We start from the raw sequence: 115,343 nt of genomic DNA, 5'->3' as shown, positions 1-115,343 counted from the left end.
ACCGCAATCTCTTTGACCTGATTCAAACCCCACTGTATGTGGACACAAAAAATGACAGCGAAGCGATCCGGCTGTTCCGCGAATTGCTCGACAGCGATGCTGCGGCTTCCATTAGCGGTCCGCTGCTTGTGAAATCAGCCATGCTAAGATTGGTCGCTTATTATATTGAGCATGCGGTTTCCTCCGAGGACAGCCTCCATCGTTCGACGGAGCCCGAACCTCTCGAACAGGTGATTTCGTATATTCAGAGCAGCTACCGTCACAACCTGACCATTACGGACTTGGCCGAAAAGGCTCATTTGCATCCCAACTATTTCATCCGTGTATTTAAACGCCAGTTCGGGATTTCCCCGATCCAATACATCAAGAAAAGAAGGCTGGAGGAAGCAAAACTGCTGCTTGTGACGACGAACCTCCCGTTATCTGAAATCGGCGACAGGATCGGAATATCCGATATCTCCTACTTATCCAGAATTTTCAAGGAATCGACCGGCTTCTCGCCGACCGCATACCGGATGACCTTCAACTCCCATCAAACGGTATCGCCTTAATGAAAAGCTGGTGCAGCTGCCGTTAACACGAAAAAAAATGGTGCTTGTACAAGCACCATTCCAATGAAAAACATGCCTTGCCTAAAGAGTCAAGCCCACTGTCTTCAGCACTTCCGAATAAGACGGTTTGGGCTGATGCTTCGCATCAAATAAGAATGGCCAATTCTTTCGTCCCCGTACAGGGAAATGGTCCAGCCAGGTATAATCATCGGCAGCGCCCCAAAAAGTGACGGAAGTGATATATTCGCTGTATTCCTGGAACAGCCGGAAAAATTGACCGTAACGTTCCGCTTGAAGAGCCAGCATCTCTTCCGTCGGAGCCGTGAGGTCGGTCCGCCGGTCATCGAACGCAAACATCGAAACGTCCAGCTCCGTAATATGCAGCTTCACGCCCAAACTGGCGTATTTCTCGATCGCCACGCGGATATTATCCAGCGACGGGTGATACAGGCTCCAGTGCGCCTGAAGCCCGATGCCATGGATCGGAACCCCCTGCTCGAGCAGCGATTTGACGAGCGTGTAGATTTTCTCGCTTTTCACCGGATCGGCCTCGTTGTAATCGTTGTAGAACAGCAGCGCCTCCGGATCGGCTTCATGGGCGTACTCAAACGCCTTGGCGATGAAATCCTCGCCGATAATATCGAGCCACTTTGAAGGCCGCAGCAGCTCGCTGCCGCTGTCGGATACCGCTTCGTTCACCACGTCCCAAGCATAGAGTTCTCCCCGGTAACGGGATACGACCGTGTTGATATGAGATTTCATGCGGGCCAGCAGCGTCACCCGATCCGTTTGGCTGCCGTCTTCATTTTCAAACACCCATGCCGGCGTCTGATTGTGCCACACCAGCGTATGGCCCCTTACCCCCATGCCGTTGGCTTTAGCCAGGGCCACCATACGGTCTGCCGCCTCAAACGTATACCGGTCCTCCGCAGGATGCAACCTTTCGAATTTCATTTCATTTTCGGCAGTCACGCTATTGAAATGCTCGATAAGCAAATCACGCTGCGAGTCCAACGTCACCGGATTGACGGCGGCTCCGATCAAAAACTGTTCTTTAAACGCTTCGCGCAACCTCATCATACCTATCCCCTCCTAGAGAAGTTCTACACGCCAATGCTTCATGAAAGACACCTTCATCCCAAAGTGTAAGCCTCCTCATGATCACGCAACAACCTGCCATTGACCGTGTCTTCACCCGGCAAAGTATGGTTGTCTTCGACCACACCTTGCGACTTTCAAATTAACATCCAGCGCAAACGAGGACGCTCCCACAGGAACATCCCCATTGCATATGGAGCGAACGGAAGTCGGTTACTTCAGCACCTGGTATTGAAAATCGGAAAAATCCGCCGTCCCTCCAACCTCCCGGGTGGAGAACAAAAACAGACCGACTCGGCATCCCATAAAATGGTCCAGCTTGTATACCATCTTGTGTGTAATCCCGAGCTGCCTCCAATCCGCACCATCCCGGTAATAAAACATGCACTCATCCTCATTGTTCACGAAATTGCCAATCGTCTTAAGTGTGATGACGTTTCCGGAAACGGGAACTCTGGCGAGTTCGGTCCCGGGCTCTTCGTCGACCAGTTTGCCGAATATGGAGCGGTCTTTGGCCTCTCTGGCCAGCATCACCAGGTAGGATCGGCCGGCCTCCTTGGTCAAAGCGATCAAGCCGTATGTACCGATCAAAAAGCATAAGCCTGCATAATCGCCATCCTTCTGCCCGCTGCCGTCCAGCGTGACCGTTACTTCGCATGCTGGTCCCATGGCACGCTGCGTCAGCGTATTGACCGCGAACGTCAAATTGGGGCTGATCTTGCCGGATGTGACCCGGTAGACTCCCGGTTTGTCCGTTACGGACCACAATGCATCGTCAGGCGTATGATTCCACTGCCAAACATCCTTCAGGCGCACTTTGCCGTCTTCGTTCGGCGTGTAATCAAAGTCGTCGCTTCCAACCAAAGGCTGGTAGGTATACCCCGGTCTTGTGCTTGGCAGCTCGATCATTGGGGGTGCTGCTTTGGCGAATACCGGAAAACCGTTTTCAAAGTGCAGCGGAACAAGCACCGGAATCCGGCCGACGGCGCCGTGATCCTGAAACAGCACAGCCACCCATTTCCCGTCCGGCGTATCCACGATGCCGCCCTGCGCTACGCCCGAATTGAAATACCCCATATCGTCATTAAAAACCTCTCCGCCCGTAAACTCGCCCTCTAGGGAATCCGCCGCAAAGCAGGCCTGCGTTCGGCGCCCTAAAGCCTTCGAAATATGGATAAAGAAAGCATAATACCTGCCATCGATCTTATAAAAGTGGGCACCCTCGTACCCGAGATGGTACGGCTCCCGTTCTTTCACGATAACGCGGTTCAGCCCGCCGGGTTTGGGACCGGAAAGATCCTCCTTCAATTCGAGGAGGTGAATCTCGGTGTTGCCGTATATCAAATACGTCCGGCCGTCATCGTCAAACAGCAGGGAGCAGTCGTGATAAAAGCCCTCGATGTACTGCTTCGTCCATGGACCGGTTACGCTATCTGCCGTGTACAGGTAAGTCCGGCGGGTATCGTTCGCCACGAAGATGACGTAGAATTTTCCCTTGTGGTAACGAAAAGATGGCGCCCACATGCCCTGGCCGTAAATATGTTGGCCGCCTTCGAGCCGCTGTGCCGGCGTATTGTCCAGTACGTCGTATACATGTGTAGCCACTTCCCATTGAATCAGGTCGTATGATCGCAGAATGACGCAGCCCGGCATCATGTGCATCGTCGTGCTCACCATATAGTAGGTATCCTCCACCCGGATCACGTCAAGATCCGGATAATCGGCCCATATAATCGGATTTGGATACATGTTCTCTCTGCCCCTTCCTAATCGCGTTGTACAATGATTTCGATCGACACCTCGGCCAAAGCCGGGTTCAAATCTCTTTCTTCCGTTAAATCAAGCACCGGATATCCGTCCATACCGAAATGAACGCGGCGGATTCCGGAGCCTCTTGGCCCCTCTACTCCCGGTCGGGCATGGTATACGTTCCAAGTGACGCCATCGTCATCGGTAATGTAAGAATTATGGCCCGGACCGTATTCGCCCGGGACGCTTCTCGACGTCAGAATCGGATAATTACCCTTCGTCCAGCTGCCGGGATCCAGCAGGTCCGCATTCGCTTCGGCGGTCAGCAGGCCTACGCAATATGTAGCGTCTACCGCCGCGCTCGAGAAGGTTAGATAAATCCTGCCGTCCCGGATCAAAGCAAACGGCCCTTCATCGACAAAGGTATGGTTATTAGCCCAGCCAAAGTCCGGCTTGGTCAGCAGCACCGGATCGCTCGCCAGCCTCCACGGCTCCTTCGGATCCAATTTCGCGATATAAACCCAGGCGCCAAGATCTACAGGCACGAACTGCCGCTCCGACCAAGCCGCGTAACAATCCCCGTTCACCTGGATGACGGTCATGTCCAGTGAGATCACCTTGCCCGCCTCGCATAACTCGGTACCGTCTTTCCTGACGACGCGCCGTGGCATCGACCAGTCAGCTGCGCAAGTGGGGTCCCCACCCTCGCGCAGCTTCATCACGTGGCACTCTTCATAGAAAAATTCGCCTGTCGTTGCCGCATGAAAAATGTACAGCCCGTCCCCGATAATATGGAACTCGGGCGCCCATAACAGCCCTTTAATGTGATCATAGGTTTGTGTATCCAAAATTAAAGACTCGCCGGCCTGAACAAGACCGGATATCGTCTCTGCTTCCCGGATATACAAGGTTCGGTTGCCGTCGGCGTCGTTCGTCGCAATGAAATAATACTTGCCGTTCCATTTCGCGATGCAAGGGTCCGCCCGGTTCGGCGCGATCGGAAACGCATAATGCTCCTGACGAACCCTTCCCCTCACCTGATAGGTTCCCGCCTGATCCCAGCGAACCGCTGCCATATCCCAGTCCACGGCTTTGGGGGCCGTGGTGCCGTCACTGTATACCGCGGTCGCTTTGAGCGCTTTCAAATCCTCGGCCGATGTCGCAATGATGCTATCCGGAACTTCAATGGCGACATTCTCGGGAACCGTAAGCCGGCATATGAGGCGTTGTGCCGTTTCCCGCGGAACGCGGATCACATTGCGGGGCTGGATGCCTTCAATATCGGCCGATACGGCTCCGAGAGTAAACGCCTCCACTTTTTCCGGAGTCCCGGCGCCAGCCAAATCATAAAGATCCTGAATCTTATTTTGGTAGCTGCCGCCCTTCCCGTCGCTCCAGCGGATGATGTATACCTGGCTTGATTCATCGTACTCGCAAGCGACATCTTGGGCGTAAGCATCGCTCTTCAAATCAACAAGCCCGATTTCTTGGTACTGCAGCAAATCGTCGGAAGTAAAGAACAGCACCGCCCCTCGGCTCTCTTCATCCTGCTGTCCATCCGCCTCTGTCCGTATGGCAACGACACCGAATTTTCCGTCGGCCATGCGGAAGAGGTACGGATTTTTCAGGCTTTTGGCCCGGAGCGTCCCGTTTTCATGGTTCGTTGCCTTGGCGAACAGGACGCCTGAATTATGGTTCAAGGCTTGGAAACCCCTGCCGTCCTCGCTATAGGCAAGATGCATGCTGTACGCCAGTCTCGGTGCATAGATGATGTCGTCCTGCGGAGAGCGGGTATAGCATAGTACTTTGATATATTCGCTTTTCAATATCATGGCATGGTCCTCACCTTTATTGATCATTTCAAATACGGATTTACTGACGGAGTAACGCCATTTCTGATTATTTTATTGACTTTATATTGCGTTTACTATGAAATTATAAATTAGGACATCTCAGCAATGAATGATCTATGCTGACAGAAATTTGATCTATTCTAAGATTGGAGATCGTGATGACGACATCCATTTACTATGTCGGATATGATGCCGCCCATCCCGGAGACTTTATTTATGACATTCCGGAAGGACATGATTTTTGGCTGCTGATTCTTACGCAAACGCCGGCCGAGTTCTGGGTTCAAGGAGAAATCCGGGAGTACCCGGCAAACTGTGCCGTTCTCTTTCCCCCTCGCCAAAAGATTATGTACCGCGCCTGCTCAGGCCAATTTGTGAATGACTGGGTCCGTTTCGAGACGGACGAATCCTACGTTTTGGAGACGGCACTTCCGCGGGGCGTTCCGATTCCGGTCCCGGATCCCGGGTACTGCCGCCAGCTGTTTCAGCTTCTGGCCACCGAAAATTTTTTCAGCTGCGATTACCGGGAGCTCTCGATCGACTACCTGTTTCGAATCTTGTTCAACAAGCTGCTCGAAGCTTTTCAATCCAAGGAAAATTCGCCGCATTACCTGAAACTGCTGAATCTGCGCAAGGCGATCCATAACCGTCCCGGCGCTGAATGGAGCGTCCCTTCCATGGCCGATGACGTTCACTTGAGCCCCGGGTACCTGCAAACGCTGTATAAGGCGACTTTCGGGATTTCCTGCATGGACGACGTTATCCAGTGCAGGATCCGCCTCGCCAAGGAAAGGCTGATCCACGGATCGCTTCGAATCGCCGATATCAGCGAGCTGTGCGGATACAGAAATGTCGAGCATTTCTCCAGACAATTCCGGCGTATCGTGGGCTGCACGCCTCGTGAGTACCGGCAATCGGGTGATTTACGGCCTTGAGATTAAATCAAGCAGCTTTCTATCCGTTTCCACTAGGAACCTTCTCCTTATAGATAAATAAAATAGAGCAGCAGCATGCGGGACCGCATGCTGCTTTTTCGTTAATACCATAACCCAACCTTACCCGACGATGCCGGTCCGTTCGATGCTTTCCACAAAGTAACGCTGCACGAACAAATAAATAATGATCAGCGGCAGGATGGCCAGCAAGATGCCGGTATCCTGGACCATGCTCATATAGAAAGGATCCTTGTTGGTCGCCACCCCGCCCTCGAGCATGATGGAGAGGTTGTGCGGCAGCGACGCCAGTTGGGTGGACATCACTTTGCCCGACGTTAAATACGTTGTCGTAAAGAAGCTGTCATTCCACTGCCATACGAACGAAAACAACAGCACGGTAACGATGGCCGGAACGGCATTCGGGAGCATGATGCGCATAAAAGTTTTGCTTACGCCCGCCCCGTCGATATAAGCCGCCTCCTCCACTTCTTTCGGGATCCCCCGGAAAAACTGCCTGAAAATAAAAATGTAGAGACCCGCCTTCAGCGAGTTAGCGGTGACCGAGGTTAGAAAGAAAGGCCAGTACGAGTCCAGCAGGTTCACCGACTTCCCGGTCAGCAGCGGGATCAGCCCCATGAGACTGAAATCCTTCAAATTCATGTAGATCGGTATCAGAATGGTCGTTGGCGGCACCAGAATGGTCAGGATGACACCTCCAAAGAGCAAATTACTGCCTTTGAATTTAAGCCGCGCGAAGGCGTAGCCTGCAAACGCGCAGGACACGGCCGTCAGGATCGTCGTCATGGCCGATAACGTAAACGTATTGAACAGCGTGTGCCAATAGTCCATGATCGAGATGGCTTTTTTGAAATTGTCCAGCGAATAATGCTCCGGGATAAAGACGACGATCGGCGAATACAGATCGCTCTTGTCCTTGATGGCCGTTGAAATCTTTTGAAGAATGGGGTACAGAATGACAAACGACAGTCCTGCCATCAGGACCAGCCGCACGACGGTCCATAGCCAGCGCTTCCAGCTTTCGAGCGACAACAAACGGGCGATGATCAACGCTGCTCACGCTCCTTCTACTCTTGATAGAAAATTCTTTTGGAAATGAAAAACGTAATGATTAGCAAAATAACCATGATCGCCAGGAAGTAAATCCAGGCCATCGCCGAGCTGAGGCCGAAATTGAAATTTGTAAATCCCGTTTCCCTGATCAGCGTCGTCATTTCGCTCCGGGAGAACGAGTCGATCACCGTATAAATCACGTTGACCAGGATAAGCGGGCTGACCATGGGAAGCGTGATTTTCCAAAACGCTTCGTAACCGGTCGCTCCCTCGATCTTGGAGGCCTCATACAGCTGGGGGGATACCGACTGGATCCCTGCCAGGAAGATCAGAATTTGCACACCCGACTGGCTGACGATCTGGTAGATGCGATCCACGGCGCTCGTCAGGTACGTGACGATGTTATCGCTGACACCGGAATTGACCATGATCCGCGTCAGCTCGCTGGTCCCCAGGCCGCTCACGGCACCGCCGGCGTTCTGCTCATTGATAGCCTGAACGAGGCTGGACGTCTCCAAATTTGCAATGACTCCGGACGCCAGGATGACCGGAAGGAAAAAGATCGATCTGGCAATGGCTCTCCCGACAAACCTTTGGTTCAGCAGTACAGCTAAAAACAGGCTGAAGATGACAATGAGCGGCACGTTGATGACCATGTTTACGATCGAGGTCGTCAGCGTACGGTTAAAGCTCGTATTGACCGTAAGGGCTTCCACGTAATTGGAGATGCCGATAAAGCTGATGTTCATGCCGTTAGCATTGGCTTCGATGGAGCTGAAGCTGTACCTTAATGAGGAAATTAACGGTATTAGGAAAAAGAGAAGGAATCCAAGCAGCCACGGCAAAACGTAGATAAAGCCCCAAAGCGCCTTCTGTTCGGCGTACGTCCGCCGCTTCGCGCCGATTTTCATGATCGACTTCAAGATTGCACACCACCCGTCAAATAGCTCTCGGCTTTCACCGTTTGGCCGTCCACCGTCACATCCGTACGGTTATAGTTCACAATGACGTATATGCCGTTCCCGTACACCGTCTTGAACACGCCTTCGCCAAGCTTCTCATGGCCCGTAATCGGCTCGTTCCGGACGTTCTTCAGCACATCGTTCACCTCGCGGTACATTTCGGCGGCCTGGTCGATCCACTGCTTGTAATGGACGGCATACAAGTCGTTATAATCCGTATCCTTCACTTTGTCATTCGGTTCATGGATCCATTCGAAGTACACGCCCGCTCCGTATTCGAGGCATTTCAGGATATACTGCCGTTCATCCGTATAGGTTGACAGGTTAAACGGGCTTCCCGTGTAGTCGATGGACCCCCGAATGACCATTTGATAGAATGGGATCTCTTCGTCCTCGATCTTGAATCGGCTGCCGGACATCGGCGCGTTCGTAATATCCGTCAAGAAAGGAAGCGCATAAGCGTTGCCGCCGTCCGCCATGACCTTCAAATTTTGCTGCGAGATGCTGCCCAGCGCTTGAACCGAAAGGTTCTCGGACTGTGTGCGATCCAGTTGATTGTGCTTGCGGTAATCGCTGTTGAGCTGATCGGCGAGATCCCGGAGTGAAATGCCGCCCGTTTGATATCCTTTCAAGCCTTTCAGCACCGACTCGGTATAGGAAACGGTAAGCCGCGGCGATACAACATAAGAAGGCGGCTTATCCCGGTCCCTCCGATTGAGTGCCTGATCCAGCGGGTAGAGAGCGGCAGGAACGCCTCTCAGCGTTCTCGCAGCATTCGCGTTCTCGTTGAATCCCTTTCCCGTATTCGCGGTCAAAACGGCAACATCCGGAAAGAAAGAAACCCCTTGATCCTGCGTGAACGATAAGAAGCCCCGCAATCCATTGCTGCCGCCGACCGCCTTGTCGACCGAAATATGATCCGGAACCTCATGATCCAATCCGCCATTAAACCAGCCCGAATATTTCAATTTGATATTGGAGATGTCGCGGCTCTTCATCTGGTTGATGATATCCTCCGACTGTTCGAACGTCGTGAGAGGCTCGATCGTCCGGTAAGGAATGCCGGCGACATGCTTCTGTTTGGCGATTCCGCCGACCAGCTGCAGGTAGAACGGCGTATCTGTTGCACCTGCGGCCGTCTCCGGTTTAGGGAGACCGCCATGCTGCTCCAAATAACGCTGGTAGTAGCGGGCCAAGCCTTGGTAAGAGGCCTCTTCTTTGTTCAGGAACGCGTACCGGACCGTAAAGTCCGTTTTCATCGCCTGTTCCTGGAACCTGGGCAGCGTACGCTCCTGGCCGTTCGCTTGCAGCGTCACTTCTCCTTTGTTCATGACATTGAAGCTGGGATATACATAGTTATAGCTGTTCAGCTTTCCGCTGATATCGGCATGGATGGCTGCAGCCGCTGCACCTTCCTCGATGATGCCGAGGATCGCGCCGCTTTCCCGGATGATGCCGAACACCGGCAGCCGGACCGCCTGCTCGGTTTTGGCATCCTCGGTCGTCTTCATCGTCAGGTCTTCCCCGTACACCGGCTGCTGGTAAGCGGGATACTGCTTTTTCCCGTTGTTGAAATGGATGAGCGCGCCGGAGCCGTCCGGCACGAAGATCGCCCCCTTCTCCTTGGAGCTGCCGGCGCCAAAAAAGCTGAGAAAGGAAATATTCCCGATTGGATATGCGCTCGGATATTGAATACCGGATGCAGGGATTTTGGCGACTAGGCTGCCGCCGTCCAAGGCATATTCGATCGATGCGAGGAATATCCGCGGTTCCGGCTTCTCCTGTGTAAAATGCAGCTCCTCCATGTCCTTCATCAGGTCCTCTTCGGTATATCCGGCATCGTCGAATGCCTTGAAGGCGCGATCGAGCTGCAGTCCATTTAAGGCGCTGTCGTTACGGACATACGCCTTTTTATCCGGATCTTCCTTATAGGCGATTTTCAGAGCCCGCTGCCCCGTTTTGTCCAGCTTGCCCAGCATCGCCTCGATCCGCTCGCTGCTGAGCATCATCGGCAAATCGGCCGCCGACTTCACGGCGGTTCCAAACTGGTACGTGACCCTTACCCCGCTTGGGATCGGTTCGAATTTGATCTGCTTATGCGAGACGCTGTCCGTGAACGTATTGATGGAATTCACCTGGCCGAAATTGTTGTAATAATCGATCTTGAGCTGGGAAGAAAGGTTGGCTTTGTTCACTCCCGAGGCGAGCGGGTCCTTGCCCTGCTCCGGTGGGTTGCTGTACCACGTCTCTCCGGTTTCCTTATTTAACACAGCGATAGCGCCCGTACTCTCATCCACGAACAGCCGCAGCCGTTCATTTTCGGCTACGCCTTTCATGCCGGCTGCGCGGGCGTCGGTGAAAGCCGCCTTCAAAGGCTGGCCCTTGGTGAATTGGGCTGCAGCCGGTGCTTCATTAGCCCCAGAGCGGGCCACGTTCGAATCGGCACAGCCGGCCAGCGCGATCCCCGCGATCAGTACCGGGAGCCACAGGGCGATTCTGGCTTTGCGCATGGTTTCTCCTCCTTTCTTTAGTTTCTCAGCATGATTTCCTGATAAATGACGTGAACGAACGAAATCATCTGCTGAATCAGTCCGAAAAACAGCAGGCAGATAAAAGCCATAAAACCCATCGCCACGATCGTCAACAGGATCGTCCCGATGGTCTTCGACGGCGAGTATTGATGTACGGTCATGTTGCCGACGAACAAAAGATACGCCGACCAGAGGAAGGCCGCGGTGCTGCAGAAGTTATAAAACGCCGTCTCCTGCAGCGATATGATATTGCTGAGCCAGATCCACGGGAAGTTGATAATCATCATCGGAACGAGGGCAAAGCACGTCGATGTAAAAATGTCAACGAACTTCCCTTCGCCGTCCATGAGCGTCGTCAGCGACCAGTTGGCCACGCACCAGAACAAGACCGGGACAACGATGTAGACTACTTCCATCAGGCTGTTCATATCATCCGGATTGGTGATTTTGACCAGGAAGCCGCTGTACTGGTTGCTAAGGACATTGGTGATGATCATCAAAAACAAAATGATCAAGGAAGCGATCAGCATGTGCCGCTTGTTTCGTTCGTATTTCAGGTCCCAATAGGCGTTAAACGGATGCACAATGAGATAAAACGGGTATTTTACGAGCTCACGATTCAATCGTAACACCTCCTTGTCTCCTCATCCGCTTCCGGAGCTTTTTGAAGAGCAGGAGAGCTGCGGCAAGCACGATCAATCCGGTCATGACTGCCGGGAAGTATTCTCTCATCACCTCTTTGCGGTAAAGCAGGTACGCCTTCGAATAATTGACTTGATCGTAGCTTTCCTTGAAATACTGCATAGCCCCTTTGTAGTCCCCTTTCCGAAGGAGGGCTTTGCCCACGCCGGAATAAGCAAATTCCAGGTTCGCATTCATATTGATCGCCTGTTGATAGAGATCAAACGCCTTTTCCTCATCGCCCCTGTAGTAGCTCCGGACCGCTTCGTTCAACATCCGGCCGTACGCTGTTGTCTGAAACACCGTTATCTCGCCGAATGCCTTATCCAGCACAAGAAAATCGTCCCCGACCCGTTCAATCGCCGCGGGAGTGTTGAATTGGCCCATTTGATTGCCCAAGCCGCCGAATATGTACATCAGATGTCCATCCCCGCTGTAAGTGAAGATTCTGCCCCGCTTAGAGTCGAGGACCGAATACATTTCGCTGTCGGTGACATCGATATCGATGAGCCGTGAAGGGCCGACATCTTTTGAATACCGGATATCCCCCACCAGGCTGAGATATCCCGTCCGCCGGAGAATATCGTTGCCCTGAGCGTTCAGTTTTTTGATCGGGTTATTCGAGTAGTCTCCGCTTGTTGCGTAAATGAAGCCTTCGTCATCCATATCCAGATTCGTGAATTCGGTAGGCGTGAACATCACCATTTGGCTCCGCTGCGCCTGCGTGGACATCCTTTTCCAGAACAGCTCCACCGGATCAACCGTCACCCGGTTGGCGCCGATGAACGAGGTGAACGCCCCATCCGGATTGAATTCCATAAAACCGTCAAATACGCCGGTCGACATGACGTAGATCCGCTGGGCCGTGTCAACAACCACCCGAACCGGCTGAAAATCGAAATTGGCCTGCAGCAGGTCGGACTTCGGCGCTTCAAGCACTCCCGCCACCCTTAAGTTTGAATCCAGATGAACCACCCGTTTATTGCCCGTATCGGCGATAAAGAGCTCCTTCCGGTTGGTCACGAAGATCCCTTGCGGGTTATTGAACGTATCTTTCTTCCCCTTGTGGTCAAAGGAATCCACCACCTTAACCGGCTTAAAATGCTCGTCGAGGACGACGATGCGGTTGTTGCCGGAATCGAGCACGTAAATCTCTTTGTCGGCCGTTACGTGGATGTCGCTCGGGTTTTTGAAGGGGCCTACGCCAAGCTGCGCGCCGTTCAGCAAGGACGTGGCCTCATAGGCGGCAGGAGCCGGCGTCGTGTCATTCCAGAAGGAATAGTTGTAGGAGGCGCTGCCTTCGGCGTGAGCCGCATTTACGCCTACACTCGACCCCAGCAGGCAGCAGAGGGCAGTCACCAGGAGGTACTTTTTCACTTTCCGTATGCTCATTCGCATCGTGCTAGTCTCCCCTCTATTCTTTCATTCCGGAGGTCGCCATCGTCTGAAGGACGTTGCTCTGCGAAATGATAAAGAGTGTAATCGGCACGACCATCAGAATCAGCGCGACGGCAGCTCCCACGCCGGCCCGGGCAATCCCGCCCGCAGTGATTTGGCCTAAGGCGTAGTGCAGCGTCTTGAGGTTCTCACTGTAAATGAAATTGCCCCCGTCCGAGCCCCACAGCATCGGAAACTGCAAAATCATCAGCGTTAGCCAAGCAGGTTTCACATTGGGCATGACGATCGTCCAATAAATCCGGTATTCGTTCGCCCCGTCGATTTTGGCCGCTTCCAGCAGGGCATCCGGAATCTGCTCCATGAACTGCTTCATCAGGAATAAGCCTAGCGGGAACGCAAGCGACGGGACGATAATCGATGCGTGCGTATTGATCCAGCCGAGCCACGACATCACCATATAGTTGGGAATCGCCGTAACATGCCCGGAAAACATCAAGGACATGACGACGATCGAGAACAGGATCCTGGACCCGGGAAAACGGTATTTTGCCAGCGGATAGGCCGCGGCGGAAGACAGCAGGATATGGCCGACAGTCCCTACAATCGTAATGAAGAGCGTATTCACGATATACCGGGACAGCGGAACCCAGGAATTTCCCATTAACGCCACCAGATCGTAAAAGTTGTCCATCGTCGGATTGTTCACGAAGAAACGCGGCGGAAACAGGAACAGCTCGTTCAGCGGTTTAAAAGCATTATTAACGGCGTAGATCAGCGGCAGCGCCATGAATGCGCCGAATACGGCCAGGAACGCGAACAGCATAAAGCTGACGGTAAAAGAGCGGTTCAGCCTTCTCGGCATGCGAAAGGCGGCCATCATTCTCGTCACCAAATCACTCCCCTACCTTTCTGAGCAATCGCTGCGTCAATTTGTTGGCACCGAGCATCATGGCGAACAGCACCGTCGCAATCGCGGACGCATACCCCATTTCAAAGCGGATCGTTCCGTAATCCATCAAGTGCGTGACGATCGTATGCCCCGCGTAGTTGACGCTGGGAAAACCGGCGAGCGCCACCGAGATATCGGCCACCGCAAACGAGCTGGTGATCTGCATAACCGCGCCGAACATCAGCTGCGGCCTCATGGACGGCAGCGTAATGAACCACAGCTCCTGCCAGCGGTTGCGGATGCCGTCGATCGCTCCCGCTTCAATCAAGGACTTATCAATCGTCTGCAGGCCCGCGATAAAAGCCAGGAAGCTGGTACCCAGGCTGAGCCACAGCTGGACGATCATGATGATCGGCAAAATGTACTTCTCGTTCGTCAGCCATTGAATCGGTTCCAGCATAAAGCCGAATTTAATTAAAAAGCCGTTCAAATAGCCGTATCTGTCGCCTGAAAAAATAATGAGCCAAATAAAGAAAACGTTGCCGGAAATCGACGGTGCATAGAAAACAAGCGTCATCAACGCGCGGACCTTCGGGGACAGCTCATTGATAATCCATGCAAACAGAAAGCAGGCAAGGTAGCTGATCGGTCCGCAAATGACCGCAAACAGCAGCGTATTTTTCAAAGCGATCATAAAGACGTCATCATTCAAAAACAATCTGGAGTAGTTCTGCCACCCGACAAACCGGGGGAATTCCAGCATATTGAAATAAAAGAAGCTGAGAACGATCGAGAACACGACCGGAACCACCGTAAAGGCAAAAAAGATCAGCATGTACGGACTCATGAGGATGTAATAATGCTTGTTTTTCTTCAGCTCTCTCCAAACGTTGGCCAGCCGCGACTGCTTTTTCGGCTGCACGAGGCTCGATACGGCGGACGGGCTGGTTGTTTCGGCTTGCATCCGATTCCCCCCTTACTGTTCAGGTAAATTGAATTCCTTCCGCTTGACCGCAATTTCGTCATTGATGTACAAGAGGTAATCCGACAAAGCCTCGCGGGGATTCTCGCTGGCGTTGACGACTTTGCGGAATGCGTTGTCCAGATGCCGGCCGGTAAAATAGCCGCCCGGAACCTGCGGGATTCCCCGGACCCATTTCCACTGATTCTCCAGATTGCGATAGTCTTTGACCGGCCAAGGCAGCTCCTCGAGCGCCTCGACGTTAGCTGTCGGATAACGGGCAGCCTCGCCCATCAGCCCTTCCATCTCGCGGCCGTATGCGATTTGGGTATCCTTATCCGTCCACCATTTCATGAACTCCCAAGCCGCCTCTTGATCCCGCGCGCCCTCGAGCATCATTACGCCGGTCGTGTGGCTCGCCACTTCATGATGGATCGTGCCGTTCTTCTCCGTGCCGGGCACCATGGTAAATTCCCAGAGCCCCTTGATCTCCGGCGCCAGGACGGTCAGCATGTTGTATGTCGTATAATCCGCGATGCCGATCGGCATTTCGCCGGTCCGGAACCGGTTCGGAAAGTCGGCCAGCAGCGGGAACTTGTAGCTCGTATAGAACTGCGTCCATTTCTTGAAGGCATCCATGGAGATTTCGGAATCCAGCGCGCTCTTTCTGCCGCCGTCCCGGTAGAATTCGCCGCCGTTCTGGTACAGCAGCATGGAGAACGTCGGGTTCGGCACCAGGCTCGCGTTGGCGGCCTCAATCGGCAGATAAAATTCCATGTTGTGCTTCTGCAGAACCGAAATCATGTTGTAAATATCCTGCCACGTTTGGGGCGGCTCCAGGTTAAGCTCCTTCAGGATATCCTTGCGGTAAAAGAGCATTGGGAACGACTGCTGCTCAGGCAGCGCGTAGACGCCCCCATCATATTCGTAAGGCACCAATCCGCTGTCGCGAAAGCGGGATGCGACTTCGTTATAATCGGCAAATTTCGACAAATCGGCAGCCGCCCCCCGCATGGCATAGTTCACGGGCACGTCTTCGCCGATCTGCATGGCCACGTCCGGCCCTTCCCCGGCGAGCGTCGCGGGCAGAAGGATGTTGGCGGGTACGAGCTTCAGATTGACCGAAATGTCCGATTTCGGGGTAAACGAATCATCGATCAGGTTTTTCAACACCTGCGCCTGATCCCGTCCCGTCGTAATCCAAACCGTCGTCGACCGCTTCTGCTTGCCGGTATTGCCGATGCTGTCGTAATCCTCGGTATAAGAAGCGGTGAGCGACCCGGCTTCATGCTTCACCACTTGCAGAAACGACGCGTCCGCTCTCGGCAGCTTATGATCCGGTGAGGAAACGACCAGATAATCCAGCGTAAGCGGCTGTTCCCGGACGGTCAGGATCCAGGTACCCAAGCCGCCGACGTTGGTCTTGAAGGCCTCCAAACGGTTCGCAACCGTATCCGGCCGTTTGGCCATCTCTTGGAGCTGCTTGACCATCGTGTGCAAAATGGCCACCTTGTCGCTCTGTTCGCCTGTCGTTTGTTCCAGGTAATCGGCCACGCTCTGGATCGTTTCGGCTTGTTTGCGGAATACCTCCGCCATTTCCGGGATCCGCTTCTCCAATTGGTAGTCCCGGTACGGATCGGGCGAATTGGACGTGATCATCAAAATTTTGCGGTACATTTCGTTCAGCTGCAGCACGCTTGACTCGATCGTCTGGATCAGCGGGGCCAGCTCGCCAAGGGAAACCGTCATGCGAATCCGGTGCTTGCCTTGGGTCAAGTGAAACAGGTACGGTTCATCCTCTCCCAAGACGTACATGCTCCAGTCCCTGCTGAATTCAAAAGGGATCCGCTTCATCTCCTTGAACGGAACCTTTCCGTCAATCGTCAGGCTTCGCGTGGCGAAGACGCCGCGCAGCTGATCCTGCTTCTCTTTTAAAGCGATCTGGTACAAGCCGTCCTCCGGCGCTTCGAATTCCCACTCGATCCATTGTCCGGGCAGCTTCCAGTTCAGCCCTCCGATCGTGTTGATCCGAATTTTGGACACATCGTATGGAATAACCGTCGGGCTCGATCTGTCAGAAACCGGGTACAAGGTCGGAGAGGACTTATACACTGCATCCTCTGCCTGAATCAGGGTGTATTGGTCTTTGACCGGCTGCAGCCCTTCGGTTGAATAATCGCTCTTGATTTCTGCGTACGTCTTTAATGCTTCTTCCTGGTACAGCTCGATATAATCGATGGCCATAGGCTCACGCAATGCCGTCAAGGTCACGCTTTGATTGCCTTTGTCAAAATAGAACAAATAGGGTTCGTCATAATAACCGCTGCGGTCGGTGACGGATTCGACCTGCCAGATCGGCTTCTCTACCTGACTCGGACGCAGATCGTTCCCTCTGTCATCGCGACCGATCTTGTCGTCCCGGTTGCCCCAGACCCGGTCAAACGTAACCAGGTCGGCGCCCTTAAAGGGCAGCTGTAGATTGATCGTCAATCCGCGTTCGATTGCGGAACTTTTGCCTTCTACCGGCAAATACCGGATTCGGATGTTGTACAGGCCCGCTTGTTCGATGGGCACGTTCCAGCTGATGGAACCCGACTCCGGCGTGAGGACGGCGGTTTCCCCTGACGGATGGACAACCTCGAATCCCGGCCCGTCGGTTTGGGTAAAGCTCTCGCCCTCGATCCGGATAACCTGATCCGGACGCTTAGCATCCGAATGGGCTTTCACATATGCATCGTAGCCGCCGTCATCCCCGCCCGATCCCGTAACAGCCGCAAAATCGGCCATGGCTTGAACGCTCCGCACTTCGGATGAACCGGAAGGGTAGAATGCCCAAATGGACACCAGTATGGCAAGGACGAGCAGGACAGCGACGTAGCTCTTCTTTCGGTTGTTCACGCTTCTCCCTCCTGAAGCAAGAGACATGTCATGTCAATAACAGTCCCCGTTAGAAAAAAATTTCTAATAGGGACTGCTGCTTCAACATGTGAAATTATTTCGATCCGTAAACCTCATCAATGGCTGCCTGGAACGGCGCTTTGTACTTTTCCACCACCGTAGACACCGAGGTTCCGCTGGTGATTTCGCCGAGGAAATCATAGAACTTCAGGTTCGGGAATGTGAAGTGGTCGAGGACAATCAAATTGGCGGCGACTTCCTTCGCATTGTTAATGTCGTTTTCGTCCGTGAACGAGGTTTCATAGGAAGCCTGGTCCGGATAGTCATACATCGAATCGATGTCGTTGATTTTCTCCCAAATATAGAGCAGCTTATCCGGATCCTTTACAGCCTTAGGAATGAACAAGGATTGATAGAGGCCTTCGTAAGAGTGGTACGAGCTTGCACTAGGCCCTTTAGGGAACGGCACAAATCCGATATCCGCGTCAGGCATATCCTTCTTGAAACCGCTAAGTTCGTAGAGCGCTCCCGTGTACATCAATGTGTTGCCTTGGCGGAAAAATTGGCCCGGCTCGGTCCAGTCGCCGCCTTCCGTTGGTCTGGCCACTTTTTCGGTCGCAATCTTGGAAATAAAATTAAGCGCTTCGGTCGTTTTCGGATCTTCCAGGTTTTGCTTGTTGTCCTTCGTCAAGCTCGTTTCGTTGGAAGCGAGCGCAAATTCGAGCGGCGCCGGGTTAGCGAGCCCCCAGGAATCAAGCTTGCCGTCATTGTTTGTATCCTTGTTGGCTTCTTTGGCGACTTGCAAAAACGTATCCCAATTCCAGCTGTCTTCATTGACATAATCTTGAAGTGACTTCAAGCCAAGCTTGCTCATGAGCGTCCGGTTGTAAAAAATACCCATGACATTATTGCCCTGTCCTTCCGAGAAACCGTAACCCCTACCGTTATATTGCATGTATTGATTGGTCACACTTTGGTTAAAGGCTACCGGATTTTTCGTATACTCATCGACGGGCCACAACAAGTCCTGTTTCACAAGTGCCGGAATCGTGTAGGTTTTGCCCAATCTGACGATGTCGCCAAGCGGTTCGCCGGCCAGCAGGGAAGCCGTCAATTTTTGCTGGTATTCGCCGTAATCGATCGCGACGTATTCCATTTTGAAGTTATGCTTCTTCTCCAGCTCCTCCAGATTTTTTTTGCGCTGGATGTTATCCGGGTTATCCTCCGGAATCGTCATATCCCACCACGATACGACCTTGATCGTTCTTCCGCCCATGTCGAAATCCATGTCAGGCGTTTTGTACGTTTGCTCTGCATCCTTCTCTTCCGCACCTTTATTGTCGGTGTTGGTTGCCGCCGTCTCGGTACTCGTCTCCGTACTCGTCTCCGCCGTACCGGCGCTTGACCCGCTTTTGGAGCCGCCGCTGCTGCACGCCGAAAGCACAAGTAACAGTGTGCAGAGCAGCAGCATCATTTTTCCCATACGCATTCCTCTAATCCCCCCGTTAAAGTGATTTGCATCCCAATTACATTCAAAGTGTAGCGCTTACATTGAAAGGGCAACAACCTGTGGTAAGTTAGATATTCTACCCGTCAAAATATAGATTGCTTGTAACCCCTTACATTACAAATGGCCAATAAGTAAACAACGGATAGCAATATAAAGAAAAGCACATTGTTTGGGTACCGGGTTCTTTTTCATAATGAGAGATAAGCAGCTTCACCGGAGCCAATGATTTACGAAAAAGAAACAGGGGGGAATATCGTGTATAAGGTGCTGCTTGTTGATCCCGATCATCATGCGAAGGAATGGATAAAGCGTATGCTGGACAGACACCAAGCGGAATTTGAATTGGAGTGCCATGCCGCTGCAGCTGCCGAGGCGATGTCGATGCTATCCGCCCAGGATCATCAGCTGGTGCTGATCAGCATGAGAGCCTCGGAGGAAGAAGGACTTCAGCTCTGCGGCCGCATCCGGGAGAAAAGCCGTGTCCCGATCGTTCTGATCGGCGGGCGCAATGAGTTTCAGCTTGCCCGGAAGGCTTTGTATTATCAGGTGAACGACTACCTGCCCGACCCCGTATCGCCTGAGGAATTCGCGGCGAGCCTGAAGACCGTGAAGCGGGAAATGGATGAAGCGCCGTATTCCGCACATCAACCGGTCTCATGGGCAGGAACCGTTCAGGAAGCTGCCTCCGCCATCTCTTCGGCCGGTATCATCGACAAGGTGAAGGCGTATGTGGAAGAGGCCCTGCATCAGAACATCACGCTGAAGGAAATCTCCCATATTTTTCACTTCAACTATTCTTACCTCGGCCAGAAATTTAAAGTTGAAGAGAAAATGACCTTCAAGGAATATTTGCTTCAGCAGCGCATGGAGAAGGCAAAGTTCCTGCTGGAAAATACCGACATGAAGGTGTATGAAATCGCTAATGAAGTCGGTTATACCGAGATGGACTGGTTCTATAAGAAGTTCAAAACGTATACCGGTGTAAGCGCTAACAAATATAGAAAGACCCTGATCATAACGGCGTGATTTAAGCATATTTCGGCGTACATGGCGTACATGGCGTACATTCGATGAAGCCTGACCACCTGATCCCTTAAACCAAAGGCCGCTTCCCGGTTATTTATCCGGGAGCGGCCTTTATTCGTTCCCCCACTCGCTGGGGTTATTCCAATGTTAACAGTCCGATGTTAGACAGGTTTTGCCACGTTCTGTCCGACGTATCATTCCAGATCGCCACGCTGTCGCGAACCCCGTCGTCATTCCCGTCATTATTGACCTGCACGTCAAACCCGATGAGGCTGCCCGCCTCAGGAGGTGTTCCGACCCAATCGACAGCGGCCTCAATAATGTAGCCGGTCGGGGTCCGCTTTGCGGCGGATGTCAAATTGGCGATGAGCGATCCGGGGCTGACCGACGGCTCGTTATCGAAGTTCACACGATACTGCCCGTCGTCGCTGTCATAAGAAGCGGCTCGTGCGTTGTTCTGATCGATGAAGATTTCGACCGAATCCTGCTCCCACGCATTGGCGCTCCGCTTGGTCACCAGAGAGTCGGTCACCTCGGCCAGCACGTACAGACGGTGATCGTCCCAGAGCGTTCGAACTTTGGCCGTTGAGCCCGAAGATCCGCTGACCCAGCGGTCGGTTAAGATCTGCTCGGCCTTGTTCCAAATGTCATCGATGTCTCCGTCGATGACCGCCGTTCCTTTTACAGCCTTGGCGGTTCGCGGACCTTCCACCATCGTCAATACGCCAAACCCGGACGTATCCGTATCCTGCCTGTGATGAATATCGTTCCAGGACGCCAGCTCTTCCGCTGAACCCGACCGGTCGCGAATGCGGACGTCAAAGCCGATTTCCTTTCCGGTTTGCGCACCGTCGACCGGGATCGAGGCTTCGATTCGGTATCCCTTCTCCGTTTTCACCACGTTATACTCGGCCGGTTTATGCGGATTCGCGCCGCTGCGCCGAAACGTATACTTTTTGTCGTCCGCTTCATAAGAACTCGTTTTGCCGTTATTGCCGTCAATGTACACTTCGACGGAATCATTGCCGTTGACTGTGGCATCATCAACATCGACCCATAGGTATAGATGTCCTGCGTCCCATAATGTCTTATATGTGGCTGCCGCTTTGCCGCCTGTCTGGATCGGTACCGCCTGCGCCACATTCCATACCGCTTCCGCCTGGCCGTCAATCTTCACGCTGGCCTCCAGGGCTTTCGTGCGCTTCGTTTCAACCGGAACCTTCGCCGGATCGACGAGCGCCCAGTACGCGTATTTGGCTTGCAGCCGTTCATCGAACAGCAGCGGCCAATTGTTGCGAACGACCGGGAACGTGCGCAGCCAGGTGTTCAGGTCATCCTTGCCCCAGAATATGACGGCGCTGAGCTGATCCGAATGCTTCCTGAATACGTCGAAGATCTCCCTGTAACGGTTGGCCTGCTTGATTTGCAGCTCGGTTGGGAACGTCTCATAGGCCTCCGTGTCATTCGTATAGATGCTCATGTCCAGTTCGGTGATTTGCTGATCGATGTCAAGATCCCGGAACGCCTGAATCATATCATCTAATTCCTGCACCCGGGGATATTCGATCCCGATATGCGTCTGGTGGCCGACGCCGTCAACCGGAATCCCCTTGGCCTTCAAACGCTTAATCAGATCATGCAGAAACTGCCGTTTCACGGGATCATTCGTGTTGTAATCGTTGATGAACAGCTTGGCGTCCGGATCGGCCTCATGTGCATAAATGAACGCCTTTTCAATGAATTCCTCGCCTGCAATTTGATACCATAAGCTGTTGCGGAGGCCCCCCGGCTTCTGATCGCCGGGCTCAATGACCTCGTTTACAACGTCCCAAGCGTAAATTTTTCCCTTGTACCGGCCAACGACGGTATCGATATGCTTTTTCATCCGCGCATATAGAAGCTCCTTGCTGGCGAGGTTGCCGTTGCTGTCGTAAAACACCCATTTCGGCGTCTGGGAATGCCAGATGAGGGTGTGGCCCCGCATGGCGATCCCGTTATCCACAGCAAAGTTTACAATTTTATCGGCTGCCGTAAAATTGAATTGACCCTCCGCGGGCTCGGTGGCGTCCCATTTCAGCTCGTTGCCGGCCGTCAGGCTGTTGAAATGCTTCCGGACCAGCTCCGCATCAGGGCTGTCCGGATTCTGGATTTCATTGACCAGCACAGCCGTCCCCAGCTTGAATTGGCCGGCAAACACGTCCTTCAGGCTCGGAATGTCCTTCTGAATCTCGATCGGAACCGGATCCGGAGCGCGCTCAATCACGACATCGTCCACGTAAAAATCAAGCGTCGGAACATCAAAGGATTCGATATAAACGGCTAGGCTTTCAATCGGGTGCTGCAAGGTATATTCTCCGCTGAGCTTGACCCATCCGCTGTCGCTCGCCTGGACCGATTTGACGAGTTCATAGGCATTGGCGCCGTCCGTCGTGCGTTGGACCACAATCGATACCGGCGAGCTTGCCGTTCCGGCAGGCAGCTTGATCCAAGCCGATAAATGGTACGTCTTTCCCGTTTCCATGATTGGCGTCACGTCGAGCTGCGGGCCGTTCCAGCCCTGGGTCCTACCGGTGACCTGCATGCCGTAAGATCCCGTATGGGCTGCATTCGGGGAAACCGTCAGGACTTCGTTGCCGCCCCGTCCATACCAGCCTTGAAGCGTCCCGTCCTCAAAGTCTTTTGAGATGCTTACCGGAACGCTTGCTGCCGCATCGCTCGTTCCGGCTGTTCCCATGCGGCCTTCAGATAGCGGGCCGGCCGACTCCTGCTCAGCACTGGCCTGACCCGGACGTGTGCCGAGCGATAAAGGGGCCAATACGAGAACAAGAGCGAGCATTAGCAGGATGGAACGTTTGATTCGATGCTTTTTCATGAATCCACCTCTCCTCATGTCATCTATTCCATTAAAACGCCGCTTAACGGCGTTCCATGGTCATGTTATGGATCACTTCATTCCATAAATAAAACCAGGTTAAGTTCAGACCGTCTGCCTTTCGTTTGCCGGGTACAGAACGATACGCCCGTCTTCAAGTTCGACACGCACCTTGTTGCTGTCCTTAAAGCTCCCCGTGTCGAGGTAACCGGCAGGAATTTGCAGCCGGCCAGCCTTGTCGAGCACTGCGTACTCGATATGGCTCTCGGCTTCCCGCCGGGCGGTGTCGGCGTCCATTTGCGTCAGCACATCGGAATAAGAGATCCTGCGGATCATCTCGGCCGACGTCTTGCCGTCGCGGATCTGAACAACCCGGTCCACCTTGCGGGCCAGCTCCGGATCATGAGTCACGATCACAATCGTAATGCCGATGGCCCGATTCAACGTCCGGAACAAATCGAGAACCTGATTCGACGTGCCCGTATCGAGCGATCCGGTTGGCTCATCGGCCAGCAGCAGCCGCGGTTCGTTCGCCAGCGCGATGGCGATAGCCACCCGCTGCTGCTCACCGCCGGACAATTCGCTGAGCTTGTTCTTCACCCTGTGGCTCAGGCCGACCGCTTCCAGGAGCTCGAGCGCGCGGGCCCGGCGTCTTCGGCCCCGCAGGAGAATCGGCAGCTCGACATTTTCGATCGCGGTCAAATAGGGGATCAGGTTGCGCGCGTTATTTTGCCAGACGAACCCGACCGACTCCCGTTTATATTGCACCAGGTCGCGCTCGCTGAACGCGAGCAAGTCCTTGCCGTCTACGAACAGCTTGCCGGCCGATGGTTTGTCGAGGCCGCCCAGCATGTTGAGCAGCGTCGATTTGCCGCTGCCGGAATTGCCGATGATCGCCATGAATTCACCGTTCTCCACCTGAAGGTCCAGGCCCTGAAGGGCGACGACTTCCAAATCCGCCGTTTTATAGATTTTGACGAGCCCTTCGCATTGAATCATGAGTTATTCCTCCCCGAGCTTCAGCGCCTGCGCGATGCGGATTCGTGTCAGCCGGTACCCCAGAATGAGCAGCCCGGTCGCCAGCGTGAATCCGATAATGCCGTACAGCTGCAAATAATCGCTGAGCTGATAGGTAATCGTGAATGGAGGGACTTGTTCTTTGGACGCAAACGACATTTCGAACAGCGGAACGAATTTCATGCTCGTGAGGTTGCCGATGAACACGCCGATGAGGACCGCGGCCCCCGACGTGAGCAGCTGTTCGCTGACGAGCATGCCGATCATTTGCGGGAAAGAGATGCCCATGGCCCGCAGAACCCCGTATTGAAGCGTTCGGCCGGATAAGGTCAGCACCCAGAACAGCAGGAAACCGATGAAGCTGACCAGCATCGAAATGGAAAAACCGAGCGTCATCACGCCGTTCATCGCCAAACGGAACGGATCATTTCTGGATTGGACCAGTTCCTGCGTCGCGTCCCGCAGGCTCGTCACCTGCAGCTTCTTCTCCTGCAGCTGCCTGTAGATTTGTTCGCTGTTCGTGCCGTCCGCCAGCTTCAGCCATACCTCATACGGCTCAACGGCCAGCCTGTTCTGAATCGTGCCCAGATGTCCGACAACGAGATGCGGCTGCTCGGGTTTTCCGCTTCCCTGATCGGACGGCAGCGGGCTCCAGCTGGGCCAATAATCGATGATGCCGTACACCGTGAACGTCGCCCCGTCCAGGCTGTCCCAGTAAACCCGGATCGGATCGCCGGGTTTCAGCTTGGCATCCTCCGCGAGCGACCGCGAAATGAGCACGGCCTCCGGATTCGGGGCGATCAGATTCAGGTAGCTGTTGATCGGATACTGCAGCAGCCCCTCCTTCATCCAAGCGGTACTGCCGAAATCCTTCGTGTCGATGCCAAAGAGAGCCGTTTTGCCGGACTTTTCATTGCCGACGGCACTGAATCTGGCCTCCTGCTTCTTGAACACCTTTGCTGTCGCTTGCACTCCATCCAGCTCCTCAAAGGGCTCGAAGGGCGGCTCCGTATACTGAACCCGTTTCTGCACGGTTGTCGTTGCCGGCTCAGACTGAGGCTGCCCTCCCGCCCCCGGGGATACAGGTGGAGGCGCATCGCTTTCCCACTTTGTCGTCAGCGCAATGTCCGTGCCGACCGCATACCGAACCTTGCTGTCCATGTTGTCGTTGATCGTCCTGGCCGCGTTCGCGCTGAACAGGCCCGTCGCCACCGTCATGATCAGGAATACCTGAATGGTCATATACTGCCCGGACGAGCGGCTGATCTGAACGAGCGTATGATACAGCGCAGGCGGCCATCCGTTTCGGCCCAGCCAATAAACGAGCCGGACGAACCAGGGGTATACCCGCAGCACCAGCAGGCCGCCTCCAAGCGCGAACAGAGCCGGGGTCAGGAACAGGAGAGGATCGACCTGCAGGTCGGCAGATCCCAGCGCAAGCCTCCGCAGATCTTCCTGGCGCTGGTTGAAATTGTACAGCAGGTAAGCTGCCAGGCAGACGAGAACAAGATCCAAACCTGTCCTGTGCCAGATCGACAGCCGGGTGAGGCGCGCCGTCTGCTGCTTGTGGCTTACGATGCTGACCCGCGTTGCGAGGAAGGCCGGAATGAGGATCAGGATGATCGCTCCCGCCACAGCGGCTGCAGCCACTTGATAGGCGCTGCTCGTCATGCTGACCTTCAGCGCGGAGCGCTGCACGAACTCCAGAAACCCATTGGAAGCGCCAAGCAGCTTGGTGAACCATACGCCGAGAAAAGGCCCGGCGGCCAGCGCGCTCAGCCCGAGCAGCAGGCTCTCCAGCAGGTAGGCAGCCATGATCTGCAGCCGGCTGGCTCCCCGGCTGCGGAGCACGGAAATTTCCGTCTTTTGCCGGTCAATGATCAGATTGGCGGTCATATATAAATAGAATGCCAGCATCAGCATGACAGGGGTATACAGCGAAAGCGTCACCGTATCGAGCTTCTCCTGTTTGCCCTGGTACGATGCGATGGTCGGGCTCGCCGGAATTTTGATTTCGGCTACCCCAAGCTTGCCCTTAAAATAACGCCGGACCTCCCGGTCCGCTTTGGTGAACGCATCGACCTTGCCCAGCGACAGCTGTTCGTAATTGAGCGCGAGCCGCCATTCCATGCTGGAGACCCTGGCTTTGCCGCCCTGCGTAAATTCGCGCTCAAACTGCTGGAATGGGATCAGGAATCCGTCCTCGTTCTCCGTGGTCAGAAACGGCAAATACCGGTCCGCCTCCGGATTCGTCTCTACGATGCCGACCGGGATGACCCGAAAGCGGGTCTTCCCGCCATCCTGAGGCTCTACAGTCAGTTCTTCACCAAGCTTTCGCTTGGTCGCCAGCTGAAACTTCTGCGTGACCAGCGCCTCGATGATCCCGTCCGAACGATACGCAGGCATCCGCCCCTCGATCAGCCGGACCCGCTTCTCCAGATCAGACAGCGACATCAAGCTTCCTAACGTCTTTTGCGATTGCTTCTCTTGAGCCGAAGCATCGGCGCCGTATACCTTCATCTTCGGCGTGAAACGCTGCTGATAGAACGACAGTGCTTCCAGCCCCATGCGCTCCGGAATCGTCTTCACGAACCGGTCGGCGTTTTCGACGGCTTCCTTCGTCTTTGCATCCATGGATGATGCCGAGACCGTCGTGCTTATCCGGAGAAAACCCGGATACACGCCGTTCCCGGTCTGCACGGACTGCAACTCCTTCAGTAATGTCCGCTGCAAAATGGCCTGCGAGTAGAGCGGCATGGAGCTGAACAGGGCCACGCATACGGTAAGGCCGATCCACAAATTCAGCTGAAGCCACTTGTTGTTGGCCATCTTGCGCAGGATCATCGTCCACAAAGCCAATACATACACCCCATCCCTCATGCCCGGTCGGCCCGGGCTATAGCTCTTCGGTTAATTGTTCAGAATGACCTTCTGGCCTTCCTCAAGTCCCTTGACAATCTCGACTTCCGTCGGCGTCGTCAATCCGATCTCGATGTCAACCTCCTTGCGGCGTTCTCCTTCGACGATCTGAACATAGGAACGCCCCATATAGGAGCGGATTGCCGAGCGGGGTACAATGATGGCGTTATCCCGCTTCTGAAGCTCGATCGTCAGCTCTGCGCTGTCGCCGACTTTGACGTCTCCCGGAGCATTGTCCATGCTCATGAAGATCGTTACCCCGTTCTTCTCGGCCTTCGAACTGTCGGCGGCTGCCGGCAAATCCGAAGGGGCTTGAAGAACCTTTCCCTTATAGTCCTTGCCTTTATACTTGAGGCTGACAGGCATGCCGGCTTTGACCGGGTTCAGATCCTTGCTGTCCGCCGCAACATAAGTCAACTGCACTTTGGACGGGTCGGAGACAGTGACGATCGCTTGATAAGCGTTCACGTTGTCTCCCGCATTCAGCTTCTCGACAAACGTCACCGTTCCCGAGACGGGAGCGTACAAGCGTGATTGGCCAAGCTTGGCCTTCATCTCCTGCAGCGACATCCGCTCGCGCTCCAGGTCGATTTCCTTGAGCCGCAGGTCGACGGCGCCTGCGCCGGCATCGCGTGCCTGTTTGTACAGCAGCTGTGCGCGCTCTACATTCAGCTGCTGCAGGCGCACCTGGAAATCGAGGTCGCCCGTCTCCAGCTCGGCCAGCAAATCGCCCGCCTTCACCTCCTGGCCCACCGTCACCGGAATCGATTTGAGCCTTCCGCCCATATCCTTGAAGGACAGCGCTTCGGATTGGGCCGACACAAAATAAGCCGTCCCCTTCAGGAAGGTCTGAATCTTCCCGCGGCTGGCCTGCACGAGGTTAAACTGTTCTTTGGCCGGCTCGACCAAGGGCGGCTGCAGCGTTTCCGGTTCGACCGGAAGGAGTGAACAGCCCGAGAGCAGCATCAGCGCCGTTAGAAGCGCGGCTATTCGCCGCAGACGCCGGTCTATTTTAGATAAGGGGAGATTCGTTCGTTGTCTGCGATACAATATTTCCATCCTCCAATGCGATAACGTGATCGACAAGCTCCATCATCCCGGGGTCATGCGTCGTGAGAACGACCGTCATCCCCGATTCTTTTACCAGCTCGCGAAAAATGCGGACGACCTGCAGCCCCATCCGGCTGTCCAGTTCGGCGGTCGGCTCATCCGCAATCAACAGCTCAGGCTGGTGCACGATGGCACGGGCAATGGCTACGCGCTGCTGCTCACCGCCCGACAGTTCGGACGGCCGATGCTTCATCCGCTCCCGCATGCCGACGCGGTCAAGCGCATGCTCCACCACCTCCCGGTTACCCTTCAGTCCCGCGATACGCAGCCCGAATTCAACATTTTCGTAAGCCGACATCAGCGGAATCAAGCCATACGACTGGAATACGAGGCCGATTTCCTTGCGCCGGATCTGGCTGCGTTCGGAGCCGGATAAACCGGTGATTTCCCTCCCTTTGAAATACACCTGTCCCTCCGTCGGATCGTCTAATGCGCTGAGAATGTTCAATAGCGTCGTCTTTCCGGAACCCGAGCGCCCTCTCAGAGCCACGATCGTTCCAGGCGGAATGTTCAGATCGATATTTTCCAATGCGGTAACGGCGGTATTCCCCCTGCCAAAAATCCGTGTGATCCCGCTTGCCTGCAGAATCGGTCCGCCGCCCGTATCCTTCCTCTCCGTTTCCTTACCGGTCATTGCACTCGCCCCTTTTGTTCTGACCCGATTCGCCTTCACCAACATCATTGTAGCGCTTCCATTCCGGGGGAAGTACCCGCCAGTTCCCGTTCGTTTACCTGAGAAAATGTAGATATGTGCAGGCTGCAAGTTGTGCGGCTGCGTGTTTGCAAAAAAAATGCCGCCCGATGAAACGGACGGCATTTCTTACAACGACCTTACCTCTCACATATTCATTACCGGCACATTATCGAAATTGCCAATAGTCGATCTGGAACAGCTCGATATCCGGCTTCCCTTTGAAGACCAGGAACAAATCATGCACGCCCTCCGCACCGCTGACAGGCGTCGCCATTTCGCTCCACAGTCCGCCGGTCGAAGACACTTGAAGCGTACCGATCGATTTGCCTTCAGGGCTGTCCAGGCGGAGCTCGATGACTCCCCCGTCATTCGCGCACGATACAGACGCTGAAAACGCGGAGGCCCCGGCGCCGAAATCAACGCCGGACACGGCGGTCCAGTCCCCATGATGAATGTCTGTTAAAACCATGAGGTCTTCGGCCTGTTCCAGTCCATCCTTCTGAAGCTTGCGCACATTCACGCCTGCGCACCAAGCGATCGTCTCCGCGCCAACGCGGTCATATGGATTCAGCGGCTTGATCTGCTCAACGCCGGCCATGTCCGCGTCAATGGATTGAATCGCACCATCCTCGTCCAAGATCACCCGGTTAAGGTGGGTCGACCGATACCCCTTCACCACGCCCATAGCCTTCGACAAGGTCTGGGCGTGATAAGCGATATACCAATCACCATGAAACTGGAACATGGCATGGTGGTTGTTGCCGCTGACACCGAAAAAATGGCCGGGATTTTTAAGGATCGATCCCTGGTACGTCCATGGCCCCATTGGGCCGGTGCTGGTCATATAGGCAATCTCCCCTGCCGGAGGACTTCCCTCCGGCCGAACGCCATTGTAGAAGTTGGAGCAATACGTATAGTAATATTGGCCGCCTTCCTTATGAATGCCGGCATCCTCGAACATAAACGGAGCCGGGATCGGCTCGGCTTCGCCGATCACGCTGATCATATCGTCACCCAGCCGCATCATCCGAGCGGTCCCGGGATTCTCATCCTGACCTTCCGGCACGCCCCCGCCAAAGTAAATATAGCCTTTGCCGTCATCGTCCACCAGCACGGCCGGATCGAAGAGCCATACGACGCCTTCAACGCCCGGCGTGTCCCTTGCGATAAGCGGCCTGCCGATCGGATCGATCCATGGGCCGGTCGGACTGTCGCTCGTCAGCACACCGATGCCGCTGGCGTTGTTGGCAAAGTACAGGAAGAAGCGGTCTTTGCCGTCTATTCTTTTGTGAGCCGCCGCAGGGGCCCAGGATTGCGTCGCCCATTTGGCTGCTCCATCCGGACCTGCCACTTGAATGGCGCCATGGTCCGTCCAGTTCGCCAGATCATCCGAGGAAATTACCGATATGCGGTTGATGGTGCTATAGCTGTTGTCCTTGACCGCTCCTTGCTCGTCATACTCTAATACATCGTCTGTATTGTAGAGGTATACGCGCCCGTCGAACACCAGTACATAAGGGTCTGCTCCAAATTTATGGGCGACAAGCGGATTTCCGTTTCGCGGCAGTTTGCCGATCGGTGCATGAACGAGTTCATTCATTTTTGTGTCAACTCCCGTATTCAGCATTTTTTGTATTACCAAACTCTCTTAAAAAGAGTAAGGCTTGCGTTCAGCGGGAACAACCTGTCTGATCCGTCCGGATCACCCGCCAAACTCTAGTTTCCAGAGGTTCAATTCAAAGAAAGTGTATCCCGGTATTCCTGCGGCGTGAGCCCCGCTGCTTTTTTAAAAAAACGGGTGAACGAATGAGCCGCCTCGTAACCGACGGATAATCCCACCTCGCGCACTTTCAAATCGTTGTCCCGCAGCATTTCCTTGGCTTTCTTCACCCGGCACTTGTCGATAAAATCGGATAAGTTGATTCCTTTCTCCTGCTTGAAGAACCGCGACAAATACGAGGGATTGAAATAATGGATTTCCGCTAGGCGCACCAGGGACAAATCCTCACTCAAGTGCTCTTCGATGTACTGGCAGATCCGGTCGACAATCAGCGAGGCCCTGTCCCTCTCCTGCGTTTGTTTGCTTAGGAAAATGGATTCCGCGACGCGTTTCAAATAACCGAAGGCCTCCTCCATTGAGGGATGATCGTTCAGCCGCATCAATTTTCCGGTATCGCCGATATGCCCGTGCATTCCCATACGGCCTATGCAGGAATGCAGCATCAGCGCAAGCGTATAATACGTCTCGATCGTTAACTGAACCTTACAGCTCATCTTCAGTGCACTGGCCGTTACCTCCTCAAGCGCTTGGATAAATTCATCGTGTCTCCCCGACTCCAGAAAAGCCCTCAGCACTTCCGCTGTCTGACTGTCCGCAAAGCTCGCTTTGCAGTCCAATCCATCGAGCGGCTCGAAGCCGTCGCGTACAATGATGGCTCCCCCGCTGCCGCTCCTCAACTGCTGCAGATCCCGCAGCCTTTCGTATTGGCGCGTCAAGCTTTCCCACCTGCATGCTTCGCTGCTCAGCGCCAATCCGATGCTCAATCCAAGAGAACCGATGCAGGATTCCTGAACCAGCTCCAAGGTCCCCTCCACGAACCGGATGAAATGGCTGTCGGTCCCGCCCTCGGCCGGTTCAGACGGCTGCAGAAACCAAAAGGCGTCGCCATGCTTGTCGGTGATCCCCATACTCCGGGCCCTGCCCGAAAAATAGGTATCCCATATCCTTCTGACGGACGACAGGATTTCGCATCTTTCCGTATACGTCCTGCCCTCCGGATACGAGATGCGGCCAAGGACGAGCACGACGGGCTGGGCGGGATCGAGGCCGATGCCCAGCTTGCTGAACTCGCGAGCCAATATGTCTGTATCCTCGCTCAATACACGGCTGTTCTGAAGAAGGTGCCTCATATAATCGCCCTGCGCCATGAATTGGAACGCCAGCAGCTGCTCGCGGGACTGTTCCAGCAGCAGACTGTCGTGATGCGCGCGTTCTATATCGTCCAAGACATCCTGCACGGTGTCGGTCACCTTGGCGTACCCTTCCGTCTTCAGCACATAACGGGCATTTGTCATTTGGATCGCGCGGTACGCATATTCGAATTCACTGTGGCCGGTCAAGAACACGACTCTGCATCTGGGCCAGTACTTCCGGATTTCCTCGGATAATTCCAGCCCGCTCATGCCGGGCATGGCTATATCGGTCAAGACGATGTCGATTCTCGTGCGCGACATCCAATCCAGCGCTTCCTTGGCGGAATAGGCTTTGCACACATCGAGCCGCTCCGGTTGATAGCGGTTGAACACTTCATACAGTCCGTCCGTAATGATATCTTCATCGTCAACGATTAGCAGTCTGTACATCCCCGTTCTCCTCCCTGATCTTGATACGAATGGCGGCCTGAAGCCCGCCCAGGCTGCTTCTGGACAAGAACAGTCCGCTGCCTTCGCCGTAAGTAAGCAGGATCCGCCGATGGATGTTGATCATCCCGGTCATTTCGTGGGATTCGGCAGGACCTGTTACCCGATGCTGGAGGGCTTCGAGCCCGGCATCGTCGATGCTGTTCCCGTTATCCTCCACCTTGATGACGCATTCGGAGCCGGTTCGCTCAAACGTAACGCGGAGAAACCCTTCGTTCGGCATGCTCTCCAAACTGTGTTCATAGGCGTTCTCGATCAACGGTTGGACGATCAACCTCGGCACCTTGATGCGCTGCATGTCCACAGGCAATTCGTCGAACTGGACACGAATGCGCCGGGAGAAGCGGAGCTGCTGGATTTCCGTGTACATTCTCGCATGCTTGATTTCTTCCGACAGCGTGGCATGGTCCTCGCCGTTGCGGGCGATGAACCGGTAATACTCGCCGAGCATAATCGTAAACAGCTCGATCCGGTCCGTATCGCCCGTCTTGGCCAGCGAGTTCAGGATAAAGAAGCTGTTATACAGAAAATGCGGTTTGATTTGTGACTGCAGCTGCTTCAGTTCCGCCTTCTGCATCATCAATTTTTGTTTGAAATCTTGATCGATCAAGGTCTGCAGTTTGACGAGCATCTGATTAAACCGGTCATACAAATAGCCGAACTCATCCTTCTGCTCATGCTGGATCGGAATATCAAGGGTCCCGCCTTCCATCCTTCGAAAGCTTTGGACGAGCGAGAGCAGCGGACGATGAACGTAACGGTACGTGGAATAGGCATATACGATAATGGCAAAAACCGAAGTTACCGCAAACACCCATGCCCACAGGTTGAATTTGATCAGCGGTCTCTTGACCGTTCCCTCCGGTAAGTACGAAACGAGCGAGAGGGCCAGCTTGTCGGAATTGGCGATATTGAAATGGTACTCCCTTCTCCCGATATCGAGCAGCATCGTACTGTCGTCCACGCCCTTGGCCGCTTTTATAAAATCCTCCAGCAGTTCTGGTGGCGTGCCGGTGCTGGACAATGTGAATCCAGCTTCCCTCGCGATCAGAATCGAGCCGCTTCCGGGATACACGCTGAGCGGTTTCAATGAGTCCTTCAGCTTGTCGTTATCCAATTCGATTTGAACGAGATACAGCGGATCCTCCACATTGTTCCCGCCAAACTTCGAGGCGGTGAGCTGAAGCGAATCCCCCTGCCGCATCAGCCGGGCGCCGCTTCGTTCTCCGATGGAGCGTATTTCATCATATCTCTGCTGGTCCAGCGTACGGACGGCATTGCTGGCCGAAATCGTTTTACCGATCGAATGAATATGGACATAAATATCTTTGATGTACGGGCTGCTGTTTTTTATGGAAGTCAGACGGTGGAGCAAGTAATTTACGCTGGACCTTTTCTCGGCGCTGTCCATCATCCCCCAGGTGACGGCAATTTTATGGAGCTCGCTTTCCTGCAAAATGTCGAACTGCTGAATTTCAAGCCATTCGATTTCCCGGTTCAGCCCCTCGAGATAGGACGATAACTGCGCCAGTGAATTTCTTGATATTTCTTCGCTTGCGTTGGTATAGCTCCAATTGTACAGGTATACGCCGAGCAGAATAATCGGGAGGATCACCACCAGATACATCAGAACGAGCCTGGCCAGGATGGTATGACGCAATGAATTCACAGGAATCCTAATCAAAACAACGCCTCCGATGCACTAATCTTTCTGTTTGTTCGAGTACCATTCATTGACTTCGGCTGTCATTTTATCACCGCCCAGACGATGCCATTCCTCGACGAAACGGTCAAATTCATCGATGGGATGCCCGAGGATAATGTTGGTGAACGTATCCATCGTCAGAGAGTCGAGAATCGATTGTTTTTCGATCATCGTATCGGTTGGCGCACCTACAAAGCTCTCATACAATAACTGGTTGTTCCTTTTATACCGGTCAAGGATGGAAAACGCTCCCGACGGGCCATAGGTTCGTTCCCAGCCCCAGCCGGACGGATTGCCGCGGATCAGATAAGCCTCGATGTTCTTTTGAATCGACCTTGCCTCATCCTTAAGCACATTAGGGTTTCCGGTTCGGCGTGCCTCTTCAATTTGGTAATAGGCGTCCAGATTCTTCAGTGCAGGATACGGAGTAACCGGAGAAAGCTGCCAAGCCGGATATGGGGTGCTGTAATAGATTTCGTACTCGGCCGTCGCTCCCCAGTTCTTTTCCAGATGCAAATTGAACAGCTTTACGATGGCCTCGGGATGCTGGGCTCCCTTACGGACGGCAAGAAATTGATGGGTAGCGAAGCGGAGCGGCACTTTCGCCGGTTTCCCTGTGGCCGAAACAATGGGAAAAGCCTGCCATCTGGCTTCCGGATCCTGCTCATGATTGCCCTGTACGACAAACGATCCCCACTGTTCGCCGTACATCATCCCGTATTTACCTGCGATAAGCTCTGCTTTGGCCTTGATGCCGTCTTTAAACATAAATTCCTCGTCAATTTCTCCGTTCCGATACATGTCCTGAAGGACTTTCAGCGCAGTCTTGACTTCAGGTTGAACGGCTCCGTATACGAGCTTGCCGGATGGATCGCGAATCCATATATTAGGGAAGGCGTCGTAACCGGCCATAAATGCCGACAAGCCCATCACGGGATCCCACAAATATTGGGTCACCGGGAGCCCCAATGTATCGTTTTTTCCGTTTCGGTCGGGGTCATTTTCTGTAAACGCTTTCGAAATGTTCAGGACGTCATTCATCGTTTGTGGCGGCTGTAAGCCGAGACGGTCCAGCCAATCCGTCCGGATCCAAATATACTGTGCTCCCTCGATCGATGAGCTTGTCTCGGGAATTCCCATCAATTTACCGTCCACCGTGGCCGCTTCAAACGGCCCGGTCCCCTCCTGGCCCAAAATTTCCTTCGTGAACGGCGCCGCATATTTCTCATAGGCTTCGGTCAAATCCTGAATCAGGCCTGCATTGCTCAGCTGACGCAGCTGATCTGCATCGACTCTCACGACATCAGGCAGGTTTCCCGAGGCAAGCGCAACGCCCAGCTTCTGGTTATAGAGGGTGCCTTTGGCTGTCCAATCATACTTGATCCGGATGCCCAGAACTTGCTCATACAGCCGGGTCCACCGGTTATCTTCCAGCGTTTCTCCCGGAAACGTTTTGATCAGGTTGTCCAAATCATCGCTCGTCTCCCGCACGAAAGTGAGCTCAATCGGGGGATCATACTTCTCCAGGCCGGGTTCCGAGTAGATGTACTGACCATCGGTCTTCCCTGTTACCTCCTCACCGTCAGACACCCCGACCCGGTCGCACGACGCCAGCATGGACAAGGGCATCGTGACCGTCAGGACTAGACCAACTACACTCCATTTGGGAATACGCAATGCGCCAACCCCATTTCGATTAGATTCATTAAAGCGTATCAAGACTATTATCTTGATGGCGTACGCACACACACAACCCGCATCTTTTTACTTGCTCACCTGTTTTTTACTTTTTTAATGTAAGCGCAAACATTTTCTCTATTTATTTTAAATCAGTTTTTATGATCCCTCCTATTCATAAACTAAAGAAATACCCCCAATAAATGCAGGACTTTGCGTCTGTCAATTCCACTTCATTTCCTGCTCGGCCAGCAATTTCTTAATTGCTTTCGCGGCTACTACAAATAGTTCAGGTTGGCTGAGCCCCGCAAGCTTTCCGGTTGCTTGCAGGTGCGGTTCCAAAGACATAAATCCGGAATATCCCGTCTGTTTCAATTGCTGGAGAAGCAGACGCAGCTGCCCGTCCCCCTCGCCGGCAGGAACCACTGAACCATTGTCCATCCGTGCGTCCTTCACATGAATATAAGAGATGTAGCCGGCGAGCAGCGGGTATGCCTCAGACATGGGGTGTACCCTGCATTGCACGAAATTTGCGGGATCAAAGGCCGCTCTCATGCCGGGCGACGAGACGGCCTCCAAAATGTCCTTGCAGCGTTCTCCGGTATCGCCGTAAATGTGGCTTTCATTCTCATGCAGCAGTACGATTCCGGCATCATTCGCCAGCTGAACGAGCCGCTTCATTCGACGGAATACTTCCTCTCGAAATCTTTCATGTTCTCCCTCCGGAATATAAAACGAAAAGATTCTGACAAACTTGGCTTCAAAAAACGCTGCCAAACGTATGGCGTGCTCGGCCTTCGTAAAATGCGGATCAAAGTCATCGGTGATCTTGATTTTTCCCAGAGGAGAGCCGATCGCGGAGACGCCGAATCCCCGCCGGATCAGCCGTTCTTTAATCTTCACCGTTTCCTCTTCGGTTAAATTCAATACATTTTTCCCCCAGACTCCCCGCAGCTCCAGATAACGAATATTTTCCGATTCGAGGACATCCAGCTGTTCTTCCAAATCCGATGAAATCTCGTCTGCGAATCCAGTTAATGTGATCATCATAAATCCCCCTTCATTTGCTGAACTGAAATGAAATACTTCATCATGGATGAGTCAACAATCTCGATTTTCTCTTGAAATTTCTGGAGCGAAACCTATGATTAGCTTAAAGGAGGCGGTGTACTTGGAAATTGAGCATCATCCTCACCTTGTTCCGAATATCTTTCTGTTCATCGACCGTAAATGCTTTCCCGAGTGGACGATCCAAAAAGCGGAAATCAGCTTCCACGATCTAACGTTTGTGGTTGAAGGCATGGCGAATTACTATATTAATGGAGAGAAATTTACGGTAGAAGCAGGTGACATGATCTACGTCCCCGGGGGAAGCATCAGGGAAGCCCATACGTTCAAGGAGTCCCTTATGCATTCGTATCCGTTCAACTTTTTTTGGGCCGAACCGTATAATCATATCCATCTCCCGTTTAAAGGCGTCACCAAGAAAGTGATCACCAAAGAGATTCTGGGGTATATCCGTGAATTCAACCATGTGTGGATGAGCAAGCAGCCGTTTTACCACATCCAGGCACGCGCTTTGTTCGAGCTTATCCTCCACCGCCTGCTCACCAACTATTACCGGAAAGCGCCCATGCCGATCGATCCGCGGATCAAGAAATTAACCGAATACATTTCTGAGCATTACTCGGAAAATCTTTCGATCGCCGAATTGGCGGAATGGCTTCATCTGAGCCCCGTCTATTTGGGCAGGTTATTTAAGCAGAATACCGGTACGACACTCAAGGAGTACATCAAACGCATTCGCATCAACAATGCCGAAATGATGCTGTCATCCGGTGACTTTACCGTAAAGAACGCGGCGGAAATGTGCGGGATTGACGATATTTACTATTTCAGCAAGCTGTTCAAGGAAATGAAGGGCTATCCTCCATCTGCTGCAAGGAAGCAGGCAGGGCAGAAGCACCTCCTTGAATAAGGAGTCCCCACTTCGGATGTTTTCTTCGTGGGGACGATACATATCACCGCTACTTTTTCCAAACCTCATCAATCGAAGCCTGGAACGGCTCTTTGTATTTTCCAATGACCGTGGAAACGGAATTTCCGTCAATAATGTCTCCGACCAGCTCGTAGTAAGGCATGGAAGGATACCCGTCTTTGCCGTCGACGACATTGATGCTTTCCCCTGCCATTTTTGCATTGTTGATGTCGTCTTCGTTCTTGAATAACGTTTCGAGCGAAGCTTGTTTCGGGTAGTCGTAGATGGACTCGATATCGTTGATTTTTTCATAAATGTAAACCAATTGCTCGGGATGTTCGACCGCCTTCGGGATCGTCAAGTAATTCGGAATCGTAAGATGGGAGTGGTACTCTGTCGCGCTGGGCCCTTTAGGGAAGGGCAGGAAGCCTATATCCAAATCAGGCATATCCTTTTTGAATCCATCCATTTCATAATCGCTCCCGGCATACATCAGTGTGTTCCCTTGACGGAAAAATTGGCCGGGTTCGGTCCAATCACCGCCTTCGGTCGGTCTGGCGATGTTTTCCGTTGCGAGCTGGGATATGAAGTTCAAGGTTTCTTTCGTTTTCGGATCCTCCAGGTTTTGCTTATCTCCCGACACGATATTTGCGTCGTTGGCCGCCAGAGCCTGAACTAAAATGGAAGCGGAAGCGAGCCCCCAGGTGTCCAGCTTACCGTCATTATTCGTATCTTTGTTCGCCTCTTTGGCTGCTTGGATGAAGGTCTCCCAATTCCAGTTGTCTTCGTTGACGTATTCCTGCAGCGGCTTGAGGCCCAGCTTCTCCATCAAGGTTCGATTATAGAAAATACCTGATGAAGCACCGTTGATGCCTGCCCTGAACCCGTAGCCCCTGCCCTCAAACTGCGAATAATCGTTCGTGTACTGCTGAATAAATACGTTCTGATTTTTTGTGAATTCATCAACCGGGGAGAATAAATCCTGCTTCACGAGCGTTGGAATCATCCAAGGTCTGGCCATGCGGATGATGTCGCCGAGCGGCTCTCCCGCGAGCAACGATGACGTCACTTTATTCACGTACTCGCCATAGTCGATCGTGACGTATTCCATTTTAAAGTTATGCTTCTTCATGAGTTCGTCCAGGTTCTGCTTCTTTTTAATATTGTCCGGATTATCTTCCTTGATCGATTCGTCGTACCAAGATACCCATTTGATCGTCCGGCCACCCATGTCGAAATTCATTTCCGAAGTACCGCTCTCTTCTTTTTCGTCCGGCTTCGCGGGTGCATTCGTGCTTTCCTCAGCGGCATTTCCGCCGCTCGAACCTGTGTTGGATACGCCTCCTCCGGAACCGCTGCTGCAAGAGGCCATCAGGATCAGAATCAAACACCAAATCAGCACCATTGACTTACGCTTCCTCATAAAATACCCCCCTTTGGATTTCGCTGTCTCCATAGGACAGCGCTTTCAAAACATGAGCTTGCACGCGTATGCCTCCATGATGACCGAAAGAATCGGTTCCGATGCCGGTGGTTCCTGATGAACTGCAAGCACACGGATCATGTTAAATGGATTTCCGGCAAACAACCATAGATAATCTAAATGGCATTTGTAAGTTTTAAACATCATTTCGGATTTTCAAAAAACGGAATATGCGCTGAAATTTTAAATTCTATAATCTTCAAAAAAAGAAACCTATCCGTAAAGGAAAGGTTTCTTCCTGATCCATGATGCTAAACTCGAAACAGCAGCTGCGAGAAATGGTACAGATCGTTTTTCCAAACCGGCCAATCGTGACCGCCGCTTTCCTCGTACCAGACATGAGGAACGCCGTGCTCTGACAAATACGAGTGCGTCCGGTCACTGATATGCTTCAGGTCATCCTGGTCTCCGCAGGATAGCCAGAGCAGTCTAAGCAGATTTGCTGCCTCTTCGGGATTCGGTACAAGCAGTTCGGGGACCTTGGTATTCGGGGCCGGAGAAAAGGCTCCTACCCAGGCAAAGCGGTCGAGATGATTCAATCCGATATTCAGCGCCTGCCCTCCGCCCATGGACAAGCCGGCGATACTATAATTCTCTCTGCCTGTGAATACCGGGTATTTCGATTCAATAAAAGGAATCAGATCATGAAGCAAATCGAACTCGAAGGTCTCGAAGGCTTTCACCTTGTCGGGATCGAATATGTCTCCTTCCGCCCTGTCGTTCGGCATCGCGCGGCCATTAGGGAGTACGACGATCATGGGCTCGAGCTTGCCGTCGGCGTAAAGATTATCGAGCACGACCTGTATATTGCCGTGATTCTTCCATTCGGCTTCATCCCCGCCTATTCCGTGCAGGAGAAAGAGCACGTTATACTTGTGTTGTTCTGAGTACCCGGGTGGGGTGTATATGAACGTTTTGCGGTCACAGCCGACAGTTTCTGAATAATATTCCACAAGTTCGATTTGTCCGCGGCTGATATGTTCCCTATATTGGTCAAAGCCCGTTGGCGCTGTTTCTATCAATTTCTTTTCCTCCCCTGTTATGGACTCACATGATTAAATAGAACTGTACCAAGTTCAAACAAGCTTTACAGCACGTAACCAAACCCAAGAATAGTAAACCGTTTATGTTCGCTGCCCGCCGCCATACGGATCTCGACGGTATGCTGCCCTGATTCCGGCTCATCGTACAAAATAACCGCGCTGCAGTGCGTCCAGTTCACTTCATGCGGATCAGCGGTCAGCTTGTGCTTTCCGTCCACCCAAATCTCCGCGGATCCGAAATCGCTGCTTCCCGAGTCTTTAAATACGAGAATGAGACGCTTGCTCCTGATGGTCATTGTAAAATGGCCCTCTCCCGATCCGGCTGTATGCATCCAGTTATGAGGAAATTGGGGCGTGCCATAATCGTGATCGTCCATTTCCGCGAGCTGCAGATCGGTATCGGTCTCCTGAAAACCACCGGTATCGATCTGAGCGATACGGTCACCATTCTGGCGATCCAGCAGCCGGGTGTGAACGTAATCGTTGCCGATCAACGGCGGTTTATCGGTCAGGACATCCTCCTCATCAGGTGCAGACCGGTCCGTGACTTCGAACAGCCAGTCCAGGCAATCCGCCATGATCTGATGGCCGCTATTCGTCGGATGATAGATATCATAGAAAAACTGCCTTTTGGAGATGACGCCTCCTTGGTCCCTGGCCAAACTGAACTGCTCGACGACGGCATCCTTTATGCTGACCATGGGAAGGTCGTAGTGCCACCCGACCGGAGCCAGCCGATCCTGAAGATTCCAGTCGTTCAGGAACACGCTGAACAGCAAGATCACCGCAGGCCGGCTATCGCCGCCAAGCGCCTTGAGCACCAAGCTTTCGTAGCAATTGCCCCGCGTCTCGTCGCCGGCGTCATTGACGGCAAACTCCACGACCACGATATCCGGATTCTCCGTACCGTCCCGGAGCACATCCCGATCATAACGTACGATCCCCAGCTCTGACGGCGTCCCGCCTACTCCCGCTTTGATCAGACGGATCGGACTGCCTTCGGAGGAGGCGAACCGCTTCCTAAAAAGATCGTACGACCTATAGGCGTAACAATTTGCAGGAAGCGGGATAGCCCCAGCTCCATGGGTGATGGAGCCGCCGATGTAGGCGATGGTGACCGGCTCCCCTCTCTTCGCTTTTTCGATGGCCGCTTTCAATCTCTTGTTGTTCCCTCGACTCAAAAGAGATTTGGCGATCATGTCACGGTAGGACTGCCCCTCACAGTCAACCGGAGGATCGATTATGTCTTCGGCAGCTTGATGATCCTCATGCCGGTTTTCGGGGTCCCGCGGGGCCGCAGGGCCGCGAGCTTCGTTCGTCGATGCAGCTGGATGGTCTGTCATGGAAATCCCCTCTTCATTGTGATTAGGAATTTGCGTTTCGATTTATCAAACTTCATTATCCCTGCAGCGGACGGATAAACTCAATCCGCATCTCTTTACATCCCCACCCGATGTTTACTGCTTACGGGGCAGAAATACCTAACCGATCTCCCTGTTGATGCCGTTTTCTGTAAGCTACAGGTTTGAGAGCCGTCCGCTTCTCGAATTCTCTTAAAAAATGGTGATAGTGGACATATCCGAGATCCTCTGCGATCACCCGCACCGTTTCTTCGGTGTCGCACAATCTTCTTTTGGCTTCGGCAATCCGTAGATCGTGGATGTATTCCAGAATGCCGACACCGTTCTTTTTGATAAACGCCTGCCCCAAATATACCGGATTGATAAAAAATCGCTCCGCGATCTTCTTGATCGTCAGATTCTGATGGAAGTTCTCTTGCAAATAACGCTCGATTTGCACCAAGGGATGCTCGGAATTCATTTCTTTGTAGTGCTTGACGGTTCCCATGCATAATTCTAAAAACGTGTGCAGCGACTGCTTTAACGCAGCGACGGAACCCGGCTTCGTTTTTAAAAAATGGAACACATCCCGCCATAAATCCGTGGTCCCGCCGAATTCCCTGAGCAGCTCGATACTTTTCATGACGATCTGAATGCTTGCCATGTACGCCACTTCAGGCGCAGTCTTGTTATCCTTAAATGTCTCGAACAACTGATGGAGCATATCGCAAACTTTCTGCTCCTGTGATCTCTCGACAGCGATGAGCAATTCATCCAGGACAAGGGACGGAGGAAGAAGGTAACTCATTTCATGCGAGGAATCCGGGTCACCGTCAATCACCCCTCCCTCCTCCGAACGGAAGAAGTGCTGAAGGGAAGCCTTGGCTGCCCTCATATAAGACTCAGGCAAGTCATGAAGGGTTTGAACCGAAGGACCGACGGATACGGAGCAGTCCAGGCCATGCTTCAGCAGTTCTTCATGCACGCGCCGCGCAAGCTCTAATGGTTTACGGGCAGTGTCTACGATAAGACCGGCTTGATTGCAGTACATATCTACATATAACGCATGCCCTGACTGGGACAGCGACCGGCAAATTTCCGTTCCCTCGCATGTCAGCCCTTCAAGGTGGATATACCGCCAGCCGGTGGCTTGCTGATTCATCTGATCCATCAAATGAGCAATATCCCCGTCAACTTCGGTAAGTTCTCCGCGAAGCATTCGGGAAAGGGCGATGGCCAAGACTTGTTTGGAGGTGGCTTCTTCTTGCTCCCTGGTGCGTGATTTGGCCTCAAGTTCACTAACAATCGTCGCGATCATCGCATCCCACTCAGGCTCAATGACCGGTTTGAGCATATAAAATCTCACCCCGTACCGAAGAGCCGTACGGGCATATTCAAAGTCACTGTACCCGCTGAGAACGACAAAGATCGGATCATAATGTTCCATGGAACGGACTCGGCGTATCAATTCCAGTCCGTCGATCCCCGGCATACGAATATCGGTGACCACCAAATCCGGCAGCGTGTCCATAATCAGAGACAGGGCATCTTCGCCGTCGTCGCATGCTCCGCAGATTTGAAAACCGAGTCCTTCCCAATCGCTCAACATCTTCAGCCCCTCGAGGGCAATCGCTTCGTCATCCACAAGAAGCACGCTATACATGCATTTCACCTCCCGCTTGTGCTTGAACCTGGTTCAACGGGATTTGGATTACGATCGCCGTACGTACATAGGGATCGCTTTCAATGACAAGCTTGGCTTGACCGTCGTAGTACACTTTCAGACGCTTATACACGTTGCGCAGTCCGATATTTTTTCCGGTGTCATCGTCCGAATGAAGATTGCGGTTGATCCAATCCAGCTTGTCCTTGTTCATGCCGATCCCGTTGTCTTCAACGGTAATGATAAGGTCCTCATAGGACCGATGGATCCCGATCCGGATCAACCGTGCTCCTTTGACCGATTGGAGTCCATGCTTGCAAGAGTTTTCCACAAGCGCCTGGATGCTCATTTTAGGGATCCGGTACTTCATCAGGCCGGGATCAACGTCCAACTCATAGGAAAACCGGTCCTGGAACCGGAACTTTTCGATCTGGAGGTACATTTCAATGAACATGACCTCCTCCTCAATCGTCACCAGGTCATCTTTCCAGCTTAATAGTCTGCGCAGGATCTGGGCCAAATTGCGAATAATATCGGTCACCTGCTCGTACTTGTATTTTTTGCAGATGACCAGCACCGCATTTAATGTATTAAATAAAAAGTGGGGGTCCACCTGGCTTTGCAAATAGTTCAATTCCGCCCTGACCCGTTCCAGCTCCAGATCCTTCTTCTGGATTTCCAGCTTGTAGACGTCGTTGATCAAATTGCGGATTTTTTCGGTCATCACGTTAAAGCTCCGCAGGAGCCCGCCGATTTCGTCTTTTCCTTCGTACATATGAATCGTTTCAAAACGTTCGTAGTTCACAAGTTTCATATGCTTGTACAGCTGCTTTACTCTTAGATTGTAGGAACGCAGAATGACTACAAACAAGATGGCCGGGATCAGCGTGGTGATCAGAGCCAAAATCAGGATAAAACGAAGGATATGACGAAGCTCGCCGCTGATATCTTTCCTTTCGGGCGTTCCGACCAGATTCCAGCCCTGTGTATAATTTGCCGGTCCTAATGGCCTGATAATGTCCTTTATCGCTCCATCTCCGGAAGCTCCGCTCTCAACAGGGAGGCTCAACAGTTGATTGTCACCCGCATCATCATGCGACAGATCGGATGCCAAAACGATTCTGTTTTTGTCATCGATCAGCTTTAATGTCATATAATCCCGTTCCTTGGCGAACAATTCTTTCAGACTGTCCAATCTCAAATCGATCCGCAGATACTTTGTATGCTTTAATAGTCCGGGGTAATTGTCCATTTTCCGAATGATGCTGATGTATACCTTCTTTTGATTCGGGTACATCGGGTTCGTATCCAAATACGAAGTGAGCAGCACTTTTTCTTTGCTCCCGGCGATTTTTTGATACCATTCGCTGTTCTTATCGCTGTCCTGCAAGACAAAATAGCTGTTGCCGCTTTGAATGGTCGGATTTGTCGTATATACGCCAAGCCATAAAATATAGGAATGCAGGTTACTGTACTGACGCAGCCGATCTCTTAATATGTTGTCGTAATTTTCATAGTACTCATCATAATCCGCATAGTTATAATCCAGCATTTCATTCAACGTCCGGTCCGCAGCAACCGTGTTGCCGATGGCAACGCATTCATTAACCATTTGCATAAAATCGTAGCCCGCCCGCTCTACCGAAATTTGCAGATTTTCCTGTTCACGGGTTTCGGCATTTTTGCTGGTCTGCAAATAGAACAGCGTATTGATGCTGATGATCGGAATAAGCACACCGAGCAGGATGATTAAAAACTTGTATCTTAAAGGGATATCGTCCATGAGAGCTGAGGTCTTCCACTTCACGTTCATGCACCTGTCTCCTGCATCATATTTTCAGCCCTTCCTATAAACCGAAGGGGATATGCCGTTGATGGCTTTAAATTTGGCCGTAAACTGATCGGTATCGGCATAACCGACACGAGCCGCAATCTCGCCGATGTTCAAGTCGGTTCGCCGAAGAAGCTTCATAGCTTCTTCAATCCGCACGGCATGATAATATTCGTTAAAGGAAATGCCTAGTTTCTTCTTGAAGCGCTGTCCCAGATAGGCCGCATTGACATGCAGAACCTCGGCGATATCGTGCAGCTTCAGTTTCTCGGGATAATGATCACGGATGAATTCTATCGCTTTCGATATGTTCTGATCCGTCTGAACCCCATCTTCTTCAGCAAACCACTCGGCCGCTTCGCAAAGCTCGGTCAGGGTTTGTTTTTCAAGGTCGCTTTGCATCGTCAACGCCTGTGAGGCAGTAAACCATTTCCTCTCCCAGTCCGCTGTGCTGCCTCCCCTTCTGCCGATTTCATGGAGGAGTTCAACCTTGATATTGGCTGCATAAGCGCTGATCCACTGTTTTGAAGCGTGGTCTCCCGAAATGACGGCGAAAAACTCGCGCACACGACCGGGAAGCTCATCCACTCTGCCTTCCACAACCGCCTTTGTGAGCGATTTCATAAACGCAGAGGGAAGAAGGAGCTGCTGTTCCAGATGCTCCTCCTCATAATAGTAAACCTCTTGATGACGGTTATCGAGACGGGAAACCCCAGCGGCAACGGCTTCTTGGAAAACGGTGTTGAGGGAATACGGTCCTCTATGCTCATCGCTCACCGAGAAGGTGACATTCTCCTCATAATCGTTTCTAATGCATCGGATGAACCGGGTAACAAGAAGGGGAGTCAATTCCGGTCCGTCGGGGCCGGATATCAATACGTAGCCGTGCTTGTCCTGCCCGATCACGAAAGGAAGCACGGTAATATGCTCTATTTGCTGTTCGGCCAGACGGCACAGCCGATCCAGCAGCCGACAGCCGTGAACATTTCCGTGCTCCAAAGCAGCTCCATACACGAGCATGCAGCGGATCCGCGAATCATCGCCGATGGGGAGCTGCCTAACCGTCTGCTCCAGCTCTTGCGGAGCGTATTCTCTTGTGAGAAGCTGCGAGAGCAGTTCTGTTTGGACATAGGCAGTCTCGGCTCTGCGGTAAGCATCCGATTTCCGTACGGACCGGATCTCCAAAGCTATGTTTTTCACGGCCGATTCCAACTCGCCCTCATCCAGGGGCTTGGTCAGATAGTTGCAAACGCCATATTGAATGGCTGTCTTGGCATATTGAAAATCAGCATATCCGCTTATAATAATAAATTTCGGTTGGAGAGCCCCGCCCTGCACCTGCTTAATCAGCTCTAATCCATCAATGACGGGCATACGAACATCTGTAATGACCAAATCGGGATTGAGACTTTGGATTAGCTGCAAGGCGTCATCCCCATCCATAGCCGTACCACAAATCTCAAAGCCTAGCTCGGTCCAGTCGACCAAAAAACACAGACCTTCCAGCATTAAGGGTTCGTCGTCGGCAAGTAAGACTTTAAGCATTTGGCATCACCGCTCCACCGATTGAATTTGCTTCATTATACACCCATGGAATAGGAGAAACCGTTCCGGCAGGCTGCCGGAACGGTACTGTTCTCGTCTGAAACGATCACACGAATATTTTCTATTCTTTGACACTTCCCAAGTTCAAGCCTACCACAAAGTACCTTTGCAAAAAAGGATAAACGAATAATATCGGCATCGCGGTCACGATCGTAATTGCAGCCTGAATGGACGCCGGCGTTACCATGGCCTGAGTTTGGTTGGTATTTGCCCCTGCCATCATGGACGGATCGTTATTCGTGCTCATGGTCGACCCAAGCAGCTTCATCATTTCATACTGGAGTGAACTGAGGTTCTGTTCGGAAGAAGCGTACAGGAACGTATCGAACCAGGAATTCCAGGAGCCTACGGCGATGAACAAGGCAATAGTTGCAAGGACGGGCGTACACAGCGGAAATACGATCCGCCAGAAAATCCGGAAATCACCGGCTCCGTCAATTTTGGCGGATTCTACCAGGCTTCCCGGGAGCGACCTGATGTACGTTCGGATCACAATCAGGTTAAATGCGCTGACCAAACCCGGCAGGATATAAACCCAGAAGCTGTTCCGCAAACCCAGGTCTTTGATCAAAAAATAGTTGGGAATCAAGCCTGCGTTGAAGTACATCGTCAATATAAACAGCATGCTTATTTTTTTGCGGAAAATATAGTGAGGCTGGGCCAATGTATAAGCCAGCATGGTCGTCAGAAATACGCCGAGCACGGTCGAAATGACGGTACGGGACACAGAAATGAACGCGGCGTGATAGATTGTGCCCGATACGAATACCGCTTTATAATTTTGCAAGGTCCAGGTGTGCGGCCAAACGTACACGCCCCCCTTCAGCGAATCGCTTCCGTCATTAAATGAAATCGCCATCGTATGAAGAAAAGGGTACAGCGTGACAATGACGACAATCAGCATAAACAGCGTATTCAGCGTATGGAAAACGACGGGTTCCAGGCGAAACTGACTCTTGACTTCTGTTTTCATTTCCCCGTCCTCCTCTATACCAATCGTTCTTCGCCAAGACGCTTTGCGATGGAATTCGCAATGAATACGAGTATGACGCTCACGATCGTTTTAAATATGCCTGCAGCCGTGGCAAGAGAGTAATTCCCCATCGATATCCCGTACTTCAGCACGAAAATATCAATCGTTTGCGACCAGTCCACGACGAGGCCGTTTCCCAGCAAATACTGAACCTCAAATCCTGCATCCAGGATATGCCCGATATTCATAATGAGCAGGATGATAAAAGTGGACTTGATCCCAGGGAGCGTTACATATCTCATTTTATGAAACCTGCCTGCACCGTCGATGGAAGCAGCTTCGTAAAGGGACGGATCGATCGAGGTAATGGCAGCCAAATAGATGATCGTATTCCAGCCAACCTCTTTCCAAACGTTCGACAGCCCGACGATTCCCCAAAAATAGTGTCCTTTACTCAGCCACATCACGGGCTGATCAATCAGATGCAGCTTCATGAGTACGGTGTTGACGATGCCGTCATCCACAGATAAGGAAGTGGCAACTATGCCTGCCGCGATGACCCATGACAGAAAATGCGGCAGATAGGATATGGTTTGTACCGTCCTTTTAAAGAACCGCACCTTGATTTCGTTCAGCAGCAGTGCCAAGGCAATCGCCGTTACAAAACCCAAAACCAGGTTGATGAAACTCATGGCAATCGTATTTCGCAGCACCCCAAGGAAGGCATCGTCCTGAAACAGAAAACGGAACTGCTGCAGTCCAACCCAATCCTGTTTCCAGAAGGACAGGGCCGGACGATAGTTTTGAAAAGCCATCAGCCATCCCCAGACCGGGACATATGAAAATATGATTAAGTAAATGGCAATTGGAACCGACATGAATATCAGCTGCTTTTGGGCTTTCAGGGTTTTCCAGCTCAGGCTGACGCCAATTTCCGGGTCCACTCTCTTCTTCTTCTTGCTCTTGACCTCCCCGGTCAGCACGATTTCAGACATTTCGTTGTTCCCCTCCCTTATGACATTTCCAATACGGGGCGGGGAATGAATTCCCCGCCCCGTTTGGATTTCTACAGCTCTTACTTGCTGCTCCAGTTCTTAATCCGCCATTGAATTTGTTCATTCATGCGGTCTTCGTAAGCCTTAATATCCAGCTTGTGGATCTGATTCACATAATCCTGCCATACACTATCAAATTCCGAAGGGGAAGCCATAATCGCTTTCGGCAAATATTTTACCGACAGGTCGTTTAATTTGGTGCTGGCCAGTTGAGCGGCCGAGCCGTCCTCCAGAATGATGGTATAAGCCGGGAAATATACCGGGTTCGGGCCGGGCTCCTTGAAAAATTCCGCCCAAGTTTTATGATTGTATGCTTTCAAGATCTCTTGATCATAAGGCTTCAAGCTATCGTAAAATTCCTGCGGCTGGGTTCCGGGATCCGTCGCGTTGCCATCACTGTAAGATCCCTGCATTTTAGGCATGTATCCAAAGAACGAATCTGCCTTGTTCGCTAATTTCCAGGTATTGTTGTCCGCATTTTTCCGCTGCTCCGGAGTCCGGTAGAACGTGCCGTCCTCTTTTACCTCGTAATCTTCTCCCTTGATTCCCCATTGCAGCGTCTTCTGCCAATCCTCTGTCATCAATGCATCCATAAACTTGATAATCCGGACCGGATCTTTGGCTTTTACGGAAATACCGAACCCGCGGTTGAGATTCAGCCCTCCGCGATCACGATAGTATTCCTTTGCACCGGGATACATGAGCGGAAAGCCGACGTAAGTGCTTCCAATTTTCCCTTGGGAAATCAGAGAGTTCTCCGCATCCTGAAAGTTCCAATGCTGATCGAACATGCCGATCACTCGCCCGCTGGCGATTTTGGCCAGGTACTGGTCATAGTTCTGCACGAAGGCTTCTTTATCCAGCAAGCCCTGCGCGTTCACTTCATTCAGCTTCTTATAGTAGGTTTTCGCGATATCCTTGTCCGCAAAAATTTGCGCCTTGTTGTTGTCCACAATCACGCCGCCGTCATTAGGATGACCGGATAAATGCTCCGGCGCGTTCTGGAGCGGAAATACCCTCCAGTCAAAGTTCAAGGTTTCAAATCCGATCATATCCGGATGTTTGGCCTTATATTTCGCGATAATATCAAAGTACTCTTCCAGCGTTTTCGGCGTAGGATAGCCCATTTCTTTCAAAACATCCTTTTGCAAATAGAACCCCGGTCCCTGATAGGTCGTATCGTGAACCGAACCGGTGTACACGCCGTAGCTTGGGAGTACATAAATATGTCCGTCCTTCGGATCCTTCATTTGATTCCATACTTCCGCATAATGCTTTTTCAAATTGGGCGCATACTTCTCAATTAAATCTTCCAGCGGAATATAAGCCCCCGCATTGATCAGTTTGTCATTGCCCGAGATGAGATCCGGGTAGTCGCCGCCTGCGATCATAACGCCCAGCTTCTGCTGCAGATCCCCGACCAAAAATTCCATATTCAGACTGACGCCGGTTTTTTCTTTAATCAATTTATAAATTTTGTTGTCGGCCGTAGGCTGCTGGCCCGGGGCGTCCATAAACACAGACAGGGTAATTGGTTTCGTATCGTCCCCGCTTGATTCAGCCGCCGATCCCCCGCCGCTCGTTTTTCCTGATCCGCTGCAGCCGGATAGCAGCAGTGCCGTAGACATTATGCCGATACACAAAACGATGAGTGAACGTTTTACCTTTTTGCGCATTTCTTTGTGCCCTCCCCTTTTTCATCTATTGTTACACATTCTCACCTGGTGATAACTAAATTATATCTTTGTAGAAATCGCTTACAATTCACAAACTCAAGATGTTCCCCCTAAAAATATAGTCGCCCAAGGCTTGACACAAACAAGCGCCCCGCGGCGAATTGACGGCAGCCGCGAGGCGCTTGTAAACGGTGGATCATCTCATGATCCGTTCACTGAATATATTACCTGATGCAAAGGTAGAACTCATAGGGTTTCGTCCATATTTTCCTTGTTATAGTATAGTAGAGACATCATTCTAAGGAGGGATAAGGATGGCCCATATTCATTTTGTTGAGTATAACACGACGCACCCAAGCAACTTTGTGATCGATGTTCCCGTGGGTCATCACTGGCTTCTTGTCATCACCAAGACTCCCGCGCAGTTCTGGGTCAATGGTGCACTGAAGGAATATCCTACACACAGCGTTATCCTCTACCGCCCGCAGCAGAAAGTGTATTATCGGGCCTGCGCCGATCAATTCATCAATGACTGGATCCGCTTTGAATCCAATGAACCCTATATTACGGAATCGCCGCTGCCGCTCGGAGTCCCCTTTTCCCTGGATGATCCGGACTACTGCCGCAAGCTGTTTGAACTGTTGACCATCGAACACAACTTTCATCGGGATTACAAGGCTTCGTCCATCGACTGTTTGCTGCGGACGCTGTTCAACAAACTGCTGGAATCTTATTTTCATGAACCGATTACGCCTCAGTATTATAAGTTGTTGAAGCTTCGAACCGCGATCCAGAACGATCCGGGCGATTACTGGACGATTGCGAAAATGGCCGAATATCTCGGAATCAGCCCAGGCTACCTGCAGAGCATCTACAAAAAAACCTTTAAGGTCACCTGCATGGAAGACGTCATCAACAGCCGAATCCGGTTGGCCAAAGAATATTTAATTCACAGCACCCAAAGCATTGCTGAAGTCGCCTCCCGATGCGGGTATCAAAATGTGGAGCACTTCTGCAGACAGTTCAAACAGTTGACAGGCTATTCGCCAAGAAAATTCCAGGAGCATAAACAAGCTTGATTTCCATATCACATCATACTAAGCCTCTGGTTGCAAGACGGGTCTGTTCTTCTTGAAATATTGGTGCACCAGAAATTTCATGATTTCGCTGGGCTGCTCTTGGGAAAATTCGGCCTGATCAGCAAAGAGCATTCCATAGGGGGCTTCCGGGGTATAAGGCTCCCATCGCGGCAGTTCCTCTCCCGTTGCATCGAGCCCGTTCGGATCACCGTTACGGATGAAGTTCGCCCAGTAATTGCACATCTGACGGGCCAAATCGTAATGCTTGCCGACAAACGGCCGCCAGCATTTAGCCAGCGTTTCGAAGAAAAACCAGAGATCTACCGAGTGGAAGGTGCCCGGATCATCCCAGCCGGGGATCTCGGCATCAAAATTGTAATAGTACAATGGGGTACCGGAGCCGGTCTCGGCATTGGCCTGTGCGGCGATGCGGATCGCATATTCGATGCTGCTCACCGATGCCTTCTGCCGGCTCTCCTCCACGTTGGCCGATGGTGCGCCACACAGCTTCAGGAACGCCTCTGCGTCGTCTCCGAACATGTCTTCGGCCAGCTTCTTGAATTCTTCAGGTGTATGGACGTCCGGAACGCTGAAAAATTCGGAGGACGTGTGGCCAAACATGACCGGCACGTTCCAGCGCTTGTTCTCAAGGAACAATTCAAACGGGCTGCCTACGCTGAACACCTGATCTGCGACGGTGCCCCAGAATCCCTTGTACTGCACAGCCTTGTCGCGAAGAGTGACGGCATCCAGCTGCCGCGCTTCCGCAAGTGAAGATACGCCAAGGTATTCAAAAAATTTCACGCCATCCTGTTCGGCCTCAGCCAAATGACTCCGAAGCGGAGGCACGCGAGTCCCCGGATACAGCTTCGTATAGATTCCGCTTTGAATGATCGCCTTCTGAAAAAGCCCTTCATTCTGAGGCGAAGTCAGCTGGGTCATCACGCTGCCGCCGCCGGCGGACTGACCGCCGATCGTGATGTTGTCCGGGTCGCCGCCAAAAGCCGCAATATTGCGCTTGACCCATCTGGTGGCCGCCTGCTGATCGAGATTGCCAAAGTTAGCCGGTGCTTCGGGCGCTTCCGCCGTAATTTCGGGATGGCATAAAAATCCGAACACATTGAGGCGGTAGTTGATCGTGACGACCACGATCCCTCTTCTGGCGATGCGTTCACCGTCGAACTCCATTTCAGCCGTATGGCCGACCTGAAGTCCTCCGCCAAAATACCATACATAGACCGGCAATTTCTCATCGGTACGTTTGGCCGGTGTCCATACGTTCAGGTAGAGACAGTCCTCGTCCATGGCGATGTCCGGTTCCACGGCCCATTCCCGGGTATAGATATTGTTTTCGTCGATCTCCTGCCTTACCTGCATCGAGATCGGCGCGAATTCGTACGCCTTAAGCACGCCATCCCAGTCCTGGGCGGGCTGCGGGGCACGCCACCGGTTGTCGCCTACGGGCGGAGCGGCGAATGGGATTCCTTTAAAACTGGTGATTCGGGGGTCGGCTGCCGGCAGTCCCTGCACCAACCCATTTTCAACTTGTACGATTCGAAGCATGTGTAACGTCTCCCTTCATTGTTGGAATTCACCGGCCTTCACAGCGGCTGCTCTCATTTGCCGGCCGATGCCTCGGAACGCATTTGAACGATTTTTTGCGCTTTTGCCGTATCCGCAGCAAGTACGTCATTCCAGCCGAGACCTGCCACATCCGTTTTCATCTTTGCCCACAGCTGGTCAAACTCCGCCTGATCCTTCGCAAACACCATTTTCCAGGATGCATTTTTTACATAGTCCGAAATCTGGCTGCGTTTATTTTTAATATCCGACGAGTCGACACCGAAGCTTGTATTAATATTCGGCACGATGTCGATCATCTTATTTTTCTGATAGTAGTCTGTTGCGTTCTTGGCGTTGTAGGTGTTCTGCCAGTCCGTGGTCAGGGCGGTTTTGTTCGCTTCTATAGTAGAACTCCAGTAATTGTTGTTATAGAATTCGCCGGTGTCCGGGTCCTTGACAAAATCGCTCATGATCATGCTGTTGATCTTGCTCTGTCCGTCCTGGTATCCGCCGCCTCCATATTGATCCGGTACGGGGGTGTTTTTCTGGAAAGCGGTTTGCCCTGTTTCGGTCAGCTTGAACTTGCCGTCATCCGTCTTTTCGTAATTGAACCCTTCAAAACCGTTCGTGTAGTAGCGCAAGCCCTCGGGAGAAACCGACCAATCCAGGAATTCCATGATCCTTTCGGGATTTTTGGCCTTTGAACCGATGGCAAAAACCCTGCCGTTGCCGTAGTAGGCATCACTGGTCTGAATGATCCGGGAATCCGCGATCGGGACTGAAACATAGCCGTCGCCGTTTTTGCCCCTTTCAATGGAATTGTAGAACCCTCTTTGCCAGGAATACCATAAGAGGAGCACCTGTTTGTTGGTCAGTTTTTCGGAAACTTTGTTCCAATCCTGCGACGCGGAATCCGGATCGATCAGCCCCATCTGATTGGCCGTGAAATAAAATTGCAAAATCTTTTTGTACATACTGTTATCATCAATGAGCGGAACGATATCGCCTTTTGCATTCAGCTGTAAGGTTGAAGTTCCGTCAGGCTGCTCATAGCCGTACCAGTTGCTCAGCCAGCGTACGTTCTCCATCCCTCCGCCATCCCAATCCTTCCACAGGGTGATCGGAACGATCGGTTTCCCGTCCGGAGTCTTGGGATACTTCTCCTGCATTTTTTTCAGTACATTCAGGAGGTCGGTCAAATTGTTCAGCTTGGGTGCCCCTACCCCCTTGTAGTAATCCCAAGGCAAAATAGGGCTTGAATAAGGCTGGTCTTCCGAGAAGGTCGTTGGCGAAGTATCGGCTGTAAACGTCGGTAACGCATAAATTTTGCCGTCCGGATTCACTTTATCGAAAGCCACGTTAAAAGGTTTGAAGTGATTATCCACATACTGGGACAAGTACTTGGTGTTCTTGACCCTATCCGTCAAGTCCATAATCAGACCGGCCGGAATGAGCTCTTCCAGCTGACTGTTATCGATGATCAGGAGATCCCCCAAATTTCCCGCTGCCGACCTCGTCTTGTATAACTGGTCCCCGGCAACCTGCGGAGCAAGTATGTTCAGCGTCAGATTAAACTTGTCTTTAAGCAGCTTGCCATACCATCCGGTCTGCTCGCCCTGGTAATTCGCCGCGTTATCGAACACCGTAATCGTCAGCGGCTTGCTGTGATCGATGGCTGTGTTATTCTCGGAAGTCTTTGCATCGGTACCCGATTCCTCATTGGATGAGCCTCCACAGCCGGCCAGCCCGACCGAGGCGGCGAAGAGGCAAGCGAACAATAGCATGACCGATTTTTTTGCTGCTTTCCTGCTTTTACTCATTGGCCATCCTCCTAAATTCATTTTAATATCAAGTGAAAATCAACCTTTGACCGCCCCGATCATAATTCCCTTGACGAAAAACCTCTGGAAGATCGGGTAGATGAGCAATATGGGGGCAACAACAATAATGGTAACGGTCATGCGAATGGAAGTCGTGGTTTGCTCTGTGGCTAGACTGGCTATGGCCGTCGAACCGGCATTTTGCAGGTTAACCATGGTCGATAATGAGCTCGCCTGATTGATATAGTTATAGAGAATAAATTGCAGCGTGTATAATTTACTGTCCGTAACGAGCAGCAGCGTATCTTGAAAAGAGTTCCACTGATCCACTGCAGTAAATATCGCGACCGTCGCCAAGATCGGCTTGCTTATCGGCAATATGATCCTGAAGAAGATCATCATCGTTCCCGCTCCGTCGATGCTTGCCGCCTGCTGCAATTCCTTCGGCGTCGATTCCACGAAGGTCTTGACCAGAATGATGAAGAACGGGGCTACGATCGTCGGCAGAATGTATGCCAAAAAATTGTTGGTCAAATGCAGGGAGCGCATGGTGAGATACCACGGAATAATGCCGGCGTTAAAGAACATGGTGATTACGGTGAACCGATACCAGAATCTTCTCCCCCACATATCCTCTTGGGAGAACATGAATCCCAAAAAAGCGGAGGCCCCTACCGTCAGCAGAGTTCCGATCACGGTTCTGCCCAGGGAGATCAAAGCCGCATTCCCCAGCCCCGGTATTTTAAAAACGTCCAAATAGTTCTGGAAATGGATGTTCCGCGGATAAAAGACGACGTCCCCCCGGGCACTGATATCGTTTGCGCTTATCGTATTAATGATGATGGAGTAAAACGGATAGACGCACACGCAAGCAAACAGGGAAAAAAGGACGTAGATTAATACAGTGATCATTTTGTCGGTCGGGCTTACCTGAACTGCTTTTCTCATACGATACTCTCTCCTCTTAACAATTTGGAGAATCCGTTTACCGAAAAGAGAAGAACAACACTAATCAAACTCTTCAGCATACTGATCGCGACCGATACGGAGTAGCTGCCGCCCCCCATCGCCAGGTTATAAACATACAGGTCCAGAACTTGTATATTTTCCTTGTTGAATGCATTTTGAAATACGAAATATTGCTCCAAGCCATTATTCAGAAAGCCGGCGATCTGCAGCATCAGCAGAACAAAATACGTCGGGAGCATGCTCGGCAGGATGACGTTCCATATCACCTGCATTCTCGTTGCCCCGTCGACATGGGCCGCCTCATAAAGGGAATCATCAATTCCCGTAATCGCCGCTATGTACAAGATGGCGGACCAGCCTAACGTTTTCCAGATCGTCCACAACCACATGGTGATCCAGACATGATCGGAGTTCTGAAGGAACAAAATTGGGGAATCGATCAGTCCCAGCTGCTTCAACAGACCGTTGACGATGCCTTCGCTGGAAAACATGGAAAACGCCAAAGAATATACCAGTACCCAGCTGATAAAATTCGGCAGGGTCGTTACCGTCTGCACAAACTTCCGAAACCGCACGGCCTTCATTTCGTTCAGAAATATGGCAAAAATCATGGGGAGCCAGGAGAACAGCAGCCCCAATCCGCTCATCCCGAACGTGTTCTTGATGACCTGGAGCAGCTGGTCGATTTTGACCTGGTTTTCGATCAAGGAACGAAACCACTGTAAGCCGACAAACGGAGATTTGGACAACGGAATCGGCGGCGAGTAGTCGAAGAATGCATAGACCCATCCGTATAGCGGATAGTAGGCAAAGACAGCAAGCAAAAGCATGAACGGAAGTATGTAGAGGAATTTCCTAAAAGATATGCCTTTCGTGCTGTACTCTCGTATGCGCATCGTGTCACCTTCCCTAAAGATTCGTAGATTTGACGGGGGACCACAATATCCTCTCCCAGCCAATCATTCGAAAACGCTTTCAATAATTAGCAAGAAACGCTCTGACCCCATCCATTTCTCCGATCACAAAGGCCTCATCTGTTTTTTCGGAACACCTCCATACATCTCTCGAGATATCATTGTATTTCTATATGACTTGCACTAAATTTAAAAAAATTGTAAATGACTCCCTGGATTTAAACAATGATCTATACCAACATCTAATTGATATATCGTCACATCGGCCAGCCAGGGCCGTACAGAGCTTCATGAATTCGATCATCTTAACAAAAAGGAAGCCTATCTATAAAAGATAGACTTCCTCTCATCATGTCTGCATTAACAAAAGGGTTGTTATCCCGCTATAAGCCGGAACAAAGCGGCTCCATGCGGCGGAACGGCAGAAGCCAATGTGCCGCCCAGCTCCCTGCGCTCCTCTCCGGTCCACAGATTTCGCGCATCCACCGAGCCGGAAATGCCTAGCTCAGCCAGCGATACGGAAACTTCGGCAGCCTCCTCACCGGTATTGAACAGCGCGGCGTAACGCTCGCCACGAGGACCCTCAGCAGCCCATATCACTCGGCCTTCGCTCCGGCTCACCTGGCGGGCGCCGAAGCTGTGCTGATGCATGTCCAGGACATCCCGGTTCGTCAGCAGCGATAACGTCCACTCGTCGTTGTCACGCATCTCCCCGCCGAACATGAGGGGCGAGCGGAAAATCGTCCACAGCGTCATCATCGTCAGCTGCTCGTCACGCGTAAAGTTCGTCATCCGGTCGGGATGGCTGCACCGGACACCGATGCGGCCCAGCGGGAGCATGTCGCAATCCGGCCAGCAGCCGGGCTTCGGCCGTCCCTGCCAGGTCTCGCAGCGGTCGAACATATCAAGCAGCAGCGGCCAGCGGTCCCAGAAATCGTCGGTCATCCGCCACATGTTGGCATGGGCTTCAAGGAAATCGGCATGCTTCACAGGTGCGGGTCCGGGCGACAGGCTCAGCACCATCGGCCGGCCGGCATGGTCGATCGCCTTGCGGATCAGCTCTATTTCCGCCAAATGAGGCCCTCCGTGCAGCCAAGAATCCGCAATGTCATCTACCTTGACGTAATCGACGCCCCATTCGGCGTACAGCTCAAACAAGGAATTATAGTATTCCTGAGCCCCTTTTTTGCCCGCGTCGACGCCGTACATGTCCGTGTTCCACCCGCAGAACGAGCAGGTATGGGCGATATCCCTGGCCGTGACGTTCGTGCCCTTGATCGGCGTATTATCATGTACGGCCTGCCGTGGAATGCCGCGCATGATATGGATGCCGAATTTTAGTCCAAGGCTATGTACGTAATCCGCCAGCGGCTTGAAGCCCTGGTCTCCCTCCGCAGATGGAAAGCGGTTCACTGCTGGAATGAGGCGCGAGTAACCGTCGGTTTCCAGCCGGACGAAGGGCCTGTAAAGGTCTGAGACCGCTCCCGGCTCGTACCACTGAATATCGACGACAATGTATTCCCAGCCGTAATCCTTTAAATGACGCGCCATATATTCGGCATTGCCCCGAACTTCCGCTTCCGTAACGGTTGCGCCGTAACAATCCCAACTGTTCCATCCCATAGGGGGTGTTGGTGCAAACGAATGATGCTGCATGACGTTCCTCCCGAATTGATTTCGTATCATAAAATTGCTGTTACGCTTCCTATATTACGTCCGGGAAGAACAACGTTTCCATAGTAATCTTTCTTATATTACAGCAAAATATTGCGGTTTAATAGCCGGCTAATCAGAAAAACGTCTGTCGACGTTATAATCTTCAAAAAACATCCGGCTGAACGTCAGCTGCCCCTCTTCGGAGCGGAAGCCTCCAGGCGTCAGCCCGGTCATTTTGCGGAACACCTTGATCAGGTAACTGCCGCCGGAATATCCGACCTGCTCCGCGATCTGTTCAACGCTCATATCCGTCTGCCGGAGCAGCCGCATCGCTTGTTCAATGCGGACCCGGTTTAAATATTCGCTCGGCGTCTGGCCGACCGCAGCCGCAAACGTGCGCAGCAAATGGTATTTGGACCACCCGAGCCGGTCCGACAGCTGGTCCAGACTGATCATCGAGCGGTAATTCGCATCCATATACTCAGCGGCCTGGCGCACTTTCTCCGGCCAGTTCCGGCGCTCGTCATGCGGCGCTACCGCATACCGGCACAGCTCAGAAATGAAAGAGTATACACAGGAAGAGGCCGTGTAAGGGTCGGTAATCCGGCCGTGGCCCGCCTGATCCCAAATCTCCAGCAACGCGCGGACAGGCCGGCTTGTGGGCGGCAAATAGGGAGCCTCTCCCAATCGCAGCTTTGCTTCCTCCCAATTCGGCAGGATGAGCGATGGGCGTATCAGAATAAACACGAAGGACCAGTGCGACCCGTCCGCCGGAAAATAGTAGCGGTGATCACCCGGGATCTCAGTCATGATCGCCCGTCCCTGATCGATCCGGTACGTCTCCGTTCCCGACTCGAACATGCCCTCACCCTCCAGCGTATACTGGAACAGCAGCAGCGGACCGTCCTTCCGCTCCTCCCCGTCCCATCGGTACGACGGATGCCTGATCTCGTCCCGCCCGACTGCAAACAATTCGCACAGCGCCAGGTGCGAAGGCGCCGTGAAACGAAAGCCGTATGTGCCTGTCTCCGTACCGGATGCCATGCGTTTCCCTCCTATTCAAGCATGATCTTTTATATGATAGGGCTTTAAGACTTAGTTATAACTATAATCCTTCACCGTTCATGCGCATATAGAGAAAGACCGCCGCACTGGAGGCTTCCCCTCCATTTCTAATGCTATATTCTTCAAAAAAATAAATTAGCAAAAGGTAAAAATATCTAATGTTTCACGCAAGGAATCATTTGAAAATCGCGATAGATTATCCTAAGATATTAAATATCATTAAATCCTAGTGGTTTACACGGATTTATTCTATTTAATTCATAGGGGAGTGACAAACGGATATGAACAAAATTTATGCATCCATCCTCATTTTTACGGTGATGCTCACACTTCTTCTTTCCGGGTGCGGAGCCGGAAACTCAGCCAGCAATTCGTCCAACGAATCAGAATCCGCCTCCGGCAATGTCACGCTGACATACGGACTGTGGGATCAAGTCCAACAGCCGGCCATGGAGAAAATTATCGCGAAATTCGAGGAACAGCATCCGGATATCCATGTTGAGATCAAGTTAACCCCATGGAATGAATACTGGACCAAATTGGAAACGGCAGCTACCGGAGGAAACCTCCCCGATGTATTTTGGATTAACGGAGCAAGTTTGCCGAAGTATGCATCCAACAATCAACTGCTGAATCTGGACGACTACGCGAAAGACACAAGCCTCGATTTCGGAAATTATCCTCAGGGCCTCGTCGACATTTATACATACAATGGCAAACATTACGGGGTACCCAAAGACATGGACGCTATCGGTTTATGGTACAACAAAAGTTTATTTGATCAAGCAGGCATCCCTTATCCGGATGAAACATGGGATTGGAACAAGGCCGCCCTGGCCGCGCAGAAATTAACTGATCCGGCCAATGGCATTTGGGGGCTTCCCGCTCAGTTCCAGGGACAAACAGGATATTACAATACAATACTTGAAGCCGGGGGTGGATTCTATACGGATGACGGAAAGAAATCCTTGTACGATTCTCCGGAGAGCATTCGCGGCCTCCAGCTTCAGACCGATCTGATTCACAAGTATAAGGTTTCTCCAACGCTTGCCCAAATGACGGATACGTCGCCCAAAGATTTGTTTAAATCCGGAAAAGTAGCCATGCTGATAGACGGGTCTTGGAATGTCAAAGATTTTGCCACCAATGAGTATACCAAGAACCATGTCGATGTTGCTCTTCTTCCTAAAGATAAGTTAAGAACAAGCGTCATTCATGGGCTGGCTAATGTTGGTGCAGCCAATACGAAACATCCTAAGGAAGTCATCGAATTCCTTGATTTCCTGGGTTCCAAAGAGGCTGCCGATATCCAAGGGGAAGACGGAACCGCACTGCCTGCATTTCATGGCGGACAGGAATTGTGGCTCAAATCGGTACCCCAGTTCCACCTGCAGAACTTGCTGGATATGGCTAACGCTGCAAAAGCATTACCGCGCGGACCGCAAAATGCCAAGCTCGACGGCTTGGAAGAAGAGTACCTGAAAAGTGCTTATACAGGTGAATCCACTCCTGAGGAAGCCGCCAAAGCGTATGCCAAGGCCGTGAACGAAGCCATCGCAACCAATCCATAAACGTCATTGCATCGGAGGGAAACTCATGTGATGAATGTTAAACAATCATCCTCTATCAACGCCAAGCGTTCAAAGCTGAAGAGAAGGGAATATGGATGGGGATACGCCATGGTATTCCCTCTTCTGTTCGGCATGGGCGCGTTGTTCATTTGGCCGGTACTGCGGACCATTTATTTATCCTTCACGGAATGGAGCGATTTTGGCAATTATCATTGGACAGGTCTGAGCAATTACATCAGGCTGATCCGTGATACGGCCGTATACCATTCCCTTCTGCACACGCTTCAATACGTGATCATCTATGTGCCTGCGATTGTCATTCTGTCCACCTTGGCGGGTGTTCTGCTGAGCAGCAAAGTGCGCGGCATATCGGTGTATAGGACGATTTTTTTCCTGCCGTCCGTGTTGATGCCGGCTGCCATCGCCATGTCTTGGAAATGGATATTAAATGGCGATTACGGGCTGCTGAACGCCGGCCTGAAGCTGCTTTCGATTCACGGCGTTAGCTGGCTGACGGATTCCCGAACCGTTCTCATCTCCGTCGTAGGCGTAGCTGTATGGGGAGCGGTTGGTCTTCAAGCCGTCATTATCATATCGGGAATTAAGGGAATTTCCCCTATGCTTTATGAAGCGGCTTCCATCGAAGGCGCTGGCCGAGTGTCCCAATTTTTCCGGATCACGCTCCCTCTGATTACGCCGACCTTGTTTTTCGTATCAGTTACTTCGCTCATCGGAGCCATGCAGGTATTCGATCTCATTTATATGATGGTCGGCACAGTAGCCATCGATCATGTCCATACGGTTGTCTACTTGTTCTATCAACAAGCTTTTATTAAAAATGATAAGGGATATGCATCTTCCATTGCCGTTCTATTATTTATCATTATCCTGATCGTGACGGCGCTCCAATTCAAACTGCAGAAAAAATGGGTGCATTATGATTAAGGAGGGGGCGCAAAGATGACCACCGTCACGCATGCAAAACAGAAACGAAGATTCCAGCCTATGATCATCCATATTGTGCTCATGGTCGGGTCGTTCCTTATGGTTGTCCCTGTATTATGGTCACTTCTTACTTCCTTAAAAGCTCCTGATGAAGTTACCCGGATCCCGATCACGATTCTTCCGGGCCAGCCGCATTGGGACAATTTCCAAAAGGTCGCCGACCTGCTTCCTTTTATGACGTTTTATTGGAATACGGTTGTAACGACGCTCGTCAAGGTGCTTTTCGGTTTGTTATTCAGTTCCCTGGCCGCTTATGCCTTTGCCAGAATTCATTTTCCCGGCAGAACCCTGCTGTTTTTGCTGGTTTTATCGGTCATGATGGTGCCCGGCCAAGTCTTTCTGATTCCCCAGTACTTATTAATGAAAGATTTGGGGTGGCTGAACTCCCTGAAAGCCATTACCGTAACCGGTATGTTCAGCGCGTACTCCACTTTTCTGCTGCGTCAGTTTTTTCTTGGGCTTCCTTCGGAACTCGAGGAATCTGCCAGGATCGATGGGTGCAATCCCTTCCGCATTTACTGGAATATCATGCTCCCGTTAGCAAAGCCGGGATTGATTTCCGTGGCGATCATCTCCACCCTATGGTCGTGGAACGACTTCCTCTGGCCGCTTGTGGTCAACGATTCGATGGACAAAATGACGCTGGCCGTCGGACTTGCCTCCCTTCAGGGGCAGTTCACGACAAATTATCCGGTATTGATGGCAGGCATGCTCTTGGCCGTATGGCCCATGATCCTTATTTTTTTTCTGCTGCAAAAGCAGTTTATCGAGGGAATTACCCTGGGCGGGTTAAAGGGATAACAATTCAAAACCTAAATATGAACTGGAGGGTTTCTTATGGAAAAGTGGAACGTACTTGTAATCACGGCACATCCCGATGACGAAGTATCCTGCGGCGGCACGCTGGCCAAACTGGCCGAACAAGGCCATTCGGTAACCATCGCCATCGCAACGAACGGGAATCGGGGAACGCAGGATACGTCAGTAAAGCCGGAACAATTAGCCCAGACCCGCGAAAAGGAAATGGCGGATGCCGCCCTCATTCTGGGCGTGAATCAAGTGATCCAGCTCGGATTCGATGACGGAACCTTAAGCGAACAGCCGGACTTGAAGGAACGCATCTTCCGCCTGATCCGGAACGAAAAACCCGATGTGGTGATCACTCTGGACGCCTGGAGAAAATGGGAATTCCATCCCGACCATCGCGCACTCGGCCTAGCCGCTGCCGAAGCCGCTTATTTGGCCGACAGCTACGGTTATTATCCGAAGCATCTGGAAGAAGGCATTCAGCCGTGGAAGCCGCGTGAGGTCTACCTCCTCTGGTCGGACGAACCTAATTATACGGTGGATGTCACTGACACATGGGAAGCCAAGCTTCAAGCCGCTGATTCGCATGTCAGTCAAGGTTCCGGAGGCAGAACGTTCAAGGAGAACTATTTGAGACATGTGCAGTCCGCTTCGAAAGATGGCGAGCTTCGGAAAACCGAATCCTTTCGCAAAATCTATGGCAGCTCATATCTCATATAAACCAATAAAACCGGGGGAGGATGAAGAGATGGATAAGCACAAGAACAATATCTCCCCAAAGGATGGTCTGCCCGATTCATTAAAAACGTTTCAGGGATTCGATGAATTTCAAATATTTACGAATCTAAACGAGGAAGAGTGGCGGATGCCCTTTGAATGGCATGAGCAGTTGGAGGTGTTCTATGTCTTATCGGGACGGGGGCAGTTTTATATCGATAACAAAACCTATGTGTTTGAACCAGGCGACCTGTTCGTCATCGGCAATCAGGAGCTCCATAAAAGCCAGCTGATCAACAACGAACCGTTTGAAGCCAAAGTACTTATGTTCAACCGGCAGCTTGCCGAAACCGATCCGCTGCAGGACGAGGTCAATCTGCTGTCTTTGTTCGAAGAACGCGAGCCGGGATTCTCCCATTGCCTTAGAGTCAATGAACCTTTAAAAAAGAAGCTCGAATTCGGCTTCAGTCAGCTGCAAGAGCAATACGACCATCAAAACCGTTATTCGAGCCAAAAAATCAAGTCACTCCTGCAATGGATTTTACTGGAGATCAAAGAAGGTTATGAGGACAATTCCCCCTATTCTAAGATGGAGGACGCGTCGCATGTGCATTTCAAACCCGTTGTATCCAAAGCCATGGAATACATCGCGCAGTACTATGCCGAAGAAATCACTCTGGACCGTATCGCCGATTTTATCGGAGTGAATTCATCCTATCTGAGCCGCGTATTCAAGCAAAATTCAGGCTTTTCCGTCGTGGAGTTCATTACCTTCAAACGCATTTGGCGGGCCAAGGAAATGCTCCTGTATACGAACCAGCGGATTACGGATATCGCTCATTCGGTCGGGTTCAACAACGTCACCCATTTTCAATGGACTTTTAAAAAAATGTTCGACATGAGCCCTGGGCAATACCGCAAATCCCCGCGCAACTATTACCACTTGGAGAAATACTGAGCAGATCACGTATGCATTGTATCCCGTTTATGGATCAAAAAAAGCCGGAAACTCCGGCTTTTTTCCATGCTGATTTCAATTAACGAGCGGGGATTGAATTAGCGTGGCGAATTTAAATTTGTGTACGTGACCGTCATTTAATGTCGTTTGGCCGGTAACAAAGTGGACGTGTTTCCCATTCCCTACTGAAATCGCTGGTCCGGTTCTAATTTTTTTCAGATTATGAAAATGATCAAAAAAATCGGTTCTTGTCAGATCAATTTCATGCACATGGCTATTCCCTACAGGAATGGCTTGACCCGTACCCCCGGCAAAACGATGGTTATGACGTTCTTCGCCTTCTTCGGCCAGTTGGGTACTGCCTTCAAATTCATGTACATGCCGCTGCGGCTTTTTGGAAGATGTTTTTTTCGTTGAGATGACGGCCTTTTTTTTCGGCATCTGTAAATTCCTCCTCCATTCTAACATTGCTAAGGCTAACAACATCTTATTAGGGCAAATGCATAAACGTTCTGGGCGAATATCACGACTCTCGGTTCGGTTTGCCTTATCGAGCACCACGCGAAGAAGGCACTCCAGGTTGGAGTGCCTTCGCATAATGAACATCGGAGAAAGTCCGGACAGACGGAACGGTTACTTGGTTTAGTCACTTCATCTACTCTTCAAAGTCCGCCGACGGTTTGCGGCGGGTCTGCAGCATGGCTTTCTTGCCTTTGAAATGGCTTTCGCGGTGCGTCTTCGCCGGCTTACATCCGGTTTCATTCTTCTCATTTTCGCAGTCAGGGTATTATTGAGCTTTTTCACCATTGGCCGGTTGTTCTTCTTCCGGGCGCTCCCTAATTTCTTGTTTTTTAGATAAGAACTCGCGGCATTTTGTGCGATCACTTTACTCTGCTTGGCAACCGAGCACTGAGCCGAATTAATGATTGGATCACTTGATGGAATAATGGGATACATCAGGTTTTGTGGATTATTGCTGTGGGCACTGCCAGGGTTCGAAGGATCATTGATCGTAAAACTCCCGGGGTTGCTGTTGTCCAAAAAGCGTCCAAATAATACATGGCCTGCCTCATGCGCAAATGCATACGTGTCAATAGCTCGACCACTCAATACAACACGGCCTATGAGTCCATAATCCGTTGTGCTCCGGAAAAAGGTGAATTCCGGTCCTCCGTTTCCGATCGATCCCGGCGATAAGCTGTCTCCGCTTAGATAAACAACGTATATGGCGGTCGCATCATTAAGAGTGTTTCTCGCTTGAGTAATCAGATTCGCTACTCTTGGGTCATTGACGTTAGACACGGTACTCGCATCGATCGTGACATCCGGATGATAAAATATTCTTAATGAAGCAAATCGAAGCCCGCAGCTTACACCCGGAGCAAAACCGGTTCCCCATGCTGCATTTGCGAGGGTTAAATCGTTATTAAACCTGGCTTGGCGTTCTTCGGCCGTTGCACTCGACCGTGCACCGTTCGTAAAAATACCTACGACACGTATGGTAGAGGCCATCTATCGTCATCTCCTTTTAACTGAAGTCATTCTAGTAGATGAAAAAGGAGCATAGATGGCCTGGATCAATAGATTGGGGAACCTGGCTCAATTTTTTTCAGATCCGTACAGCTGACCGCATGCTGCGTTGATATCGGAACCGAACTGGGTTCTGACGGTAACATGGACTCCTTTGGTCTTTAAGATTTTAAGGAACATGCTGATTCCGCTGTGATCCGATTCTTTATAACTTTGCGGGGTGGCCGTGGTGGCATTGTAAGGGATGAGATTAACGTGATATAAATGTTCCCATGGTCCTCTTCCCCGCAGTAAATCAGCAACCGCTTCAGCGTGTTTGGCGGAGTCGTTGATTCCCCTCAAAAGGATATAAGCAATGTATACCTTTCGTTTCGTCGTTTGAATATGCTCATCAAGCACTTTCATCACTTCTTCCAGCGGAAAATGATGATTGATGGGCATGAGCTCGCTTCTCTGATCCGGAAATGGGGAGTGAAGAGAAAAGGTTAGATTCATCTGCGGAAAATCCTTCATCAATTTCTTTACTCCAGGCAGTATGCCTATCGTAGACACCGTAATCCTCCGATGCCCCAGGCCGAAAAGCTCAGGATCGGTCAGCACATGCAAGGCATCAAATACATACGGATTTGCAAGAGCCTCACCCATCCCCATAAAGGAGACGCTGTCCAATGGGTAACCATTCAGGTGGAAATAAAGAAGCTGGTCCGTGATTTCATCCGCTGTGAGATTTCTCTTCAACCCCAGCGTTCCCGTAGCGCAAAAGGTACAGCCAAACCCGCAGCCGCACTGGGATGAGATACAATAGGATTCCCACCCGTTTCTATAACTTAACTTTACGGACTCGATGTGCTCGTCGCCAGGGATGGCAAAAAGAATTTTGCTTACTTGCTTGGACTGCTGCACGATTTTGGGCGTAATGCTCAGTACAGAGTTGCCAATCTCCTTGATGAATTCATTTCTTACGGCTTTTGGCAAGCTCGTCATTTCTTCGAAATGTCCGATTTTCTGCTTGAAAATAGCCTCTGTTATTTGCCTGTATCTATAATCCGGTTGTTTCAGGATAGATAGGATCTGGCGGATTTTTTCATATTTCGTGATGTGCTTCAACGTTAACGATCTCCTTTTACACGGAGACAACGCAAAAAAAGCACCAGCTTACCGGTGCTTTCTTGCGATACATTAACCAAGCTATACACAAACAAGCGACTATTTTAAAAACAAGTCACCTGCGATATTTATGCATAGAAGGATAAAGCTCCGGTATCCGATTTGTGATTTGGTGAACCTTGCCCAGCATTGCTCTCGAAGACAGGTTCACCTGATCATCTACAATCTCAGAAATCGTCATCGCTTTATCCCTCCCTGTTCATTTGATATGGATGAAACTATCACAGAATGCTCCTTCACGTCAAGCGTTTGTCATGCTGCTCTGGAAGAAAAAGCGATACATTTTATAACGGACCGGCCTGCTCATGATGTAGCATCGGTCGTTCGTTTTTTATGCTAGTACCCTTCTGCTATCAGTCCATACCTCTTCCTTCCTTGATCATAGAATACATAGAACTTGATTAAAGGAGGACTTATGATGGCGGAACAAGTAAAGGTTAGCCCGCAGTTCAAAAGACTTTGTACCCAATTCGGAAAAATATTGGGAGGCGAATCGGAAATTGAGGCAGGTCCGGTTTGCTTTGTTACGCGGATGACGAATTTAAGAGAAACCATTCTGGGAAAAAGAACGCGTTCCCCTTTGGTTCAAATGCAAATGTTTTCCTTCGAGTCTCTCGATAAGTCGGGCCGCGCGCTTTGTTTGGGTGAAACGGCCGTTCACCAAAATCAGGTGAACCGGTTGATGTCGAACCTCCGTAAACGCGGGATTAAAGTAACCGCAGTCCATAACCACTGGCTGAAAGAGCAGCCTCGCTTAATGTATATGCACTGGGAGTCTATTGACAATCCGGTCGCATTCGCCAGAAAAACAAAAGAATCCATTAAATTCCTGGGCTAACACGGTTAAACGGGCAGGCTGTATTTATATCATTTCATGGGAGGATGATTTCGGATGGCGCAAGTTAAAGTAAGTCCTCGCTTTAAAAAACTTTGTAACGAATTCTCAGCTATTTTAGGTGGAACGGAGCACGAAATTACGAAAGGTCCGGTTTGTTTTGTCTCCAGAAATCGGGTCATTAGAGCCTCGATTTTAGGAAGACGTACCACTTCTCCTTTGGTCCGCTACCAACTCTTCTCCTTCGAATCCCTGAACAGTTCAGGCAAGGCACTCTGTTTAGGCGAAACCGCTCTCTTCCAAAATCAAGTCAACCGCTTGCTGAGCAATCTCCGCAAAAACGGGATTAAAGTAACGGCCGTCCACAATCACTGGTTATTCGAGAATCCGCGCTTGATGTACGTTCACTGGGAGTCGATCGATGATCCCATTGCATTTGCCAGAAAAACCAAAGAATCCATTAAGTTTTTGGGCTGAGGAACAACAAGGAGCAAAGCGCTTCATGCACCGGCTGCACCGCATGTAGAAAAAGTCCCCGGGTTTTCGAGCTCGGGGACTTAGGCGTTACTTATGAATACGTTGGGGCCATTACTCTTCGTCGCCCTCGGATGGCTGTTTTCTGCCTTTTTTATCCGGTGAGATCAGTTGCTTGGCAATCGTATAACCAATAAGGAAAGTAGCGGCAGATGTATTACCGTCCACCGTAAATGGAATGATGGAAGCGTCGGCAACGATCAGATCCTCTACCCCATGCACATGGCCCGTTCGATCCACTACCCCTCCCTTTTTTAACGGAGCCATACGAAGGGAGCTTTGCTGGTGATGATTATGGTCGAAATTCTGTTTAATATACTCCTCCAATTGGGCGTCGTCCTCAATCATATCCAGTGTCGGTGAAACAAGCTGGTACGACGGATCGATGGATGCGAGTTCTGCGGCTATATTTTTCACATAGGTTCTAAAAATATTTTTAACAGCTTCCATGTCATCCGGGTTGGCAAGAAATCCTTCATCCGCAAGCACGATTTTAAGCGGATCCTTGTTCTGGATCTTAATCGAGCCGCGGCTCTTGGGGCGCAAGTAAAGAACCGCTAAAGTTAACGTGCTGTCAGAACCAATGCCAATCAGTTGAACCGCCCGGCGATGGCTGTTTACACCCGTCGGATCAGGCAAAAAGGCTCCCCCTGTATAAAGAGCATCCGGGTCATTCGCAGGCAGGGCAGAATCGTTCGGATTCGTAGTGAACACCACAGTGTTAAGCGTGTGATTTCTCAATCTCTTCCCTACGTTCGGGTTATTGAAAACCACTGGGATCCCAGCTTCTTTAAGTAGAGCAGCCGGGCCTATTCCGGACAGCATTAATAGCTGAGCGCTATTGATGCCCGCAGATATGATGACCTTTTTTTGCGCGTAAGCACGAAGGCGTCTTCCTTCTTTCAGGAATTCGACCCCTGTGGCGCGTTTCTTGTCAAAAAGCACGCGCAGAGCCGTTGAATTAAAGAACACTTTGAGTTTCCTGCCGTCTACACCGCGGCCGGAAGGCGTCATGATGTCCGGGGAGAGAAAGGCTCTGGAGGAACTTTCTCTTCGGCCTTTGGGATTTTGATACAGCTGCCAGCGGGTAAATGGGCCCAGGGGAGTTTTAGGATCGTTATAATCAAGGATCTCGGGATAGCCTGTAGCCCTCTCAATAGCCGTTGTGAGCTTTTCCGCCATAGACGTAGGGTTTACCGGGGCCTGCCTGATATCGATCCGTCCATTGAATCCACGGGCGTTTAGATTATCGGTTTCTCCGTTATACTTCTCTAATTTCTTGAATCGGCGAATGGCCCGTCTAGGTGACCACAGCGGACCTAAGAGCTTTTCCCATTCCCGGAAAACGGCTGATGTAGGACGTACATACTGCTCACCGTTAATTGATGACCCACCGCCTAAAAGGCGTCCCGTTGTCCATTCAAATGCCCGTTCATCCAGCTCCTCTTGCGGAACCCCCTCCCCCTGCCAAAAATATTGGGGAAAGAACTGTTCTTCCAATTCAAGTGCGAATGTAGAGTCCCTGATGGGGGTGTCTTTATCGTTGTTCCCACCGGCCTCCAGGACAAGAACCGATACTTCTTTATGATCACTTAATGTTTTGGCGATGACGGCGCCAGCAGGACCCGTTCCTACGATAATATAATCAAAGGTTAATTTCCGGCTCATCTAAGCTCTCCTTGTTATATGGTCTAATGTAAGGATATTACATTGACCTGTACCATGTTCCTGAGCGGAATCAAAGCCGCACCAACACGGCTTTTAAATTCCGAAGAACAATCGAAGACTGCTCGGATGATTTACTACCCGTCCAATACTTAACCCTTGTTGGCTTACTTATAAGATATAATTAATGAAAGTACTTGATCTAACTAAGCATTTTAAAAACAGGCCCGGAGGTTTTTCATATGCCCAAACCTTATCTTCAACTGCTCAAGGAATGCGTAATCGAGTTAGGAAAAAATAGTTTACTTCATTTAGAAGGACACCTGAATACAGGTCTGAAAGGATCGCATAAAGAATTAGTCACTTTAGTGGACCGTCAAAATGAACACATTGCTGCACAACGAATCCATGAAAGTTACCCCCATCACAAAATCATGGGAGAAGAAAGTTACAGCGGAGATGCTTTTGAGCAGGACGATTTCGTTTGGGTTATTGATCCCATCGACGGGACAACAAACTATGTGCATCAGAAGCAGAGTTTTGCCATCTCGATCGCTTTGTACCGGGATGGACAAGGGTTATGCGGGGCTGTGTATGATCCTGTTAAGGAAGAGCTTTTCTGGGCAGAAAAAGGCTCCGGTGCTTATCTGAACAACCAGCGACTATGGATTCATACTGAATCAGCGGAATTATCCAGATCATTAATTGCGACATACATCCGATATGACCAGGAAGAAAAAGAGCTTGGATTGGATCGATTTGTATACCAAATAGCTAATGACTCCAGAGGAATCCGCATGACCGGATGCGGCTCGCTGGAATTAGCCTACGTGGCTTGCGGGCGATTTGATGCGTATTTTAGTTCTTACCAAAAGCCGTGGGATTTTGCTGCCGGTAAATTGCTAATCGAAGAATCAGGCGGTACCGTGACTTGTTTAAACGGAGAACCGGTTAAAGTATACCTCCCTGGCACCAGCATTCTTGCTGCCGGAAAAGACCTCCACCAAGAGATATTAGGAATTTCCAAAGCCGTTTTGTATTCCTGAGACTCTAACAAAATATAAAGTGTCCAATGAATAGTGCAAAAGACTATCCGATTACGGATAGTCTTTTGCTCGTTAAACATTAAAAGTTTAAGTGGCTTCTGTTTGACCGCATGACTCAATATTCGAACGTAAATAACGGATGTTCAAGATCGTTTATGTAGACCCGAAATTCTCCCGGTTCGACCGTCTTTCGTAAATCGGCATCTACATATCTCAAGTCCTCCAAGGTGATGGGCATCTCGACGTTCGCGGAACCATAAGCCGGAACCGGAACGACCCGGTATGCCTTCATTTCCCGAACCGGACGAACTGTCCTGGATACGACATCTTCAATATACAGGATGACGATCTCCGAGTATTCGTATTGGCTGGGATTATTAATCTGAAAGGTCACCCACAAATCCTCGGTCTCCGAAATTCGGCTGCCCGATATAGTGAAGTCCGAATAGGTCGCTTGGGTGTAAGTTAAGCCATGGCCAAACGCGAACAGCGGTCCGATGTCGCAATCCTGATACCGGCTGCTGTAGCTGGATGTGTTGGCTGGCCGGCCCGTGCTGTACTCGTTGTAATAAATCGGCGTCTGCGCAGAAACGCGCGGAAATGACATCGTCAGCTTACCTGTCGGAGTCGCTTGACCGGTCAGAAGCATTGCAACAGCCACCCCTGCCCTTGTCCCCGGGTACCAGCACCACAGCAATGCTGGCATATCGTCGACGATATCCTGCAGCGCCAGCGGCCGGCCGGAGAAGCAAACGCAGGCATACGGCAGCCCGGTTTTCTTTACATCCCGAATCAGCTGCTTTTGCTTGTCTTCCAGCTCGAGATAGACGCTGCTGTGTCCCTCTCCACTTTGCTCCCAATACTCGCCGATCGCCACAACGATGTAATCACATCGGTCCAGCACCTCTTTCGGGCAATCCTCCAGCGTAGCAAAAGTAGCGACCGACAGCGAGTCATCTGCCTGTTGTAAACCTTCTTCCAGCGATACGGCATCGCGGAAGCGGCCTTTGCAGGCCCAATTCCCGAGCAGCTCTCGCGTGCAAGCGAACGGTCCAACGAGAATAATGTTTCGGTGCTCCGGACGCAGCGGCAGCATCTCATTCTCGTTTTTCAGCAAAACGCAGCTTCGTATGCCCGCTTCTTCAGCGAGCGCAAGGGAAACCGGATTCAGAATAACTTCGTCTTCATTGGCTTCGTCAGCGAATGGATTTTCAAACAGGCCCAACTCGTTTTTGAGTCGCAGTACCTTCATCACGGCCGCGTCCACGTCCTCCAGCAGTTCCGGCCGCTCTGCAACGATGGCCTCAAAATGCTCCAGGTAATGCGTCGAAACCATCTCGATGTCGACGCCCGCTTCCAGCGCCAATTCGGCAGCTTCTTTACCGTCTCGGGCCACGCGGTGCTTCTGCAGCTCGGTAACTGCGCCCCAGTCAGAGATGACCAAATCTTCAAATCCGTACTGGCCTCTCAGAATTTCCTTGAGCATTTCGGAGCTGGCTGTTACCGGCACCCCATTGAAACTGTTAAACGAGCTCATGACCAATTTCGGCCGTTCCTGCAGCGCGATCTCATAAGGCTTGCCGTAGAACTCGAAAAATTCCCGCATGGACATATCGACGGCATTGTAATCTTTCCCCGCAACTCCCGCTCCGTACGCTGCAAAATGCTTCAGGCAGGCAGCGACGCCGTCCGGGGCGATTCGCCCATCGCGGAGGATTTTCTGATACCCGCGGATCATGGCTCTGCCCAAGTTGCCCGATAGCAAAGGGTCCTCGCCGAACGATTCCATGACCCGGCCCCAGCGGGCGTCCCTGACTAGATCCGTCATCGGAGAGAAATTGACGTGAATGCCGGCCGCCCGAAGCTCGGAAGCTGTCTCTTCTGCCACCAGTTTCACCAGCTGCTCGTCCCAACTGCAGGACAGGCCGAGGGGGATCGGGAAAATCGTCCGGTAACCGTGAATCGCGTCGTGCATGAAGAGCAAGGGGATTTTCAACCGGGAGCGCTGCAAGTACTCCGCCTGAATTCGATTGGTCGTTTCGGCGCCGGAGGCGCCAATGACGCTGCCGATCGTGTAGATCGTGTCCTCATCCAGGATGTGCTGCGGGTAGGCGGGTCCAGTCTCCACCATTTCCTCGTCGACTTGGCCGACGTAGAGCTCGCCCGTAATTTGCGACAACTGCCCGAACTTTTCTTTCAGCGTCATGGACGCCAGTAACTCTTTCAATCGGTTATTATCCATCTTAAGGCCTCTCTTCCGGATTACACCCATTCGAGGGCGGGCAAAATGTCCTTTTGAAGCTCGCACATTTCGTCGATCATCGCGCAGGCCTGATAATAAGTTGGCGCGCTTGGATCGAGCAGAATCGCTTGCAGCAGCTTCGTCTTCGACTTCTCAACGAACGCTTCGAGCAGCAGCTTGTGAATGGTGCCTTGAATGTGAATCGTACCAATCACCGCCGTCGGCAGGTCAACGGTCATCGGCTTCAGTGTGATACCTTGCCCATTGACGAACGCCTGCGTCTCAACCACCATATCGTCGGGAAGACCACGGATAGCGCTGTTGTTCGGCAAGTTCACGGAATTGATCTGCACCTCATCATCGAAAAAGATCGCCTCAATGATCGGAATGGCGTATTCGTTGCTCGGACTAACTTTCTCTTTATCGAACGTGTAAGCTTGTTTAACCCAGCTTTCCTGCGATTGCACACTGTCGAACAGTCCTTTGTCCAGGCTGCTGCCGCTCGCAGCATAGACAAAATCCGGTGTTCTCGAGCCTTCCTTCCACAGCTGCTCCCGAATTGGATTATAGCGGTACTGCAGCGACAGCCCCGCATAAAAATCATCTGCGTAAGAGACGTACTCACCAGAATGGTTCGTCCCCGGGTATGGATAATAGCCGTAAATGTGATACATCGCTCTTGACAGCCCGATATGATCGAACTGTGCCAGGCGATTTGCTTTGCCCTCTTTTTCGCGGAACAACGGATACAGATCTTCTCCTGTCTTCTTGTCCCAAATCTTCGTGAAGAAGCCGAAGTGGTTCAAGCCGCCGCCTTCGATGCCGATTTCTTCCGGCTTCCGCTCCAGAAACTCGCACAATTGATGGATACCCATATCCAAACCGTGGCAGAGGCCCACAATCTTAATGGAAGTTAACTTGGAAATGGCCGCTACCAATTTCGCTTCCGGATTCGTATAGTTGATGAACCAGGCGTCCGGGCATACCTTTTCCATCGTCCGGGCAATTTCGAGCATGGGTCCAAGATTGCGGAGCGTATGAAACATCGATCCCGGCCCGCCGTTCTCCCCGTAGATTTGCTTGCTGCCATAGCGGCGTGGAATATGAAAATCCTGAGACCAGTAGAAGTATCGGTCCACCTCGATCGCAACAATGGCGAAGTCGGCGCCCTGCAGCGCTTGCTCCAGATTCGTCGTCTGCCAGATCGAAGCCGGATGGGAAAAAGAATCAAACATTTCCTTCGCATATCGATACGTCCGGTTGACGTTCTCCTCGCTAATATCCATGAGTGCGATTTCAAGTTCCGCTTCGTTTCTGAGCCGTGGAGACAGAACGATATCCTGCAGGGCTCCCAAGGCGAACGAGACGCTTCCTGCTCCGATTAACGCAATCTTCATCTTTTTCATCGTTAAACAACTCCTTTGTGATCTATTCTTTCAAAGCACCCACCATGACGCCTGAAATAATCTTGCGTTGGAAGATGATGTAAGCCAGCGCAGCCGGAAGGGCCGAAACAATGGCAGCCGTGGCAATCATGGGATAATCCATGGTGAACTTGGTTTGAAAATAATTTAGTCCGACCGGCAGTGTTCTCAATGCGTCATTCTGGATCAAAATGGTCGGAAGCATAAAGTTGTTCCATGTTCCGATTGCCGTAAACACGATAAGGGACACCATGGGTGGATACAGCATCGGCATGATAATATGATACAAATTTTTCGCTTCAGTCGAGCCGTCGATCCGGGCCGATTCCAACAGGGCATAAGGGATGTCTTTCATAAACCCTCTCAGCAGAAAAATGGAGAACGGAATATTCATCGCGATTTGCGGCAGAATGAGTGCCCAAATCGTATTCAGCAAGCCCATGGACTTTAAATTGTTGAACAACGGAATGATGATCAAATCCAAAGGGACTGTCAGTCCCCAGAGGACGATCAGGAAGAAGACGCTTTTACCCTTGAATTTCATGAACGCAAATGGATAAGCGCCGAGCAGGGACAACAAAACGACCAGCACAACGACCACGACAGTAACAATGACGCTATTCTTATAATAAGTAAGAAAATTGCCGACTTCCCAGATACGAGAATAATTCTCCCAATGGAAAACATGTGGCAGCGCTAAGGGGCCGTTCATGTTGATATCGTTCATCGTTTTTAGTGATGTCATGATGACGAGCAGAAACGGAGCGACCGTCAACAGCGCCGTGCAAATCATGAAGGCATAAACAAGTGTGCGTCGCAAAAGCAAAGATCGGGTCATATTCATCAGCTTTGATCCCTTTCTCTCATCCAAATGATGGTTCTCGAAACGATGAGAATAAATAACGTCATAATAATGGAAGCGGCCGCTGCAAACCCCAACCGATTGACAATGAAGCCTTGCGTGTAGACATAATAGGAAATGACGTACGAGCTGTATCCCGGCCCGCCTTTGGTGGTGGCCATAACGATGTCAAACACGCTGAAGGAACTGATCGTCATTAGGATGATGACCGTCGTCATCGTTTGCCGCAGACCGGGAATGGTGACGTTCCAGAACTGGCCCCAAGCGCTGCAGCCGTCAATATTAGCGGCGTCGTACAATTGCGAATCCACGCTCTGCAGTGCTGCAGTGAAGAGCATCGTTGTATAGCCGAAGCTGCCCCATACGAAAATGACAAACAGAGCGTACATGACAAGATCAGGATTACCAAGCCAGCCGGTCATCGGTCGTGCGATGCCGAGATGATCCAGAATCGTGGACAGCGGACCAAAGCTTGGATCGTAAATCCACTTCCAGATCACCGCTGCAATAACGGAAGAGATAATCTGTGGGAAGAAAAAGCCCATTTGGAACCACTTCGTGAATCGGATATTCCCACGAACAAGCAAATTAGCAAAAATAAGACCCAGTCCGACGGGAATCGTCGCGCCGCCAACGACCCACAGCAGCGTGTTCTTGATCGCCTGCAAGAACATTGGCTCGTCGGTAAACAGATGAATATAATTTTGTAATCCGATAAACTTCTTCGGACTAATCCCATCCCAGTTCGTCATGCTGATATAAAACGTTTGCAGCGCCGGCCAAATCATGAAGAGAGCGAGCATCGCAAATGCCGGCAGAAGGAACAAGTACGCCAGCGGATTGGTCTTCTCAGCTCCAATTCGTCTGAACCTACGTCGCGGCTGGGGCACGGCTTCTTGTCTCATATTAATCACCTCAATCTTGCAGGATGGATGTCCTTTAACCTGGACGAGTTAAAGGACATCTTGACATGTGTCCATGTGCCTACTGTCCTTGAGCTGCCTCGGTCAGCTTGTTGTACTCCTGCTTAATCTCATTCCATGCCTTCTCAGGTGTGGTTTTCTGGAAGTACATTAACTGCATTTGTTTGTTGATAATATCGAGCAGTCCCGGAACGGCATTGTCGAGGTAGTAGCCCAGTTGGGTACCTTCAATGGCCTGATCGAAGCCTCTCTTCAAGTCGGAAGCCTCAACCCCAGACATGTCCGCTTTGATCGTTGGTGTCATGCCGCCTTCATACCAAAGCTTGACGACATCCGGGTTCATGAACGTGTCTATGAAATCCAGTGCCGCTTGCTTTTTTTCACCGCTTAGATTGGCGTTCAGCGCCCATCCGCCATCTGTTGGATTTACGATCCGGTGTTCCTTGCTGTTCACATCTTGCTGAGGGAAGGCAAATGCTCCGATCGGCATCTTTGTATCATCAAAAGTCGGGATGACCCAGTTGCCACTGAGCACCATCGCAGACTGTCCCTTCGCAAAATAGGTCGGCACCGCAGTGTCGTCGATTGACGCGTCTTCCTTCCGAAAATATCCGCTTTTGTCCCATTCGTTAATTTGGTTCAGCGCTGCCGTAAACGCTTGCTCGAACTTTGGCGTAATACCTTGCTGGAAGTAGAACTTATTGATATCGTCCACCGGCACCTGGTTATACAGCATGTGGAACACTGCCCATATTTTCGTTCTATTGGTCATACCGCCATTCTCCAATGGAATGTATCCGGCTTCCTTGACCTTGGATAGAATCGTGTTAAATTCATCCACCGTCTTCGGCGGCATCAAATTCAGCTTCGAAAAAATGTCTTTGTTGTAGTAAACAACGATGGGAGCATTCGCAAACGGAACGCTGTAGTACTTGCCCGGCGTTCTGGCGTTTTGGAAGTCAATCGCCCCGTTTACTTCTTTGTCGATCCAGCCTCGGCTCTTTATATCTTCAGTAATGTCCATGAGGTAGTTGTTTTTCTGCAGCATCTGCTGCATGGTATCGTCGACGTAGACGATATCCTGCCCTGAGCCGGAATTGAAGGACAGCTTTAGGTTTTGCGTATATTCAGACCATGGACTAGGGTTGTATTCAATGGTGACGTCGGGATGTGTCTTGTTGAAGATCTTGATCGTTTCATTCATGATGTTGACCCGGGCTTCGTCGGTCATGGAGGAAGTGACGTTCAACGTAATTTTGCCTGAACCGGATGAGCCGCCGGAAGAAGACCCAGCCGAATCCCCTCCATTGGAACCGCAACCAAAAAGGCTGACAATCATGACGGTCAAACTGACGAACAAAAGACCTGCTTTCATTTTAGACATTGGAATGCCCCCTCTTCTCATCTCTAAAATAGTTTACTGCCTAGCCGTGGGGTTCGCTTTTCAGCGAACCAACGCTGCGGCTGCCTCGTCCATGTAGACGTAGACATTGGGATGGCGCTGCAGAACCGTGACCGGTATCTCGCTCGTCACCTCGTGCTTAAGAGCCTTTCTCATGATATCCGCTTTTTTGTCTCCGTCCGCGATTAGAATCACAGTACCGGCTTGCATTAGATGTTTGATCCCGAGTGTAATTCCCTTTTGGACGTCCTTATGATCCGGAAAGTATTTTACGGAAACCTGCTTCGTAGTAGAGTCGAGGTCCGTCACATACGAATACCCTTCAAAGTCGGCATAGGGTTCATTAAAGCCCAAATGACCGTTCATTCCAACGCCGAGCAGCAATAAATCAATCGTTCCGTGTGCCCCGATAAAGTCGTCCATCGCCTTGCATTCCGCTTCCAGATCATTGCTGGTCCCGTTAAAGAAATGGATATTTTGCTCCTTAATTCCGCATGGTTCGAATAAATGGCGGTCCATCGTCTCCCGGCAGCTTCCTTCATCCGAAGCTCCTAGTCCAACCCATTCGTCCAGACTGATAAATTTGCACTGATCAAGGCTTAACCTTCCCTGGCGCACCGCTTCTACTAAACAGGAGAACGTGCCGAGCGGAGTATTGCCGGCAGCAAAGCAAACCAGCGAGTCAGGTTTTTGCTTGATTTGATGAATAATCAATTCGGCGGCTTGTGACGACATTTCATGATAATTGCGTGCGATATGCGTTTTCATGCCAATCCCCCCTGTTTAAATCCATACCTGCTTTTTCAAATGCTAGCGCGACTGCTCCGATGGCCCCCGCTTCTTCCCCGATGGAAGTCAATTCGATCGAAGTGGGAATCGGCGTCAAGCTCGACACCGTTGAGCGAATAAGTTCGAGCACCGGTTCCAACGATTGTGAGACTCCACCGCAAAGAATGACCTTCTGGGGATTAAGCAGACTCACCATGTTAGCAATCCCGATCGACAAATCTGTCACGAACTGTTGGATGATCCCTTTCGACTTCTCGTCGCCGCGAGCGTATTGCTCGAATAGTTCATGAGGCAACGCACCGTATTGTGATAAGGCAACTCCTGAGATCTTCTTCTCAAATTGGCCGAAATCGCCGAAAGCGTTGACACGATCGCCGAGCATGTCCTGCTCGACAACCAAATACGCGACTTCCCCGGCCATATAGTTGCTGCCCTTCACCAACGATCCGTTCGCCATGATCGCACTGCCCACGCCCGTTCCGATCGCTACGACGACAAAATCTTCCGAGTTTTTCGCTGAGCCAAGCCACTTCTCGCCAAGTGCCGTACAATTGACATCGTTGTCAACGAAAATCGGCTTGTCGAAGTACCGCTGCATACATTCCCGAAACGGTACATGATCCCACTGCAGCGCAGGCGCCTCGATCACGCTGCCTTCCTCGCTGTTGGTAATGCCCGGAACCCCGAAGCCCATGGCGGCCACTTGATCCAGAGAGATGCCGGCGGCGCGCAGACTTTCCTTGATATGCTCAGAAATAACGTCAAATTCGCTGCTGGTGTTCACTTTTTTCCTGTGTACGATATCGCCGGCTTGGTTAGCGATCAGAATCATGATCTTCGTTCCGCCGATATCGACTCCGACACCGTATAACTGTTCAGCTTGAGACAGCTGTGCATTGTTCCTTTTCACTGTTTAATCACTCTGTCGGCACCCCAGTTTCCGCTGTTTTAAGTTAGTTTGTTCTGTGTACGTACTAACTAAAACGAATAATAAACCGATTTCATAGGGATGTCAATAAAAAAATGCGGTTGGTTCTACATTCGAACCAACCGCATGTGAATTAAGTTTGTGAGCAAACTCCTAAATAACGTTCTGTTCCTGATCAAAGGCGTAAGCGATAACACCAAGGACCCCAGCTTCTACACCCATTTGTGAAGTCTCTACTGTCGTTCGAATCGGGGTCATCCGGTCAACGGTGGAACGGATTTCAGCTAACACGGGCTCCAGATACCCGGCCAATTCGCCTCCTAGAATCACTTTCTCGGGGTTAAGCAGGCTGACCATGTTGGCGATCCCGATCGATAGGTGTGTAACGAAATGGCTCACCGTTTGAACGGATTGGGGATCATCTTGTGCATAGGCTCGGAAAAGAGCCTGGACCGAGCTCTCGTCATCAGCGAGCGACTTGCCCGAAACCTTTTTCTCAAAGACGCCGAATTGTCCGGCTACATTCACCTGATTCCGCATGACGTCTTCTTCTTGGATCAGATATGCGATTTCTCCGGCCATGAAATCCTTGCCATGCACCAGGTTCCCATTCGCGACAATCGCGCTGCCGACACCCGAGCCCATTCCGATCGAGATGTAGATAAAATTCTCCAGGTCCTTGGCCCCGCCGACCCAACGTTCACCAAGAGCCGCGCAGTTCACGTCGTTGTTTGCGTAGATGGGCTTTGCCAAGTATTTTTTCATTTCGTCGACAAAGGCAACATCCTTCCAGCCAAGCTCTGGCGCATCCACAATGATTCCTTTTTTACTGTTGGTAAGACCCGGAATACAGAATCCAATGGCTATCACTTTATCCATCGATATAGACGCTTTATCTAAACTCGCTAGGATGCACTCATAGATTGTCTTAAAGTCGTTGCCTGAGTCCGATCGATCTTTCCATACCATGTTCCCATCCAAATCCGTGATGCAGATAAACAGCCCGTCCGCCATCAGCTCGACGCCAACCCCGAAACCGGATTTCGGATTAAATTCGAGCTCGATCGCCCTTCTCCCGCCTTCCCTGGTTGATGACCCGAGACCGGTTTCCACCACGAATTTCTTGGCGATCAATTCGTCGACGATGGACGAGACTGTGGAACGGCTAAAATTGAGACGCTGTGCGACTTTGGCACGGCTGATGGGCTGCTGGGAGCGTATCGTTTCGAGTACGAGATCCCTATTAATTTTTTTTAAAAGCTCCAAGTTTCCTTTTCTCACAATCCCATTCTCCCTGCATTAGGTTTAAGCCTAATGTAATCCATAGGACTAAACCCGTCAAATAGACAGATCTGCAGGGAGATTATTCTTTTGCTCCGGCGATTAGTCTTGTTCATCTAAAATAAAAACGAAGCGTTAAATACTGCTTCGTTTTTTTTAAACCTTTTTCAATTAATGCGAAAAAAGTGTAAGAATCTTTTTCAATTTTTATGATTTTGAATAAAGCTTACGAACACTTGTTAGGTCGGGTATTTATGTATACGTACACACGATAAATCCTTATTTTTACTTAGATTATCCATAATATGATATCCAAGGGGCACTTCAGAAAACTAAAAAATTCGTACGCTAAGCAATTCATTACAACACAAACCGGACTCTTTATTCAAAAATGAATCCGGTTTTTGTGTTGTGATTTAGCTATTGTATCCCGTTAGTTGAAAAATTGATTGGTCCCCGTCATCCCCGATTCATTTGCGTAAGCTGAGTAATCTTTTAATAACTGCACCCACACTATATCGTTAACAACGAAGTCCCAATTGGCATTTTTAACACCATTTGGAGTAGCTTCGGGAACCAGATTCTTTGCAATCGCGGACCATTGTTTACTTATCTCATAGATGCCCTTTATCTTTTCGAATTGTTTCTCGTTAAGCGTAAGAGTTGACTTAGGCGGTGTACAATCCCCGAGGACTCCATTTCCGATCAGTTGCCTAGCCAGAAAAAAATGAATATCCTGAGCTGCGTTTGCTGTTATTTGGTCAGTTTGTACGTCGTTCACCTTTTTTAAAGATTTTGCGGTCTGAAGCAATTCTTCATATTCCGTCCCGATCGATTTAAAATTGTAACAAAGTGAAGTCGCCTGATTGGGCAGCATTTCTTTCTTGCCACTGTTCATGTATTGATGAAGGGTCTCTTCGCTAACCAATACGGCTGTCAAAAAATCCGATAATGATTGACTTAATTTAGCGGAAATATATCTTTCATACCTCTGGTTTTCCTTAAACTGCACAAATATAACGATCATTGAGATAATTAACAAAACCATATATATTGCAACAAGAACTCGTTTTATTGTCATTCAGCACCTCCCCTGTACCGATAATGATATTTAAGACGCTTCATAACAACAATTGTTTCGATTCCATGCGCTTATTTCTGCGATACTGTGCGTTATTTCAAGACTTGGGGCATCCCTCTACTTTTGCCTGCTGCAATATCATTATCGTTCTCCGTTAGCTAAATCATTAATCAATTATTTGCTCTTAAATAGTGCAACAGCTATTACTATCAATCCGCTTAAAAGGAACAATGATGCAAAAATGTTATCACTGAAACCCGGAATTTGAGCAATAGTACTTCTCCAGTCATTCGTCCCGCATAAAAACCTGCCAATTTAATATTACCAGCTATTACAGCTCATTCTATGGTATAAATTAGCCCCGACACAACAATAAACATTGACCAAGATCGATTACGATTCTCTGATACTTTCATCGTAAGCTCCTATAGTTCGGTCGTTTCGCGAGGTGACCACTCCAAGACGAAATGGATCTCGAATTATTCTTTAGGAGCTCTTCGCTTCATGATTTGGGCAGGTAACGGGTTGATGTAAATGATTTAACCAGCAGGCATTGAGAATAATTCTAACAAAAATGGACAGTTTAAAAGTATTATAGGAGCAGTATTAAGTATTACGGAGGAATGATGAAGAACAGACAGCTTGTTACCACAACGATCTTAGCTTCGTTAATTTTTTCAAACGTTGCTTTCGCTGAAACTCCAATCAAAATTGTCTTTCATAAGAAAGAAATTCGATCAGATGTTTCTCCACAATTAATAGAAGGCAAGGCCATGGTCCCTCTTGAGGCTATGGGACAAGCACTGGGATACGATGTACAACGAGACCACCAGAAAAATACAGTATATATTATGGATAAAGAGCCAATTCCACAGTTGGTGGCAGCATTACCAGCTGCAGGTGCCACCCTTTACGCCGTTATAAAAGACGGATACTTTACGAACTTTGAACTAAAAGTTAACAATGGAATAAGACATTTTCCTTACTGGAGAAGTTCAATAAATCGAGAAATAGAGCTTTATTATTCAGATATTAATCAAGATGGAGTCAACGAGCTTGTCATTATCCTGACAACCGGTGCCGGATCAGGTGTATCTGAGAAGGAAGTTCACGTATTTAATTTGGGTCGATCGACACCTGGAGAGTTTTTGAATGAAAGTTATGTTGATAACCCCATAATCGTGGCTATGAAGAATGTAAAGACTAAATTAACTGCAGCAAACGCTGAAATCACTATCGGTAATAGAAGAACGGTTGTCAATATCGAGAAGTCGGGAATTAATCCATCGCATCTATTTAAGGATATTGCATACGGCAGCATTATCGAATACGAAATACGAAATGGCGAGTTAACAGCAATCCTCCCCACTCTTATAACTCCCGGAGGCGAGAGTGTTGGAAGCATAATCATCACTTACGAATACAAAGATAAGATGTACCAGGATAAAAATGTTATGTTTGTACCAAATTAACCAAATAGCCAACCTTCGGAGAGATTATCTCTTGAACTTAACTTCGTGCTAATAAATTTGCAAAGAAAAAAGGAAGTGAGGACGCTCACTTCCTTTTTCCTGATCAGTCTTGCATCCCCATGATCTAATCTTCTCGTCTACACTGTTTGGCAGTTTCTTTCTCAGAAACAGCCTTTTCTATCTCAACTTTAATTATCTTAACACCGTTTTCTGGAGTGTCACTCAACGTAACATGGATTCTATCGTAGGGAATATCACCATGATGTGAGCTATAATTTAACGCACTCAAATGAACAATATGTCTTTTTGTATTCCCTTTTATTCTTTCAATTTTATCTATTCGGGGACACATGATAAAATCCGAGTAAGTTTCATCGAAATAAGGATAGTATCTGAAGTATAAAGTCTCTTCAAGCAGCTCCTCTTTAGAAACTCCTACACTTTCATATTTCCACCCGACTAATAGCCAGTCGAACAGTTCTCTGGATTGCAATCGAACCTTCTTATTGTTCCAGGTGTATATAACCTCACCTTCCGCTGGCGTGCATATCTTTGTTTTGGATGCAGATGAACAATTATATGCAGGCTCAATAACTGAAACATTACCGTTTTTCATGTTTATTCTCAAATTCGGGAGAGTAGAAGTTTTATTAAGCTCAAGTTCAGTTGGTCCAGTGGAAAGGTTTGATGTGTTAATCCATTTGATAACCTTTTCGATGACTACTTCTTCATACCCATCATTTTCCCTAAATAAGCGAGAATGACCGTATAAACCGTTTACTTGAACAGATGAAATATCCTCTCGTGTTAGTAACGGTTTCTGTAATTGAAAATCTGCTTTTGTAATATCTATTTGGAAAAATAATTCAGAAATCACAACAAGCATTAGTAATACCCACTTTTTCATAAGCATCACGCCTCCGCACTTTCTTATGGATACCACATGAACTCTGGTATTTTTACGTAGACCCCATGATCGGTTATTATTTCTTCCGTATTGGGTCCGATATCGTTCATGTTTCTGGCGATTTCTGATTCGTTAAATCCTTTTACTTGGTCTACTCGCGCAAAATCACCAAATGTAGTAACAATCAGCCCAATCCGTTCATTCTCTTGAACATTACACTCCGTCGGATGAAGTTGTGCGGGACATCCTGGATGCAGAAGAAAAGGCATGGTGCAGCTTCTGGTAAGGAAGTGTTCCTTTGAATTTATTTGGTTACTCCGATGACTTTACCAATTAGTTTTTGGCTTTCTATAGGTCCAAATAATGTGCTATCTATACTCCGCCACCAGTTATCACCGATAATAAAGAAGCAGTCGTCAGGAACCTTCACTTCCTTCATATCGCTATCCACTTTTGAGTAGTCACTTGGGTATGGATATTTGCCATAGAAGGTATCTAACTTAGATCCATTAACGTAAATTTGGTAATCCTTCATACTAACCTTCTCTCCTGGCAAGGCAATGATTCTCGCTATACTATTTTCAGGTGGGTTTAATTTGGGATTAAATGAATGATCGAAATGAGGGGTTTTATAATAAACAACATCACCCCTTTTGAAGTTCTTGTCATTAGTATCTACGATGGAGTAACCATGAATTAAATAAATATATTGTTCGAACATTTGATCACTATAAAATTTTATTTTGAGATAATTTGCTGGAGGATCCTTAATAATCTCGACTTTTTCTAATGTATCCGCATCTTCTATGATTGAGTTACTATCAGTGCATCCGGCTAACAATGATAATGTCAATAACGATATTAAAAAAAACTTCAAATAAACTCACACCCCTCCTGATTTATTTACTATCGGTTTCTCGCCTTTGCGATCAGATTCTTGCGCTGCTCGATGACGATGAGCTCAGGTTGCTCTTTTGCATACTGAAATATTTCCTCAAACTTGTCTTCCATGAGTCATCCGTCCCTGTTGTTCATAAAGAGCGCTAGTCGTAGCGGAAGAAAACCGCCTTGGCGGTTCTTCGTTAGCTTAACGAGGATAATTTGTTTTTGTGCTTAAAGTAATACCACCCTGAACTAAAAGCGATCACAAGATGTAACAGATAAGGTGAGTATTCAACATATCTTTCTGGAATTCTTGCCATTAGATCTATGGTTAAAAACCCCCAAGTCAACTGATACATGAAATTTAGGAAAAATATGGGCTTTCGTATACGATGCCAATCTTTTGAATATATCGCGATCCCCAAAAAGATTTGAATAAAGCACCAGATTAAGCTCAATTCTGCCGACTCTATACCCCAAAAAAACTGTAATATCGGTGGGAAATATAATATTCCCATAGCTGTTGTTGCACACCCGATAGCCGGTAAAAAGTTATCTGCTTTTATTTGAATCCCTCCTTAATGTAATTTAGCGCCGTCATCCTTCAGCAAGTCGCTCAATCAACGAATTTTAATCTGCGTTCATCAAAGGTATTTTCATCTGAAGTGCCGAACCCGTAGCCGTCAGCAATAACAGACCGAACTGGAACAAGGAGTGTTAAGATTATTTTCGTTTGCTTACCACTAACACAGTCACAATAGAAAGTAATTCAAATCATTTGCTTAATGAAAGAAGCAGCCTGCTTTGGGGTCGGCTGCCTTCAAACGTCTTTATTGAGCTATTGTTTCCGTTAGTTTAGCCTTTGATAAGTTCAAGTATATCCTCATTCCATATCAAGAGCGCCCTAACACGCACACCGCCAACTTGCAGCAAGCCGATGGCTTTTCCTTATACGTATTTGACAAGTTTGCCTTTAACGCTGCTATAGGACGTCTGTCACTTAGCAGCCACCCGGAGTACTATGTCGATATTGAAAAGCTGCCTGCTAATTACGATTTAGCTCAGCTTGCAGCTGCAGGTAAAAAAGGAGTTGGTTTCGTTCGGCGAAGTATCCGATCATAGCGGAGAACTTGTCGAGCATCCGCTGGGCTTTACCGAGCTCTATCTTCAATCCTCGGGAGGTGAAGGGATTCACGATTATATCGTGTGGAAGTCAGAAGCAGGCGATGCCTTCCTGTTTCGTCTTCGCAATCCCAACGGCGAGGAGGCATCGGATTTTGCCGGTCCCATCCTCGTTTCCGGTTCAAAGTGATGCGAGATAGAAGAACACCTGGATTATTACCCGGTAATCCGACTTAAATAAAAAACGCCTGATCCATTGAGGAACAGGCGAAGGACATGTGTGTTTTGTTACAGCTCATACAAGAGCGATGAGAGGGAATCTATCTAACTTTCTCTCATTTTCTCTATTTTCTTTTTCTTCTATTTCCCTATCATTACATCCACTCTTACGAGCACTTATTAGGTCGGGTATTTTTGTATACGTATACACGTTAAATCCTTATTTTGACTGAATTTATACGCGATATGATATTTACGTATACATATACATAAAGATCAAATTGCTGCTAAGGAAATAAGAATCTCGGCATTAGTAAGGTCGATGACGGTGCACTTATGCCGAGAGTTCGCTCTATTGAGCACCTACGTGGTTTATGTTTATGCTCGCTGTCAATCTTGTCAGCATCGGGAATGATTCCTGGCTCATATAGCTAACAATAATTAATGTTCTTCTCTTTTATACTTTAAAATCCATAGATTGATAGTATATAGCAAAGGTATTAATAGAGAAAATTTGGGAATGCCGTGTCCAAAAAAAGTCAAATAACTTAATAAAGGAATAGTCCATATCTCAGCTATTAGCAGCATACTGAATGATGCCTTTACTACAGCATAAGAGGCAAGCGATGAAGGCAAAAGCAAAAAAAAGATAACAACCAAATATTGAATATCTCCGGGATCTGTGCGAAACCAAAAAATCAAAAATACGGACAGAACCATTCCTAAAATTGATCCAATAATGCCCAGGACACTTCCTTTCGTTCCCACTAGATTCCCCTCCAACTATTGTGTGGTAATGAAATGGTAGACACCGACCAAAATTAATAGACATATTACAACAACGAATCCAATCAGAAAATTCTTTAGCATTGTCCCTCCACCTCAATTACCATTATAATCCATTTTAGGTAATAAGTAATTATAAAAAAAAGCATGTGAGATCCCATTTGGCGATTAGTCTTGTTCATCTAAAATAAAAACGAAGCGTTAAATACCGCTTCGTTTTTTTGTAAACCTTTTTCAATTAATGCGAAAAAATGTAAGAATCTTTTTCAAACTTTATCGAAACAGCTGATCTTAGAACCCACTAGGATTTCACTAAAACCCAGTCGTGGCCCACGTTTAACTAGCCTAAATTCCCAAACTTTATTTTCACTTTTGCAAACCTTTTGAAGGATTACAGCTCACTTCTAACCAACTCTCTATCATCCTACTATCATTACATCCACTCTTACGAGCACTTACTGTACCCGCAGTTGCCGCAAGTCTTGCAGCCCTCGATATTGATCAGCGCCGCAGCCCCGCAGGACGGGCACAGGTCCACCGACGCCTTCGGCGCATCATGGCTGTGCGAGTGTGTGCCGCCATGGTCTGCCGTCTCCGGTGCCAGCGTAGCTGCCACGGGAGCAGGCTCTGGGTGTTCTTCGTCGATGCCGCTCTGCACATGCGCTTCCAGCGCCTTGGCGACCGCGTCGGCGATCGATTCCACGCGGTTGACGCCAAAGCCGATCGCGCCGGACCCGCCGATGCCCTTCAGGTGCTTGATCAGCAGCTCCACTTTGTGTCCATGGTCGCCGTAGCGGAGGAACAGGGAGCAGACGCGGCCCAGCGCTTCCGCCATGGCGAACACATCGGAGCCTGCCTTGCCTACGTTCAGGAAGATCTCACTCGGAATGCCGTCGAGGTCGTTGATCGTAATGTACGCCATGCCGAACGGCGTATTGATCTTATAGGTTGCGCCGCGCAGCACCTGCGGCCGGCGCTTGTACTGCTTATCCACTACGGAGCTCTGGCTGCTTGCCACGGCAGCGGCTACCTGGGCACCCGCCTGCTCTGCGGCAGCCGGTACGGCAGCCTCGGAGGCAGCTGTTTCTGCAGCCGGAGCGGCCTTCGCTTCGCTCTTGTCTTCCTTCTTCTCCGTTTGCAGCACCTGCACGTCGCGGCTGCCGTCACGGTAGATCGTCACGCCCTTGCAGCCAAGGTCGAACGCCAGCTCATACAACCGCTTCGTTTCTTCGACCGTGAAGTCGGCCGGGCAGTTTGCAGTCTTCGAGATGGAACTGTCGACCCAGCGCTGAATAGCAGCCTGGGCGCGGATATGGTCTTCCGCCGTCAGATCCATCGCCGTCACGAAGTAATCCGGCAGTTCTTCGCCCGGATGGGCGTCCAGCCAGTCCTGCGCGATCGGTACAAATTGCTCGTCGAAGCCGAGTCGGCTCTGACGGAAGTATTTAAACGCGAAGTACGGCTCGATGCCTGTTGACGTGCCAACCATCGTTCCCGTGCTGCCGGTCGGCGCTTGGGTAATGACGGTCACGTTGCGCATGCCCTTCTCACGGATGGCTGTGCCGACTTCCGGGAACGCCTCGGTCATATTTTTCATAAATCCGCTCTGCAAATACGGATCCGCATCAAACGCCAGGAACGAGCCTTTCTCTGCCGCAATGTCGGCCGATGCCAGGTATGCTTCGCGGGCGATAAACCCGTACAGCTTGTCGAGGAACTCGAGCGATTCCGGACTGCCGTACCGGATGTTCAGCTTGATCATCAGCTCCGCCAGACCCATCGAACCGAGGCCGATCCGGCGCTCCTTCTTCTGGTTTTTCTCGTTTTCTTCAAAATGGTACGGCGTCGTGTCGATAACGTTATCCAGGAAACGCACGGAGTAGCGCGTCACCGTCGCCAGTTCGTCCCAATCCACATCATGCTTCTCTTCATCGTAGAACTTGGAAAGATTCATCGCAGACAGGTTGCAGACGCCCCATGCCGGAAGCCCCTGCTCGCCGCACGGATTCGTGCAGATGATCGGGTTGAAGTACCAGCTGTTGGACATCTGGTTGTAATATTCCATAAAGACGACGCCCGGCTCGGCCGATTTCCATGCCGATTCGATAATCGTATGCCAGATTTCGCTCGCCTTCACCGTCCGGTACGGAATGACAGCATGGCCGCCCTGCTTCCATTTCTCAAGGTCGCCGTCCCACAGCTCGTCGTAATCCGGATCCGTCGTATCCGGGAATACCAGCTCCCAGTCCAGATCCTCCTTGACCGCCTTCATGAAATCATTGCTGACACAGACGGAAAGGTTGGCGTTCGTCACTTGTCCCATCGTCTGCTTGACCGTAATAAAGTCGAGCACGTCCGGGTGCCAGTCGTTGATCATGAGCATCAGCGCGCCGCGCCGGCTGCCGCCCTGCTCAATCAGGCCGGTCGTGTAGCTGAACAGTCCACCCCAGGATACCGCACCGCTCGAGGATCCGTTCACGCCCTTGACCACGGATCTGCGCGGACGGAGCGAGGACAGATTGATGCCGACCCCGCCGCCCCGCGCCATAATTTCGGTCATCTCGGACAGCGTCGCCATGATACCGCCGCGGCTGTCCTTCGGCGAAGGAATGACGTAACAGTTAAACAGCGTCAGCTCGTCACTGGCACCCGCTCCGGCGGCGATCCGCCCGCCCGGAACGAGCTTCCAGTCTTCCAGAATGTAGCGGAACTTCTCTTTCCACTCGGCCTGCAGCTCCGGCGTCGGTTCCGCCGATGCCATGGCCCCAGCCAACCGCTCCCACATTTCCTCAGGCGTCTTCTCGATGTTCAGCGTCAGCTTCTCGACGTCCGTCTCCACCAGCTCGCCGCGGCGTGTTTTTACCGTCGCCCGTTTCCCCTCGCGCGATACGATCTCGCCGACTTCCTTTGTCGGAAACTTCGGATCATCCTTGGTCAGTACGAGAACGACATCTCCTACTTTAGCGTGATTCGGGTTAGGGTCCTTCCATGCATACCGGTCCAAAAAGATTTTTTCGCTTAACCCCTCAAGCTTCTGTTTGCTTTGAACTTGATTCACTGTTACATTCTCCTCCCATGACTGGTTCTGCCGAACGAATCGGCTCCGGTTCCGATCAGCGGATATTGTCGGTCTGCCGCCTGCGCTAAAAGTGCCGGTTCACTTCCGGGAAAGGCTTGTATGTAGCCGGGTTCCTTCCAATTAATAAACGAAATAACCCCATTTAAAACGCAAATCCGCTCGTCATGTACCATATATTGTGTGCATAGATGATTATACTATACCACATATTGTTACTCCACGCCTTAATCCTGAAATTTAGACCATGAAAGCTCTTCACTCTGGGACAACCTTTGCTTTTCTCCGCCAATCTCACTTTTTTGCTTCAGTTCCTTTGAAAAAAATTGTGAAAATCAGCGGATGCCTTCAACCATACGGAGGTTATGAACTCTCCGGTTTACGTGCATACTACTGTTACGCGAGATTACGAACCTATGAAGGAGGTACAAGGCTTGAAAACTTCTCATCTCGGTAGCGGGGCGCAGGCCGGGGACCTTCCCGTTCCCCTGAATATTGACCGCAGCTGGCTGGATAACCTGGAATCCCGCCTGGATAAAGGCGGCCCCTGGGGTGACTTCCGGCTGTTTCAGCTGGCCGTTCAAGGCGAAGAGGCGCGGCTTGTGACGAGCTTTGACGAGCTGCAGTGTGTGAAGCATTTGCAGGACCTGTCCCCCCTTCCCCATCAGATCGACACGGCGCGGAGGGTGCTGTTTGAGATGTCCGGCAGAGCCATTCTGGCCGATGAGGTCGGACTGGGCAAGACGATCGAAGCGGGACTCATTTTAAAAGAATACATGGTGCGCGGGCTGGTATCCAAAGTGCTGATTCTGGTGCCCGCCTCCCTGGTGCTCCAGTGGGTCCGCGAGCTGAACAGCAAATTCGGCATCCCGGCGGTCGCGCAGAAAAAGGCGTATTCCTGGCATTCCGACGTCGTCGTCGCTTCCATGGATACCGCCAAGCGCGAGCCCCATAAGGACATGCTGATGGAGCAGGAATACGACATGCTCATTATCGACGAGGCGCACAAGCTGAAGAACAAGAAAACGACGAACTATCAATTTATACAGAAGCTTCGGAAAAAGTACTGCCTGCTGCTGACCGCGACGCCGGTTCAAAACGATATGAGCGAGCTCTTTAACCTCATTACGCTGCTGAAGCCCGGCCAGCTCGGGCGGCAGGGGGATTTTGCGGCCAACTTCGTCGTCGGCAAACGGCAGGCGAAGAACGAGGGTCAGCTCCGGGACGAGCTCGCCAAGGTGATGATCCGCAACCGGCGCGGCGAAGGTCCTGTGCAGTTCACCAAGCGGACGGTACGCAACGTCAGCCTGCAGCTCTCTCCTGAGGAGCAGGCGCTGTACGACGGTGTAACATCCTTCGTCAAGAACCAGTACAAAGCGTCCGGGGGCAACCTCAGCAGCATGCTGTCCCTGGTCACGCTGCAGCGCGAGGTGTGCAGCAGCCGGGACGCGGTGTTCCTGACCCTCGTGAACCTGTCCAAGAAGATTCCGGACGACTCCCCGCTCACCGCCGAGGTGTGGGAGCTGGTGAACGCAATCCGGAACATCAAAGCGAACACGAAGGCCGAAAAGACGATCGAGCTGATCAAGGACATGAACGAAAAGGTCATCGTGTTTACCGAATACCGGGCGACACAGGAATACCTGCTTCAGTATTTTCAAAAGCACGGCTTGTCCTGTGTGCCGTACCGCGGCGGAATGAACCGGGGTAAAAAGGACTGGATGATGGACCTGTTCCGCGGCCGGGCCCAGGTCATGATCGCTACCGAAGCCGGCGGCGAGGGCATCAACCTGCAGTTCTGCCACCATATGATCAATTTTGACCTGCCGTGGAACCCGATGCGGGTCGAGCAGCGGATCGGCCGAGTCCACCGGCTCGGGCAGCAGAACGACGTGAAGATTTACAACCTGTCCACCACCGGAACGATCGAGGAGCATATCCTGAACCTGCTGCACGAAAAAATCAACATGTTCGAGACGGTCATCGGCGGCCTGGATGTCATTCTGGAGCGTTTCGAGAAAAAGGAATCGTTCGAGAAAAGCCTGTACAAGCTGTTCCTCGAGTCGGAGTCGGATGAGGAAATCCGCAGCAAGGTCAGCTCGCTCGGGCAGTCGCTTGACCAGATCAAGCGCGAGATCGAATACGAAGATGCGGAAACCGTCATTGAGGAGGAAGCTTGATGAGCCTGTCCCCGCAGGAAGTTCAGAAGCAAGTGCTAACCTATCTGGAGACGACCGAATGCAGCATTATCGAGAAGTCTCCTTATCACGTGACCGTCAAGCTGTCACCGCAGGCGGACAAACAGCTGACCAACCGCCCCTACTACTGGGGCTTTATTGAACGGACGGGGGCGGAGCCGGAGACTCTCTCCTACACCTTCGTCTTTGACCCGGACCAATATAACGAACAGGCGGCCAAAACCCCACCGCCTTCAGCGCAGCCTCAGCCGCAGGACAGAATTCTGTCGAGGTATTTCGGGGTGAATCCGGCAGGGCCGCGGATCGGCCCGGGGCGGATTCCCCGCGAAGACGTCACATACGGCAGCAGCCGGCTGCAGCAAATTTGGTCCGTAGCCCGGCAGGAGGGCTCCTGCGTATACCTGTTCGAGCAGCCGGGCCCTTTGCAGCGGGAGACGCTGTTCTCCGCCCCCTACGAGCCGTGGCTGGGCGTCTGCTTCAAGGTCGAGATGACCTGCGACGTGAAGAAAGAAGCGCTCCACTTCATCGGCATCTCGCTGGTGACGGGGCAAATCGACCAACAGTTTGCCCGGCGTCTGGATAAGCTTCAACTCGGGCCGCGGCTTCCCGAGAATATCCACATCCAGCCGGGAAGCCTCTCGCTCGCAGGCGCAGCCAATCTGCTGGAGAAGCATATGAAGGATCAGCTGGCGGGCGAGGATTACAGCTGGGCGGAAGCCGCTAGGGAGCGCCTTAGGGATGAGCTTGCAGTGATCGACATGTATTACGAAGACCTCCTGAAAGAAACCGAGGAGGAAAAGCTTACGGCCATCCGGGAGCAATACGACAACCGGCGCAGCGAAATGACATGGCAGTATGAACCCAAGGTGAACCTGTCCGCCATAACCTGCGGTCTGTTTCACTTAAGATCCATCCGTCCATGAGCATTTGACCTCCCTCGCTAAAAGAAGGCAAAAAAAGACCCGTGCCCGTGCCCCAAAGCCCGACACCTTGCAACAGCCTTTTTACGGCTTGTCCGATACAATGATGTCAATAAAGCTCTGAAATCGAGGAGGGTGAATGTGGTGAGGATGGTATCTCTCGCTTTAAAAATGACGGCGTTGACCTGTGCCGTCAGCTGCGCCTGGCCGGCATGGGGTTCTGCGGTCCCGCAATCGGCCGCAGCGGTCGGCATCGCTGCCGCCAAGGCGGCAAGCCCAGCGCGGACGGCCTTGCTTCGAATCGCATCGGGATCGGACATGCAGGCAGTGCCCGCGCCGCTGGAGAGCTTTGCCGGCTCCGTCGTCCGCGAGCTGTCCGCGCAGTCCGAGTTTCAGCAGTGGGACGGCGCCGCCATCGACTATTACCCGCTAGGGCCCGGCACCCACAGCTGGCTTGCGATCGTTTCAAAGGATAGCAAGCAGCTGGGATATTTAATATTCACCGCTAGGGAGGAAGGCGGGTATATGCTCAGCGAGTACGGCAGCGGTCCAGCCATCCCTTACAGCAGCGATGCGCTCCATGACCGGTTGGCTGAGGATGGCCTTATTCCCGATCACCCCGGCCTCCCCGCAAACGTTCAAATCCAAGCTCAATATTCGGCAATGCTGCCGGTTTGGAAAGTGACCCTGACCGGCAAGCCGGCCATGTACATCAATGCGCTGACCTTGGAGCTTCTGCCGGCAAATGCCGTTTCCGCCAGCACCGCCTCCGTTTCTAAGACGGCAGTCGTTACCAATCAGAACGGTCTCCGGCTCGAGGCATCGTCACCTGCTGCGAAGATAGATGGCAACGATCCTTATGACGACCTGCTCTGGATGACCTCCCCTCGGCTGAACATCCGCCGCGGAGACGATCTGCTGAAAGCAGTCGCATCCGGCAGCAGCCTGATCTTCACCGCTCCCGGCCGTAACGCGTCCTATGGGGCGCCGTTTGCGGTAAGCGGGATTCAGACATGGTCCCCGGCCTCAAACGCTCCTGCGGTCAGCTACGCGGCCACGGGACGTGCCGGAACCCGATACCTCCCTGTCTCCATGCTGATGGCTGCCGGAGAATTTCATGCCCGCCCCTAGATCCGCTGCATGATTAGCTGTTCCTGCCCTTATCGCATTTCCTACCCAAAAAAGAAGCGGACCTCGTATCCACACGAGGTCCGCCTTCTTTCATTTTCGTTCAGTCATGAAGATTCCGCATCTTGATTTTTCGCCGCTTGGGATGGCGTTTGTCAGCCGCCCGGCCTCCCCATTGGGACAATCCGAACGGGATCATGCCGAACCATTTGACCGTCCACGGCTCTTTATATTTTTGCTTCCTTCGTTCTTCCTTGGGTGTTTCCATGTAGTTGACGACGCGCTCTGTAATGTATTTTACAAGTTCATCTCCACTGGCCATTTCCATTCCTCCCACAATGCCAAATTACAGCTCTGCTATGCTCTTAGTTTGCACAGAGATACTGTAATCTAAACGGAGGAATGCGGACGGTGCATTTTTTACCGTTTATTGCACATTCTAACTTCGACATCAATTTTTCGCTCAAATCCCGTTTATCGAAAGGAGGGCCATCCTCTATGCCTATCAAAAGCTTGATCGCCGCCTTCCTCCTGATCCCGGCAATGTTGTGCGCAGGCAGCTCGTCCGCTTGGGCCGCAGGCCCTGGTGACCAAAGTACGAACGCCTATCCGGAGCATCCGGCTTTTCCGCATGAAGTTATTATCGTGGATGCAGGACATGGCGGTGTCGACGGAGGGACTTCATTTCAGAACATTCTGGAAAAGGACATTAACCTCGCCATCGCCCAGAAGCTGTTTATGCTGCTGCGCAGCCAGGGGTACGACGCGGTCTTGAACCGGACGGCTGATTACGCCCTCAGCGACGACAATCACTGGCTCCGCAGCTCTTCCCGCCATAAACGCGATCTCGCGCAGCGCAAGGAACTAAGCCATCAGCTGCCGACCCTGATCGTCGTGAGTCTTCACGTCAATTGGGGCCGCAATCCTTCAAAGCACGGGGCGCTTGTGCTTCACCAGAACGAAGGGCGCAGCGTCCTGCTCGCGGACAGCATTCAGCAGCAGCTTAACCCGCTGTACCAGACGAAGGGAAGCATCCGGCTGGGAAGCCCGTTTTACCTGCTGAACCAGGTCAAAGATCCTGCGGTTATCGTAGAGACCGGATTTCTCAGCAATGCCGCAGACCGGGCGATGCTGTGCAATCGGCGCGGGCAGCTCAAGATCGCGCAGGCCATCGCGAACGGAATCAACTATTATTTGACGGCAATATAGGCGCCGGCTTCCAATCCCAGATATCCCGGACGAGATCGCTGATTCCTACAAAAGATACGGAATTCTGCATACCGGTGATGCTTTGGCGAATGGCCTCCGCCGTCTTTTTCCCCTGCACGCCGACATGCCCGATCGTTACACAGTTCTGATGTTCGCTCGCCCAGGTTTCAACGGCTTTCATTTGTTTGCTGACATGGCTGACGGTGTGCCGGTCGTCCAGAAATATGTTATTGGCCACCGGAGGCATTCCCATCTGAACGGCCAGCTTTCCGACAACGGAATGGTAGTTGGTCTTGCTGTCCACGAAGAACAACCCACGCTCGCGACAGACCTCCAGCACGATGGACATGATCCGTTCGTCTCCGGTAATCTTCGATCCCATATGATTGTTCATGCCGACCGCATACGGCACGTTGTCGATGGCCTCCTCCACCCGTTGGCGAATCTCCTCATTGCTCATATTGGAGGTAATGGCGCCGGGACCCAGCCACTTGGGATTTCCCTGCTTGGGCTCCATCGGCATATGGACAATGACGTCATGCCCCTGCTTATGGGCCAGCTCCGCGTCGGTTTTACTGGTAGGAAGAAACGGCATGATGGCCACGGTCAGCTTGATCGGCAGGGACAGCATTTCTTCGGTTCCCCCTTGCCCGTTCCCGAAGTCGTCGATGATGATCGCAACCTTTTTATCCGGCTTCATGTCACTTTGCCGCTTGTCTGCCGCGGGCTGCTCCGCTTGCTCGTTGAAGACCCGCTCCGCCGCCAGTGATCGTTCCCCATCCGCGAAGGCGGTTTGACCAGAAAGCGCAACCGTAAGCGCCAGTCCCGCTGCCGCAATATTCCGCCAGCCGTGATGCAGCTTATTGAAAGATGATGTACTCAAGCAACTTCCTCCTTTACTCGGTATCTCCACGATGTGGTTTCATTGTTTGAGGAAGTTGGAGGAATTATGTATAGCAAAAATCCCCGCTACTCCCCCCTCAGGAAAGTTACGGGAAATAACAAATAACACAAAAAGGCGTCCCCCGCTGTTCAAAACGGGAACGCCTTATGTATGTATGCGGTCGAGAGGACTCGAACCTCCACGGGGGGTTAGCCCACACGGACCTGAACCGTGCGCGTCTGCCAATTCCGCCACGACCGCAAATCGGTCGGTCACTCTTTGAAAGATTCAATCTTTCGCGGCGACAAGATAGATCATACCATGCTGGACAGGTATAGTCAACACTTTTTCAAAAAAAGTTTAATCTCCTCTTCATTCTGAACAATTTCCAGTTCCTATCTATTGAATAATCCAAGCATTTGCGGGTAAAATAAGAACATAAGTTCGTACAGGTGGTGATATGTATGGCAGCACCCGGCATGACGTCGGAAGAGGCATCGCTGATTAAGAGTTATCTGCTCCTGATTTTTATTCATAAAGTTTTCGAACGGGACATTCGGATTATGGAGGAGAGCGGCGTATTCAAGACGCCCCAGTTGTATTCGGAACTGATTGTGAACGGCGACCGGCAGGCCGGCACGCTGCTCGCTGAAGTCAAGCGGGAAATGAGAAGACGCAAGATCCGGATCCTGCGAATCTTACAAGATGATACCGGGGTCAGGGCGGAATATTCCTGCAGAGGCTATACCGACGAAATGAATATCCTCTGGCCGGCTTTTCGTAACGAGATGCTCGTCCGGATGAGAGTTTATCTCGGGCTGGATCCTTTCTCTCCCGAAGACCGTTCTCTCCTTCCCGTCTCTTCTTTTACTCACCATATGGACCACCCCGCTGCTCCCTATTTTCAGGAGGGCTCCAAACCATAAGAGCCGCCTGGAGTCCCCCGATATGAACCAAGGGGAACCGAACCAGACGGCTCTGCTATTATTCCAGAGGGCTTTGACGCGGAGCGCTCGCAGGCTGGAACAAGTAGTTCCGGTCCAGCTTGACCACTTTGCGGTTGCGGCGGCGGATCAGCACCTGGCTGCCGTCCCAAGCTACAACAATCCCGGTTACATCATTGCTTTCGATGCCGTCGCGAACCACCCGGACCTGCTCTCCGGATTGGCGGTATGCATCCAATTCCTCATCGCTGATCATCTCCAATCCTCCTTTGATTCTGAAGCAATCTCTTCATGTAATGAATATGGATAAGTATATGCTTTTCCCGCATATCTTACAATGGAATCGGTGTTTACCGACCTTTATTATACACAAGACTGAGCGGGTTCAATGGCATTTTTCGTTAAAGTCATCCCGCATGATTAAGAAAACCTCTATCGACGTACCTTCAAAGAAGACAGACCGCGTTAAAAGGTAATTTTTCTTGCAATATCAGGAAGCAATGCTCTGGCGTTTACACTTTTCTGATATTATAAGAAAGGACCAGCAGCCAATCGGCCGCTGATCCTGAATGTGTTGGTATAAAGGTGTGTATATTAATCAACTGAACCTCTCGGTGACGCTCAGCAATTAACGTTGTGCGTGTTCTTTACTGTCGTTCTTCTCGTACCAATAATCGAGCACCGTCGACGACATCACTCGTTTTTCCAGATATTCAACTTGATGAGGGGTAAACAATTCCTTCCAGGAGAAGTCTAGCTCATCACACATGCCCACGATGGTCAGCAGTTCTGACCAGGCCACGTAACGTTTATACCAAAAAAACTGAGGATGCTCTATAATATAGGGATAGAGGTCATCGAATTCGGTATGCTTGCAATCAAGCGCTCTTTCAAAGTGATCCTTTGCTTTGGCCAATTTATCAATGAAATACTGTTCGGTTACCGGTTCTTTCCCCATTGTGCTGCCTCCCCTCATGATCATCTAATACATATTATAAGCCAAAAGACGGCCGGTTGAAAGAAATTGTTTCGATTTATCCGCGGAAAATGCGGCGAAACGGGCTTTCATCCCGGGGTTAATCGGCAAAAGTGATGACGCCGCCTTCGAGCGACTGGATACGGACGAGCGGTTCAATACTTATGCCCTGCTCCCGGATGGTCCGGGCCCCTGCCTGAAAGCACTTCTCTATGACGACACCAAGGCCGACCAATTCCGCGCCGGAGCGTTCGATAATTTTGATAAGCCCCCGCGCAGCATCTCCGTTTGCGATGATGTCATCGATAAAGAGCACTTTATCCTGTTCGCTGATATAATGACGCGACAGCATAATATCCGTCACGATCCCTTTGGTAAACGAAGGAACCCGTTCGCAAAGAGCGTCCGGATCGGCCAGCAGCGTCTTCTTGCGGCGGGCGAACACCAGCGGCACGCCAAGCTCGTAAGCCGTCGCAAAGGCCACCGCAATCCCGGACGATTCCACGGTAACGACCCGGGTCACACCGGCTTCAGCAAACCGGGATGCAAACTCTTTTCCCATCTCCATCGTCAGCTGCGGATCCACCTGGTGATTAAGCAGACCGTCCAAGTTCAGCACCTGATCCGAAACGATGACGCCTTCTTGTAAAATTCGTTCTTTTAACTTATCCATTTCAATAGCCCCCTACGCCGTTCCTTTGACGTAAAAGTAACATATCTTGGGCTCCCACTTCAAGGGGAAACTCCATACATAACTTCAAATGTCAGCGTTTCTTCCACCGAAATAAACAGACGGCCGTTCCGAGTGCAAGAAGGGCCGCAAGCAGCCCGATCCGGACCGTGGTGTGCGTCATCCTCCCGGCAATTTCGTTCCAATGATATCCAACAGCATGTCCGATCAGCATAAAGATGGTGCACCACAAGGCGGCACCTGCTCCCGCATACACCACATAAGCCTTGACAGGAAGTTTCGTCGTCCCCGCGATATACGAAGATAAATGCCGGAGTCCCGGCAAGAAGTAGCCGACGATAATGCTTAGTGATCCATAACGCCTGAACCACTTCTCCGCCCCAGCCAGCCGCTCCGGAGTCATTCTTACCCATTTTCCATACCGGTGAAGCAGAGGTTCCCCGACCAGGCGTCCAAGAGAATAGCTGATCATCATCCCGGTCATGCTTCCCAGAAAAGTGACGGCCAGCGCGCCGGCAAAGTTGAACTCACCCCTCGCGGCCATCCCCCCGAAAGCAACAATCAGCGTTTCGTCAGGCACCGGAATACCCAGAATGCCCAGGGCCAGCAAAAAGTACATGGCGGCATACCCGAAATGGGCAATGTAAAAGGTAATCCCTGCCATACCAAAGCCTCTCTTTCCTATCGGTGTATCTATTCGTCCATTCGAACGCAGCCGCTCCCGGGAAACGCCTGATGGACTGCCTTCATGAAACATGGACAGGTTCCAGTCATGTCCTACCTCTAATCATCATAACCTGTAGTACAGGCAGGACACAAACCGGACTGCCTGCAGCAGGGAGGAGAACGATGAAGAACGGGATCAGGGTGCTTCAAATTGCTTTTACATATATCGGAACCATTGTGGGTGCAGGCTTTGCGACCGGACAGGAGATCCTGCAGTTTTTTACCCAATACGGCAAATGGGCGACGCTGACGATTCTGCTGTCCACCGCCCTGTTTATTTGGCTTGGGACCAAGATTATGATCATTTCACGGCGGATATCGGCCAGATCCTATGAGGATTTCAACAAGCATTTGTTCGGGGACCGGGCCGGGGGAGTGATCAGCATCGTGATGATGTTCGTGCTCGTCTGTGTAAACAGCGTCATGTTGGCGGGAGCCGGCTCCGTTTTCGTCGAGCATTTAAACCTTCATTATCAGACAGGCCTGATCATCACTCTGGTCGGATCCTATGTCTTGCTCACCCGGGGAATGAACGCCATCGTGCAGATGAACAGCATTGTCGTCCCCTTGATGCTGACGTTGTCTTTGGCCATTATTTTCAATACGATCCGTATGCCGGGGGCAGACAGCTTCCTGCGGATTACGACCGACCATCATTTTACGGCGGTATGGACCTCTCCGCTCCTGTATACAGCCTTCAATCTCGTTATGGCCCAAGCGGTGCTGGTCCCCCTTGGAAGCAAGACGGACAGCCATACGGTGGTTAAATGGGGAGGCATTCTGGGGGGCGTCGGCGTCGGGTTCATGCTGCTGGCCGCGCATGTTGCCATGTCCGCCCACATGCCGGGCATCCGGCAGTACGAAATCCCGATGGGCAGCATCGCCAGCAACCTGGGCACCGTGATCCAGCTGATTTATGTGATGCTGATCTTTTTAGAGATTTTCAGCACCTTCGTCGCCGACATCTACGGAGTCACCCTTCAGCTGCAGCAGCACATTCCTTTGCCGCCAAAACTTCTGATCGTCTGTGTCATGTTCATCTGCTTTCTGCTGAGCCAGATCGGATTCAGCTCCCTGCTGTCTGTGCTGTACCCGATTATCGGCGCGCTGTGCCTAATATTGGTGCTGAAGCTGATGTTCATATCCAAATGACCGAGCTATGAAATAGAAAAAAGGCGGGAGCTGAATATCTCAGCACCTGCCTCTTTGTGTTGAACGGCCAGCACGTTATACCTTTTGATAAGATAAATAAATTTTCTTCAGTTCATTCACCGCATGCGTCAGAGAATATTGGCTCTTCGCCTTATCCCAGGCCGTACGGGCGAGATCGTAGCGGTACATCGGGTCGGTGATGACCTTCTCAAGCGCTTCGCAGAGCGCGATCGGGTCCTCCGGCGGCACGAGCAGGCCGTTCACTCCGTCTTCGATCTGCTCCGGAATTCCGCCCACGTCGGTTCCTACCAGGGCCAGGCAGCTGAGCGCCGCTTCCGCAAAGACCGAACCAAAGGCTTCCGCTCTGGAAGGGAGCACGAAAATATCAAAAAACGGCATAAACTCTTCCGGATGCAGCGTGTATCCATAGAAAATAGTTTCGTTATAGATGCCAAGTTCTTTGGCAAGGCTCTCCAGTTCCGTACGGAACGGTCCGTCTCCGATGATGTGCAGCACGTAGTCATGACCCTTTTTCTTAAGCTCGGCGCAGGCCTTCAGCAAAATATCCAGCCCCTTGGCGGGTACCAGGCGGCAGACCGTAATCAGCTGCGGCACCTCGTTCTCATGGGGAACCGGCTTGAACCGCTTTTCGTCAAAACCGTTCGGAATGACCCCAATCTTATCCGGATAGTCCACATAGTCCGATAAATAGCCGGCGAACGACCGGGAAACCGTCAGCATGCGCTGGCTCTTCTGCTCCAGCTCCCGATACAGCGATACGAGGAACCGATGCTCCGGCCCACCGTCCTTAATGCGTCCGTTCAATATTAATTCCCGTTCATAACTGGAGTGAATGGTCTGAATTAACGGTGTATCGGGAAAAACCTGCTTGGCGGCCAACCCGGCGATGGGATGGTGCGCGTGGATCAGGTCATACGGCTTCTGGATCCGCAGACGCGTCCACCACAAGTAATCCTTGTACGTCTGAATATATTTTTGAACGACAGGGTAGTCCTTGAACTCGGTCCAATCGAAGGTGTCAAACACGACCTCCTCATGCCCCTTGTTGCGGATCCGTTTAGGAAGCCAAAACAGCTCCATATCCCATCTTGATGATTGGAATCGCTCCTGCATATAGGGAATCATGGAGGATACTCCGCCCGGCTGCTCGGGTGGGAAAAAGAGGGCCTGTAACAATCTCATAATGGGAAAACCACCCCTTTCTGTAGGTCTCTTAGCTTTTCGGCATCTTGTAAATTATGATATATTAGAACATATGTTTCAGTAAAGTAAAACCGCTGATCCAAAGAATATTCAAGAGAGCAGGAGAACGATCCATGCCCTACTCTTCATTCTTATCCCCCATTGTACCGGGGATTGCCGCCGCATCAGGTTTATATATCATACTCATCATGCTGCTGATTTGTCTCACGATGTACAGCAGGCAGCGCAAAAAAGCCTATCTCTATATGGTGGCGGCCTTTTTGTTCATTATGGCATACGAAGGGGTGAACATCCATTTCGCCTTCTCCGGATCGCCTAGGCAAGGGAGTTACCCAGAAGGAGCCGATTGGCTTCAGGCCTTCTCCTTCCTCCTCCTGAACTTCGCCGTGTACCAGCTGTACCACCGGATGAACCGAAGGCTGCGGGCGCTCCTGATCGTCATGGCGCTTCTGTATGTCGTTCCGCTCCTGTCTCCCGGTTTTCTGGAAGGGACCGGAAGCTGGCAGGCGGGTTATATAGACCTGTGCCAATTGGGCACCGTAATGATAGGGCTATTCGGCATGGCGCCGCGGGTCGGCCAGCGCAAGAAATATACCGCCGGTTTGGCCGTCTATTTCGTCTACATTTTGGTCCATCTGCTGAACAACCTCATCCCCCTGGAAAAGACCTGGATTCCGGCGATCTGGATCTGGCTGCCGCTCTTGTTTTACACGCTCCTCTTTTTTATTTTGTTTACGCGGATCGTGGAGCAAATGCAGTCGATCTACCGTTCCTCCATTACCGACGGCTTGACCAATTTATACAACCGCCGCTTCTTTACGAGGCAGCTGAACCGTTACGTGGATCAAGGGCTGAAGGTCTCGCTGATCTTCTGCGACATCGATAATTTCAAGAAGCTGAACGATACCGAAGGCCATGCCAGAGCGGATCAGGTGCTGAAGCAGGTGGCCGCCATCATCGAGGAGGAAGTCGACGGAGCAGGCCTGGCCGGGCGGTACGGGGGCGAAGAGCTGGTTGCCCTCATCGTCGATAAAAGGGCCAAAGTCAGCCGGATCGCCGAGCAAATCCGGGCCCGGGTCGAAGCCGAAACGATCGTGACCCTAAGCGTCGGATACAGCGTCCTTCGTGCAGGCACGAACGCCGGTACGCTCATTTCGCAGGCAGATCAGGCCATGTACCGCTCAAAGACGACAGGCAAAAATAAAGTGACCGCATACCGATCTTCAAATCCGCCGGCAGCCGTCGGGACCTCCCCTTCGGCGGAAAGCACGAATACATAGAAACCACATCCATGATGATGTTGAATAAAGGAGTATATAACGAATGGGCAAACAGGAACTCCCCGCAGCTTTTGTCAGACAGATGGAACCCCTGCTGGGAAGCGATACCGAAGCATTTCTTGACAGCTACGAGCGGCCGAGAACGCATGGGCTCAGGTTCAACGGCTTAAAGCTTGCGGGCGTGCCGCAGCTGAAGGAGGCCGTCATCCGGGAGTTTGACTTGACCCCGGTTCCCTGGTGCAGCACCGGCTACTATTACGGGGAGAACGTCCGGCCCGGCAAGCATCCGTACCACACGGCCGGCTTATATTACATCCAGGAACCGTCGGCCATGTCGGCTGTGGAGCTGCTCGATCCGCAGCCCGGCGAGACGATCCTGGACCTGGCCGCGGCGCCGGGCGGCAAGAGTACCCATATCGCCTCGAAAATGAAGGGCGAAGGGCTGCTCGTCTCGAACGAAATCCACCCGGAACGGGCGAAAATTTTGGCCGAGAACATCGAGCGTATGGGCGTTACTAACGCTGTGGTTACAAGCGCGGCGCCGGACGAGCTGTCGCACCGTTTCCCGCAGGCTTTTGACCGGATCATGCTGGACGCCCCATGCTCGGGCGAAGGCATGTTCCGCAAGGACTCCGGGGCGATCGCGGAATGGACGCCGCAGCTGGTCGAGCTGTGCGCCGCCCGGCAGTGGGATATTTTGCAGGAGGCATACGCCATGCTGAAACCCGGCGGTAGTATGGCTTATTCAACCTGCACGTTTAACCGCAGCGAAAATGAAGACATGATGGAGCGCTTTACGGCTCATTATGCCGATATGGAAATCATCGCCATGAAGCGGCTGTGGCCGCATCGCGATGCGGGGGAAGGGCATTTTGTCGCCCTCCTCCAGAAACGGGGAGAACCCAGCGGCGGCGGGCACACCCTGGAGGCCTCGCCAAGCGAGCGGCAGCGGCCGCGAAGAAAAGGCCGCAGCGGTAACGGCAAGCCGGGAGCCGGCCTCCAGGACGCACAGTCTGCGCTGAAGGCGTTCCAGGCCTGGGCGGATGAGGAGCTGCCGGACTTCGCGCTGCCGGCGGCGGGTACGCCGATTCTGTTCGGCGAATCGCTGTACCTGCTTCCAGGCGGGGAGCTGCTGCAGGAACAGCAGCTCCAGGGCCTGAAAGTGCCGCGGGCGGGCCTCCATCTGGCCCACCTCAAGAAAAACCGGATCGAGCCGGCGCATGCGCTCGCCATGGCTCTCTCCCCGCAGCAGGCGGCCAAGCGCATCACGCTGGCCGCGGAGGACCCGCAGGTCTCCGCCTACCTGCGGGGCGAGACCCTTCAGGTCGATGCCTCCCTGAAGGGCTGGGTGCTCGCGGCCGTGGACGGCCTGCCGCTCGGCTGGGGCAAGGCCAGCGGCGGGCAGCTCAAGAACCACCTGCCCAAGGGCCTGCGGCAGCACTAGCCGCCTCGCAACCGGCCATCAACAGCAAAGAGCCTTCCTACGCCAGCGTGTACCAAGCTGAAGCCGTAGGAAGGCTCTTTTTTTTCATTACGCCAAACAGTATTTCAGCAGCGCCGCGTGCACGCCGTCCTCATTGTTCGAAGCCGTCACCTCATTAGCTGCGGCCTTAACCTCCAGCGGCGAGTTGTCCATCGCTACGCCCAGGCCAGCGTAGGTGAGCATCGTAATGTCGTTATAATAGTTGCCGATCGCCAGAATCTCTTCCTGCCGGTAGCCTCGCCGCTCGGCGAGCTGCTTGAGGGCGTTCCCTTTGGACGCTTCCGGATGCATCAGATCGACGAAGTATTCGCCGCTCCGCAGGATGTTAAATTCCGGCGTCCACGCCGCGATGTCCTGATGTACCCGGTCCATCGTGTCCGGCTGCCCAAACGCGGTGACCTTGACGATCGGATCACTCAGGTCATGCAGCGGCGGCAGAACCGAAGGCAGCATCAGATAGTTTTCATACATGCTGCGTACTTCCACAGCCAGTCCCTCAACGTCGTCGACGAACATCTGAAACGCCGTATTAACGTCAAAATGCACGCCTTCCTTCCGGAAGTAATCCAGGTAAGGCACGATCGCCTTGGCGTCCATCGCATATTGGTGAACCACTTCCCGGGTATCCACCTTCACTGTCGCTGCCCCGTTATGGCTGATAACGTAGCCAGATAGCCCCATCTGTTCCATAAACGGAATGGAATTTTGCGGTCCTCTCCCGGTGCACAGCACGATTTCAGCGCCTTGTCGCGCGGCCTCCTGAATCGTCTTCTGCGTCTGTTCGGTTACTTCATGCTCATCATTAAGCAGTGTGCCGTCGACATCCAGTGCAATCAGTTTGTATTTCATGCTCCATCCATCCTTTGCCGTAATATCTCTATCTGTATCTGTTTTAAAGCGAGCCGGTCTTTGATCTATTGTAGTATGCCAATGTTATCGGGATGTTTCATCCTTCCCGAGCTGCAGCAGCTCATCCTCCGTCAGCTCACGGTAAGTCCCGATGCGCAAGCCTTCGTCCAGCTGCAGAGCCCCCATCTGCACGCGCTTGAGGTAGGTGACCTTTTTTCCGACAGCTTGAAACATCCGCTTCACCTGGTGAAATTTCCCTTCATGGATCACAAGGGAGATGTAGGAGACGACCTCGTCCCCCTGCTGCTCTTTGCGCAAAATGGTGAGCTCGCCGGGCAGCGTAACATAACCGTCGTCCAGCGTGACCCCGGAGGCGAACTGCTGTACATCGGCTTCCGTCACGTCGCCGGATACGACGGCCTCGTATGTTTTGGGGACATGCCGCTTGGGCGACAGCAGTTCATGCGCCAGCTTGCCGTCGTTCGTGAGCAGCAGCAGGCCTTCCGTGTCCTTATCCAGCCGCCCGACCGGAAACGGCTCGAATGCCAAATGCTCCGGTTCCAGCAGATCCAGCACGGTCCGTTCCCGTGTATCCTCGGTCGCCGATACGACGCCAGGCGGCTTGTGCAGCATGAGATAGATAAATTCCTTATACTGCACCTGTTCCCCGTCAATCCGGATGTCATCCTTATACGGATCGACATGCATGCCGCTGTCCTTGGCCCGGACTCCGTTGACGGTAACCCCCGCCTGTTTGATTTTCTTCTTGATATCGCTCCGGGAGCCATATCCCATATGCGTTAACACTTTGTCCAACCGCAGTGTCGTTCTGCCCTGCTTGCTCATGCGGATGTCCACCTCCAGCCTGCCGGATATTCGTTCTTCAGCATGCCCTCCTGCCACTTGCCCCATCCGGCTGAATAGCCGTCGATGCAGACCAGGGCGTAGCCCTTGGGCGAAGTTTCGCCTCCGCATTCCACGCGGTCCTGGGGAATGCTCAGCGTTTCGCCCTTCAAATAACGCACGGCTTCGCCGCTCCCGGAGTCCAGCCGGATGACCCGGATGAACTCACCGGGATGCAGCGCCGTCGCCAGCGGATGGGCCGGAACGAAGCGGCCGTTCTTGGCATCGCCCATGTACCAGCCCGGGCGGACGACCTTCAGCCCGTCGAGAAGGCTTGGTGGCAGCGGCGATTGATAAATATGGGAGCCGTAGACGACCGTATGGCCCCCCGGCACGAAGCCAAGGAGATGCTCGCGGATGAAAGCTTCATACGCGTCCGTTGGTGCGGCTTCGCCCTGGTTCCCCGCACCTTTTTTCGGCGGTTTTCCTTTCATGGGCTTGGCGTTTCGCGTCGGCCGATCCTTGCCCTTAGCCCGGTCAGCGGACTCCGCCGGAGCCGTGCTGCTCAGCAGCGCATCTCTGGCCCGTTCCGCTTCGGCGGCAGACTCGGGGTCCGCCTCATGCTGCAGGACAGCCAGGAAATGCCCTTCGCCTTCAATCCGGTGCGGCCACAGCCGGGCCGTTCCCCGGACCTGCTCCCAAACTTGATCCGGAATATGCCCGAATCCGGAGCCTTGTTCCTTCAGCCAATCCGTTTCCCCTGCGGCAAAAGAGCCGGTTCCTCCGACCGGAAGCACGCGGAATTCAGGATGACCTGCCACGAATTCCGCTATCATCCCCTCGTTTTCCTCCGGGGAAAACGTACAGGTCGAATACACGATCCGCCCGCCGGGTCTGAGCATGGTGGCGGCCGCCCTAAGAATGCCGCGCTGCATGTCTGCATACTTTAGCGGCGAATCTTCGTCCCATTCCTTGATCATCGCTTCGTCTTTGCGGAACATCCCCTCGCCCGAGCAAGGGGCGTCGATCAGAATCTTATTGAAAAAGGCCGGGAACTTCTCCGCGATCCGGTCGGGATGCTCATTCAGCACGACCGCGTTGCGGGCGCCGTACAGCTCGATATTTTTGGCCAGCGCCTTGGTCCGGTCGGCATTCAAATCATTGGAGACCAGCATGCCTGTCCCCCGCAGCTTGGCCGCGATTTGCGTCGATTTGCCTCCAGGGGCGGCGCACAGGTCCAGTACGGCCTCTCCCTGCATTACGTCCAGCAGCTCCACCGGAGCCATTGCGCTTGGCTCCTGGATATAATAAAGGCCCGCATGGTAATACGGATGCCTGCCGGGCCGTTCACTCGCTTCGGTATAGAAGCCTGTCCCGCACCAGGGAATCGGCCGCAAATCCCACGGGGCGATGGACAGCAGGTCTTCTGTGGAAATTTTCAGCGTATTGACCCGGATGCCGCTGTGCGGCACACGGTCATACGAATCCATAAAATCGGTATACTCCTCTTTCAGCAAGGAACGCATCCGTTCCTGAAAGGCAGCCGGCAGCTTAAGTGCCATGTGCTTCATCATCCTGTCTTTAATATAAAATCGTTGGCCGGACCCCATTGTATCAGCCCTCGTCCATACAAACAACCCGCTGCGCATGATCGGCAGCGGGCTGAATCCGAATGTTATGCCTCATCGGAAGGATCGTTTTTCTTTAGATCATGGCTGTAAGATTTCAGGGATACTGAAACATCCCATGATCGCAAGAAAAATTTCCGCTAATCTCGGTCTGTCTCCTGTGAGAATACGTCGATAGAATTTTTCTTATAGGCCGCCATCAGTTCCCGTACCTCGTCGAGGAGCTGTCTCATGCTCTCCATGTCATGGGGCTTGCCCGGCTCGGTCTGGGACCAGATTTGATTGAACCGTTCCTGGAAGGCCATCGCCTCGTTCACCAGATGATAGAAGTAGAGCTGATGGATCATCGCCAGCACCGTAGAGGTCACGTTGGAATCGTCCTCAAACTGCTTCTGCGCCTCAAGGATATCCTCACGGATGCTCGACATTTCGTTATCCAGCACAGATGCCGCTTCGGCCGCGGTCTGCAGCCGCTTGCGGATGTTCTCCGGAAGGCTCTCCCGGTACTTATAGCTGAGCGAATGCTCGATCGTCGCCCAGAAATTCATCGCCAGCGTGCGGATTTGGATCTCCGCCAGCACCGGTTTTTGACCAAGCGCCGTCTGAACCGGGTACTCCACGATCATATGAAAACTGCGGTAGCCGCTTTCTTTATAATTCGTAATATAATCTTTTTCATACAGTACCGTCAGATCCTTCCGCTTGCGGATATATTCGGCCACGCGGCGGATATCCTCGACGAACTGGCACATGATCCGGATACCGGCGATATCCTCGATCCCTTGCTCCAATTGGTCCATTGGAACGTTAAGCCGCTTCGCCTTGTCCAGAATGCTCGATATTTTCTTGACGCGTCCGGTCACGAACTCGATCGGGGCATATTCCTCTCTCTTCTTCAGTTCCGCACGCATCGTCTTGAATTTGACTTTCAGTTCCTCAACGGTTTGTTCATACGGTAGTAGAAACAATCCCCAATCTCTGCCGTCCATTCACATGCCTCCTGTCTGTCTCCCTCAGTGATGGTCTGCCCCCACAGCCTCGGAGATATGGGCAAAGCCGTCACGACGCAAAAGCTCTCTCAGCCCGGCGTTGATTTTCCGGTTGATTTCGGGTCCTTCATATATAAGGGCAGTATAAATTTCCACCAGGCTTGCACCTGCCCTGATCTTCTCATAAGCATCTTCAGCCGTAAAAATGCCGCCGGAACCGATGATCGGCAGCTTGCCGCCCGTCTGGCGGTATACCCGGGATACGACCTCCGTGGAACGGATACGCAGCGGCTTGCCGCTTAGTCCCCCGGTTTCCCTGGCGTTCGGATGGCTCAGCCCTTCCCGCCCGATCGTAGTGTTCGTGGCGATAATGCCGGAGATCCCGCTCGGAGCCAGCGCATCGACCATTTCTTCCAGCTCGCCGTCGCTCACATCAGGCGCAATTTTCACCAGAATATGCTTGGACTCCCCGTGCTTGGCGGCTTGCGCCCGCATCTCTTCCATAATATGCCGGACCAATGTCGAAAGTTCGCTGCCGTACTGCAGATTGCGCAAATCCGGCGTGTTCGGCGAGCTGATGTTAACCACAAAAAAATCCCCGTACGGATACAGGGTACGCAGGCATTCCTGATAATCCTTATAGGCTTCCTCGTTCGGAGTTACTTTATTTTTGCCGATGTTCACGGCAACCGGGATCCGACGGTTCTTGATGGCCGCCAGCCGCTTGGCCATGGCCTCCGCTCCCTCGTTGTTGAATCCCATCCGGTTCACAAGCGCCTCGTCGGGCGGAAGGCGAAACAGGCGGGGCTGCTCGTTGCCCGGCTGTCCCTTCGGCGTCACCGTGCCAACCTCCATAAAACCAAAGCCGATGGAAGAAAAACCGTCGACCGCTGCCGCATTCTTGTCCAATCCTGCTGCAAGTCCAACCGGTGTCGGAAAATGTATGCCGAACAGATCCACTGCGAGGTCTGCCGTCTCGTTCACGCCGTACATGCTTCGCAGTAGGCCCGTTCCTCCCGGAAACGCGCCCGCGGAATGAAGTCCGCCGATGACCAAATGGTGAGCTTTCTCCGGATCCATTTTAAAAAATATCGGTTTTGCCAAATTTCGGTACAGCACCAGCCAATCTTCCTCTCCATGCACATTGTTGTCTCTATCCTTCAGTTTATCCTTAATCGGTATAAAAATAAAGTTTTTTGCCTGATCGAACCGGCTGGTTCCAAGCCCTTCCCCTGCTGGTATTTTACATTGAAAGCCATTACAATGAGGGTAAGATTGAATCTGATTAGGAAAGAAGGTAGAACGTCATGGCAACCAAGCGCAAACCGCCGACGCTTCAGCAGAAGAAGGACGAAGTCAACCGGAGGGCGTTGCTTTGGGTCGGGATCGGCCTGCTTTTGCTCATTCTGCTCATTTCGGTTCTGATTATTTTCAACGTGTAAATTTTTAAATTCTATAATCTAGCGCATTTTCATTTGGGACAAGCCTTTCTGCCAAGGCTGCGGTTCACAGCCAGTGATACGTCTGATGGGGGTTCGTCTGATCCTGCTTCGGCTTCGTAAGGAATCTTTCCTTCGGCACGAGCGGCAGATCAGGCAGAGCCCCCTTGCTTATGAGTACAGGGGTGCCTAACGGTACGAGATCAAAAAGCTCCTCAATGTCCGCCCTGCTCATGCGGATGCAGCCCTTGGATTCGTCCTTGCCCACGCTGTCCGGTTCGTCCGTGCCGTGAATCGCGTAATTGGTATCCGACAGCTGCATGCCCCGGCTTCCAAATTCGCCGTCATCCCGGCCGTTCGGATTCATCACCTTGATCGAAATTTTGTATTTCCCCTCCGGCGTACGCTCTCCCCCCAGTCCAACCTTATAACTTCGGATGAGCTTATCCCCGCTGACTACGGCCAGACGGTGCGCCGCTTTATCAACGATAATTTCGAGCCGCTCCTGTAAAAAGGGCTTCTGCCCCCATGTCGAAGCAAACGGAGACGACGCCGGATTGGCGCCGGATACCGTTTCACCGATCCCGCCTTCTTGTCCCTTAGAGGAACTTCCGCCGGATTGCATCCATTCGGCCATGGGGGCAAACGCCTCCTGCATGCGCGGCGTCCGCCCCGAAACCCAATTTTCCGGAAACGGCCGCGTCAGATCGTTCACGGACTTCGGCAGGGCTCCGTTCTTTTCCCGGTAGGCAGCCATGGCGCTGTACAGCAAAGCCAGTTCTTCCTGCTCCAGGGTCCATATCGCAGCAGCGGACTGCAATGCTTCCTGATCCTGCGGTTTGCATGCGCAATCTTTGGCATTATAGGACTGATAGGTCATCTTTCCTTTCCCGCCGGAAAGCATTGTATAAGAGACTGGCAGATCGCGCGACCACAGCAGCCATTTTCCCTGCCGTTTCATCGTCAGGACCGCCAAGCGGTTCCTGGTTTCCTGCGCGCTTGACATTTCAGCCGCTAGCAGGTGCGCCTTGCCGTCCCCATCTTCCTCGCCCAGTGCGGTAAACACCGTGCCCGATGCAGGCCGTCCGTCTTCTGCCGCAGCCCCCTCGCCTTTACCAGTATCCTTTTTCTCCGGCATATCATCTGCTGCTGCAGCCGCCTGCACTTCTTCCCCGGAGTTCGTAGATTCTTCTGCCAGGCTCTGCCGCTGCGGCGATTCCACCGATGGAATCAGCACCAGAATGAGAATCATCAAGGCAACCGCCGCCCGGCGGATTCGCCGCCGCTTCCGCTCCGAATCCTCGGCCTGCTTCAGCAGCTTCTGTTCGTATTCCAGCCAAATATCCGAAGGCACCCGGCTCGTTTCAAAGGCTTCATAAATTCCGCCCGACTGGTTAAAGCAGTAGTTGGCTTTCCCCTGCTGCCCGCTTTTTTCATATTCCTTCCCCAGCAAATACCATCCCATTTTATTGTCCGGATGCATCTGAACGTATTTTTTGAGATAGAGCGAATTTTTCAACGGTAACCTCCATGCGCAAATGTTCTTTCTATTTATATCGGCACGCGGAAAACAAAAAAACATCCCCCTCGAGGCCTATTCGGCCGGGGGATGCTTTCAGACAAAGGCGTACGCATGAAGCGTTGCTTCAGCCTTCTTTATGAAAAGGGCAGTCCGCGATCTTGATGGAATCGGTCGGGCAGCCGTCAACGGCATCCTGCAGGTCATCGTACATCTCTTCAGGAATTTCGGTGTTGCCTGTGTTGTTATCGCCGCCGTACACGACTCCGGCCAGCCCCTCGTCGTCATAATCGTAAATATCCGGAGCGGTTGCGCCGCAGGCGCCGCACGCGATGCAGGTATCTTTCTCAACCCAAGTATATTTGGCCATGGCTCTCCTCTACCTTTCTATTTATCTATATAAATGATCTATCCAAAAAAAAACGAAATGTTCTCCACCATAGCAGCAAAACCATATTTATATGGTAACGCAAATTTCGCCGTCTCTTCAATGACAAAAATCACATATTTTCGTTTCGTGACTTTCGCCCTAACCGCTTACGGAAGATCCTCGTCGCGCTTATCGGCAAAATCCATCTGCAGCGATGTTCCCCGCACCCGGTGGTTGCGCAGCAGCGCCGACGGATCGTCGCCGAGCATCCCCGCGGTAACGACGGCGTTCTCCCCGAACTTGTTCCGCAGCTCGTCCATAATCTTGGTCAGGTTCTCCTTCTTCGGCTGCTTCTCATAGCTGAACAGATCGAGCTGGATCGCCGACTCCTCCTTCGGTACCAAATGCTGCAGCGTCACGCCGAGCAGCCTGACCGGCTTGTCCCAGCTCCAATGCTCCGCATACAGCTTGCGCGCCGCCTCGTAAATGTCCTCGGCATTTTCGGTCGGGGCAGGCAGCACGCGGGCACGCGTGATCGTCTTCATGTCCGGCGTCCGGATCGTGATCTGCACCCCGCCTGCGACCAGTTCCTTCCTTCTTAAGCGCCGAGCCACCTGATCGCTCAAATTGAGCAGCACCCGGTTGACATCTTCCTTGGCGCTGATATCGTGAGGCAGCGTCGTCGTATGCCCGACCGATTTGCTCTGCTCCCGATCCTCCACCACCGGAGAATGGTCAATACCGTTTGCCGCCTGCTTCATCCAGGCTCCCACGACCCCGAACACGCGGATCAGTGCTTCTTCGTCCGTACGCGCCAGCTGGCCGATCGTATGGATGCCGATTTTGCGCAGCTTCTCCGCCGTTTTGCCGCCGATTCCGAACAGCTCTCCGCAGGGCTTGTTCCACAGCACGTTCGGCACATCGCGGATGCGAAGAACCGAGATACCGTTCGGCTTTTTCATATCGGAGCCCATCTTGGCCAGCAGCTTGTTCGGGGCGATCCCGATAGAGCACGGCAGCCCGAGCTCCTCATAGATCCGCCGCTGGATTTCCTCAGCGATGTGCTGGGGCGTTCCGAACTGCTTCGATCCGGTAATATCGAGATAGCATTCGTCAATCGAAGTCGCCTGCATCAGCGGCGTATAGGAATAGGCGATTTTCATAAACGCCTTGGAGTATTTGCGGTATAAATCAAAATCAGGCTTGATGACGATCAGCTCCGGGCACAGCTTCAGCGCCCGGGTGACCAGCATGCCTGTCGAAATGCCCCGTTTCCGTGCAGCATAGGAACAGGTGACGATAATCCCTTTGCGCAGCTCCATGCTTCCTGCAACGGCGGTGGGCATGCCCCGGTATTTCTCCGGCTCCTCCGCCTCATGGACGGAGCAATAAAACGCGTTCATATCGACATGCAGAATGACCCTTCCATTCTGCGGGTAATAGGCATCAACGCTTGGCTTGTCCATCATTCTCACCCTTACCAAATTCATAAATCCAGCATACCCCTCGCCAGAAACGAGGTCAAGAACCCTGGGAACCTACTTGCACGAGGAATTCTTTGTTACATTCCCGCGTAAAAATGATATAATAATGAATTATACAAATGACGTAGTGATCATTCCAAGACTTCCAAAGGAGGACTCCCATGTCTAAGTCCATTTCCATCTTCGATACGACCTTGCGGGACGGCACCCAAGGCGAAGGTGTCAGCTTGTCCGCCGACGATAAACTGAAGATTGCCAAGAAGCTCGATGAGCTTGGCGTACAATATATTGAAGGTGGCATTCCGGGAAGCAACAGCAAGGACATCGAGTTTTTTAAAAGGGTTCAGCAGCTGGGCCTGAGCGCCAAAATCACCGCTTTCGGCAGCACGCGCCGTAAAGACAGCAAAGCTGAGCAGGACGGAAACTTAAAGCGCATTCTGGAATCCGGTGTACAGGCCGCCACGCTCGTCGGCAAATCTTGGGACTTCCATGTCCATACAGCGCTGCAGACCACGCTGGATGAGAACCTGGCCATGATTTACGACTCGATCGCCTTTTTGAAGCAGCAGGGGCTTGAAGTCATTTTTGACGCCGAGCACTTCTTCGACGGCTATAAGAACAATGCGGACTATGCCGTGTCCGTACTGAAGAAGGCCAAGGAAGCCGGCGCCGATTGGCTGGTGATGTGCGACACGAACGGCGGAACCCTCCCGCATGAAATTCACGGGATCGTCACCAGCCTGACATCGCTTATCCCTCAGGCCCAGTTCGGCATCCATACGCATAATGACTGCGAGCTCGCCGTGGCCAACACGCTCAGTGCGGTGGAAGCCGGCGCCCGCCAGGTTCAGGGAACGATCAACGGCTACGGCGAACGCTGCGGCAACGCGAATCTCTGCTCCATCATTCCGAACCTGGAGCTCAAGCTCGGTTACGA

The 115,343-nt window shown here is 51.6% G+C and carries 94 protein-coding genes and 1 tRNA gene (2 of these 95 running past the window's edge); 25 read left to right on the top strand and 70 right to left on the bottom strand.

Annotation, left to right across the window (positions count from 1 at the left end):
• A protein-coding gene (locus tag ABID47_RS10960; RefSeq protein WP_354496574.1) for an AraC family transcriptional regulator crosses the window boundary here: on the top strand, window positions 1–551 show its 3' portion. 292 nt of this gene lie to the left of the window's left edge; only the last 551 of its 843 coding nucleotides appear in the window; its start codon lies off the left edge, out of view; its stop codon occupies window positions 549–551.
• A gap of 81 nt (window positions 552–632) precedes the next feature.
• Here the strand turns inward: ABID47_RS10960 and ABID47_RS10955 are convergent, their stop codons facing one another.
• The 3 genes from ABID47_RS10955 to ABID47_RS10945 all read right to left on the bottom strand — a co-directional run bounded on the left by ABID47_RS10955 (window position 633) and on the right by ABID47_RS10945 (window position 5,230).
• Window positions 633–1,631, bottom strand: a complete 999-nt coding sequence (locus ABID47_RS10955) for an endo-1,4-beta-xylanase (protein WP_105443968.1) — start codon at window positions 1,629–1,631, stop codon at window positions 633–635.
• 231 nt (window positions 1,632–1,862) lie between these two features.
• The gene (locus ABID47_RS10950; protein ID WP_354496572.1) at window positions 1,863–3,398 is read right to left on the bottom strand and encodes a glycoside hydrolase family 43 protein; all 1,536 of its coding nucleotides are present in this window, start codon (window positions 3,396–3,398) and stop codon (window positions 1,863–1,865) included.
• Between the two features lie 17 nt (window positions 3,399–3,415).
• Window positions 3,416–5,230 carry a family 43 glycosylhydrolase gene (locus ABID47_RS10945; protein WP_354496570.1) on the bottom strand — a complete coding sequence of 605 codons (1,815 nt, stop codon included), beginning with the start codon at window positions 5,228–5,230 and terminating at the stop codon, window positions 3,416–3,418.
• Between the two features lie 179 nt (window positions 5,231–5,409).
• Here ABID47_RS10945 and ABID47_RS10940 point away from each other — a divergent pair, with 179 nt between their 5' ends.
• The gene (locus ABID47_RS10940) at window positions 5,410–6,186 is read left to right on the top strand and encodes a helix-turn-helix transcriptional regulator (protein WP_354496568.1); all 777 of its coding nucleotides are present in this window, start codon (window positions 5,410–5,412) and stop codon (window positions 6,184–6,186) included.
• A gap of 120 nt (window positions 6,187–6,306) precedes the next feature.
• Here ABID47_RS10940 and ABID47_RS10935 read toward each other — a convergent pair whose 3' ends face one another.
• The 9 genes from ABID47_RS10935 to ABID47_RS10895 form a co-directional block, all read right to left on the bottom strand.
• Entirely contained in the window at window positions 6,307–7,254 is a 948-nt protein-coding gene (locus ABID47_RS10935) for a carbohydrate ABC transporter permease (RefSeq protein ID WP_076169184.1), read from the bottom strand.
• Between the two features lie 17 nt (window positions 7,255–7,271).
• Window positions 7,272–8,180: a carbohydrate ABC transporter permease gene (locus tag ABID47_RS10930; protein ID WP_116232513.1), complete on the bottom strand. Its 909-nt coding sequence runs from the start codon at window positions 8,178–8,180 to the stop codon at window positions 7,272–7,274.
• Entirely contained in the window at window positions 8,177–10,729 is a 2,553-nt protein-coding gene (locus tag ABID47_RS10925) for a DUF5696 domain-containing protein (RefSeq protein WP_354496565.1), read from the bottom strand. The genes ABID47_RS10930 and ABID47_RS10925 overlap by 4 nt, the downstream gene beginning before the upstream one ends.
• Before the next feature lie 17 nt (window positions 10,730–10,746).
• Window positions 10,747–11,373, bottom strand: coding sequence for a Yip1 family protein (locus ABID47_RS10920; protein ID WP_354496563.1), 627 nt, complete (start codon window positions 11,371–11,373; stop codon window positions 10,747–10,749).
• On the bottom strand, window positions 11,363–12,829 hold the full coding sequence (locus tag ABID47_RS10915) for a hypothetical protein (protein ID WP_354496561.1): 1,467 nt from the start codon (window positions 12,827–12,829) through the stop codon (window positions 11,363–11,365). The genes ABID47_RS10920 and ABID47_RS10915 overlap by 11 nt, the downstream gene beginning before the upstream one ends.
• Before the next feature lie 16 nt (window positions 12,830–12,845).
• On the bottom strand, window positions 12,846–13,709 hold the full coding sequence (locus ABID47_RS10910) for a carbohydrate ABC transporter permease (protein WP_089550090.1): 864 nt from the start codon (window positions 13,707–13,709) through the stop codon (window positions 12,846–12,848).
• A 13-nt stretch (window positions 13,710–13,722) separates the two neighbouring features.
• Window positions 13,723–14,682, bottom strand: a complete 960-nt coding sequence (locus tag ABID47_RS10905) for a carbohydrate ABC transporter permease (RefSeq protein ID WP_251673821.1) — start codon at window positions 14,680–14,682, stop codon at window positions 13,723–13,725.
• Between the two features lie 12 nt (window positions 14,683–14,694).
• Window positions 14,695–17,577 (bottom strand): extracellular solute-binding protein, encoded by a 2,883-nt coding sequence (locus tag ABID47_RS10900; protein WP_354496559.1) that lies wholly within the window; start codon window positions 17,575–17,577, stop codon window positions 14,695–14,697.
• A gap of 94 nt (window positions 17,578–17,671) precedes the next feature.
• Window positions 17,672–19,066: an ABC transporter substrate-binding protein gene (locus tag ABID47_RS10895; protein ID WP_354496557.1), complete on the bottom strand. Its 1,395-nt coding sequence runs from the start codon at window positions 19,064–19,066 to the stop codon at window positions 17,672–17,674.
• A gap of 276 nt (window positions 19,067–19,342) precedes the next feature.
• Here ABID47_RS10895 and ABID47_RS10890 point away from each other — a divergent pair, with 276 nt between their 5' ends.
• Entirely contained in the window at window positions 19,343–20,113 is a 771-nt protein-coding gene (locus ABID47_RS10890) for a helix-turn-helix domain-containing protein (RefSeq protein ID WP_354496555.1), read from the top strand.
• A gap of 136 nt (window positions 20,114–20,249) precedes the next feature.
• On the opposite strand, the gene ABID47_RS10885 is transcribed toward ABID47_RS10890, so the two are convergent.
• The 10 genes from ABID47_RS10885 to ABID47_RS10840 all read right to left on the bottom strand — a co-directional run bounded on the left by ABID47_RS10885 (window position 20,250) and on the right by ABID47_RS10840 (window position 36,574).
• Window positions 20,250–22,985, bottom strand: a complete 2,736-nt coding sequence (locus tag ABID47_RS10885; RefSeq protein ID WP_354496553.1) for an endo-1,4-beta-xylanase — start codon at window positions 22,983–22,985, stop codon at window positions 20,250–20,252.
• A 105-nt stretch (window positions 22,986–23,090) separates the two neighbouring features.
• Window positions 23,091–23,984 (bottom strand): ABC transporter ATP-binding protein, encoded by an 894-nt coding sequence (locus ABID47_RS10880; RefSeq protein WP_105443974.1) that lies wholly within the window; start codon window positions 23,982–23,984, stop codon window positions 23,091–23,093.
• A gap of 3 nt (window positions 23,985–23,987) precedes the next feature.
• Window positions 23,988–26,870, bottom strand: coding sequence for an ABC transporter permease (locus ABID47_RS10875; RefSeq protein ID WP_354496550.1), 2,883 nt, complete (start codon window positions 26,868–26,870; stop codon window positions 23,988–23,990).
• Between the two features lie 42 nt (window positions 26,871–26,912).
• On the bottom strand, window positions 26,913–27,980 hold the full coding sequence (locus ABID47_RS10870) for an efflux RND transporter periplasmic adaptor subunit (RefSeq protein ID WP_435530607.1): 1,068 nt from the start codon (window positions 27,978–27,980) through the stop codon (window positions 26,913–26,915).
• Window positions 27,934–28,665: an ABC transporter ATP-binding protein gene (locus ABID47_RS10865; RefSeq protein WP_354497288.1), complete on the bottom strand. Its 732-nt coding sequence runs from the start codon at window positions 28,663–28,665 to the stop codon at window positions 27,934–27,936. Before ABID47_RS10865 ends, ABID47_RS10870 begins: the two co-directional genes overlap by 47 nt.
• A gap of 226 nt (window positions 28,666–28,891) precedes the next feature.
• Entirely contained in the window at window positions 28,892–30,352 is a 1,461-nt protein-coding gene (locus ABID47_RS10860) for a glycoside hydrolase family 43 protein (protein WP_435530606.1), read from the bottom strand.
• Between the two features lie 104 nt (window positions 30,353–30,456).
• Window positions 30,457–32,088: a response regulator transcription factor gene (locus tag ABID47_RS10855; protein WP_354496544.1), complete on the bottom strand. Its 1,632-nt coding sequence runs from the start codon at window positions 32,086–32,088 to the stop codon at window positions 30,457–30,459.
• The gene (locus tag ABID47_RS10850; RefSeq protein WP_354496542.1) at window positions 32,066–33,829 is read right to left on the bottom strand and encodes a sensor histidine kinase; all 1,764 of its coding nucleotides are present in this window, start codon (window positions 33,827–33,829) and stop codon (window positions 32,066–32,068) included. Before ABID47_RS10850 ends, ABID47_RS10855 begins: the two co-directional genes overlap by 23 nt.
• A gap of 18 nt (window positions 33,830–33,847) precedes the next feature.
• Entirely contained in the window at window positions 33,848–35,479 is a 1,632-nt protein-coding gene (locus ABID47_RS10845; RefSeq protein WP_435530618.1) for an extracellular solute-binding protein, read from the bottom strand.
• A gap of 270 nt (window positions 35,480–35,749) precedes the next feature.
• Window positions 35,750–36,574, bottom strand: coding sequence for a sugar phosphate isomerase/epimerase family protein (locus ABID47_RS10840; protein WP_116232500.1), 825 nt, complete (start codon window positions 36,572–36,574; stop codon window positions 35,750–35,752).
• Window positions 36,575–36,671: 97 nt separating this feature from the next.
• Here ABID47_RS10840 and ABID47_RS10835 point away from each other — a divergent pair, with 97 nt between their 5' ends.
• On the top strand, window positions 36,672–37,505 hold the full coding sequence (locus tag ABID47_RS10835) for an AraC family transcriptional regulator (protein ID WP_354496540.1): 834 nt from the start codon (window positions 36,672–36,674) through the stop codon (window positions 37,503–37,505).
• Window positions 37,506–37,554: 49 nt separating this feature from the next.
• On the opposite strand, the gene ABID47_RS10830 is transcribed toward ABID47_RS10835, so the two are convergent.
• From ABID47_RS10830 to ABID47_RS10790, 9 genes are all read right to left on the bottom strand, one after another.
• Window positions 37,555–38,928, bottom strand: coding sequence for an ABC transporter substrate-binding protein (locus tag ABID47_RS10830; protein WP_354496538.1), 1,374 nt, complete (start codon window positions 38,926–38,928; stop codon window positions 37,555–37,557).
• 311 nt (window positions 38,929–39,239) lie between these two features.
• Entirely contained in the window at window positions 39,240–40,010 is a 771-nt protein-coding gene (locus ABID47_RS10825) for an alpha/beta hydrolase (RefSeq protein WP_145947201.1), read from the bottom strand.
• Window positions 40,011–40,075: 65 nt separating this feature from the next.
• The gene (locus ABID47_RS10820) at window positions 40,076–41,374 is read right to left on the bottom strand and encodes an SGNH/GDSL hydrolase family protein (RefSeq protein WP_354496535.1); all 1,299 of its coding nucleotides are present in this window, start codon (window positions 41,372–41,374) and stop codon (window positions 40,076–40,078) included.
• 121 nt (window positions 41,375–41,495) lie between these two features.
• Window positions 41,496–43,034, bottom strand: a complete 1,539-nt coding sequence (locus tag ABID47_RS10815; RefSeq protein ID WP_354496533.1) for a response regulator — start codon at window positions 43,032–43,034, stop codon at window positions 41,496–41,498.
• Window positions 43,027–44,847, bottom strand: a complete 1,821-nt coding sequence (locus tag ABID47_RS10810; protein WP_354496531.1) for a sensor histidine kinase — start codon at window positions 44,845–44,847, stop codon at window positions 43,027–43,029. The genes ABID47_RS10815 and ABID47_RS10810 overlap by 8 nt, the downstream gene beginning before the upstream one ends.
• Window positions 44,848–44,871: 24 nt before the next feature.
• Window positions 44,872–46,410, bottom strand: coding sequence for a response regulator transcription factor (locus ABID47_RS10805; protein WP_354496529.1), 1,539 nt, complete (start codon window positions 46,408–46,410; stop codon window positions 44,872–44,874).
• A 121-nt stretch (window positions 46,411–46,531) separates the two neighbouring features.
• Window positions 46,532–47,443 carry a carbohydrate ABC transporter permease gene (locus tag ABID47_RS10800; protein WP_076169204.1) on the bottom strand — a complete coding sequence of 304 codons (912 nt, stop codon included), beginning with the start codon at window positions 47,441–47,443 and terminating at the stop codon, window positions 46,532–46,534.
• Window positions 47,444–47,457: 14 nt separating this feature from the next.
• The gene (locus ABID47_RS10795) at window positions 47,458–48,438 is read right to left on the bottom strand and encodes an ABC transporter permease (protein WP_251673788.1); all 981 of its coding nucleotides are present in this window, start codon (window positions 48,436–48,438) and stop codon (window positions 47,458–47,460) included.
• Between the two features lie 80 nt (window positions 48,439–48,518).
• Window positions 48,519–50,174 (bottom strand): ABC transporter substrate-binding protein, encoded by a 1,656-nt coding sequence (locus ABID47_RS10790; protein WP_354496527.1) that lies wholly within the window; start codon window positions 50,172–50,174, stop codon window positions 48,519–48,521.
• A 314-nt stretch (window positions 50,175–50,488) separates the two neighbouring features.
• Here ABID47_RS10790 and ABID47_RS10785 point away from each other — a divergent pair, with 314 nt between their 5' ends.
• The gene (locus ABID47_RS10785) at window positions 50,489–51,253 is read left to right on the top strand and encodes a helix-turn-helix transcriptional regulator (RefSeq protein WP_354496525.1); all 765 of its coding nucleotides are present in this window, start codon (window positions 50,489–50,491) and stop codon (window positions 51,251–51,253) included.
• Between the two features lie 18 nt (window positions 51,254–51,271).
• On the opposite strand, the gene ABID47_RS10780 is transcribed toward ABID47_RS10785, so the two are convergent.
• The 6 genes from ABID47_RS10780 to ABID47_RS10755 all read right to left on the bottom strand — a co-directional run bounded on the left by ABID47_RS10780 (window position 51,272) and on the right by ABID47_RS10755 (window position 59,219).
• Entirely contained in the window at window positions 51,272–52,816 is a 1,545-nt protein-coding gene (locus ABID47_RS10780) for a carboxylesterase/lipase family protein (protein WP_354496523.1), read from the bottom strand.
• 53 nt (window positions 52,817–52,869) lie between these two features.
• Complete coding sequence (locus tag ABID47_RS10775) at window positions 52,870–54,636, bottom strand: type 2 periplasmic-binding domain-containing protein (protein ID WP_354496521.1); 1,767 nt, start codon at window positions 54,634–54,636, stop codon at window positions 52,870–52,872.
• Window positions 54,637–54,675: 39 nt separating this feature from the next.
• The gene (locus tag ABID47_RS10770) at window positions 54,676–55,584 is read right to left on the bottom strand and encodes a carbohydrate ABC transporter permease (RefSeq protein ID WP_105443991.1); all 909 of its coding nucleotides are present in this window, start codon (window positions 55,582–55,584) and stop codon (window positions 54,676–54,678) included.
• Window positions 55,581–56,501: an ABC transporter permease subunit gene (locus ABID47_RS10765; RefSeq protein WP_116232489.1), complete on the bottom strand. Its 921-nt coding sequence runs from the start codon at window positions 56,499–56,501 to the stop codon at window positions 55,581–55,583. Before ABID47_RS10765 ends, ABID47_RS10770 begins: the two co-directional genes overlap by 4 nt.
• 393 nt (window positions 56,502–56,894) lie before the next feature.
• Complete coding sequence (locus tag ABID47_RS10760) at window positions 56,895–58,175, bottom strand: glycoside hydrolase family 27 protein (RefSeq protein ID WP_354496518.1); 1,281 nt, start codon at window positions 58,173–58,175, stop codon at window positions 56,895–56,897.
• A 129-nt stretch (window positions 58,176–58,304) separates the two neighbouring features.
• The gene (locus tag ABID47_RS10755) at window positions 58,305–59,219 is read right to left on the bottom strand and encodes an AraC family transcriptional regulator (protein ID WP_192715057.1); all 915 of its coding nucleotides are present in this window, start codon (window positions 59,217–59,219) and stop codon (window positions 58,305–58,307) included.
• A gap of 302 nt (window positions 59,220–59,521) precedes the next feature.
• Between ABID47_RS10755 and ABID47_RS10750 the strand changes: the two genes are divergently transcribed.
• From ABID47_RS10750 to ABID47_RS10730, 5 genes are read left to right on the top strand one after another with little or no spacing between them, the layout of a single operon-like run.
• On the top strand, window positions 59,522–60,811 hold the full coding sequence (locus ABID47_RS10750; protein WP_354496516.1) for an ABC transporter substrate-binding protein: 1,290 nt from the start codon (window positions 59,522–59,524) through the stop codon (window positions 60,809–60,811).
• 30 nt (window positions 60,812–60,841) lie between these two features.
• Window positions 60,842–61,756: a carbohydrate ABC transporter permease gene (locus tag ABID47_RS10745; RefSeq protein WP_354496514.1), complete on the top strand. Its 915-nt coding sequence runs from the start codon at window positions 60,842–60,844 to the stop codon at window positions 61,754–61,756.
• 15 nt (window positions 61,757–61,771) lie between these two features.
• On the top strand, window positions 61,772–62,617 hold the full coding sequence (locus ABID47_RS10740) for a carbohydrate ABC transporter permease (protein WP_212970223.1): 846 nt from the start codon (window positions 61,772–61,774) through the stop codon (window positions 62,615–62,617).
• Window positions 62,618–62,653: 36 nt separating this feature from the next.
• Window positions 62,654–63,343: a PIG-L deacetylase family protein gene (locus ABID47_RS10735; protein WP_354496512.1), complete on the top strand. Its 690-nt coding sequence runs from the start codon at window positions 62,654–62,656 to the stop codon at window positions 63,341–63,343.
• 28 nt (window positions 63,344–63,371) lie between these two features.
• Window positions 63,372–64,298 (top strand): AraC family transcriptional regulator, encoded by a 927-nt coding sequence (locus ABID47_RS10730; RefSeq protein WP_354496510.1) that lies wholly within the window; start codon window positions 63,372–63,374, stop codon window positions 64,296–64,298.
• A 75-nt stretch (window positions 64,299–64,373) separates the two neighbouring features.
• Here the strand turns inward: ABID47_RS10730 and ABID47_RS10725 are convergent, their stop codons facing one another.
• From ABID47_RS10725 to ABID47_RS10715, 3 genes are all read right to left on the bottom strand, one after another.
• Window positions 64,374–64,739: a YmaF family protein gene (locus ABID47_RS10725; RefSeq protein ID WP_354496508.1), complete on the bottom strand. Its 366-nt coding sequence runs from the start codon at window positions 64,737–64,739 to the stop codon at window positions 64,374–64,376.
• 210 nt (window positions 64,740–64,949) lie between these two features.
• Window positions 64,950–65,810 (bottom strand): hypothetical protein, encoded by an 861-nt coding sequence (locus ABID47_RS10720; protein WP_354496506.1) that lies wholly within the window; start codon window positions 65,808–65,810, stop codon window positions 64,950–64,952.
• An 87-nt stretch (window positions 65,811–65,897) separates the two neighbouring features.
• Window positions 65,898–66,935 (bottom strand): Cfr family 23S rRNA (adenine(2503)-C(8))-methyltransferase, encoded by a 1,038-nt coding sequence (locus ABID47_RS10715; RefSeq protein WP_354496504.1) that lies wholly within the window; start codon window positions 66,933–66,935, stop codon window positions 65,898–65,900.
• A gap of 478 nt (window positions 66,936–67,413) precedes the next feature.
• Between ABID47_RS10715 and ABID47_RS10710 the strand changes: the two genes are divergently transcribed.
• Together ABID47_RS10710 and ABID47_RS10705 are read left to right on the top strand one after the other, a co-directional pair.
• Window positions 67,414–67,833, top strand: a complete 420-nt coding sequence (locus ABID47_RS10710; protein WP_076169217.1) for a DUF1259 domain-containing protein — start codon at window positions 67,414–67,416, stop codon at window positions 67,831–67,833.
• A 54-nt stretch (window positions 67,834–67,887) separates the two neighbouring features.
• A complete protein-coding gene (locus ABID47_RS10705; RefSeq protein ID WP_116232483.1) occupies window positions 67,888–68,307 on the top strand; it encodes a DUF1259 domain-containing protein in 420 nt (139 codons plus the stop codon).
• A gap of 111 nt (window positions 68,308–68,418) precedes the next feature.
• Here the strand turns inward: ABID47_RS10705 and ABID47_RS10700 are convergent, their stop codons facing one another.
• Complete coding sequence (locus ABID47_RS10700; RefSeq protein WP_354496501.1) at window positions 68,419–70,032, bottom strand: GMC family oxidoreductase; 1,614 nt, start codon at window positions 70,030–70,032, stop codon at window positions 68,419–68,421.
• A gap of 239 nt (window positions 70,033–70,271) precedes the next feature.
• On the opposite strand from ABID47_RS10700, the gene ABID47_RS10695 reads away from it, so the two are divergent.
• A complete protein-coding gene (locus ABID47_RS10695; RefSeq protein ID WP_354496499.1) occupies window positions 70,272–71,075 on the top strand; it encodes an inositol monophosphatase family protein in 804 nt (267 codons plus the stop codon).
• A gap of 115 nt (window positions 71,076–71,190) precedes the next feature.
• Here the strand turns inward: ABID47_RS10695 and ABID47_RS10690 are convergent, their stop codons facing one another.
• From ABID47_RS10690 to ABID47_RS10650, 9 genes are all read right to left on the bottom strand, one after another.
• Window positions 71,191–73,317, bottom strand: coding sequence for a glycoside hydrolase family 3 N-terminal domain-containing protein (locus ABID47_RS10690; protein ID WP_354496497.1), 2,127 nt, complete (start codon window positions 73,315–73,317; stop codon window positions 71,191–71,193).
• Window positions 73,318–73,337: 20 nt separating this feature from the next.
• Window positions 73,338–74,723: a family 4 glycosyl hydrolase gene (locus tag ABID47_RS10685; RefSeq protein ID WP_354496495.1), complete on the bottom strand. Its 1,386-nt coding sequence runs from the start codon at window positions 74,721–74,723 to the stop codon at window positions 73,338–73,340.
• A gap of 22 nt (window positions 74,724–74,745) precedes the next feature.
• Complete coding sequence (locus tag ABID47_RS10680) at window positions 74,746–75,585, bottom strand: carbohydrate ABC transporter permease (protein WP_354496493.1); 840 nt, start codon at window positions 75,583–75,585, stop codon at window positions 74,746–74,748.
• Window positions 75,585–76,508, bottom strand: a complete 924-nt coding sequence (locus tag ABID47_RS10675; protein WP_354496491.1) for a carbohydrate ABC transporter permease — start codon at window positions 76,506–76,508, stop codon at window positions 75,585–75,587. Before ABID47_RS10675 ends, ABID47_RS10680 begins: the two co-directional genes overlap by 1 nt.
• Before the next feature lie 79 nt (window positions 76,509–76,587).
• The gene (locus ABID47_RS10670; protein WP_354496489.1) at window positions 76,588–77,910 is read right to left on the bottom strand and encodes an ABC transporter substrate-binding protein; all 1,323 of its coding nucleotides are present in this window, start codon (window positions 77,908–77,910) and stop codon (window positions 76,588–76,590) included.
• A gap of 60 nt (window positions 77,911–77,970) precedes the next feature.
• On the bottom strand, window positions 77,971–78,696 hold the full coding sequence (locus tag ABID47_RS10665) for a glucosamine-6-phosphate deaminase (RefSeq protein ID WP_354496487.1): 726 nt from the start codon (window positions 78,694–78,696) through the stop codon (window positions 77,971–77,973).
• A complete protein-coding gene (locus ABID47_RS10660) occupies window positions 78,665–79,627 on the bottom strand; it encodes an ROK family protein (protein WP_354496485.1) in 963 nt (320 codons plus the stop codon). Before ABID47_RS10660 ends, ABID47_RS10665 begins: the two co-directional genes overlap by 32 nt.
• A 171-nt stretch (window positions 79,628–79,798) precedes the next feature.
• Window positions 79,799–80,926, bottom strand: coding sequence for an ROK family transcriptional regulator (locus tag ABID47_RS10655; protein ID WP_354496483.1), 1,128 nt, complete (start codon window positions 80,924–80,926; stop codon window positions 79,799–79,801).
• 433 nt (window positions 80,927–81,359) lie between these two features.
• Complete coding sequence (locus ABID47_RS10650) at window positions 81,360–82,007, bottom strand: hypothetical protein (RefSeq protein ID WP_354496481.1); 648 nt, start codon at window positions 82,005–82,007, stop codon at window positions 81,360–81,362.
• 623 nt (window positions 82,008–82,630) lie between these two features.
• Here ABID47_RS10650 and ABID47_RS10645 point away from each other — a divergent pair.
• Complete coding sequence (locus ABID47_RS10645; protein ID WP_354496479.1) at window positions 82,631–83,479, top strand: stalk domain-containing protein; 849 nt, start codon at window positions 82,631–82,633, stop codon at window positions 83,477–83,479.
• Between the two features lie 124 nt (window positions 83,480–83,603).
• On the opposite strand, the gene ABID47_RS10640 is transcribed toward ABID47_RS10645, so the two are convergent.
• Both ABID47_RS10640 and lepB read right to left on the bottom strand, forming a co-directional pair.
• Window positions 83,604–84,386, bottom strand: coding sequence for a hypothetical protein (locus tag ABID47_RS10640; protein ID WP_354496477.1), 783 nt, complete (start codon window positions 84,384–84,386; stop codon window positions 83,604–83,606).
• 304 nt (window positions 84,387–84,690) lie between these two features.
• Window positions 84,691–85,263, bottom strand: coding sequence for a signal peptidase I (lepB, locus tag ABID47_RS10635; RefSeq protein WP_354496475.1), 573 nt, complete (start codon window positions 85,261–85,263; stop codon window positions 84,691–84,693).
• Window positions 85,264–86,334: 1,071 nt separating this feature from the next.
• Here lepB and ABID47_RS10630 point away from each other — a divergent pair.
• Entirely contained in the window at window positions 86,335–86,580 is a 246-nt protein-coding gene (locus ABID47_RS10630) for a hypothetical protein (RefSeq protein WP_354496473.1), read from the top strand.
• Window positions 86,581–87,050: 470 nt separating this feature from the next.
• Here the strand turns inward: ABID47_RS10630 and ABID47_RS10625 are convergent, their stop codons facing one another.
• Entirely contained in the window at window positions 87,051–87,377 is a 327-nt protein-coding gene (locus ABID47_RS10625) for a hypothetical protein (RefSeq protein ID WP_354496471.1), read from the bottom strand.
• 463 nt (window positions 87,378–87,840) lie between these two features.
• Window positions 87,841–90,453, bottom strand: a complete 2,613-nt coding sequence (locus tag ABID47_RS10620) for an adenosylcobalamin-dependent ribonucleoside-diphosphate reductase (RefSeq protein ID WP_354496469.1) — start codon at window positions 90,451–90,453, stop codon at window positions 87,841–87,843.
• A 452-nt stretch (window positions 90,454–90,905) separates the two neighbouring features.
• Between ABID47_RS10620 and ABID47_RS10615 the strand changes: the two genes are divergently transcribed.
• From ABID47_RS10615 to ABID47_RS10605, 3 genes are all read left to right on the top strand, one after another.
• A complete protein-coding gene (locus ABID47_RS10615; protein WP_263880528.1) occupies window positions 90,906–92,651 on the top strand; it encodes a DEAD/DEAH box helicase in 1,746 nt (581 codons plus the stop codon).
• On the top strand, window positions 92,651–93,592 hold the full coding sequence (locus ABID47_RS10610) for a YqhG family protein (RefSeq protein WP_354496467.1): 942 nt from the start codon (window positions 92,651–92,653) through the stop codon (window positions 93,590–93,592). The genes ABID47_RS10615 and ABID47_RS10610 overlap by 1 nt, the downstream gene beginning before the upstream one ends.
• Window positions 93,593–93,733: 141 nt before the next feature.
• Window positions 93,734–94,720, top strand: a complete 987-nt coding sequence (locus ABID47_RS10605; RefSeq protein WP_354496465.1) for a hypothetical protein — start codon at window positions 93,734–93,736, stop codon at window positions 94,718–94,720.
• Between the two features lie 100 nt (window positions 94,721–94,820).
• On the opposite strand, the gene ABID47_RS10600 is transcribed toward ABID47_RS10605, so the two are convergent.
• Window positions 94,821–95,039 carry a YqzE family protein gene (locus ABID47_RS10600; RefSeq protein WP_116232477.1) on the bottom strand — a complete coding sequence of 73 codons (219 nt, stop codon included), beginning with the start codon at window positions 95,037–95,039 and terminating at the stop codon, window positions 94,821–94,823.
• Between the two features lie 176 nt (window positions 95,040–95,215).
• Here ABID47_RS10600 and ABID47_RS10595 point away from each other — a divergent pair, with 176 nt between their 5' ends.
• Complete coding sequence (locus tag ABID47_RS10595; RefSeq protein WP_354496463.1) at window positions 95,216–95,926, top strand: N-acetylmuramoyl-L-alanine amidase; 711 nt, start codon at window positions 95,216–95,218, stop codon at window positions 95,924–95,926.
• On the opposite strand, the gene ABID47_RS10590 is transcribed toward ABID47_RS10595, so the two are convergent.
• Together ABID47_RS10590 and ABID47_RS10585 are read right to left on the bottom strand one after the other, a co-directional pair.
• Window positions 95,901–96,809 carry a divergent polysaccharide deacetylase family protein gene (locus ABID47_RS10590; RefSeq protein ID WP_354496461.1) on the bottom strand — a complete coding sequence of 303 codons (909 nt, stop codon included), beginning with the start codon at window positions 96,807–96,809 and terminating at the stop codon, window positions 95,901–95,903. The two genes, ABID47_RS10595 and ABID47_RS10590, sit on opposite strands and share 26 nt — an antisense overlap.
• Window positions 96,810–96,985: 176 nt before the next feature.
• Window positions 96,986–97,070: transfer RNA gene (locus tag ABID47_RS10585), tRNA-Leu, on the bottom strand.
• 203 nt (window positions 97,071–97,273) lie between these two features.
• On the opposite strand from ABID47_RS10585, the gene ABID47_RS10580 reads away from it, so the two are divergent.
• The gene (locus tag ABID47_RS10580; protein WP_076170211.1) at window positions 97,274–97,735 is read left to right on the top strand and encodes a hypothetical protein; all 462 of its coding nucleotides are present in this window, start codon (window positions 97,274–97,276) and stop codon (window positions 97,733–97,735) included.
• Window positions 97,736–97,793: 58 nt separating this feature from the next.
• Here the strand turns inward: ABID47_RS10580 and ABID47_RS10575 are convergent, their stop codons facing one another.
• The 4 genes from ABID47_RS10575 to ABID47_RS10560 form a co-directional block, all read right to left on the bottom strand.
• Entirely contained in the window at window positions 97,794–98,009 is a 216-nt protein-coding gene (locus ABID47_RS10575) for a hypothetical protein (protein ID WP_076170212.1), read from the bottom strand.
• A gap of 372 nt (window positions 98,010–98,381) precedes the next feature.
• The gene (locus ABID47_RS10570; protein ID WP_076170213.1) at window positions 98,382–98,711 is read right to left on the bottom strand and encodes a hypothetical protein; all 330 of its coding nucleotides are present in this window, start codon (window positions 98,709–98,711) and stop codon (window positions 98,382–98,384) included.
• A gap of 118 nt (window positions 98,712–98,829) precedes the next feature.
• The gene (locus ABID47_RS10565) at window positions 98,830–99,402 is read right to left on the bottom strand and encodes a xanthine phosphoribosyltransferase (protein ID WP_076170214.1); all 573 of its coding nucleotides are present in this window, start codon (window positions 99,400–99,402) and stop codon (window positions 98,830–98,832) included.
• A 91-nt stretch (window positions 99,403–99,493) separates the two neighbouring features.
• Window positions 99,494–100,084, bottom strand: a complete 591-nt coding sequence (locus tag ABID47_RS10560) for a DedA family protein (RefSeq protein ID WP_354496457.1) — start codon at window positions 100,082–100,084, stop codon at window positions 99,494–99,496.
• A 185-nt stretch (window positions 100,085–100,269) separates the two neighbouring features.
• On the opposite strand from ABID47_RS10560, the gene ABID47_RS10555 reads away from it, so the two are divergent.
• Complete coding sequence (locus tag ABID47_RS10555; protein WP_354496455.1) at window positions 100,270–101,298, top strand: YkvI family membrane protein; 1,029 nt, start codon at window positions 100,270–100,272, stop codon at window positions 101,296–101,298.
• Between the two features lie 75 nt (window positions 101,299–101,373).
• Here the strand turns inward: ABID47_RS10555 and ABID47_RS10550 are convergent, their stop codons facing one another.
• Window positions 101,374–102,501: a glycosyltransferase family 4 protein gene (locus ABID47_RS10550; RefSeq protein WP_354496453.1), complete on the bottom strand. Its 1,128-nt coding sequence runs from the start codon at window positions 102,499–102,501 to the stop codon at window positions 101,374–101,376.
• A gap of 134 nt (window positions 102,502–102,635) precedes the next feature.
• On the opposite strand from ABID47_RS10550, the gene ABID47_RS10545 reads away from it, so the two are divergent.
• A complete protein-coding gene (locus ABID47_RS10545) occupies window positions 102,636–103,802 on the top strand; it encodes a GGDEF domain-containing protein (RefSeq protein WP_354496451.1) in 1,167 nt (388 codons plus the stop codon).
• A 43-nt stretch (window positions 103,803–103,845) separates the two neighbouring features.
• The gene (locus ABID47_RS10540; protein WP_354496449.1) at window positions 103,846–105,246 is read left to right on the top strand and encodes an RsmB/NOP family class I SAM-dependent RNA methyltransferase; all 1,401 of its coding nucleotides are present in this window, start codon (window positions 103,846–103,848) and stop codon (window positions 105,244–105,246) included.
• Window positions 105,247–105,333: 87 nt separating this feature from the next.
• Here ABID47_RS10540 and ABID47_RS10535 read toward each other — a convergent pair whose 3' ends face one another.
• The 5 genes from ABID47_RS10535 to ABID47_RS10515 form a co-directional block, all read right to left on the bottom strand.
• Complete coding sequence (locus tag ABID47_RS10535) at window positions 105,334–106,134, bottom strand: Cof-type HAD-IIB family hydrolase (RefSeq protein WP_145947161.1); 801 nt, start codon at window positions 106,132–106,134, stop codon at window positions 105,334–105,336.
• An 84-nt stretch (window positions 106,135–106,218) separates the two neighbouring features.
• Window positions 106,219–106,980: a pseudouridine synthase gene (locus ABID47_RS10530; RefSeq protein ID WP_354496447.1), complete on the bottom strand. Its 762-nt coding sequence runs from the start codon at window positions 106,978–106,980 to the stop codon at window positions 106,219–106,221.
• Window positions 106,977–108,539 (bottom strand): RsmB/NOP family class I SAM-dependent RNA methyltransferase, encoded by a 1,563-nt coding sequence (locus ABID47_RS10525; RefSeq protein WP_354496445.1) that lies wholly within the window; start codon window positions 108,537–108,539, stop codon window positions 106,977–106,979. Before ABID47_RS10525 ends, ABID47_RS10530 begins: the two co-directional genes overlap by 4 nt.
• 206 nt (window positions 108,540–108,745) lie before the next feature.
• On the bottom strand, window positions 108,746–109,594 hold the full coding sequence (locus ABID47_RS10520) for a GTP pyrophosphokinase (RefSeq protein WP_251673756.1): 849 nt from the start codon (window positions 109,592–109,594) through the stop codon (window positions 108,746–108,748).
• Window positions 109,595–109,618: 24 nt separating this feature from the next.
• Window positions 109,619–110,713: a quinone-dependent dihydroorotate dehydrogenase gene (locus tag ABID47_RS10515; protein WP_251673754.1), complete on the bottom strand. Its 1,095-nt coding sequence runs from the start codon at window positions 110,711–110,713 to the stop codon at window positions 109,619–109,621.
• A gap of 188 nt (window positions 110,714–110,901) precedes the next feature.
• Between ABID47_RS10515 and ABID47_RS10510 the strand changes: the two genes are divergently transcribed.
• Complete coding sequence (locus ABID47_RS10510; protein WP_258167940.1) at window positions 110,902–111,036, top strand: hypothetical protein; 135 nt, start codon at window positions 110,902–110,904, stop codon at window positions 111,034–111,036.
• 64 nt (window positions 111,037–111,100) lie between these two features.
• On the opposite strand, the gene ABID47_RS10505 is transcribed toward ABID47_RS10510, so the two are convergent.
• The 3 genes from ABID47_RS10505 to ABID47_RS10495 all read right to left on the bottom strand — a co-directional run bounded on the left by ABID47_RS10505 (window position 111,101) and on the right by ABID47_RS10495 (window position 114,412).
• Window positions 111,101–112,552, bottom strand: coding sequence for a L,D-transpeptidase (locus tag ABID47_RS10505; RefSeq protein WP_354496443.1), 1,452 nt, complete (start codon window positions 112,550–112,552; stop codon window positions 111,101–111,103).
• Between the two features lie 127 nt (window positions 112,553–112,679).
• The gene (locus ABID47_RS10500) at window positions 112,680–112,922 is read right to left on the bottom strand and encodes a ferredoxin (protein ID WP_116232465.1); all 243 of its coding nucleotides are present in this window, start codon (window positions 112,920–112,922) and stop codon (window positions 112,680–112,682) included.
• Between the two features lie 167 nt (window positions 112,923–113,089).
• Window positions 113,090–114,412 carry a DNA polymerase IV gene (locus tag ABID47_RS10495; RefSeq protein WP_354496442.1) on the bottom strand — a complete coding sequence of 441 codons (1,323 nt, stop codon included), beginning with the start codon at window positions 114,410–114,412 and terminating at the stop codon, window positions 113,090–113,092.
• Between the two features lie 155 nt (window positions 114,413–114,567).
• On the opposite strand from ABID47_RS10495, the gene cimA reads away from it, so the two are divergent.
• Window positions 114,568–115,343: the start of a citramalate synthase gene (gene cimA, locus ABID47_RS10490; protein ID WP_145024890.1), read on the top strand. Its footprint extends 844 nt past the window's final position; the window shows 776 of its 1,620 coding nt (coding positions 1–776); the start codon lies at window positions 114,568–114,570; the stop codon falls past the right edge of the window.

The sequence above is a fragment of the Paenibacillus favisporus genome (assembly GCF_040545415.1).
GTDB classification, from domain to species: Bacteria; Bacillota; Bacilli; order Paenibacillales; family Paenibacillaceae; genus Paenibacillus_AQ; species Paenibacillus_AQ favisporus.
The sequence above is the reverse complement of the archived record's forward strand: the minus strand, read 5'-3'. Positions and strand labels throughout refer to the sequence as shown.

Coding starts and splice junctions, on each gene's coding strand:
- ABID47_RS10955 (WP_105443968.1), bottom strand. CDS start 1,631: ATGATGAGGTTGCGCGAAGCGTTTAAAGAACAGTTTTTGATCGGAGCC.
- ABID47_RS10950 (WP_354496572.1), bottom strand. CDS start 3,398: ATGTATCCAAATCCGATTATATGGGCCGATTATCCGGATCTTGACGTG.
- ABID47_RS10945 (WP_354496570.1), bottom strand. CDS start 5,230: ATGATATTGAAAAGCGAATATATCAAAGTACTATGCTATACCCGCTCT.
- ABID47_RS10940 (WP_354496568.1), top strand. CDS start 5,410: ATGACGACATCCATTTACTATGTCGGATATGATGCCGCCCATCCCGGA.
- ABID47_RS10925 (WP_354496565.1), bottom strand. CDS start 10,729: ATGCGCAAAGCCAGAATCGCCCTGTGGCTCCCGGTACTGATCGCGGGG.
- ABID47_RS10915 (WP_354496561.1), bottom strand. CDS start 12,829: ATGCGAATGAGCATACGGAAAGTGAAAAAGTACCTCCTGGTGACTGCC.
- ABID47_RS10910 (WP_089550090.1), bottom strand. CDS start 13,709: ATGATGGCCGCCTTTCGCATGCCGAGAAGGCTGAACCGCTCTTTTACC.
- ABID47_RS10905 (WP_251673821.1), bottom strand. CDS start 14,682: ATGCAAGCCGAAACAACCAGCCCGTCCGCCGTATCGAGCCTCGTGCAG.
- ABID47_RS10895 (WP_354496557.1), bottom strand. CDS start 19,066: ATGCGTATGGGAAAAATGATGCTGCTGCTCTGCACACTGTTACTTGTG.
- ABID47_RS10885 (WP_354496553.1), bottom strand. CDS start 22,985: ATGAAAAAGCATCGAATCAAACGTTCCATCCTGCTAATGCTCGCTCTT.
- ABID47_RS10880 (WP_105443974.1), bottom strand. CDS start 23,984: ATGATTCAATGCGAAGGGCTCGTCAAAATCTATAAAACGGCGGATTTG.
- ABID47_RS10870 (WP_435530607.1), bottom strand. CDS start 27,980: ATGGAAATATTGTATCGCAGACAACGAACGAATCTCCCCTTATCTAAA.
- ABID47_RS10865 (WP_354497288.1), bottom strand. CDS start 28,665: ATGACCGGTAAGGAAACGGAGAGGAAGGATACGGGCGGCGGACCGATT.
- ABID47_RS10860 (WP_435530606.1), bottom strand. CDS start 30,352: ATGCTGAATACGGGAGTTGACACAAAAATGAATGAACTCGTTCATGCA.
- ABID47_RS10855 (WP_354496544.1), bottom strand. CDS start 32,088: ATGTACAGACTGCTAATCGTTGACGATGAAGATATCATTACGGACGGA.
- ABID47_RS10845 (WP_435530618.1), bottom strand. CDS start 35,479: ATGCCCTTGTCCATGCTGGCGTCGTGCGACCGGGTCGGGGTGTCTGAC.
- ABID47_RS10840 (WP_116232500.1), bottom strand. CDS start 36,574: ATGATCACATTAACTGGATTCGCAGACGAGATTTCATCGGATTTGGAA.
- ABID47_RS10835 (WP_354496540.1), top strand. CDS start 36,672: ATGATTAGCTTAAAGGAGGCGGTGTACTTGGAAATTGAGCATCATCCT.
- ABID47_RS10830 (WP_354496538.1), bottom strand. CDS start 38,928: ATGAGGAAGCGTAAGTCAATGGTGCTGATTTGGTGTTTGATTCTGATC.
- ABID47_RS10820 (WP_354496535.1), bottom strand. CDS start 41,374: ATGACAGACCATCCAGCTGCATCGACGAACGAAGCTCGCGGCCCTGCG.
- ABID47_RS10815 (WP_354496533.1), bottom strand. CDS start 43,034: ATGTATAGCGTGCTTCTTGTGGATGACGAAGCGATTGCCCTCGAGGGG.
- ABID47_RS10810 (WP_354496531.1), bottom strand. CDS start 44,847: ATGAACGTGAAGTGGAAGACCTCAGCTCTCATGGACGATATCCCTTTA.
- ABID47_RS10805 (WP_354496529.1), bottom strand. CDS start 46,410: ATGCTTAAAGTCTTACTTGCCGACGACGAACCCTTAATGCTGGAAGGT.
- ABID47_RS10800 (WP_076169204.1), bottom strand. CDS start 47,443: ATGAAAACAGAAGTCAAGAGTCAGTTTCGCCTGGAACCCGTCGTTTTC.
- ABID47_RS10795 (WP_251673788.1), bottom strand. CDS start 48,438: ATGTCTGAAATCGTGCTGACCGGGGAGGTCAAGAGCAAGAAGAAGAAG.
- ABID47_RS10790 (WP_354496527.1), bottom strand. CDS start 50,174: ATGCGCAAAAAGGTAAAACGTTCACTCATCGTTTTGTGTATCGGCATA.
- ABID47_RS10785 (WP_354496525.1), top strand. CDS start 50,489: ATGGCCCATATTCATTTTGTTGAGTATAACACGACGCACCCAAGCAAC.
- ABID47_RS10780 (WP_354496523.1), bottom strand. CDS start 52,816: ATGCTTCGAATCGTACAAGTTGAAAATGGGTTGGTGCAGGGACTGCCG.
- ABID47_RS10775 (WP_354496521.1), bottom strand. CDS start 54,636: ATGAGTAAAAGCAGGAAAGCAGCAAAAAAATCGGTCATGCTATTGTTC.
- ABID47_RS10770 (WP_105443991.1), bottom strand. CDS start 55,584: ATGAGAAAAGCAGTTCAGGTAAGCCCGACCGACAAAATGATCACTGTA.
- ABID47_RS10765 (WP_116232489.1), bottom strand. CDS start 56,501: ATGCGCATACGAGAGTACAGCACGAAAGGCATATCTTTTAGGAAATTC.
- ABID47_RS10760 (WP_354496518.1), bottom strand. CDS start 58,175: ATGCAGCATCATTCGTTTGCACCAACACCCCCTATGGGATGGAACAGT.
- ABID47_RS10755 (WP_192715057.1), bottom strand. CDS start 59,219: ATGGCATCCGGTACGGAGACAGGCACATACGGCTTTCGTTTCACGGCG.
- ABID47_RS10750 (WP_354496516.1), top strand. CDS start 59,522: ATGAACAAAATTTATGCATCCATCCTCATTTTTACGGTGATGCTCACA.
- ABID47_RS10745 (WP_354496514.1), top strand. CDS start 60,842: ATGAATGTTAAACAATCATCCTCTATCAACGCCAAGCGTTCAAAGCTG.
- ABID47_RS10740 (WP_212970223.1), top strand. CDS start 61,772: ATGACCACCGTCACGCATGCAAAACAGAAACGAAGATTCCAGCCTATG.
- ABID47_RS10735 (WP_354496512.1), top strand. CDS start 62,654: ATGGAAAAGTGGAACGTACTTGTAATCACGGCACATCCCGATGACGAA.
- ABID47_RS10730 (WP_354496510.1), top strand. CDS start 63,372: ATGGATAAGCACAAGAACAATATCTCCCCAAAGGATGGTCTGCCCGAT.
- ABID47_RS10725 (WP_354496508.1), bottom strand. CDS start 64,739: ATGCCGAAAAAAAAGGCCGTCATCTCAACGAAAAAAACATCTTCCAAA.
- ABID47_RS10720 (WP_354496506.1), bottom strand. CDS start 65,810: ATGGCCTCTACCATACGTGTCGTAGGTATTTTTACGAACGGTGCACGG.
- ABID47_RS10710 (WP_076169217.1), top strand. CDS start 67,414: ATGGCGGAACAAGTAAAGGTTAGCCCGCAGTTCAAAAGACTTTGTACC.
- ABID47_RS10705 (WP_116232483.1), top strand. CDS start 67,888: ATGGCGCAAGTTAAAGTAAGTCCTCGCTTTAAAAAACTTTGTAACGAA.
- ABID47_RS10700 (WP_354496501.1), bottom strand. CDS start 70,032: ATGAGCCGGAAATTAACCTTTGATTATATTATCGTAGGAACGGGTCCT.
- ABID47_RS10695 (WP_354496499.1), top strand. CDS start 70,272: ATGCCCAAACCTTATCTTCAACTGCTCAAGGAATGCGTAATCGAGTTA.
- ABID47_RS10690 (WP_354496497.1), bottom strand. CDS start 73,317: ATGGATAATAACCGATTGAAAGAGTTACTGGCGTCCATGACGCTGAAA.
- ABID47_RS10685 (WP_354496495.1), bottom strand. CDS start 74,723: ATGAAAAAGATGAAGATTGCGTTAATCGGAGCAGGAAGCGTCTCGTTC.
- ABID47_RS10680 (WP_354496493.1), bottom strand. CDS start 75,585: ATGAATATGACCCGATCTTTGCTTTTGCGACGCACACTTGTTTATGCC.
- ABID47_RS10675 (WP_354496491.1), bottom strand. CDS start 76,508: ATGAGACAAGAAGCCGTGCCCCAGCCGCGACGTAGGTTCAGACGAATT.
- ABID47_RS10670 (WP_354496489.1), bottom strand. CDS start 77,910: ATGTCTAAAATGAAAGCAGGTCTTTTGTTCGTCAGTTTGACCGTCATG.
- ABID47_RS10665 (WP_354496487.1), bottom strand. CDS start 78,696: ATGAAAACGCATATCGCACGCAATTATCATGAAATGTCGTCACAAGCC.
- ABID47_RS10650 (WP_354496481.1), bottom strand. CDS start 82,007: ATGACAATAAAACGAGTTCTTGTTGCAATATATATGGTTTTGTTAATT.
- ABID47_RS10645 (WP_354496479.1), top strand. CDS start 82,631: ATGATGAAGAACAGACAGCTTGTTACCACAACGATCTTAGCTTCGTTA.
- ABID47_RS10640 (WP_354496477.1), bottom strand. CDS start 84,386: ATGAAAAAGTGGGTATTACTAATGCTTGTTGTGATTTCTGAATTATTT.
- ABID47_RS10610 (WP_354496467.1), top strand. CDS start 92,651: ATGAGCCTGTCCCCGCAGGAAGTTCAGAAGCAAGTGCTAACCTATCTG.
- ABID47_RS10600 (WP_116232477.1), bottom strand. CDS start 95,039: ATGGCCAGTGGAGATGAACTTGTAAAATACATTACAGAGCGCGTCGTC.
- ABID47_RS10595 (WP_354496463.1), top strand. CDS start 95,216: ATGCCTATCAAAAGCTTGATCGCCGCCTTCCTCCTGATCCCGGCAATG.
- ABID47_RS10580 (WP_076170211.1), top strand. CDS start 97,274: ATGGCAGCACCCGGCATGACGTCGGAAGAGGCATCGCTGATTAAGAGT.
- ABID47_RS10575 (WP_076170212.1), bottom strand. CDS start 98,009: ATGATCAGCGATGAGGAATTGGATGCATACCGCCAATCCGGAGAGCAG.
- ABID47_RS10570 (WP_076170213.1), bottom strand. CDS start 98,711: ATGGGGAAAGAACCGGTAACCGAACAGTATTTCATTGATAAATTGGCC.
- ABID47_RS10565 (WP_076170214.1), bottom strand. CDS start 99,402: ATGGATAAGTTAAAAGAACGAATTTTACAAGAAGGCGTCATCGTTTCG.
- ABID47_RS10560 (WP_354496457.1), bottom strand. CDS start 100,084: ATGGCAGGGATTACCTTTTACATTGCCCATTTCGGGTATGCCGCCATG.
- ABID47_RS10555 (WP_354496455.1), top strand. CDS start 100,270: ATGAAGAACGGGATCAGGGTGCTTCAAATTGCTTTTACATATATCGGA.
- ABID47_RS10550 (WP_354496453.1), bottom strand. CDS start 102,501: ATGAGATTGTTACAGGCCCTCTTTTTCCCACCCGAGCAGCCGGGCGGA.
- ABID47_RS10545 (WP_354496451.1), top strand. CDS start 102,636: ATGCCCTACTCTTCATTCTTATCCCCCATTGTACCGGGGATTGCCGCC.
- ABID47_RS10540 (WP_354496449.1), top strand. CDS start 103,846: ATGGGCAAACAGGAACTCCCCGCAGCTTTTGTCAGACAGATGGAACCC.
- ABID47_RS10535 (WP_145947161.1), bottom strand. CDS start 106,134: ATGAAATACAAACTGATTGCACTGGATGTCGACGGCACACTGCTTAAT.
- ABID47_RS10530 (WP_354496447.1), bottom strand. CDS start 106,980: ATGAGCAAGCAGGGCAGAACGACACTGCGGTTGGACAAAGTGTTAACG.
- ABID47_RS10525 (WP_354496445.1), bottom strand. CDS start 108,539: ATGGCACTTAAGCTGCCGGCTGCCTTTCAGGAACGGATGCGTTCCTTG.
- ABID47_RS10520 (WP_251673756.1), bottom strand. CDS start 109,594: ATGGACGGCAGAGATTGGGGATTGTTTCTACTACCGTATGAACAAACC.
- ABID47_RS10510 (WP_258167940.1), top strand. CDS start 110,902: ATGGCAACCAAGCGCAAACCGCCGACGCTTCAGCAGAAGAAGGACGAA.
- ABID47_RS10500 (WP_116232465.1), bottom strand. CDS start 112,922: ATGGCCAAATATACTTGGGTTGAGAAAGATACCTGCATCGCGTGCGGC.
- ABID47_RS10495 (WP_354496442.1), bottom strand. CDS start 114,412: ATGAATTTGGTAAGGGTGAGAATGATGGACAAGCCAAGCGTTGATGCC.